The sequence below is a fragment of the Xenorhabdus sp. TH1 genome, from assembly GCF_037260955.1.
In the GTDB taxonomy this organism is placed as follows: domain Bacteria; phylum Pseudomonadota; class Gammaproteobacteria; order Enterobacterales; family Enterobacteriaceae; genus Xenorhabdus; species Xenorhabdus griffiniae.
Map to the genome: position 1 here is coordinate 842,844 of NZ_CP147734.1, position 115,343 is coordinate 958,186.

The 115,343-nt window shown below is 43.6% G+C and carries 97 protein-coding genes, 1 tRNA gene, 1 other RNA gene and 3 pseudogenes (2 of these 102 cut by a window edge); 71 read left to right on the plus strand and 31 right to left on the minus strand.

Features of this window, described 5'->3' with window-relative positions; genetic code table 11:
- The 4 genes from galE to WDV74_RS03665 form a co-directional block, all read left to right on the plus strand.
- A protein-coding gene (gene galE, locus WDV74_RS03650) for a UDP-glucose 4-epimerase GalE (protein ID WP_338884674.1) crosses the window boundary here: on the plus strand, positions 1-194 show its 3' portion. Its footprint begins 826 nt before the window's first position; the window shows 194 of its 1,020 coding nt (coding positions 827-1,020); the start codon falls outside the window, past its left edge; it ends in the stop codon at positions 192-194.
- Positions 195-254: 60 nt separating this feature from the next.
- Complete coding sequence (locus WDV74_RS03655) at positions 255-1,334, plus strand: UDP-glucose--hexose-1-phosphate uridylyltransferase (protein ID WP_338884676.1); 1,080 nt, start codon at positions 255-257, stop codon at positions 1,332-1,334.
- A gap of 33 nt (positions 1,335-1,367) precedes the next feature.
- Complete coding sequence (gene galK, locus WDV74_RS03660) at positions 1,368-2,522, plus strand: galactokinase (RefSeq protein ID WP_338884678.1); 1,155 nt, start codon at positions 1,368-1,370, stop codon at positions 2,520-2,522.
- A gap of 83 nt (positions 2,523-2,605) precedes the next feature.
- A complete protein-coding gene (locus WDV74_RS03665; RefSeq protein WP_338884680.1) occupies positions 2,606-3,307 on the plus strand; it encodes an O-methyltransferase in 702 nt (233 codons plus the stop codon).
- A gap of 7 nt (positions 3,308-3,314) precedes the next feature.
- On the opposite strand, the gene WDV74_RS03670 is transcribed toward WDV74_RS03665, so the two are convergent.
- Both WDV74_RS03670 and WDV74_RS03675 read right to left on the minus strand, forming a co-directional pair.
- On the minus strand, positions 3,315-3,782 hold the full coding sequence (locus WDV74_RS03670) for a membrane-associated Zn-dependent protease 1 (RefSeq protein WP_338884682.1): 468 nt from the start codon (positions 3,780-3,782) through the stop codon (positions 3,315-3,317).
- A 32-nt stretch (positions 3,783-3,814) separates the two neighbouring features.
- On the minus strand, positions 3,815-4,687 hold the full coding sequence (locus WDV74_RS03675) for a lipase family protein (protein WP_338884684.1): 873 nt from the start codon (positions 4,685-4,687) through the stop codon (positions 3,815-3,817).
- A 486-nt stretch (positions 4,688-5,173) separates the two neighbouring features.
- Here WDV74_RS03675 and WDV74_RS03680 point away from each other — a divergent pair, with 486 nt between their 5' ends.
- The 3 genes from WDV74_RS03680 (at position 5,174) to def (ending at position 8,704) form a co-directional block, all read left to right on the plus strand.
- On the plus strand, positions 5,174-6,544 hold the full coding sequence (locus WDV74_RS03680; RefSeq protein ID WP_338884686.1) for a cystathionine beta-synthase: 1,371 nt from the start codon (positions 5,174-5,176) through the stop codon (positions 6,542-6,544).
- Positions 6,545-6,565: 21 nt separating this feature from the next.
- A complete protein-coding gene (locus WDV74_RS03685) occupies positions 6,566-7,735 on the plus strand; it encodes a PLP-dependent aspartate aminotransferase family protein (RefSeq protein ID WP_273570402.1) in 1,170 nt (389 codons plus the stop codon).
- A gap of 453 nt (positions 7,736-8,188) precedes the next feature.
- Positions 8,189-8,704, plus strand: coding sequence for a peptide deformylase (gene def / locus WDV74_RS03690; RefSeq protein ID WP_338884687.1), 516 nt, complete (start codon positions 8,189-8,191; stop codon positions 8,702-8,704).
- A 269-nt stretch (positions 8,705-8,973) separates the two neighbouring features.
- Here def and mutH read toward each other — a convergent pair whose 3' ends face one another.
- The 3 genes from mutH to leuA form a co-directional block, all read right to left on the minus strand.
- Positions 8,974-9,654: a DNA mismatch repair endonuclease MutH gene (gene mutH / locus WDV74_RS03695; RefSeq protein ID WP_273570404.1), complete on the minus strand. Its 681-nt coding sequence runs from the start codon at positions 9,652-9,654 to the stop codon at positions 8,974-8,976.
- A gap of 766 nt (positions 9,655-10,420) precedes the next feature.
- Positions 10,421-11,560, minus strand: a complete 1,140-nt coding sequence (leuB, locus tag WDV74_RS03700) for a 3-isopropylmalate dehydrogenase (RefSeq protein ID WP_338884689.1) — start codon at positions 11,558-11,560, stop codon at positions 10,421-10,423.
- Between the two features lie 2 nt (positions 11,561-11,562).
- Positions 11,563-13,167 (minus strand): 2-isopropylmalate synthase, encoded by a 1,605-nt coding sequence (gene leuA / locus WDV74_RS03705; protein WP_338884690.1) that lies wholly within the window; start codon positions 13,165-13,167, stop codon positions 11,563-11,565.
- 945 nt (positions 13,168-14,112) lie between these two features.
- Between leuA and leuO the strand changes: the two genes are divergently transcribed.
- The 21 genes from leuO (at position 14,113) to lpxC (ending at position 39,062) form a co-directional block, all read left to right on the plus strand.
- Complete coding sequence (gene leuO / locus WDV74_RS03710; RefSeq protein WP_338884692.1) at positions 14,113-15,060, plus strand: transcriptional regulator LeuO; 948 nt, start codon at positions 14,113-14,115, stop codon at positions 15,058-15,060.
- Positions 15,061-15,253: 193 nt separating this feature from the next.
- Entirely contained in the window at positions 15,254-17,056 is a 1,803-nt protein-coding gene (locus WDV74_RS03715; protein WP_338884694.1) for a long-chain fatty acid--CoA ligase, read from the plus strand.
- Positions 17,057-17,254: 198 nt separating this feature from the next.
- On the plus strand, positions 17,255-18,982 hold the full coding sequence (gene ilvI / locus WDV74_RS03720; RefSeq protein ID WP_338884695.1) for an acetolactate synthase 3 large subunit: 1,728 nt from the start codon (positions 17,255-17,257) through the stop codon (positions 18,980-18,982).
- Positions 18,983-18,984: 2 nt separating this feature from the next.
- On the plus strand, positions 18,985-19,476 hold the full coding sequence (gene ilvN / locus WDV74_RS03725; protein ID WP_189758534.1) for an acetolactate synthase small subunit: 492 nt from the start codon (positions 18,985-18,987) through the stop codon (positions 19,474-19,476).
- An 88-nt stretch (positions 19,477-19,564) separates the two neighbouring features.
- Positions 19,565-20,572 (plus strand): catabolite repressor/activator, encoded by a 1,008-nt coding sequence (gene cra, locus WDV74_RS03730; protein WP_338884697.1) that lies wholly within the window; start codon positions 19,565-19,567, stop codon positions 20,570-20,572.
- Positions 20,573-21,219: 647 nt separating this feature from the next.
- On the plus strand, positions 21,220-21,678 hold the full coding sequence (gene mraZ / locus WDV74_RS03735) for a division/cell wall cluster transcriptional repressor MraZ (RefSeq protein ID WP_189758532.1): 459 nt from the start codon (positions 21,220-21,222) through the stop codon (positions 21,676-21,678).
- A gap of 2 nt (positions 21,679-21,680) precedes the next feature.
- Positions 21,681-22,625: a 16S rRNA (cytosine(1402)-N(4))-methyltransferase RsmH gene (gene rsmH, locus WDV74_RS03740; protein ID WP_273570411.1), complete on the plus strand. Its 945-nt coding sequence runs from the start codon at positions 21,681-21,683 to the stop codon at positions 22,623-22,625.
- Positions 22,622-22,942 (plus strand): cell division protein FtsL, encoded by a 321-nt coding sequence (ftsL, locus tag WDV74_RS03745; protein ID WP_189758577.1) that lies wholly within the window; start codon positions 22,622-22,624, stop codon positions 22,940-22,942. Before rsmH ends, ftsL begins: the two co-directional genes overlap by 4 nt.
- A 27-nt stretch (positions 22,943-22,969) precedes the next feature.
- Positions 22,970-24,727: a peptidoglycan glycosyltransferase FtsI gene (locus WDV74_RS03750; RefSeq protein ID WP_338884699.1), complete on the plus strand. Its 1,758-nt coding sequence runs from the start codon at positions 22,970-22,972 to the stop codon at positions 24,725-24,727.
- A gap of 11 nt (positions 24,728-24,738) precedes the next feature.
- Complete coding sequence (gene murE, locus WDV74_RS03755; protein ID WP_338884701.1) at positions 24,739-26,226, plus strand: UDP-N-acetylmuramoyl-L-alanyl-D-glutamate--2,6-diaminopimelate ligase; 1,488 nt, start codon at positions 24,739-24,741, stop codon at positions 26,224-26,226.
- Positions 26,223-27,605 carry a UDP-N-acetylmuramoyl-tripeptide--D-alanyl-D-alanine ligase gene (murF, locus tag WDV74_RS03760; protein ID WP_338884703.1) on the plus strand — a complete coding sequence of 461 codons (1,383 nt, stop codon included), beginning with the start codon at positions 26,223-26,225 and terminating at the stop codon, positions 27,603-27,605. The genes murE and murF overlap by 4 nt, the downstream gene beginning before the upstream one ends.
- Positions 27,599-28,681: a phospho-N-acetylmuramoyl-pentapeptide-transferase gene (mraY, locus tag WDV74_RS03765; protein ID WP_189758527.1), complete on the plus strand. Its 1,083-nt coding sequence runs from the start codon at positions 27,599-27,601 to the stop codon at positions 28,679-28,681. The genes murF and mraY overlap by 7 nt, the downstream gene beginning before the upstream one ends.
- Before the next feature lie 17 nt (positions 28,682-28,698).
- A complete protein-coding gene (gene murD / locus WDV74_RS03770) occupies positions 28,699-30,009 on the plus strand; it encodes a UDP-N-acetylmuramoyl-L-alanine--D-glutamate ligase (protein WP_338885528.1) in 1,311 nt (436 codons plus the stop codon).
- Positions 30,009-31,202: a cell division protein FtsW gene (gene ftsW, locus WDV74_RS03775; RefSeq protein WP_338884704.1), complete on the plus strand. Its 1,194-nt coding sequence runs from the start codon at positions 30,009-30,011 to the stop codon at positions 31,200-31,202. Before murD ends, ftsW begins: the two co-directional genes overlap by 1 nt.
- Entirely contained in the window at positions 31,199-32,284 is a 1,086-nt protein-coding gene (gene murG / locus WDV74_RS03780; RefSeq protein ID WP_338884705.1) for an undecaprenyldiphospho-muramoylpentapeptide beta-N-acetylglucosaminyltransferase, read from the plus strand. The genes ftsW and murG overlap by 4 nt, the downstream gene beginning before the upstream one ends.
- 36 nt (positions 32,285-32,320) lie before the next feature.
- The gene (gene murC, locus WDV74_RS03785) at positions 32,321-33,796 is read left to right on the plus strand and encodes a UDP-N-acetylmuramate--L-alanine ligase (protein WP_338884707.1); all 1,476 of its coding nucleotides are present in this window, start codon (positions 32,321-32,323) and stop codon (positions 33,794-33,796) included.
- Entirely contained in the window at positions 33,789-34,709 is a 921-nt protein-coding gene (locus tag WDV74_RS03790; protein WP_338884708.1) for a D-alanine--D-alanine ligase, read from the plus strand. The genes murC and WDV74_RS03790 overlap by 8 nt, the downstream gene beginning before the upstream one ends.
- 1 nt (position 34,710) lies before the next feature.
- Positions 34,711-35,526 carry a cell division protein FtsQ gene (gene ftsQ / locus WDV74_RS03795; protein ID WP_338884710.1) on the plus strand — a complete coding sequence of 272 codons (816 nt, stop codon included), beginning with the start codon at positions 34,711-34,713 and terminating at the stop codon, positions 35,524-35,526.
- A 32-nt stretch (positions 35,527-35,558) separates the two neighbouring features.
- Positions 35,559-36,815, plus strand: a complete 1,257-nt coding sequence (gene ftsA / locus WDV74_RS03800; protein WP_193849274.1) for a cell division protein FtsA — start codon at positions 35,559-35,561, stop codon at positions 36,813-36,815.
- A gap of 66 nt (positions 36,816-36,881) precedes the next feature.
- Entirely contained in the window at positions 36,882-38,045 is a 1,164-nt protein-coding gene (gene ftsZ / locus WDV74_RS03805; protein ID WP_099131611.1) for a cell division protein FtsZ, read from the plus strand.
- A 99-nt stretch (positions 38,046-38,144) separates the two neighbouring features.
- Entirely contained in the window at positions 38,145-39,062 is a 918-nt protein-coding gene (lpxC, locus tag WDV74_RS03810; protein WP_338884713.1) for a UDP-3-O-acyl-N-acetylglucosamine deacetylase, read from the plus strand.
- A 104-nt stretch (positions 39,063-39,166) separates the two neighbouring features.
- Here lpxC and WDV74_RS03815 read toward each other — a convergent pair whose 3' ends face one another.
- The gene (locus WDV74_RS03815; protein WP_338884715.1) at positions 39,167-39,706 is read right to left on the minus strand and encodes a DciA family protein; all 540 of its coding nucleotides are present in this window, start codon (positions 39,704-39,706) and stop codon (positions 39,167-39,169) included.
- Positions 39,707-39,743: 37 nt separating this feature from the next.
- Here WDV74_RS03815 and secM point away from each other — a divergent pair, with 37 nt between their 5' ends.
- Together secM and secA are read left to right on the plus strand one after the other, a co-directional pair.
- Positions 39,744-40,286: a secA translation cis-regulator SecM gene (secM, locus tag WDV74_RS03820; protein ID WP_338884717.1), complete on the plus strand. Its 543-nt coding sequence runs from the start codon at positions 39,744-39,746 to the stop codon at positions 40,284-40,286.
- Positions 40,287-40,374: 88 nt separating this feature from the next.
- On the plus strand, positions 40,375-43,083 hold the full coding sequence (secA, locus tag WDV74_RS03825) for a preprotein translocase subunit SecA (protein ID WP_338884719.1): 2,709 nt from the start codon (positions 40,375-40,377) through the stop codon (positions 43,081-43,083).
- A gap of 121 nt (positions 43,084-43,204) precedes the next feature.
- Here secA and WDV74_RS03830 read toward each other — a convergent pair whose 3' ends face one another.
- Positions 43,205-44,788 carry an ATP-binding cassette domain-containing protein gene (locus WDV74_RS03830; RefSeq protein ID WP_338884720.1) on the minus strand — a complete coding sequence of 528 codons (1,584 nt, stop codon included), beginning with the start codon at positions 44,786-44,788 and terminating at the stop codon, positions 43,205-43,207.
- A 230-nt stretch (positions 44,789-45,018) separates the two neighbouring features.
- On the opposite strand from WDV74_RS03830, the gene mutT reads away from it, so the two are divergent.
- On the plus strand, positions 45,019-45,423 hold the full coding sequence (gene mutT, locus WDV74_RS03835; protein ID WP_338884721.1) for an 8-oxo-dGTP diphosphatase MutT: 405 nt from the start codon (positions 45,019-45,021) through the stop codon (positions 45,421-45,423).
- 89 nt (positions 45,424-45,512) lie between these two features.
- On the opposite strand, the gene yacG is transcribed toward mutT, so the two are convergent.
- From yacG to ppdD, 6 genes are all read right to left on the minus strand, one after another.
- Positions 45,513-45,716, minus strand: coding sequence for a DNA gyrase inhibitor YacG (gene yacG / locus WDV74_RS03840; RefSeq protein WP_338884724.1), 204 nt, complete (start codon positions 45,714-45,716; stop codon positions 45,513-45,515).
- Between the two features lie 185 nt (positions 45,717-45,901).
- Complete coding sequence (gene zapD / locus WDV74_RS03845) at positions 45,902-46,660, minus strand: cell division protein ZapD (protein WP_338884726.1); 759 nt, start codon at positions 46,658-46,660, stop codon at positions 45,902-45,904.
- Complete coding sequence (gene coaE, locus WDV74_RS03850) at positions 46,653-47,276, minus strand: dephospho-CoA kinase (RefSeq protein WP_338884728.1); 624 nt, start codon at positions 47,274-47,276, stop codon at positions 46,653-46,655. The genes zapD and coaE overlap by 8 nt, the downstream gene beginning before the upstream one ends.
- Before the next feature lie 132 nt (positions 47,277-47,408).
- Complete coding sequence (hofC, locus tag WDV74_RS03855) at positions 47,409-48,608, minus strand: protein transport protein HofC (protein ID WP_338884729.1); 1,200 nt, start codon at positions 48,606-48,608, stop codon at positions 47,409-47,411.
- The gene (gene gspE / locus WDV74_RS03860; RefSeq protein ID WP_338884731.1) at positions 48,605-50,104 is read right to left on the minus strand and encodes a type II secretion system protein GspE; all 1,500 of its coding nucleotides are present in this window, start codon (positions 50,102-50,104) and stop codon (positions 48,605-48,607) included. Before gspE ends, hofC begins: the two co-directional genes overlap by 4 nt.
- A 79-nt stretch (positions 50,105-50,183) precedes the next feature.
- Positions 50,184-50,606 (minus strand): prepilin peptidase-dependent pilin, encoded by a 423-nt coding sequence (ppdD, locus tag WDV74_RS03865; protein WP_338884732.1) that lies wholly within the window; start codon positions 50,604-50,606, stop codon positions 50,184-50,186.
- A 371-nt stretch (positions 50,607-50,977) separates the two neighbouring features.
- On the opposite strand from ppdD, the gene ampD reads away from it, so the two are divergent.
- The 11 genes from ampD to WDV74_RS03920 all read left to right on the plus strand — a co-directional run bounded on the left by ampD (position 50,978) and on the right by WDV74_RS03920 (position 66,197).
- Positions 50,978-51,529: a 1,6-anhydro-N-acetylmuramyl-L-alanine amidase AmpD gene (gene ampD, locus WDV74_RS03870; RefSeq protein WP_338884734.1), complete on the plus strand. Its 552-nt coding sequence runs from the start codon at positions 50,978-50,980 to the stop codon at positions 51,527-51,529.
- Positions 51,526-52,380 (plus strand): beta-lactamase regulator AmpE, encoded by an 855-nt coding sequence (gene ampE, locus WDV74_RS03875; protein ID WP_338884736.1) that lies wholly within the window; start codon positions 51,526-51,528, stop codon positions 52,378-52,380. The genes ampD and ampE overlap by 4 nt, the downstream gene beginning before the upstream one ends.
- Before the next feature lie 361 nt (positions 52,381-52,741).
- Positions 52,742-53,506: a pyruvate dehydrogenase complex transcriptional repressor PdhR gene (gene pdhR / locus WDV74_RS03880; protein WP_099131626.1), complete on the plus strand. Its 765-nt coding sequence runs from the start codon at positions 52,742-52,744 to the stop codon at positions 53,504-53,506.
- A gap of 238 nt (positions 53,507-53,744) precedes the next feature.
- Positions 53,745-56,408 carry a pyruvate dehydrogenase (acetyl-transferring), homodimeric type gene (aceE, locus tag WDV74_RS03885; protein WP_338884737.1) on the plus strand — a complete coding sequence of 888 codons (2,664 nt, stop codon included), beginning with the start codon at positions 53,745-53,747 and terminating at the stop codon, positions 56,406-56,408.
- A 13-nt stretch (positions 56,409-56,421) separates the two neighbouring features.
- Entirely contained in the window at positions 56,422-58,266 is a 1,845-nt protein-coding gene (aceF, locus tag WDV74_RS03890) for a pyruvate dehydrogenase complex dihydrolipoyllysine-residue acetyltransferase (RefSeq protein WP_338884739.1), read from the plus strand.
- Between the two features lie 203 nt (positions 58,267-58,469).
- Positions 58,470-59,897, plus strand: coding sequence for a dihydrolipoyl dehydrogenase (lpdA, locus tag WDV74_RS03895; RefSeq protein ID WP_338884741.1), 1,428 nt, complete (start codon positions 58,470-58,472; stop codon positions 59,895-59,897).
- A gap of 382 nt (positions 59,898-60,279) precedes the next feature.
- Positions 60,280-62,877, plus strand: coding sequence for a bifunctional aconitate hydratase 2/2-methylisocitrate dehydratase (acnB, locus tag WDV74_RS03900; protein ID WP_338884743.1), 2,598 nt, complete (start codon positions 60,280-60,282; stop codon positions 62,875-62,877).
- Between the two features lie 290 nt (positions 62,878-63,167).
- Complete coding sequence (locus WDV74_RS03905) at positions 63,168-63,539, plus strand: YacL family protein (protein ID WP_338884745.1); 372 nt, start codon at positions 63,168-63,170, stop codon at positions 63,537-63,539.
- Positions 63,540-63,730: 191 nt separating this feature from the next.
- Positions 63,731-64,603 (plus strand): small-conductance mechanosensitive channel MscS, encoded by an 873-nt coding sequence (gene mscS, locus WDV74_RS03910; protein ID WP_338884746.1) that lies wholly within the window; start codon positions 63,731-63,733, stop codon positions 64,601-64,603.
- A gap of 137 nt (positions 64,604-64,740) precedes the next feature.
- Positions 64,741-65,382 (plus strand): arginine exporter ArgO, encoded by a 642-nt coding sequence (gene argO, locus WDV74_RS03915; RefSeq protein WP_338884747.1) that lies wholly within the window; start codon positions 64,741-64,743, stop codon positions 65,380-65,382.
- 80 nt (positions 65,383-65,462) lie between these two features.
- Positions 65,463-66,197, plus strand: coding sequence for an oxidative stress defense protein (locus WDV74_RS03920; RefSeq protein ID WP_338884748.1), 735 nt, complete (start codon positions 65,463-65,465; stop codon positions 66,195-66,197).
- Here the strand turns inward: WDV74_RS03920 and WDV74_RS03925 are convergent.
- Entirely contained in the window at positions 66,194-67,099 is a 906-nt protein-coding gene (locus WDV74_RS03925) for a LysR family transcriptional regulator ArgP (protein WP_189760617.1), read from the minus strand. The genes WDV74_RS03920 and WDV74_RS03925 overlap by 4 nt on opposite strands.
- A gap of 163 nt (positions 67,100-67,262) precedes the next feature.
- Between WDV74_RS03925 and rpiA the strand changes: the two genes are divergently transcribed.
- Positions 67,263-67,922 (plus strand): ribose-5-phosphate isomerase RpiA, encoded by a 660-nt coding sequence (gene rpiA / locus WDV74_RS03930; RefSeq protein ID WP_338884751.1) that lies wholly within the window; start codon positions 67,263-67,265, stop codon positions 67,920-67,922.
- 270 nt (positions 67,923-68,192) lie between these two features.
- Entirely contained in the window at positions 68,193-69,434 is a 1,242-nt protein-coding gene (gene serA, locus WDV74_RS03935) for a phosphoglycerate dehydrogenase (protein ID WP_338884753.1), read from the plus strand.
- Between the two features lie 98 nt (positions 69,435-69,532).
- On the opposite strand, the gene WDV74_RS03940 is transcribed toward serA, so the two are convergent.
- The 3 genes from WDV74_RS03940 to zapA form a co-directional block, all read right to left on the minus strand.
- On the minus strand, positions 69,533-70,129 hold the full coding sequence (locus WDV74_RS03940) for a 5-formyltetrahydrofolate cyclo-ligase (protein WP_338884755.1): 597 nt from the start codon (positions 70,127-70,129) through the stop codon (positions 69,533-69,535).
- 53 nt (positions 70,130-70,182) lie between these two features.
- Positions 70,183-70,365, minus strand: a non-coding RNA gene (gene ssrS / locus WDV74_RS03945) — 6S RNA.
- A gap of 145 nt (positions 70,366-70,510) precedes the next feature.
- Positions 70,511-70,816, minus strand: coding sequence for a cell division protein ZapA (zapA, locus tag WDV74_RS03950; RefSeq protein WP_189760613.1), 306 nt, complete (start codon positions 70,814-70,816; stop codon positions 70,511-70,513).
- A gap of 423 nt (positions 70,817-71,239) precedes the next feature.
- On the opposite strand from zapA, the gene WDV74_RS03955 reads away from it, so the two are divergent.
- The 10 genes and pseudogenes from WDV74_RS03955 (at position 71,240) to WDV74_RS04000 (ending at position 86,511) form a co-directional block, all read left to right on the plus strand.
- Positions 71,240-71,827 (plus strand): YecA family protein, encoded by a 588-nt coding sequence (locus WDV74_RS03955; protein WP_273570845.1) that lies wholly within the window; start codon positions 71,240-71,242, stop codon positions 71,825-71,827.
- A gap of 84 nt (positions 71,828-71,911) precedes the next feature.
- On the plus strand, positions 71,912-73,216 hold the full coding sequence (gene pepP, locus WDV74_RS03960; RefSeq protein ID WP_338884758.1) for a Xaa-Pro aminopeptidase: 1,305 nt from the start codon (positions 71,912-71,914) through the stop codon (positions 73,214-73,216).
- A gap of 24 nt (positions 73,217-73,240) precedes the next feature.
- Positions 73,241-74,431 (plus strand): 2-octaprenyl-6-methoxyphenyl hydroxylase, encoded by a 1,191-nt coding sequence (gene ubiH / locus WDV74_RS03965; protein ID WP_338884760.1) that lies wholly within the window; start codon positions 73,241-73,243, stop codon positions 74,429-74,431.
- A gap of 13 nt (positions 74,432-74,444) precedes the next feature.
- Positions 74,445-75,677 carry an FAD-dependent 2-octaprenylphenol hydroxylase gene (gene ubiI, locus WDV74_RS03970; protein ID WP_338884762.1) on the plus strand — a complete coding sequence of 411 codons (1,233 nt, stop codon included), beginning with the start codon at positions 74,445-74,447 and terminating at the stop codon, positions 75,675-75,677.
- A 373-nt stretch (positions 75,678-76,050) separates the two neighbouring features.
- Positions 76,051-77,148: a glycine cleavage system aminomethyltransferase GcvT gene (gene gcvT / locus WDV74_RS03975; protein WP_189760608.1), complete on the plus strand. Its 1,098-nt coding sequence runs from the start codon at positions 76,051-76,053 to the stop codon at positions 77,146-77,148.
- Positions 77,149-77,170: 22 nt separating this feature from the next.
- On the plus strand, positions 77,171-77,563 hold the full coding sequence (gcvH, locus tag WDV74_RS03980; protein ID WP_338884764.1) for a glycine cleavage system protein GcvH: 393 nt from the start codon (positions 77,171-77,173) through the stop codon (positions 77,561-77,563).
- 144 nt (positions 77,564-77,707) lie between these two features.
- Positions 77,708-80,584 (plus strand): aminomethyl-transferring glycine dehydrogenase, encoded by a 2,877-nt coding sequence (gene gcvP, locus WDV74_RS03985; protein ID WP_338884766.1) that lies wholly within the window; start codon positions 77,708-77,710, stop codon positions 80,582-80,584.
- 301 nt (positions 80,585-80,885) lie between these two features.
- A complete protein-coding gene (gene leuS / locus WDV74_RS03990) occupies positions 80,886-83,633 on the plus strand; it encodes a leucine--tRNA ligase (RefSeq protein ID WP_338884768.1) in 2,748 nt (915 codons plus the stop codon).
- A 152-nt stretch (positions 83,634-83,785) separates the two neighbouring features.
- Positions 83,786-84,393, plus strand: a pseudogene (locus WDV74_RS03995) (IS1 family transposase).
- Positions 84,394-84,987: 594 nt separating this feature from the next.
- Positions 84,988-86,511 (plus strand): MFS transporter, encoded by a 1,524-nt coding sequence (locus WDV74_RS04000; RefSeq protein WP_338884770.1) that lies wholly within the window; start codon positions 84,988-84,990, stop codon positions 86,509-86,511.
- Positions 86,512-87,109: 598 nt separating this feature from the next.
- Here the strand turns inward: WDV74_RS04000 and WDV74_RS04005 are convergent.
- Together WDV74_RS04005 and ygfZ are read right to left on the minus strand one after the other, a co-directional pair.
- Entirely contained in the window at positions 87,110-87,715 is a 606-nt protein-coding gene (locus WDV74_RS04005) for an HD domain-containing protein (protein WP_338884772.1), read from the minus strand.
- Between the two features lie 16 nt (positions 87,716-87,731).
- Positions 87,732-88,733: a tRNA-modifying protein YgfZ gene (gene ygfZ / locus WDV74_RS04010; protein WP_338884773.1), complete on the minus strand. Its 1,002-nt coding sequence runs from the start codon at positions 88,731-88,733 to the stop codon at positions 87,732-87,734.
- A gap of 250 nt (positions 88,734-88,983) precedes the next feature.
- Here ygfZ and sdhE point away from each other — a divergent pair, with 250 nt between their 5' ends.
- Together sdhE and WDV74_RS04020 are read left to right on the plus strand one after the other, a co-directional pair.
- The gene (gene sdhE, locus WDV74_RS04015) at positions 88,984-89,250 is read left to right on the plus strand and encodes an FAD assembly factor SdhE (protein ID WP_338804699.1); all 267 of its coding nucleotides are present in this window, start codon (positions 88,984-88,986) and stop codon (positions 89,248-89,250) included.
- The gene (locus tag WDV74_RS04020; protein ID WP_338884774.1) at positions 89,231-89,659 is read left to right on the plus strand and encodes a protein YgfX; all 429 of its coding nucleotides are present in this window, start codon (positions 89,231-89,233) and stop codon (positions 89,657-89,659) included. The genes sdhE and WDV74_RS04020 overlap by 20 nt, the downstream gene beginning before the upstream one ends.
- A gap of 6 nt (positions 89,660-89,665) precedes the next feature.
- Here the strand turns inward: WDV74_RS04020 and fldB are convergent, their stop codons facing one another.
- A complete protein-coding gene (gene fldB, locus WDV74_RS04025; RefSeq protein ID WP_338885529.1) occupies positions 89,666-90,184 on the minus strand; it encodes a flavodoxin FldB in 519 nt (172 codons plus the stop codon).
- 126 nt (positions 90,185-90,310) lie between these two features.
- Here fldB and xerD point away from each other — a divergent pair, with 126 nt between their 5' ends.
- From xerD to WDV74_RS04060, 7 genes are all read left to right on the plus strand, one after another.
- Positions 90,311-91,237 carry a site-specific tyrosine recombinase XerD gene (xerD, locus tag WDV74_RS04030; protein ID WP_338884775.1) on the plus strand — a complete coding sequence of 309 codons (927 nt, stop codon included), beginning with the start codon at positions 90,311-90,313 and terminating at the stop codon, positions 91,235-91,237.
- Positions 91,238-91,270: 33 nt separating this feature from the next.
- Entirely contained in the window at positions 91,271-91,972 is a 702-nt protein-coding gene (gene dsbC, locus WDV74_RS04035) for a bifunctional protein-disulfide isomerase/oxidoreductase DsbC (protein WP_338884777.1), read from the plus strand.
- Positions 91,973-92,042: 70 nt separating this feature from the next.
- A complete protein-coding gene (gene recJ, locus WDV74_RS04040; protein WP_338884779.1) occupies positions 92,043-93,776 on the plus strand; it encodes a single-stranded-DNA-specific exonuclease RecJ in 1,734 nt (577 codons plus the stop codon).
- Between the two features lie 134 nt (positions 93,777-93,910).
- A protein-coding gene (gene prfB, locus WDV74_RS04045) for a peptide chain release factor 2 (RefSeq protein WP_189760350.1) occupies positions 93,911-95,009 on the plus strand; the annotation gives its coding sequence in 2 pieces (ribosomal slippage) (positions 93,911-93,985 and positions 93,987-95,009; 1,098 coding nt in all).
- Positions 95,010-95,018: 9 nt separating this feature from the next.
- Positions 95,019-96,539, plus strand: coding sequence for a lysine--tRNA ligase (lysS, locus tag WDV74_RS04050; protein WP_273570444.1), 1,521 nt, complete (start codon positions 95,019-95,021; stop codon positions 96,537-96,539).
- Between the two features lie 171 nt (positions 96,540-96,710).
- Positions 96,711-96,784: transfer RNA gene (locus WDV74_RS04055), tRNA-Gly, on the plus strand.
- 234 nt (positions 96,785-97,018) lie between these two features.
- Positions 97,019-97,192: an IS1 family transposase gene (locus tag WDV74_RS04060; protein ID WP_338884781.1), complete on the plus strand. Its 174-nt coding sequence runs from the start codon at positions 97,019-97,021 to the stop codon at positions 97,190-97,192.
- On the opposite strand, the pseudogene WDV74_RS04065 reads toward WDV74_RS04060, so the two are convergent.
- Both WDV74_RS04065 and WDV74_RS04070 read right to left on the minus strand, forming a co-directional pair.
- Positions 97,153-97,461, minus strand: a pseudogene (locus WDV74_RS04065) (DDE-type integrase/transposase/recombinase); the annotation flags it as partial. The gene WDV74_RS04060 and the pseudogene WDV74_RS04065 overlap by 40 nt on opposite strands.
- A 211-nt stretch (positions 97,462-97,672) precedes the next feature.
- Positions 97,673-98,569: a LysR substrate-binding domain-containing protein gene (locus tag WDV74_RS04070; protein ID WP_338884783.1), complete on the minus strand. Its 897-nt coding sequence runs from the start codon at positions 98,567-98,569 to the stop codon at positions 97,673-97,675.
- 94 nt (positions 98,570-98,663) lie between these two features.
- Between WDV74_RS04070 and WDV74_RS04075 the strand changes: the two genes are divergently transcribed.
- Entirely contained in the window at positions 98,664-100,181 is a 1,518-nt protein-coding gene (locus WDV74_RS04075) for an MFS transporter (RefSeq protein ID WP_338884785.1), read from the plus strand.
- Between the two features lie 235 nt (positions 100,182-100,416).
- Here WDV74_RS04075 and WDV74_RS04080 read toward each other — a convergent pair.
- Positions 100,417-100,599, minus strand: a pseudogene (locus WDV74_RS04080) (transposase); the annotation flags it as partial.
- 56 nt (positions 100,600-100,655) lie between these two features.
- Between WDV74_RS04080 and WDV74_RS04085 the strand changes: the two are divergent.
- Positions 100,656-101,828 carry an RNA-guided endonuclease TnpB family protein gene (locus tag WDV74_RS04085; protein ID WP_338884786.1) on the plus strand — a complete coding sequence of 391 codons (1,173 nt, stop codon included), beginning with the start codon at positions 100,656-100,658 and terminating at the stop codon, positions 101,826-101,828.
- Between the two features lie 291 nt (positions 101,829-102,119).
- Here WDV74_RS04085 and WDV74_RS04090 read toward each other — a convergent pair whose 3' ends face one another.
- The 8 genes from WDV74_RS04090 to cobA all read right to left on the minus strand — a co-directional run bounded on the left by WDV74_RS04090 (position 102,120) and on the right by cobA (position 109,390).
- Entirely contained in the window at positions 102,120-103,187 is a 1,068-nt protein-coding gene (locus WDV74_RS04090) for a PfkB family carbohydrate kinase (protein ID WP_338884788.1), read from the minus strand.
- A gap of 411 nt (positions 103,188-103,598) precedes the next feature.
- Positions 103,599-104,876, minus strand: a complete 1,278-nt coding sequence (locus WDV74_RS04095) for an insecticidal delta-endotoxin Cry8Ea1 family protein (protein WP_338884790.1) — start codon at positions 104,874-104,876, stop codon at positions 103,599-103,601.
- A 77-nt stretch (positions 104,877-104,953) separates the two neighbouring features.
- Positions 104,954-105,373, minus strand: a complete 420-nt coding sequence (locus WDV74_RS04100; RefSeq protein WP_338884792.1) for a JHE-like toxin PirA — start codon at positions 105,371-105,373, stop codon at positions 104,954-104,956.
- A gap of 484 nt (positions 105,374-105,857) precedes the next feature.
- Complete coding sequence (locus WDV74_RS04105) at positions 105,858-106,259, minus strand: VOC family protein (RefSeq protein WP_338884794.1); 402 nt, start codon at positions 106,257-106,259, stop codon at positions 105,858-105,860.
- Positions 106,260-106,289: 30 nt separating this feature from the next.
- Complete coding sequence (locus WDV74_RS04110; protein ID WP_338884797.1) at positions 106,290-106,643, minus strand: tRNA-binding protein; 354 nt, start codon at positions 106,641-106,643, stop codon at positions 106,290-106,292.
- A gap of 66 nt (positions 106,644-106,709) precedes the next feature.
- The gene (locus WDV74_RS04115; RefSeq protein ID WP_273570450.1) at positions 106,710-107,570 is read right to left on the minus strand and encodes a GHMP kinase; all 861 of its coding nucleotides are present in this window, start codon (positions 107,568-107,570) and stop codon (positions 106,710-106,712) included.
- Positions 107,563-108,636, minus strand: coding sequence for a threonine-phosphate decarboxylase CobD (gene cobD / locus WDV74_RS04120; RefSeq protein ID WP_338884799.1), 1,074 nt, complete (start codon positions 108,634-108,636; stop codon positions 107,563-107,565). Before cobD ends, WDV74_RS04115 begins: the two co-directional genes overlap by 8 nt.
- Positions 108,629-109,390 carry a uroporphyrinogen-III C-methyltransferase gene (gene cobA, locus WDV74_RS04125; protein ID WP_338884801.1) on the minus strand — a complete coding sequence of 254 codons (762 nt, stop codon included), beginning with the start codon at positions 109,388-109,390 and terminating at the stop codon, positions 108,629-108,631. The genes cobD and cobA overlap by 8 nt, the downstream gene beginning before the upstream one ends.
- Positions 109,391-110,138: 748 nt before the next feature.
- Here cobA and WDV74_RS04130 point away from each other — a divergent pair.
- The 6 genes in view from WDV74_RS04130 to WDV74_RS04155 are tightly spaced (at most 12 nt apart) and all read left to right on the plus strand, a layout consistent with a single transcriptional unit that may run on beyond the window.
- Positions 110,139-111,533, plus strand: coding sequence for a cobyrinate a,c-diamide synthase (locus WDV74_RS04130; protein ID WP_338884803.1), 1,395 nt, complete (start codon positions 110,139-110,141; stop codon positions 111,531-111,533).
- Entirely contained in the window at positions 111,530-112,489 is a 960-nt protein-coding gene (gene cbiB, locus WDV74_RS04135) for an adenosylcobinamide-phosphate synthase CbiB (RefSeq protein WP_338884804.1), read from the plus strand. The genes WDV74_RS04130 and cbiB overlap by 4 nt, the downstream gene beginning before the upstream one ends.
- A gap of 12 nt (positions 112,490-112,501) precedes the next feature.
- Positions 112,502-113,143: a cobalt-precorrin-8 methylmutase gene (locus tag WDV74_RS04140; protein ID WP_338884805.1), complete on the plus strand. Its 642-nt coding sequence runs from the start codon at positions 112,502-112,504 to the stop codon at positions 113,141-113,143.
- Positions 113,136-114,299: a cobalt-precorrin-5B (C(1))-methyltransferase CbiD gene (gene cbiD / locus WDV74_RS04145; protein ID WP_338884806.1), complete on the plus strand. Its 1,164-nt coding sequence runs from the start codon at positions 113,136-113,138 to the stop codon at positions 114,297-114,299. Before WDV74_RS04140 ends, cbiD begins: the two co-directional genes overlap by 8 nt.
- Entirely contained in the window at positions 114,296-114,916 is a 621-nt protein-coding gene (locus WDV74_RS04150) for a cobalt-precorrin-7 (C(5))-methyltransferase (RefSeq protein ID WP_338884807.1), read from the plus strand. The genes cbiD and WDV74_RS04150 overlap by 4 nt, the downstream gene beginning before the upstream one ends.
- Positions 114,913-115,343, plus strand: the 5' portion of a protein-coding gene (locus tag WDV74_RS04155; RefSeq protein ID WP_338884808.1) for a decarboxylating cobalt-precorrin-6B (C(15))-methyltransferase. Its footprint extends 154 nt past the window's final position; only the first 431 of its 585 coding nucleotides appear in the window; the start codon lies at positions 114,913-114,915; its stop codon lies off the right edge, out of view. The genes WDV74_RS04150 and WDV74_RS04155 overlap by 4 nt, the downstream gene beginning before the upstream one ends.

Sequence of the window (115,343 nt, forward strand, 5' to 3'; positions counted from 1 at the left end):
TCAGTAATGCTTGCGGCAAGCCAGTTCCTTATGAAATTTGTCCACGTCGTCCGGGAGATATTGCCGAATGTTGGTCAAGCCCGGAGAAAGCCGAGCGAGAGCTGGGCTGGAAAGCAAATCGCACTATCGTGGAAATGACTGCGGATGCCTGGCGTTGGCAATCTCAAAATCCCAATGGCTATAAAGCGAAGTAAGCAACAACAAACGTTTGGCTTTCTGTAAGGTTTGTGTGGTGAAAGTAAGGGGTATCCAATATGCAAAAGATACGATTCAATACTGTTGATTGTCCACATAGGCGATACAATCCTTTGACGGATAAATGGATTATTGTTTCACCACACCGAACAGAACGACCGTGGAGCGGAATTGATGAAAAACCTCTCCACGTCGCCTTGCCAAGTTACGATGAACACTGTTTTTTATGTCCGAACAATACCCGCGCTTCAGGTAATATCAATCCAGATTATCAGGACATCTATCTATTCCAGAATGATTATTCTGCCTTGTTACCGGAACGCTTTGATATTCATCCTACCGATAACCCATTATTTAAAATTGAGCCAGTAAGAGGTGTTTGTCGGGTACTCTGTTTTTCTCCTGATCACAGCAAGACATTGTCAGAGCTACCATTGGAGCAAATCCGCCGTGTCATTGATGCATGGAATGCGCAGATTGAAGAATTGAGCCAGCGTTATATTTGGATTCAGGTTTTTGAGAATAAAGGCGAAATGATGGGGTGTTCCCAGCCTCATCCTCATGGGCAGATTTGGGCCAGTGATTTCCTGCCTGATGAGCTTGCTCGTAAAGATGAACGGTTGCGGCAATATTATTGCCAGCATGGAACTAACTTATTGATGGATTATATCGATGCTGAGTGCAAAGATGGTGCACGTACGGTCGTGGAAACCGAATATTGGCTTGCGGTTGTACCTTATTGGGCGGTATGGCCATTTGAAACTATGCTGTTGCCGAAAAGTCATATCCGTCGCATGAATGAACTGACAGAAGCACAACGTGATGACCTGGCGGTGGCGATTAAAAAATTGACCAGTCGCTATGATAATCTGTTTCAATGCGCTTTTCCCTATTCAATGGGCTGGCATTTTGCGCCCTTCTTCGAGCATCAACGTGATACCAATCTTAAATCACAAAAACACAATATTGATCACTGGCAATTACATGCACTGTTTTATCCGCCGTTATTACGGTCATCCAGCGTCCGTAAGTTTATGGTGGGTTATGAAATGTTGGCGGAAGCTCAGCGTGATTTGACGCCAGAACAGGCCGCCCAGCGGTTACGGAATGTCAGCGACATTCATTTTAAGGTACGCTGATTTCCGTTAAGAAACGTTTCTGGGGGAAAAGAGATGAAAACGTTAATCCAAAACGTCACTGAATCTTTTAATGCGTACTTTAACTCTTCGCCAACGCACTTTTTTCAGGCACCGGGGCGTGTGAATCTTATCGGGGAGCATACGGATTACAACGGTGGTTTAGTTTTGCCTTGCGCAATTAATTTTCAGACAGTGGTTGCCGCCGCGAAGCGTGGAGATAGGCGTGTCAGGGTGATAGCGGTTGATTATCATAATCAGTGTGATGAATTTGATCTTGGCCAGCCAATTCTCTTTCTGCCAGAAAAAATGTGGGCAAATTACATCCGTGGTGTGATGAATGCTCTGGTGGCGAGTGGTTATGCATTTGGAGGAATGGATCTTGCTATCAGTGGCAATATTCCACAAGGTGCGGGTTTGAGTTCATCTGCGGCATTGGAAGTCGTGGTTGGACAAGCCATTAAATCGCTTTATCAGCTTGATATTAATCCCAAAAAGATTGCATTGAGTGGGCAGCAAGCAGAAAACCAATTTGTTGGTTGCAATTCTGGCATCATGGATCAGTTAATCTCTGCTTGTGGGAAAGAAAATCACGCCTTGTTGATCGACTGCTTCACGTTGGCTACGCAATCTGTACGTATGCCTGATAAAGCGGTTGTGATGATCATCAATTCCAATAAACCACGGGGGTTGGTGGATAGCGAATACAATATGCGCAGGCAGCAATGTGAAGAAGCCGCTCATTTGTTGGGCGTGAATATGTTGTGTGATATCACGCTTGAGCAGTTCAATGCTAAACAAGTGTTGCTCGATACATTGCTCGTCAAACGAGCCCGCCATGTGATCAGCGAAAATTTGCGGACTAAATTGGCGGCTGATGCTTTGAGTGCTGGTGATTTGTTTCGTCTTGGTCAGCTGATGGCTGCATCGCATATTTCCATGCGTGATGATTTTGAAATTACTGTCCGTGAAATAGATGTGCTGGTGGAAATAGTCAAAGACGTGATTGGCGATCATGGTGGTGTCCGTATGACGGGAGGCGGTTTTGGCGGTTGTGTGGTGGCGTTGGTTCCCCCTGATTTGGTGAAAAATGTGGAAAAGGCGATTGAGCAACAATACGAAACTAAAACAGGTTTAAAAGCGGATATTTATCTTTGTCAGGCCACAAAAGGTGCCAGCCAATTGGAATAAGTAAAAGAAGGCGCGTCGAAAACATTTTTTCTAAATGATATGCTCATCCAATACCTAACCTTAACAATGAAAGGAGTATGATCATGAGTTCCGATGTACAGCTAGCAGCACTCCAGCAACAGTGGACAGAAGTTGACGACTACCTTAAACAAACCCTGTTACCCCAATCCTCACACCTTGAACAAACACTTGAACATATGTCCGATCAAGGATTGCCAGCTATTAATGTTTCTGCGCTGCAAGGGCAATTTTTGATGATGATGGTACAAATCAGTGGTGCAAGACGTATTCTCGAAATTGGCACATTGGGAGGATATAGCGCCCAATACATGGCAAAAGGATTGCCTGATGATGGATTACTGTTCACGTTGGAAAAAGATCCCCATGTAGCCGAGGTGGCTCAGCACAATATCGAAAGCGCACAGCTTGCCGACAAAATCAAAATTATTGTGGGCGAGGCCAGTGAAACCTTACAGACGCTAAGTTCTGAAGCGCCCTTTGATTTGATTTTTATTGATGCCGATAAACAAAGTAGTCCGTTGTACTTGGATTGGGCTGTCAAATTGGGGCGTCCGGGAAGCATTATCATCATGGACAATGCCATCCGCGAAGGTGCAATTATACATGAGCATCGGAGTGACGCTGTCGAAGGTGTGCGTCAGGCACTGGATAGAATGTCCAACTATCCTGAACTGACGGTAACGGCTTTACAGACTGTGGGGGAAAAAGGTTGGGACGGGTTTGCATTATTACGGATCAATACGGATAGAGAAATTTCACGATAGTTTTTTATCACCCCCGTTGAGTTGCTGGTTGATTGGTAGAGATTGGTGTTCGGGCTGACTGACAAGCTTTGCGTTCACTGGATTCGCGCTCTTGAATAATTTTGGCTGTTTCATCTATGGCAGGGAGAGGAAAGCCCATATCGTCATAGGCACCAAAACCAATTAAACGATAACTGCTTAGCGGGGTATTTATTGGAACGCGAAATTCCTTCTTCTCCCCCGATGCCAATGGTTCAAATGGGTATACGGTTAGTGTACCTGGCTCACATTTTGCGTTAAGGGGTAAAATAGCCAGATAACCTCCCGCCACAGGTTGGTCGCCTTTATTTTGCAGTGTACCACCTACAAAAAATTGACCATTGGCTCCCAGCCCCATGTGGAATAACAAGTGAGCCTCCCCTTTTGACCATAATGCAGGGGAAAACAGGCTACTTACCATTAACACTGCACTGTATGTATAACCACGCCATTTCATCTTTATGCTCCTGTTTGTTGATAAGTTCCTAACTATAAATTAATACAAGAATCGATATCACCGTATTTTGTCACTCTTTTGAATACGTCCAAATCTAATCTGGCAATGTAGTTGATTAAATAGTGGCTACATAACGGACCAGCTGAAATAGCTAAATTGGTTTGAGGTGTAAACTCGTTGATAGAGTCCAATGAGGCATATCCCAGGATTTTAGGGGGCAGATGTGGTATGACGTCATCGATATAGTTGAACACCGCAAAATTGCTAAAGTTTTGGGTAACGAGTCTGGAGAATTCTTGGTTTCCAGGCCTTGGGCAGGCAAATAAACAGGCTGAGTGATTGGGGGCCAGAGGGCCAATTTCATACATCAGATAGGATGCAATTGCGGCTCCGAGGCTGTGACCGGTTATAGTGAATTGACTATTTACCCCTATAAGTTGGGTAATTGCTTCAGCGAAGTTGAGGTTGCTGTAATCACGGTGAAATTCAGGCTCAATGATAATTAGCTTCATTGAGTCATAGACACTAAAAAAACCCTGGCTGACTTCTATCTTGGGAAAACGGGTCCACGGTGATGTAAAATCAATCAGCCCATCATGGACATCTTCCAGCAAAATTGTGGGATCGGTTCCACGTATGGCAATAATATATCTCTCTGGAGAATTATTTTTTTCGGCCACTTTCTTTGCTACATAACCATAACAGACATGATCAGGCCATTCACCTTTTCTGGAGGTGACTGAGAAAGACAGATCATTTGCCAAGATATACGCTATAACTTTCCATCCATCTTCTTCAATTCGAGGATCGGCTGGGGGCGTTGGATTATTGTAGTATTGTTCATTCATCTTCGCAGCATATAACACGAATGCCGCAAAATTGGCCGCCTCTTTGTATGTAAACATAGGTGCCTCTTTTGTTTGTTCATTGTTGTTGAGGAGATTAGTTATGAGATGGTTGTCTTATTTCATTCGAGTGTCTGCCATTTTACCGAATTTTCTGAGTTAAGGAATATACGTATTAAACTTCAAGTGACAATTTACAACACGCTATGAAACCTGATTTCTCCTTCGTTTCTTGGGGGAGAAAACACACGCATCTTGAAGTTAGATTGGTATATACAGGTTGATTGATGTCTTGTTGAGATTGTAATGAAGTGATTATTGTGAGGTGCATTTTCATAAAGTTCCTATTATTAGGATTTATTTATTATTAAATGATAAAAAATAATGAATTGTAGAGGTTTTTTAATTTATCAATATCGAATTAATTAATTCACTTTTGTTATATGTAGTTTTCATTTGTTCTTTCAAATTGATTACCATGCAGCGTTATTCTTTCCCAATCTGAAAGTTTTATTTGCAAATTTTACCGATTAGCAAGAGGCAAATATGGCAGCACCACGTTCTGTTCTTGAACTTATAGGGAATACACCGCTATTGGAATTGACTCATCTGGATACAGGCCCATGCCAGCTATTCATTAAGTTAGAGAATCAGAATCCTGGCGGTTCGATTAAAGATCGTGTTGCACTTTCAATGATTGAGCAGGCGGAAAAACAGGGATTGTTGCAGCCAGGGGGCACAATCATTGAAGCCACGGCAGGTAATACGGGGATTGGGTTGGCATTGGTTGCCGCCATGAAGGGCTATAAACTGATTTTAGTTGTCCCTGATAAGATGAGCCGCGAAAAAATTTATCACCTGCGGGCGCTGGGAACGGATGTTCGCCTGACACGTTCTGATGTCGGAAAAGGACATCCAGAATATTATCAGGATTACGCCTTGCGTCTGTCGAAAGAAATCAGCGGAGCTTATTATATTGATCAATTCAATAATCCTGCGAACTCAGCCGCGCATCTTGCGACCACAGGGCCAGAGATTTGGCAGCAGATGGAGCAGAATGTTGATGCTGTGGTCGTTGGTGTCGGTTCTGGCGGGACTTTGGGGGGCTTAAGCCAGTATTTTAAGGAAACTTCCCCTCATACGGAATTTATCCTCGCAGATCCCAAAGGTTCCATTCTTGCCGATTATGTTGAGCATGGTCACTATGACGAAGCGGGAAGTTGGTTCGTGGAAGGTATTGGAGAAGATTTTGTCCCACCTCTTGGGGATTTTTCTCAGGTTCACCATGCTTATCGCATTACTGATGCAGAAGCGTTTGCCTGCGCACGCGATTTACTATTAACAGAGGGGATCCTCGCAGGCTCTTCTTCAGGCACATTGTTAGCGGCGGCGTTACGTTATTGCCGTGCACAGACAACGCCGAAACGCGTCGTGACGTTAGCTTGTGACAGCGGTAACAAATATCTGTCGAAGATGTTTAATGATTACTGGTTATTGGAACAAGGGCTGCGTTCACAACCACAAGAAAATAATTTGAGTGATTATATTACCTATCGTTATCAGGATGGCGCGACGATTTCAGTTTCCCCGCACGATACCTTGCAGATCGCTTATAACCGAATGCGTCTGTATGACATTTCACAGTTACCTGTGATCGAAAACGATCAAATTGTTGGGCTTATTGATGAGTGGGATCTCATGCATGCCATTCAGGCTAATTCACATCATTTCTCGCTGCCTGTTATTGAAGCGATGACCAATCAGATTCATACGCTCAATAAAAAAGCGTCATTGACGCAGTTAATTGCTACCTTTGATGCTGGTCATGTGGCCCTGATTGTTGATGATGACAATCATTTCCTGGGGCTTGTTACTCGTACCGATGTATTGAACGCATGGCGTCAACAACTCAATTGATCTCTTTTCAGGAATAAATTAATGGCTAAGTTTGCTAAGATTAAATTTGATACACAAAGCGTTCATGCAGGTTATATACCTGATCACACGGGGGCAGTCATGCCTGCAATCTATGCCACATCAACTTATGCTCAGCCAGCACCTGGTCAGCATACGGGATATGAATATTCCCGTAGTGGGAACCCGACACGTGATGCCTTAGAGCGTGCGATTGCTGAATTGGAGAATGGTACACGTGGCTATGCTTTCGGTTCTGGTCTGGCAGCCAGTTCGACCATTCTGGAGCTACTTGATAAAGACAGCCACATCATTGCGGTAGACGATCTCTATGGCGGGACTTACCGCTTGTTGGAAAAAGTGCGCCGCCGGACGGCAGGTCTGAGAGTGACTTATATTGAGGCAGGGGATACTGCGGCATTGGAAGCGGCAATTCAGTCCGACACTAAAATGATTTGGGTGGAGACGCCTACCAATCCACTCTTGAAATTGGCTGATTTAGCGGCGATTGCACAGATTGCCAAGCGGCATAATATTATCAGTGTGGCAGATAACACTTTTGCTTCCCCTTATATTCAGCGTCCGCTTGATTTGGGTTTTGATATTGTTGTGCATTCTGCAACTAAGTATCTGAATGGTCATTCTGATGTTGTCGCTGGTCTTGCGGTGGTGGGAAATAATACAGAGTTGGCCGAGCAAGTTGCCTTCTTGCAAAATTCCATCGGCGGCATTCTTGATCCGTTCAGCAGTTTCCTTGTCCTGCGTGGTATTCGGACACTGGCACTGCGCATGGAGCGCCATATTGACAGCGCAGGGAAGATTGCACATTGGCTTGAACAACAGCCACAAGTTGAGAAAGTCTATTATCCTGGCCTTGCTTCTCATCCTCAGCATGAATTGGCAAAACGTCAGATGAGAGGTTTTGGTGGCATGATCTCCATCGTGCTGAAAGGGGATGAAGATTATGCGCGTCGAGTCATTAAAGCGCTGCACCTGTTTACATTGGCGGAAAGTTTAGGTGGCGTGGAGAGCTTGATTGGTCAGCCATTTTCCATGACCCATGCTTCCATTCCGTTGGAGAAGCGTCTGGCTGCCGGAATTACCCCACAATTGATCCGGATTTCTGTCGGTATTGAAAATGCAGATGATTTGATAACGGATTTGTCTCAGGCATTTGAACATGCGAGTTTGTAATAAGAAAATAAAACAAGAACACTAGTTTAATAAAAAAATTAAGATAACTAAAGAATGATGCCAGGCGATATTTTCGTTTGGCATTTTTATTAATATTATTTTTTGGTTTATTTTCTCATTTTACAATGAGAATCTATACACGTTACCTTGCAAGTTGCTCATTATAAGACAACATAACTCATTATTTCTCCCCGCGAAGCGGGGAGAAATAATATGCATCTTGAAGTGAGATGGGTATATGCAGTAGATTTTAAGGTGCAATGCAATTAATACAGTAGCAATTTAAGAAATAAAAAGGTATATATACCAATCGTCTTTCAAGATACGTCTTATATCTTCCCGCGTAACGGGAGATATAAACAGTCACGTTGATTTGTAAGCTGCAACTTGAAGTTGGATTGGTATAGTTAAAAATAGTAATAATGGTAAAAGTCACAACAAAGGAAATACATTATGGCAATTCTAGATATCCTCACAATTCCAGATGAAAGATTGAGACAAAAATGTGTTGATGTCACTGATTTTGATAAAGTTCAAACGCTAATTGATGACATGCTGGAGACAATGTACAGCGCAGGCATTGGCTTGGCAGCTGCACAGGTTGGCCGGAGAGAAGCGATTGCGGTCATTGATATTTCTTCAAATCGTGATCAGCCGATGGTTTTGGTTAACCCGAAGATCGTTGAAAAAGAGCGTCGCGTGGTGAATCAGGAAGGTTGTCTGTCGATACCTGGGTATTACGCAGATGTTGAACGGTTTGAAAAAATAAAGGTAGAAGCATTTGATCGGTTTGGTAAGCCAATTACGATAGAAAGTGAAGAGTTTTTATCAATTGTTATGCAGCATGAAATTGACCATTTACATGGCATTGTTTTTACCGATTATCTGTCCCCATTGGAAAGGGAAATGGCATTGAAGAAAGTGAAAAATAAGTTAAGTAATAAGGAAAATGAGATATTGGGTAAATAAAGATATTATAAATTATTTTTTAATATTGTAGTTTTATATATTACTTGGATTCACTTAATAATTGAATATAAAAAAACTTAAAATTATGCTATATCAAAATGATAGCTGGCCGCTATTCATGCTATTTGAGAAACATAAGTTTTCTTTTTAAAGTTTGAAAGATAAAAAACATATTTAATGATACTAGAAGTGGGGGAGTGAGAGATGAAAAAATTCCTTTAGTGAAAATATTCCCTGAGCCTCAATGAGGTATGAATGTCGATAGAGGGTTACCAGAAAAAATGGCGAGCCAATAACGGTGCTGTAAAGTTTTTTTTCAAATAAAAACCTCTGGGTAACGTCATAATTGGCTGGCCATATTCTCCTATCGCTTCGGTCAATGCGCGGCTATTGGCAGCTTTGGGGCGCAACTGCAGTACTTCACCATGACGGGCAGTAATGCTTTCGACTTTTCCTAATACAATAAGATCCATCAGTTCTTCCCAATCGCGTCGCAACAACTCTTCTTCAATCACATTCGGGCTCCAAAGTAACGGAGAGCCTACACGGCGTTCAGATAATGGAATATTTCTTTCTCCCTCAACGGGTATCCACAGGACGCGGGATAACTTACGCCTGACGTGGCAGTTTTCCCAGGTAATGCCGCTATTACCTGTTAAAGGAGCAACACAGACAAAGGTTGTTTCTAATGGATAACCTTTGCTATCCACAGGGATAGTTTTCAACTCGACACCAATATGTTCAAAATCCTGCTCAGGTTTACTGCCCGCATTTGCGCCTAAATAGTATTCAAGCAACATACCGACCCAACCTTTATCACGTTTTAAATTGGGGGGAATGGAGAGCCTGGCTTGCGCAGCCAGTTCACCCATAGATAAGCCAGCCAGAGAATAGGCACGATTGAAGAGTTGTTGTTCGTTTTCAGGCGGTGTTGGGGGCGTAAAGTACATGTTATAGAATATATTTTTTTCTGGTTAAAAAATGTTCATGTGAATTTTGGGGAATCATTATGAATTTATCGTTAACAAGATCACTTTGATAATAGCATGATATACAAGATCTTTTCATCGCTGTTTGCTGCATTAAAAATAGACTCATTATGATTGTTCACCTATTCCCAGTGATAATAAACAGGATCTTACACCATGTTATCCACAGATTTATGGGATAAGTGATAAAAAGTGAGATCACTGGTTTGATTTACAGCGCTAATGAATGATGTTTTCTACAAAAATAGGCGATTTTTGTTTAACTAAAAGGCATATCCTGTGGATAAATTCATCGATGGCTAATATTTGCTCAGAGCAAGGAAGGGCAAAAATTTTCATCAGTGATATGTAACGTTAAAAGGGGTATAAAATGTATTAACATGATGAAAAACAATAGATATTTATTTGCGCTTATAGCGAGTGTAAAAATATGTAATAAAAGTATACCCGTTTTACCCCGTTCTTTTTCACATACATATCCACAGAAAAAGTGAATAAAATGGTTCTGGCCAGACAATAAATGTTTATAACTTTAGCTTTTCCTGTGAATTAACCCTCTGGAGGCGTAATCCACGCAGATTTAAAATCAAACCAGACAAAAGTGTTCATTTTTATTCCACTTATGCTCATTTACCTCTGATTTTTTCGAGTCATGGTATTTTTACCAGCCAGTAAGCTATCTTACTGGCCTTTTTTAATGCCTGTATTTCTCTTTGGTTAGGTTTTCCTAAACTTCTTCGGTGATATAGCGTGCAATGATATCGCCCATTGCATCGGTGCTGACCGCTTTGTCATTGCCCGCCAGATCTGCGGTACGATAACCTTGTTCCAAAGCATGGTTGATTGCCCGTTCAATAGCATCAGCGGCATCAAAGTGGCCAATGCTGTAACGCAGCAACAGTGCTGTGGATAATATTTGGGCAATTGGGTTGGCGATATTTTTACCCGCAATGTCAGGAGCTGAACCGCCAGCAGGTTCATATAAGCCAAAACCTTTTTCATTCAGGCTGGCAGAAGGCAGCATTCCCATTGAACCTGTGATCATAGCGCACTCATCGGATAAAATATCGCCAAAAATATTAGAGCATAATAGAACGTCAAATTGAGCGGGATTTTTAATCAACTGCATAGTGGCGTTATCAATATACATATGCTCAATTGTCACGTCAGGATAATCTTTGGCGATTTTGCTAACAACTTCACGCCATAACACGGAACTTTGCAAAACATTCGCTTTATCAATTGAAGTGACTTTATGGCGGCGTTTGCGCGCAGATTCAAATGCAATACGCGCTATCCGTTCTATTTCGAAACGATGATAAACCTCAGTATCAAAAGCACGCTCATATTTTCCTTCACCTTCGCGTCCCTTGGGTTGTCCAAAATAAATTCCACCTGTCAGCTCACGGACACATAAAATATCAAAGCCTTTGGCGGCGATATCATGGCGAAGGGGACAGAATGCTTCTAAGCCTGCATATAAGCGCGCCGGACGTAAGTTGCTAAATAATTTAAAATATTTTCGCAATGGCAATAATGCCCCTCGTTCGGGTTGTTCGGCGGGTGGCAGATGTTCCCATTTTGGGCCACCTACGGAGCCAAATAGGATCGCGTCAGCTTTTTCACAACCAGTCATCGTTTCTTGAGGCAAAGGCGTGCCATGACGATCAATGGCAATGCCCCCCACATCATATTCGCTGGTTGTGATACGGATATTAAAACGATGACGGATGGCATCCAATACTTTGTAGGCTTGCTTCATAACTTCAGTACCAATGCCATCACCAGGTAAAACAGCAATGTGGAAATGCTTAGTTTCTTGCTTGCCTGGAGTCGCGTCATTTGAAATAGATTGGCTGGAAGTCATGATTATGCAGTTTCCTTTTTGTTGCTCTGGTGATTGTTTTGGACATTGCTGCCTTGGTTACTGTTTTGGGAGATGCGTTGTTTCTCTTTTTCTACTTGTTCTGCCTGCCAGATATTGTTCAGAACATGGACCATCGCTTTGGCAGAGGATTCAATAATGTCAGTTTCCAAACCCATTCCGTGGAAACGGCGGCCAAAACATTCCACGATAATATCAACCTGACCGAGTGCATCTTTACCATGACCTTTGCCGGATAATTGATAGGAAATTAATTCCAGAGGGTAACCCGTAATGCGGTTAATGGCCTGGTAGATGGCATCAACCGTACCATTGCCCGTCGAGGCTTCAGATTTGATTTCATCTCCGCAGGTCAGGCTAACGGTTGCAGTAGGTATGACATTGGAGCCTGACTGGATACTGAAATAGTCCAGACGGAAATGTTCATGTTCTTGCTGTTGTTGATTGATAAACACCAAGGCTTCCAAATCGTAATCAAACACCTGCCCTTTTTTATCTGCCAGTTTCAAGAATGCTTGATACAGTGCATCTAGATTGTAGTCACTCTCTTGATAGCCCATTTCTGTCATGCGATGTTTCACTGCGGCACGTCCGGAACGTGAAGTCAGGTTCAACTGAGTATCTTTCAGGCCGATGGATTCTGGTGTCATGATTTCGTAAGTTTCACGATTTTTCAACACACCATCCTGATGAATGCCGGATGAATGGGAAAACGCATTACTGCCAACAACAGCTTTATGAGCGGGGATCGGTGTACTGCTAATTTGGCTCACTAACTGACTGGTACGGTAAATTTCTTGATGGTTGATATTGGTATGTACTCCCAACATTTGCTGGCGCGTTTTGATCGTCATAATCACTTCTTCCAGCGAGCAGTTACCTGCACGCTCTCCTAATCCATTAATCGTGCCTTCGATTTGACGGGCACCTTCCTGGATAGCTGTAATGGAGTTAGCGACGGACATGCCTAAATCGTCGTGACAGTGGACTGAAATAATCGCTTTATCAATATTGGGTACGCGGTTAAATAATGTGCGTATAATACCGCCAAATTGGTAAGGGGTTGTGTAACCCACCGTGTCTGGAATGTTGACGGTGGTTGCACCTGCTTTGATGGCTTGCTCGACAATTTTGCACAAATTATCAATATCTGTACGGCCTGCATCTTCGCAGGAAAATTCAACATCATCGGTGTAGTTGCGTGCCCGTTTGATGGAGCGAACCGCCATTTCCACAACATCATCAAAGGTTCTTTTTAATTTATGTTCGACGTGCAGATTTGAGGTAGCGAGTACCATATGCAGGCGGAAGGCTTCAGCGACTTTCAGGGCTTCAGCGGCGACATCGATATCTTTGTCAACACAGCGGGATAAGGCACAGATACGGCTATTCTTGATTTCACGGGCGATGGTTTGAACTGATTCAAAATCTCCTGGAGAAGAAACTGGAAAACCAGCTTCAATAACATCAACTCCCAATCTTTCCAGTGCATAAGCGATTTGCAGTTTCTCTTTCACACTCAGGCTAGCTTGTAATGCCTGTTCTCCATCACGTAACGTCGTATCGAAAATAATAACTTGCTGGCTCATGTTGTGCTCCTGTTAAATAGATTAACCATTTGGTTAGGTAACTTAGTTTGGTAATTGGGTCTTATTTTTGAGCGCTGGCAGGTAAAAAAAACCCGCGCTATGCGCGGGTTTTTTTGTCTGGTAGAGGTTAACTTATCCCTGTTTTTCACCCACCAACACACCACGCGCATTAAAGGCGAAAATGAGTAGGCTTAGTAGAAGAACAGGGTGAATCATATTAGCTAACCTTTTATAAAATTGTTAATTTAGTTTTAATTGTAAACGTGTTTTATAGATACTTTATCTAAAAAATAATGTCAAGCAGTATAAATATGAATTTAGTGTGAATTACACACATTTATGGTTGTTTATTGAACATCTGTTGAGCTTAGTGACTATTTTTTACATTTTTAGCGATGTTTTTATCTATTTTTTGTATCAATATATGGAGTAAGATCCTGTTCTGATGGATAATAAATGGGATGCCTGTTATTTTATACAGTTAATTATGTTTCTAAGGAACAAGGAATAGAGGGATGTTAACCACAGAGTTTTAGGTTAAGAAGTTATAACCATATAGAATATTAATAAATTTTACTTCTATAGATTGGAATTTCATTATTGGCTAATTGTTTGTGATACAAGTCATTAGTGCAAATTGAGTTAGTGCCATTCATATATAACATATTAATATTCATACCTATAAAAATATACGGTTACGTAGACAAAAATGTATTGGTTATACATATTTTATTTTTTTACAAGAATGAATCTCAATGTGTTTTCTAATAAATTGGGATAATTGATCTTATTAATTTTCATATTTAATGAGAACACAGCTATACGCGTTAAACTTCAAGTTGCAGTTTACAACACTCTATGAAACCTGATTTCTCCCCGCGAAGCGGGGAGAAATCACAAGCATCTTGAAGTTAGATTGGTATATAAGTTTACTGGGGTGAAATAATGACAGAATACAACTCAATAAAAACAGAAAAAAAAGAATCATGCGATATTCAATTGCGAGGTGTCGATCTCAATTTGCTGACGGTTTTTGATGCTGTAATGCAAATGCAGAATATTACACGCGCAGCTCAGGTATTGGGAATGTCACAACCAGCTGTCAGTAATGCAGTTGCACGCTTGAAAACGATGTTCGGTGATGAATTATTTGTTCGTTATGGCCGAGGTATTCAGCCAACAGTAAGGGCAAAACAGCTTTTTGGACCGCTTAGACAGGCACTGCAAATTGTTCATAATGAACTGCCTGGAGTGGGATTTGAGCCTAATAAGAGTACAAGAATATTTAACCTTTCTATTTGTAGTCCCCTTGATATTCGTTTAGCTGCTCAAATTGTTGGGCAGATAAAAAAACATGCTCCGAATATCGAAGTTGTCATTAAAACAAAAATTAATGATAATATTGAGAAGCAATTAAAATATCAGGAAATAGAATTTGTTATCAGTTATAATCAATTAGAATGTCCTAGTTTCCATAATTACTCACTGTATAATGATGAATTAGTACTGGCTGTTTCTAAACATCATCCTAGAATTAGTAATCGAATTACTCAACAACAATTGCAGGAAGAAAGACATGCTATCGTTGCGTTAGATAACATAGATTCATTTAGTAAACTTTACTATGAGAATAAAGAATTATTGAATTCTGTTTCTTATCAGGGAACGGATTTAAATAGCGTTCTTAATATTGTCTCCCAGACTTATTTAGTTGCCATCGTACCAAAATGGATGGTTGAACACTATTCCGAACAGTTAAATATCCATTCAGTCTCTTTGCCCAATGGTCCGGTTTTTCGCCCTTGCTATTTGATATGGCATAGTTCAACAGATCGGGATAAAGGCCATCAGTGGATGAAATCACTACTAAGCCATCTTGGTGAACAAAAATAGCTCAATAAAACAAACCATATGAAATAGAGCCTATCCCTATATTGCATACAGGAATAGCGCTCTATCAAAAACGGGCTTCCCCCTTTTACCAGTAATAGGTAGACTGCGCGCAAATAGCTAACATCTGTAAGCTGAAAAGTAGGTAATACACTTACTAAAGACGCTGAATGAAATATTTATACAGGAATATATTGTGATAACAGATCCTCTGCACGCCTATCACTTGGTTAACCAATTACAGCAACAATTCAATGAATATCCAGAAAAAATTGCCTTTCGGCAATGGTCACCATCAGAACAGTTGGAAATGAATTGGCGACAGGTTGAATGCACAACGCGATCCATGGCAAAGGCATTATTGTCATTAGGCATAGACGTGCAGGGGAAAGTGGGTATTTTTGCGCAGAATTGTATGGCATGGTCATTGGCTGACTTAGCTATTCTTCAGCTTCGGGCTGTGACAGTGCCATTGTACGCGACCAATACAGGTGATCAGGCAGCATTTATTCTTAATGATGCAGGAGTACAAGTATTATTTGTTGGCGGGCAGGAGCAATATGACATTGCCATAACATTGTTAGAACTGTGTCCTAGGCTTGCTCATCTTATTGTTATGGATGAATCTGTCAACTTGAAAGGATGCCCGCAAGCATTGTATTTATCCACTTTTATTGACAATGATTATTCGCAATATCAGGCAGAACTTCATCGCCGTATTGCGGATCAGGATTTGAATGACCTTTTCACGTTAATCTATACCTCTGGTACAACGGGAGAGCCAAAGGGAGTGATGCTGGATTACCGAAATATGGCGGCACAGCTCTATCTGCATGACCAGAGATTAACATTGACCAACCAGGATGTATCGCTCTGCTTTCTGCCGCTATCCCATATTTTTGAGCGGGCGTGGAGTTATTATGTCATGCACAAAGGTGCTTTGAACGTCTATTTAACAGATACGAATCTTGTGCGTGAAGCCATGTCTGATGTGCGTCCGACGGTAATGTGTTCCGTTCCCCGTTTTTATGAAAAAGTGCATAGCGCGATCTTAGAAAAAGTTTCCCGTGCGCCTTTTTGGCGTAGGATGATTTTTAATTGGGCCTTGAAACGGGGAGAAGAGCATTGGATGCGTCGGCAGAAGAATAAAAAAGGTTGTCCATTCACGCGCGGTAGTTATCAATTGGCAGACAAATTGGTGTTAAATAAGCTCCGTGGTCTTTTAGGGGGACGAGTACGTTTCTTGCCTGTGGCGGGAGCACGCCTCGACGATGCCATTACCCATTTTTTTCTCTCCATCGGTCTGGATATCAAATATGGGTACGGCATGACAGAAACTTGTGCCACGGTGTCTTGCTGGGAAGAAAAAAATTATCTGTTAGGCTCAATTGGTACGCCATTGCCTGATGTTGATGTTCGCATTAGTGCGGAAGGAGAGATCCAAGTGCGTGGCCCTATTGTCATGAAAGGGTACTTCAATCGCCCGGAGGAAACTGTCCATGCCTTTACCGAAGATGGCTGGTTGCGGACAGGTGATGCCGGAAAGCTGGATGATAGTGGTAACCTGTTTATTACCGAGCGCCTGAAAGATTTAATGAAAACGTCAACAGGCAAATATATTGCGCCGCAAATGATTGAAGGGGTGTTAGGGCAGGATCGTTTTATTGAACATATTGCCGTTATTGCTGATGCCCGCCAATTCGTTTCTGCGCTGATCGTTCCCAGTTATGAAGCCCTGGAAGAATACGCGAAATCCATCAATCTCCATTATCATGATCGCCTTGAGTTGCTGCGTAATCATCAGGTTATCGAGCTGTTTGAACGGCGCTTAAAGGAAATGCAAAAGAATATTGTTAAATTTCATCAAGTGAAACGATTTATTCTTCTGCCGGAAACTTTTTCAATGGAAAAAGGTGAATTAACACCGACATTGAAATTACGCCGTAAAGTTATTGCGCAGCGCTATCAGCGCGAAATTGAATCTATGTATCAGGATTAAAAATAGGCAAAAGTTCGGCTCTTCTTCAACGAATATTTTCAATATGTAAATTGTTGTTTGCTAACACGTGTATCTAACGTTATGTTAGTTAACTTAGCGTTATGGAATAAATAAGAAATGGAATAAATAAGGTAACTTTTTCGTTACCTTATGAAATTCCGACGATTAACTTGCAAACAGAGCCTGGAGGCAAACTCGATGGAGATGTTGTCAGGAGCCGAAATGGTTGTCAGATCGCTGATCGATCAGGGCGTTGAACACGTGTTCGGTTATCCGGGCGGGGCAGTTCTGGATATTTATGATGCCCTGCATACGATTGGGGGAATCGAACATATTTTAGTGCGTCATGAACAGGGTGCTGTTCATATGGCGGATGGTTATGCGCGTTGTACCGGAAACGTTGGGGTTGTTTTAGTCACCTCCGGACCAGGGGCAACCAATGCTGTGACGGGCATTGCAACGGCGTACATGGATTCAATTCCTATGGTCGTGTTATCTGGTCAGGTTGCCAGTTCCCTGATAGGTAATGATGCTTTTCAGGAGTGCGATATGGTGGGAATTTCCCGCCCCATCGTGAAACACAGTTTTCTGGTAAAAAAAGCAGAAGATATCCCGGATACCATTAAAAAAGCTTTTTACTTGGCCGCAAGCGGTCGGCCAGGGCCTGTTGTTATCGATTTTCCCAAAGATACCGTTAATCCTGCATTGAAATTCCCGTATGTGTATCCTGAAAAAATTAACATGCGTTCTTATAACCCTACTGTTCAGGGACACAAAGGGCAAATTAAACGTGCATTGAAGACGTTGGCGGCAGCAAAAAAACCGGTGATTTATGTCGGGGGTGGTGCCATAAATTCAGCCTGTACCACTGAACTGCTGAAGTTAGCTGAACATTTTCATATTCCGGTCGTCAGTACGTTGATGGGATTGGGCGCATTTCCTGCAACGCATCGCCAAAGTCTGGGAATGCTGGGAATGCACGGGACTTTTGAAGCGAATAAAGCGATGCACAACTCTGATGTCATTTTTGCCGTAGGTGTGCGTTTTGATGATAGAACAACCAATAATTTGGAAAAATATTGCCCGGAAGCAACCGTATTACACATTGATATCGATCCAACCTCAATTTCTAAAACGGTAACGGCGGATATCCCTATTGTTGGCGATGCTAAACAGGTACTTGGCCAGATGCTGGAATTATTGGATTCCATAGAAGATACCCAAGATCCTGATGCCCTGAAAGATTGGTGGCTTTCCATTGAACAGTGGCGCAGCCGCAAGTGCCTTGATTACGATCACACGACAGTAAAAATCAAGCCACAGGCTGTTATTGAAACCCTTTATCGTCTCACCAAAGGGGAAGCCTATATTGCGTCAGATGTTGGTCAGCATCAGATGTTTGCGGCTTTGCATTATCCATTTGATAAACCGAGACACTGGATCAATTCCGGTGGTTTAGGAACGATGGGATTTGGTTTGCCTGCTGCGCTTGGGGTGAAGTTGGCAAAACCTGAAGCTACAGTCGTGTGTGTGACAGGGGATGGCAGTATTCAGATGAATATTCAAGAATTGTCTACTGCCCTGCAATATGGTTTGCCTGTTCTGGTACTGAATCTGAATAACCGTTTTTTGGGTATGGTGAAACAATGGCAGGATATGATATACGCGGGGCGTCATTCTCAATCCTACATGGAATCCCTGCCTGATTTCGTCAAATTGGCCGAGTCTTATGGACATATTGGTATCCCCATCCAAACTTACGATGAGTTGGAGGCGAAACTTACCCAGGCACTGCATGAAGTGACTGAAAATCAACGCCTGGTTTTCGTGGATGTTACCGTTGATGAGACAGAGCATGTTTATCCAATGCAGATCCGAGGCGGAGCAATGGATGAAATGTGGTTAAGCAAAACAGAGAGGACCTGATCATGCGCCGGATTTTGTCTGTATTACTTGAAAACGAATCGGGAGCATTATCCCGCGTGGTTGGTTTGTTTTCCCAACGAGGTTATAACATCGAAAGTTTGACTGTTGCTCCGACTGATGATCCCACATTGTCACGCATGACGATTCAAACCAAAGGGGATGCCAAGGTATTGGAGCAAATTGAAAAGCAATTGCATAAGTTGGTGGATGTATTGCGAGTCAACGAATTAACAGCAGGGCCTCATGTTGAGCGTGAAATCATGCTGGTTAAATTACAAGCCAGCGGATATGGACGGGAAGAGATTAAGCGCAGCACAGATATTTTTCGCGGGCAGATCGTTGATGTGACTTCAACACTCTATACTGTTCAATTAGTGGGAACGAGTGAAAAACTGGACGCTTTTCTTGATTCAGTCAGAGACGTGGCAGAAATTGTTGAAGTCGCGCGCTCGGGTATAGTTGGTGTCTCGCGCGGAGATAAAATTATGCGATGAAAAATCGTAATCTGCGGGTTAAAATACAGATATTCATTGAGCCCTACTGTAAAGTAGGGCTTTTTCATAATCTTACTAAGGGGTTAATGTGAAACTGGATGAGATCGCCCGCTTAGCAGGTGTTTCACGTACTACGGCCAGTTATGTCATCAATGGTAAAGCCAAGCAGTATCGGGTCAGTGATAAGACAGTAGAAAAAGTGATGGCAGTGGTCAGGGAGCATAATTATCATCCCAATGCTGTCGCTGCTGGCCTTCGGGCGGGGCGAACCCGTTCAATCGGTTTAGTCATACCTGACTTGGAAAATACCAGCTACACACGTATTGCCAATTATCTTGAACGTCAGGCACGGCAGCGTGGCTACCAGTTATTGATCGCCTGTTCTGAAGATCAACCTGATAATGAAATACGCTGTGTTGAACATCTTTTGCAACGTCAAGTCGATGCGATCATTGTTTCCACTGCTTTACCGCCTGAGCATCCTTTCTACCAGCGCTGGGCAAACCGCACATTGCCAATTATCGCACTTGACCGTGCTCTGGACAGCGAACACTTTGTCAGTGTGGTTGGCGATGATCTCGAAGATGCGAAGATGTTGGCACAGGAGTTGCGTCAATTTCCGGCTGAATCTGTCCTTTATTTGGGGGCATTGCCTGAATTATCGGTTAGTTTTTTGCGTGAACAAGGATTCCGCGAAGCATGGGAGCATGATCCACGGGAAGTAAACTATCTTTATGCCAATAGCTATGAACGTGAAGCGGCGGCTGAAGTATTTGCGTCATGGTTGGAAGCAAACCCTGTTCCTCAGGCTTTGTATACCACTTCATTTGCGTTACTTCAGGGCGTCATGGATACACTCCTCAAACGTAGTGGTCGTTTACCAAGTCAATTAGTTATTGCCACATTTGGTGATCATGAGTTGCTTGATTTCCTTGAATGTCCGGTATTGTCGGTAGCACAACGTCATCGTGATGTCGCTGAACGTGCCCTTGAACTGGTATTAGCCAGTTTGAATGAAAAGCAACGTCCAACCCCCGGAATAACCCGAATGCGTCGCCATCTCTGCCGTCGTGGTAAGTTAAGCCGAAAAGCCTAATTGAGTACCCTCATTAAAGATGAGGGTGCTGTTTGTCTGCCGAAAATCATCAAAATATGCTTGTTGAGGTAATTTTGAGACTTTTCTTACTAAAATTCTTCTAAACAGCTTTTTATGACCGTGAAAATCGATAATATGTTATTTAAATTCACAAGATGGATAATTTTGTAATGAAGCGTTATTATTTTTGTTTGTTATTTGTTGTGTATGTGTTTTTTCTTTAATTGGTTGATTTATTACCATTTTATCTTTTCAGATAAATGCAAGATTTCAAAATGTTATTATTTTTTATACTATTGTAACTTAAATATATAGTTATTATTGATAAGATCATGGCGGTTAACAATTGCTCAACAATGAGATATGAGTTGCATAAATTAATTTAAGTGGTAATTAATTGGCTAAATTCCATTCTAAATCAGTCTCGCTACAGATTTATTAAATTATTCAAAATTATCATAGTGTTATCTATTATTAATATAGCCAAAACTAAAAAATCCTTCTTTTTCTCTTCTGGATCTTTCTGTAAATCTAGCTAAAGCGCACTGGCTCTGGCTTGACAAGGTTTTCATACCATCCGTAAACTCTTAATTGTGGTGATTTGTGGGATAATGTGGAGATTTGGGCCATCAAGGGGTAACCTGAGTATGTTTCGTGGAGCAACACTGGTTAATCTCGATAGCAAAGGGCGGCTCACTGTACCAGCCCGATATAGAGAAATGCTGAATGAAGTATCAACAGGCCAAATGGTTTGTACTATTGATCTCCATCAGCCGTGCTTGTTGCTTTATACATTACCCGAATGGGAAATCATCGAAAAAAAATTATCTCGCTTATCCAGCATGAATCCAGCCGAACGTCGTGTTCAACGTTTGTTATTGGGACACGCCAGTGAATGTCAAATGGACAGTGCAGGACGTCTTTTATTAGCCAGCACACTGCGTCAGCACGCAGGGCTAACAAAAGAGGTCATGCTGGTTGGGCAATTTAATAAATTTGAATTGTGGGATGAGCAAGTTTGGTATCAACAGGTACAGGATGATATTGCGGCTGAACAATCTACACAAGAACCTCTATCAGCAAGGCTACAGGATTTATCACTATAAACATGGCAAATAGTCATTTTCAACATACCAGTGTACTGCTGGATGAAGCTGTCAATGGACTGAATATTCAAGAAGATGGAATTTATATTGATGGCACATTTGGGCGAGGGGGACATTCTCGTCTGATTTTATCAAAATTGGGCCCTAATGGACGTTTGATGGCGATCGATCGTGACCCACAAGCTATTGAAGCGTCAAAGGCTATTACTGACAAGCGTTTTTCTATTACTCATGGGCCATTTTCTGAATTGGTAACTTATGTTGAAGACGCTGGTCTGGTTGGAAAAATTAATGGCGTATTACTGGATTTAGGGGTTTCTTCCCCACAGCTGGATGATCCTGAACGTGGTTTTTCATTCATGCGTGATGGGCCATTGGATATGCGTATGGATACCACACGTGGGCAGTCCGCCGCAGAGTGGTTGATGAAGGCTGAAGCAGATGACATCGCATGGGTGTTGAAAACATTTGGCGAAGAACGTTTTGCCAAACGCATCGCGAAGGCCATTGTAGCACGCAACCAGGAACAGCCTCTTACGCGTACCCGTGAGCTGGCAGAGTTAATTGCTCAGGCAAGCCCGGTGAAAGAAAAGCATAAGCATCCGGCAACACGCAGCTTTCAGGCTATCAGGATTTACATTAACAGTGAACTGGAAGAGATAGAACGTGCATTAGATGGCGCACTGCGCGTTCTGGCACCACAAGGGCGATTATCTGTCATCAGTTTCCATTCGTTGGAAGATCGCATAGTGAAACGCTTTATCCGACAACACAGTCAAGGGCCACAGGTTCCAGTCGGCTTGCCTCTCACGGAAGCGCAGTTAAAAACGCTGGGGGGAAGAAGTCTGAAATCCATTGGCAAAATGAAACCCTCAGAGGGTGAAGTCGCCACAAACCCAAGAGCGCGAAGCTCGGTGTTGCGGTTTGCTGAAAAGGCGGGTGAATAATGGCTGGTGAACGTCATGGGTTAGTTGGAGTGATTGGTAATGATCTAATTCGTAATGCCAAACTCCCACTGATTTTGCTGATAGCCGTTGTCGTTTCAGCTATCAGTGTTGTGACGGTCACCCATCAAACCCGCTTATTGACTGCGGAAAAAGAGCGTCAAGTGATCCAGCTTGATGCTCAGGATATTGAGTGGCGTAACCTGCTCCTTGAAGAGAACGCATTGGGTGATCACAGTCGGGTTGAACGGATTGCGACTGAAAAATTGCAGATGCAACACGTTGATCCAGGTAAAGAGAATATTGTGATCACTCAATGAGTCCAGTTGACAACCAAAAGGTGGGCGATGAAAGCTGCACGCTCTTTAAAGTTGAAAAAGCAAGAAGATAAAGCAAGTTTTGTAAGCTGGCGCTTTGCCTTGCTGTGTGGAGGCATTGGGATAGCTTTAATCGGGCTTTTGATTCGTGTTGCCTATTTGCAGATCATCAACCCTGATCGTTTGGTAAAAGAAGGTGATTCACGTTCCCTGCGCATCCAATCTGTTCCAACCGCCCGTGGCATGATCAATGATCGCAATGGGCGTCCGCTGGCGGTGAGTGTACCTGTTGATGCGGTTTGGGCAGATCCCAAAGAAGTGTTTGAAAAAGGCGGTATCACAAATGACACCCGTTGGCAGGCTTTGGCTGATGCCCTTTCTATCCCTTTTGAACAATTAACCAGTAAAATTAACGAATACCCCAAGGGGCGTTTTGTTTACCTGGCTCGTCAGGTGAACACTTCTATTGGCGATTATGTCGAAAAATTGAAGTTACCCGGTATCTATTTGCGTCAGGAATCCCGTCGTTATTATCCGGCAGGGCAGGTGACAGCACATATTATTGGGGTGACTAACATTGATGGCAAAGGTATTGAGGGTGTTGAAAAGAGCTTTGACAACTGGCTGACAGGTATGCCGGGAAGCCGAACTGTTCGTAAAGATCGTACAGGGCGTGTTATTGAGGATATTTCATCTACCGATAGCAGAGCAGCCCACGATTTGACACTCAGCATAGATGAACGTCTTCAGACGTTGGTGTATCGCGAATTGACGAAAGCGGTTGCACTGAACAAAGCCGAATCAGGTACAGCCGTATTGGTTGATGTTAATACCGGCGAAGTTTTGGCGATGGCAAACAGCCCATCTTATAACCCCAATAATTTGGCTGGAACGCCGAAAGATGCGATGCGTAACCGTGCCATCACCGATATTTTTGAGCCTGGCTCCACGGTGAAACCGCTGGTGGTGATGAGTGCACTGAATAGTGGCATTGTCAAAGAAAATACGGTGTTAGATACCAGACCATACCGATTAACGTATGGTTCGCGTGGTCATGAAATCAGAGACGTGGCACCACGTCCTGAGTTAACGATCACTGGGATCTTACAGAAGTCGAGTAACGTTGGTGTTTCCAAGCTGGCGTTAGCGATGCCCGCCTCAGAGGTGGTAAATGTTTACTCACGCTTTGGGATGGGAAAACCGACCAATTTGGGGTTGGTCGGAGAAAGTAGTGGCTTATTTCCAACTAATAAACAACGGTGGTCAGATCTTGATAGGGCCACCTTTTCTTTCGGCTACGGGCTAATGGTAACGCCGTTACAGTTAGCGCGTGTCTATGCAACGATAGGCAGCTTGGGCATTTATCGCCCCCTGTCAATTACCAAAGTTGATCCCCCTGTACCGGGTACGCGGGTATTTCCTGAGCACATTATGCGAACAGTAGTGCACATGATGGAGAGCGTTGCATTACCAGGTGGTGGCGGTGTACGGGCAGCAATAAAGGGTTATCGTATTGCGATTAAAACGGGTACGGCAAGAAAAGTCGGGTCGGATGGCAAGTACCTCAATGATAAGCATATTTCTTATACCGCTGGGGTTGCACCTGTGAGTAATCCACGGTTTTCATTGGTTGTGATCATCAATGATCCACAGGCAGGTAAATACTATGGTGGTGCGGTTGCAGCGCCTGTCTTCGGCGCCATCATGAGTGGTGTTTTGCGTACCATGAATGTTGAACCAGATGCATTGCCTGTAGGCGATAAAAACGAATTTGTGATTAATAAATAAAGAGGATAAAAGTGGCAGATCGTAATTTGCGCGATTTATTGGCTCCTTGGGGTGTTGATACACCGGAGCTTCCGCTGCGTGAAATGACATTAGATAGCCGTAAGGCGGCTGCCGGAGATCTGTTTGTTGCGGTTCAAGGGCATCAGACTGACGGTCGAAAATATATTCCTCAAGCCATCGCTCAAGGTGTCGCTGCGGTGATTGCAGAAGCGAAGGGAAAAACGGATAACGGCACGATGCAGAAAATGCACGGTGTGCCTGTTATCTATCTGGACGATTTAAATAATAAATTATCCAAGCTGGCGGGTGAGTTTTACCAACATCCCGGCAATCAACTGAAATTGGTTGGGGTGACTGGCACCAACGGAAAAACAACAACAACCCAATTATTGGCGCAATGGAGCCAGGGGCTTGGCGAAACCAGTGCCGTGATGGGAACAGTAGGAAATGGTTTGTTGGGTATGGTCGTACCCAGCGAAAATACGACTGGCTCTGCGGTTGATATTCAGCTTGAGTTACAGCAGCTTGCTCATCAAAATGCCACTTTTGTGGCGATGGAAGTCTCTTCGCATGGTTTGGTTCAGGGACGCGTGGCCGCATTGCCATTTCAAGCGGCTATTTTTACTAATTTAAGCCGTGATCACCTTGATTATCATGGTGATATGGAAAGTTACGAAGAAGCCAAATGGCGACTGTTTAGTAGCCATAATGTGAAGCAGAAAATCATCAATGCTGATGATGCAGTTGGGCAGAAGTGGTTGTCCCGTCTGCCAGACGCAGTTGCTGTTTCAATGGAAAATAACGTGCCAGAAAATTGGCAAGGGCGTTGGTTATCAGCCAATGAAGTGCATTATCACGATAAAGGTGCATCCATCACATTTACTTCCAGTTGGGGAAATGGAACGCTCAATAGCCCTTTGATGGGCGCATTCAATGTCAGCAACTTACTCCTGGCGTTGACCACTTTGTTGTCTCTGGATTATCCCTTGGCGGAATTGCTATCGACAGCGTCTTGTCTGAGACCTGTTTGTGGGCGTATGGAAGTTTTTTCCGCCGCTGGTCGTCCGACAATTGTGGTTGATTATGCTCACACGCCTGATGCTTTGGAAAAAGCCTTGTCTGCGGCTCGTCTGCACTGTAAGGGGCAACTTTGGTGCGTATTCGGTTGTGGGGGTGATCGCGACAAAGGTAAACGGCCATTAATGGGAGGGGTGGCAGAGCAGGATGCTGATCGTGTGATTGTCACTGATGATAACCCTCGCAGTGAAGAGCCTCAAGCAATTGTGGCTGATATTCTGCAAGGATTCATCGACCCAGGGCAGGCAATCGTGATTCATGGGCGTGTTGAGGCTGTCACCAGTGCCATTATGCAAGCAAGCGAAGAAGATGTTGTTTTGGTGGCAGGTAAAGGCCATGAAGATTACCAACTGGTTGGCAACCGTCGTCTGGACTACTCAGATCGCCTGACCGTTGCGCGTTTATTGGGGGTAATTGCATGATCCCTCTGACGCTACAGCAATTGGCACAGTTGACGAACGGCTTGTTATATCGCGTTACCGAGCAGCAAGCTGAAACTGTGCCAATTCATACTGTGGAAACTGATAGCCGTAAGATTGGGTGTGGCGGGTTGTTTATTGCCTTAAAAGGGGAAAAATTTGACGCCCACGATTTCGCCGCTGACGTCGTGAGGCAGGGTGCTGGTGCTTTATTGGTTAGCCGTCGTCTGGATATTGATTGTCCACAAGTTGTGGTTGAAGACACACGTTTGGCGATGGGGAAACTGGCGGGCTGGGTTCGTCAGCAAAGTAAAGCACGCATTGTGGCTTTAACTGGCTCGTCGGGTAAAACATCCGTAAAAGAGATGACCGCCGCGATCTTGCGTCAATGTGGAAATACCCTTTATACCGCAGGCAACTTTAACAATGACATTGGAGTGCCATTGACCTTGTTCAGACTGACTGATGAACACCAGTTTGCTGTGATTGAACTAGGGGCGAACCATATTGGTGAAATTGCTTACACCACGGAAATGACGCGTCCTGAAAGCGCATTGGTCAATAACCTTTTCTCTGCTCATTTGGCAGGATTTGGTTCTTTGGCTGGAGTGGCAAAGGCTAAAGGTGAAATCTTTGCCGGCCTTGCTCCGACCGGAACCGCCATTATCAATCTGGATAGCAATGATTGGGAAAATTGGCAGCACAGCATTAGCGAGCAGCAAACAGTATGGCGCTTTTCCGCATCATCAACAACGGGGGCGGATTTTTACGCAACAGACATTTTAGAACAACCGTTGGCAACGCATTTTTGTCTCCATAGCCCAATTGGAAGTGTTGAACTGACCTTACCATTGCCGGGCAAACACAATGTTGCTAATGCGTTAGCCGCCAGTGCGCTGGCAATTTCTGTGGGTGCATCGTTGGATAATATTCGCACCGGCTTATCGGGATTGAAAGCGGTTGCAGGACGTTTATTTCCTATCCCTCTGGCGGAGGGAAAAGTGCTATTGGACGACACTTATAACGCGAATCCAGGCTCCATGATTGCTGCGGCGAATGTGTTAGCGCAGATGTCCGGTTATCGGGTTATGGTTGTTGGTGATATGGGAGAATTGGGGACGCAGGTGATTGAATGCCATCGTGAGGTGGGCGAAGCCGTGGCATCCACAAATATAGATAAGGTACTCAGCGTTGGAGTTTTCAGTGCTCATATTAGCGACGCGAGTGGTCGGGGGCAGCATTTTGCGAACAAGGCTGAATTAGTTGCAGCGCTGCTTCCTTTATTGGAACAACACGAAATGATTTCCATTTTAATTAAAGGTTCACGCAGTGCCGCGATGGAAGAGGTAGTGAACGTACTGAAGGAGAACTTCCAATGTTAGTTTGGCTAGCCGAATATTTGGTTAAGTATCACACAGGCTTTAACGTCTTCTCTTATTTGACGTTCAGAGCCATCGTCGGCTTGCTGACTGCATTGGTTATCGCGCTATGGATGGGGCCAACTTTGATCGCTTATCTGCAAAAATTGCAAATAGGCCAAGTTGTACGTGACAACGGTCCTGAGTCCCATTTTAGCAAGCGTGGGACACCGACAATGGGAGGATTGTTGATTCTATTCTCCATTACAATCTCTGTGTTGCTGTGGGCTCGTCTGGATAATCCCTATGTCTGGTGTGTCTTGCTTGTTTTAGTCGGTTATGGCGTTGTGGGTTTTGTGGATGATTATCGCAAAGTGGTGCGTAAGGATACTAAGGGGTTAATTGCTCGTTGGAAATATTTCTGGCAATCCGTTATTGCCTTGGGTGTTGCGTTTGCTATGTACAGCATCGGCAAAGATACCTCTGCAACACAATTAGTCGTGCCATTCTTCAAAGAGGTTATGCCGCAACTGGGCTTGCTTTACATTCTGCTGACTTATTTTGTGATTGTAGGAACCAGTAACGCGGTGAACCTGACTGATGGTTTAGATGGCCTCGCCATTATGCCGACAGTACTTGTTGCAGCCGGTTTTGCTTTAGTGGCATGGGCAACAGGTAACGTGAATTTTGCGAACTACCTGCATATCCCTTATTTGAGCCATGCGGGTGAACTGGTGATTGTCTGTACTGCGATTGTCGGTGCAGGGCTGGGTTTCTTGTGGTTTAACACTTATCCGGCGCAAGTGTTTATGGGCGATGTTGGTTCATTGGCTCTGGGTGGGGCATTGGGCACCATTGCCGTATTACTGCGCCAGGAGTTTTTGCTGATCATCATGGGCGGCGTTTTTGTGGTGGAGACTTTGTCTGTCATCTTGCAGGTTGGCTCATTCAAACTGCGTGGACAGCGCATTTTCCGTATGGCACCGATTCACCATCACTATGAATTGAAAGGTTGGCCAGAGCCACGCGTTATCGTGCGCTTTTGGATTATTTCCTTGATGCTGGTGTTGATTGGTCTAGCAACGTTGAAGGTACGTTAATCATGGCTGAGCGTCTTATGACGGAATACAAGGGTAAAAAGGTTGTCATCGTTGGGTTAGGGATGACAGGTCTCTCCTGCGTTGACTTTTTTATGACGCGTGGTGTGCTCCCACGAGTGATGGATACCCGTATTGTGCCACCCGGCAGCGATAAGCTGCCTGATAACGTCGAATGCCACACCGGCAGCCTGAACCAACAATGGTTGTTGGATGCCGATTTAATCGTTGCCAGCCCGGGTATTGCACTGGCAACACCTGAGTTGCAAGCGGCGGCTGATGCGGGTGTTGACATTATCGGCGACATTGAGTTGTTTTGCCGCGAAGCGACTGCGCCAATCGCTGCCATTACGGGTTCAAATGGCAAAAGCACCGTAACTACTCTACTTGGCGAAATGGCGAAGGCAGCGGGGTGGCAAGTGGGAGTGGGGGGCAACATTGGTGTACCGGCACTGGAATTGCTGAAACAGCCCTGTCAGCTCTATGTACTGGAACTGTCCAGTTTCCAACTTGAAACCACTTATAGCTTGAAAGCAGCGGCCGCGACGGTACTGAATGTAACCGAAGATCACATGGTTCGTTATCCCAAAGGGTTGGCACAGTATCGGGCAGCGAAGTTGCACATTTACAATCGGGCAAAAACTTGTGTAGTCAATGAACAGGATGCGCTGACATTACCAGAAACAGGCAAAGATAGCCGTTGTATCAGCTTTGGTGTGGATAGTGGTGATTATCAGCTTGATAGTGAACACCAACAACTGGTAGTCAATCAACATCCGGTGCTGGCAACGCGCGAAATGCAGTTGGCCGGTCAGCATAACTATACCAATGGCTTGGCAGCATTAGCGCTGGCAGATGCTGTAGGCATTCCTCGTGCCGCCAGCCTTCAGGCTTTACGTACCTGCGCCGGACTAGAACACCGTTTTCAGGTCATTCATATGAGAAATGGTGTTCGTTGGGTGAATGATTCTAAGGCAACCAATGTTGGCAGTACCCAAGCGGCACTGAATGGATTGAAACTGGAAGGGACACTCTATCTTTTATTGGGGGGAGATGGAAAAGCGGCAGATTTTACCCCACTGAAACCCTATATATCGGGGGAACATATTCGTCTTTACTGTTTTGGTCGTGATGGCGGGCAATTCGCACAACTGCGTCCGGAAATTGCAACACTGACGGAAACAATGGAACAGGCGATGAGAGAAATTGCACCCAAGCTGGTTTCTGGCGACATGGTATTGCTGTCACCCGCTTGTGCGAGCTTCGATCAGTTCAACAGCTTTGAACATCGTGGTCATGAATTTGCTCGTTTGGCAGAGGAGTTAGGCTGATGACCATTCCAGGCCTTGGTAAATTTAAAACTTGGTTGGCGGGAAATGTGGAGGCAGATACCACAGATACCGTTATGTATGATCGTACCCTGGTCTGGATGATATTAGGGTTGGTTGTGATTGGCTTTGTCATGGTAACGTCGGCATCCATGCCCGTTGGACAGCGCCTTGCTCAAGATCCCTTTATTTTTGCACGACGCGATGCCATTTATTTGTCACTGTGCTTTTTCTTGTCCCTTATTACGCTGCGCATTCCAATGGACTTCTGGCTGCGTTACAGCAATGTCATGTTATTAGTGACGATCATGATGCTAGTTGTGGTGCTGTTTGTCGGGAGTTCAGTCAATGGGGCATCACGTTGGGTGGCGATTGGCCCATTACGTATTCAACCAGCGGAATTGTCGAAACTCTCACTCTTTTGTTATCTCTCCAGCTACTTGGTTAGAAAAGTGGAGGAAGTAAGAAACAACTTCTGGGGATTTTTCAAACCGATGGGTGTCATGGTTGCATTAGCAATATTGTTGCTGGCGCAGCCTGACTTGGGGACAGTGGTGGTGTTATTTGTCACAACATTGGCACTGCTGTTCTTGGCGGGCGCGAAATTGTGGCAGTTTCTGGCCATTATTGGCTGCGGAATATTTGCCGTGTGCGTACTGATCGTTGCTGAACCTTATCGTATACGCAGGGTGACCTCTTTCCTGAATCCATGGGAAGATCCTTTCGGCAGCGGTTATCAGTTAACCCAATCGTTAATGGCATTTGGTCGTGGCGACTTCTTTGGGCAAGGACTGGGAAATTCAGTGCAAAAACTTGAATATCTGCCGGAAGCCCATACTGACTTTATTTTTTCCATTCTGGCCGAAGAATTGGGTTATTTCGGTGTGGTTTTAGTGCTGGCAATGGTATTCTTCGTCGCTTTCCGCGCAATGATGATTGGCCGTCGGGCATTGCAGCTTAATCAACGGTTTTCTGGTTTTTTGGCTTGTGCCATCGGCATATGGTTTAGCTTTCAGGCGTTCATTAACGTTGGCGCGGCGGCAGGTATGCTGCCAACCAAAGGATTAACATTACCTTTAGTCAGTTACGGTGGCTCTAGTTTGATAGTGATGTCAACGGCCATCGTCTTGTTGTTGCGAATTGATTATGAAGTACGTCTGGCAAAAGCACAGGCGTTTGTAAGGAGCCCTAAATGAGTGGCAAAAACCGGCGTTTGATGGTGATGGCTGGTGGTACGGGAGGACACGTGTTCCCGGGGCTGGCTGTTGCCCACCATTTAAAAGAGCAGGGGTGGGATATTCGCTGGTTGGGAACCGCGGATCGCATGGAAGCTGATTTAGTGCCAAAACATGGTATTGATATCGAATTTATTCAGATTTCAGGCTTGCGGGGCAAGGGGCTCAAGGCATTGCTTACTGCCCCAATTAGAATTTTTAAGGCTATTCGACAGGCAAAAGCCATTATGCGTCGTTATCAGCCAGATGTTGTGCTGGGTATGGGAGGGTATGTCTCTGGGCCTGGTGGAATAGCCGCATGGTTGTGTGGCATTCCGGTTGTACTGCATGAGCAGAATGGTATTGCAGGGCTCACTAATCGTTGGTTAGCCAAAATTGCCAAAACAGTTTTACAAGCATTTCCGGGCGCATTCTCCGATGCGCCGGTTGTTGGTAACCCCGTAAGGGAGGATGTATTGGCACTGCCAGAACCAATGCAGCGTTTGACTGGGCGTGAAGGCGCTGTTCGGGTGCTGGTTGTTGGCGGTAGTCAGGGAGCAAGAGTGCTGAACCAAACTATGCCGGAAGTGGCGGCTCGCTTGGGCGATAAAATCACTTTATGGCATCAGGCGGGCAAGGGCGCCAGGGAAGAGACGCAGAAACACTATGAAAATTCGGTCACATCTGAATTCAAGATAACTGAATTTATTGATGATATGGCGCAGGCTTATGCGTGGGCTGATATTGTCGTATGCCGTTCTGGTGCACTGACGGTCAGTGAGGTTTCCGCCGCAGGTTTACCGGCGATTTTTGTTCCTTTCCAGCATAAAGATCGCCAGCAATATTGGAATGCCTTGCCTTTGGAAAAAGCGGGAGCCGCAAAGATACTCGAACAGCCCGAATTTACAGTTGATGCTGTCGTAGATCTATTAACTCAGTGGCAACGTCCACAATTGCTGGAAATGGCAGAAAAAGCACGTTCAGTAGCCATCATTAATGCCACTGAGCGTGTAGCAGCAGCGTTGAACGATGCTGTAGAGAATCATTCAGGCCGTTCCAGGTAGAACGGTGATGTAAACATAACGAGTGAAGATTAAAACGTGAATACACAACAGTTGGCGAAATTAAGAGCTTCAGTGCCTGAAATGAGAAAAGTCAGGCATATCCACTTTGTTGGCATTGGTGGTGCTGGCATGGGTGGTATCGCCGAGGTGTTGGCTAATGAAGGTTATCAGATAAGTGGTTCTGATCTGGCACCCAATCCTGTCACACAGCAATTGATCGCACTGGGTGCAACTATTTATTTTAATCACCGTCCAGAAAATGTGCGGGACGCTAGTGTCGTTGTGGCATCCACAGCGATTTCAGCGGAAAACCCAGAAATTGTGGCTGCGCGTGAAGCGAGAATCCCAGTGATCCGCCGTGCGGAAATGCTGGCAGAACTTATGCGTTATCGCCATGGTATCGCGATTGCAGGAACGCATGGAAAAACCACGACGACGGCAATGATTGCGGGTATTTATGCTCAAGCCGGTCTTGATCCTACCTTTGTGAATGGTGGATTGGTCAAAGCGGCAGGCACACATGCTCGATTAGGTAGCAGCCGCTATTTGATTGCAGAAGCAGATGAAAGTGATGCTTCATTCTTGCATTTGCAGCCCATGATGGCGGTTGTCACCAATATTGAAGCTGATCACATGGATACCTACCAGGGTGATTTCGAAAACTTAAAACAAACGTTCGTTAACTTCCTGCATAACCTGCCATTTTATGGGCGTGCGGTTATGTGCATTGACGACCCTGTCGTGAAAGAACTGATCCCCCGAATTGGCCGTTATATCACGACCTACGGTTTCAGTGAGGAAGCAGACGTTCGTATTACCCATTATGAGCAGAAAGGGGCTCAGGGATTTTTCACCATCAGCCGATCTGACTTGCCGGATTTGCATGTGGTGTTAAATGCTCCAGGACGCCACAATGCGCTGAATGCCACTGCCGCTGTTGCAGTGGCAACAGAAGAAGGCATTGATGATACCGCTATTCTGGCGTCTCTGGCTGAGTTTCAGGGAACTGGACGCCGTTTTGATTTTCTGGGGGATTTTCCTCTTAAACATATCAATGGCAAAGAAGGTAGCGTGATGCTGGTTGATGATTATGGTCATCACCCAACAGAAGTTGATGCCACGATTAAAGCGGCACGAGCGGGTTGGAGGGATAAGCGTATTGTCATGGTATTCCAGCCACACCGTTATACAAGAACACGTGATTTATATGATGATTTCGCCAATGTTCTAAGTCAGGTTGATGTTCTATTAATGTTGGATGTGTATGCCGCAGGTGAAACGCCGATCCCCGGTGCGGATAGCCGTTCTTTATGCCGTACTATCCGCAGTCGTGGCAAATTGGATCCGATTTTTGTATCAGAACCTGAGCAAGTTTCAACCGTCCTGTCACAGGTGGTAGAAAACAATGACTTAGTATTAGTACAGGGTGCCGGTAATATCGGTAAGATAGCGCGCAATTTGGCTGAAACAAAGTTGCAGCCATCTTTTTATGAGGGAGGACATCATGGTTGATAAAGTTGCTGTTCTGTTGGGCGGAACTTCCGCTGAACGCGAAGTTTCATTGCAATCAGGACACGCGGTTGTGGCAGGGCTGAAAGAGGCGGGCATTAATGCTTATTCAGTTGATACAAAAGACTTTGATGTGACTAAACTCAAAGAGGAAGGGTTCAATAAAGTTTTTATCGCACTGCATGGTCGCGGTGGTGAAGATGGGACATTGCAAGGTTTGTTGGAATTTTTGCAAATTCCTTATACCGGCAGCGGAGTGATGGCCTCTGCCTTGTCAATGGACAAATTGCGCACAAAACAACTCTGGCAGGGGGCAGAACTGCCTATTTCACCTTATGTCGTTATTGATTCCTTAAAATTTGAACAACTTAATGATTTTCAACTCAAAGAGTATGTTCAAGAATTAGGTCTACCATTAATGATTAAACCGAATCTGGAAGGCTCCAGCGTAGGGATGACCAAGGTGAATGAATATGCCGAATTGCGTGGCGCCCTGGCGCTGGCATTTAAATACGATACGGATGTGTTGGTTGAAAAATGGCTGTTTGGCCCTGAATATACCGTCGGATTTTTGGGCGATGAAGCTCTTCCTTCTATCCGTATTCAGGCTTCAAACACATTCTATGATTATGATGCGAAATATATTTCCAACCAAACACAATATTTTTGTCCAAGCGGCTTGAGTGCAGAAAAAGAGCAAGAGCTATTAGATATCGCCTCAAAGGCGTATAAAGCGCTGGGATGTCGTGGTTGGGGGCGAGTCGATATCATGGACGATGGGAAGGGTAATTTCTACCTGTTGGAAGCGAATACTTCCCCTGGCATGACCAGCCATAGCCTTGTGCCAACTGCTGCGCGTCAGGCGGGATTAAGTTTTTCTCAACTCGTAGTGAGAATTTTGGAGTTGGCTGATTAATATGTCGCAGGCAGCCCGGAATAGCCGGGAGTGGGAGGGTGAAGCGCAGAGATCTCGTCCAAGTAATGGTTACTATCTGGCAGGGATTGCCTTCTTCTTGATGGTAGTGGGCACTATTATATGGGGAGGATGGATGACACTGGACTGGATGAAAGATCCTAGCAGATTACCACTCTCGAAGCTGGTATTGACTGGTGAACGTCATTACACCACGAAAGATGATGTAAGGCAGGCCATTTTGTCCCTGGGATCTCCCGGAACATTTATGACTCAGGATGTCAACGTCATTCAAGAAAAGATTAAACAGCTGCCATGGATTCGGCAAGTCACTGTTCGGAAACAATGGCCTGATGAACTTAAAATACATCTGGTAGAATACGTACCTTATGCGCGTTGGAATGATACCCAACTATTGGATGCCGAAGGCCGGGTATTTAGCTTACCTGTAGAGCGCAGCGCAAATGGTCAGTATCCGATGCTGTATGGGCCAGAAGGTAAAGAAAAAGACGCGTTGAATGAATACCATACAATGGCGACTTTTCTGGAAAAACACCAGATGAAACTGAAAGCAGTGATCATGACAGCGCGTAACTCCTGGCAACTGATATTGGATAACGATATCCGTTTAGAGCTAGGAAATCGAGATAAAATGGAACGAATGAAACGTTTTGTTGAACTTTATCCTGTGTTGTTGAGAAACACTGAAAAACGTGTGGATTATGTTGACTTACGTTATGACAGTGGTGCTGCGGTAGGTTGGGCTCCTTTATTAACTGATATGCCGGTTCCAATGAACGGGCAAGAAAACAAACAGTGACTGGTAATAATACAGAGACAGGCAGAATAACGATGATCAAATCAACGGACAGAAAATTGGTAGTTGGCCTTGAAATCGGTACAGCAAAGGTATCTGCCCTGGTTGGTGAAATTCTGCCCGATGGTATGGTTAATATTATCGGAGTAGGAAATTGCCCATCCCGCGGCATGGACAAAGGCGGTGTCAACGATCTTGAATCGGTCGTCAAGTGCGTACAGCGTGCCATTGATCAGGCTGAACTCATGGCGGATTGCCAGATATCTTCAGTCTATCTGGCGCTTTCCGGTAAGCATATTAGTTGCCAGAACGAAATTGGCATGGTGCCGGTTTCAGAAGAAGAAGTTACACAAGATGATGTGGACAGTGTTGTCCATACAGCTAAGTCAGTTCGTGTTCGTGATGAGCACCGTATTTTGCATGTGATCCCACAGGAATACGCGATTGACTATCAGGAAGGGATCAAAAATCCAGTTGGGCTCTCTGGTGTGCGTATGCAGGCAAAAGTCCACTTGATTACCTGTCATAACGACATGGCGAAAAATATCGTAAAAGCTGTTGAACGTTGTGGTTTGAAAGTTGATCAACTTATTTTTGCAGGACTGGCAGCAAGTTATGCCGTGTTGACCGAAGATGAACGTGAACTGGGGGTCTGTGTCGTTGACATCGGCGGCGGGACGATGGATATCGCTGTATATACTGGCGGTGCATTACGTCATACCAAGGTTATTCCTTACGCAGGCAATGTAGTGACCAGTGATATCGCCTATGCGTTTGGTACTCCTCCCAGTGATGCTGAAACCATCAAAGTTCGTCATGGCTGCGCATTGGGTTCGATAGTTAGCAAGGATGAGAGTGTAGAAGTCCCAAGTGTGGGAGGACGCCCTCCTCGTAGCTTACAGCGTCAAACATTGGCTGAAGTGATCGAACCCCGTTATACCGAACTGCTGAACTTAGTGAACGATGAAATTTTGCGATTGCAGGAGCAATTGCGGCAGCAGGGAGTAAAACACCACCTGGCGGCAGGGATTGTCCTGACAGGAGGAGGCGCCCAGATTGATGGTCTGGCCGAGTGTGCCCAGCGGGTATTCCATACCCAGGTTCGCATTGGCCGTCCCCTGAACATCACTGGATTGACAGATTATGTGCAGGAGCCTTGCTACTCAACAGCGGTTGGACTTCTGCATTATGGCAAAGAATCCCACCTTGGCGGAGATTCCGATGCCGATAAAAGAACGTCAGTAAGTGGCTGGTTTAAGAAAGTCAGCAACTGGCTGAAAAAAGAATTTTGATTTTTTATACAGAGGCCATGACAATGTCGCCGGCCTCGATATAAAGGCACAAAACGGAGAGAAATTATGTTTGAACCACTGGAATTAACCAACGACGCGGTGATTAAAGTCATCGGCGTCGGCGGCGGCGGCGGAAATGCTGTGGAGCACATGGTGCGTGAGCGTATTGAAGGCGTTGACTTCTTTGCGGTTAACACGGACGCTCAGGCACTGCGTAAGACGGCTGTTGGTCAGACTATCCAGATTGGCAACGGCATTACGAAAGGATTAGGCGCTGGTGCGAACCCTGAAGTGGGTCGCACTGCTGCGGAAGAAGACCGCGAATCACTGCGTACTGCACTGGAAGGTGCAGATATGGTGTTTATTGCCGCTGGTATGGGGGGTGGTACGGGAACAGGTGCCGCACCTGTTGTGGCTGAAATTGCCAAAGAGCTTGGCATTTTGACCGTCGCTGTTGTCACTAAACCATTTAATTTTGAAGGCAAAAAACGGATGGCCTTCGCGGAACAAGGGATCACTGAATTGTCCAAGCATGTGGATTCATTGATCACTATTCCAAATGACAAATTATTGAAAGTCCTGGGACGAGGCATTTCCCTGTTGGATGCATTCGGTGCAGCGAATGATGTTCTGAAAGGTGCGGTTCAGGGTATTGCCGAACTGATTACTCGCCCAGGTCTGATGAACGTTGACTTCGCTGACGTTCGTACCGTGATGTCAGAAATGGGTTACGCCATGATGGGATCAGGTATTGCACAAGGTGAAGATCGTGCGGAAGAAGCTGCAGAGATGGCTATCTCCAGCCCATTGCTGGAAGATATTGATCTTTCTGGCGCACGTGGCGTTTTGGTTAACATCACAGCGGGCTTTGACCTGCGTTTGGATGAGTTTGAAACTGTTGGTAACACAATCCGTGCATTCGCTTCTGATAATGCAACGGTGGTTATCGGTACGTCACTGGATCCAGATATGAATGATGAGTTGCGTGTAACCGTTGTGGCAACAGGCATTGGCATGGACAAACGTCCAGAAATCACCCTGGTGACCAATAACAAGGCTCCTCAGACAAACCCGATGGAGCGTCGTTACCAGCAGATATCTGGCGGAATCTCTTCACTGTCTGATGAGAACAAAACGGTAGCAAAAGTCGTCAATGACCAAAATGCACATACAAGCAAAGAGCCTGATTATCTGGACATTCCTGCATTTTTGCGTAAGCAGGCTGATTAATTGCTAAAAAATTGGCTTCTCCGCTTTTTGTGTTAAACTATCCTGCCAGTCATACATTATAGTGATTGGCGGGATAAGTAACATTGCGAGATATAAACGATGATCAAACAAAGGACACTAAAACGTATTGTTCAAGCGACCGGCGTCGGTTTGCACACCGGTAAAAAAGTCACGCTGACAATGCGTCCAGCGCCGGCTAATACCGGGGTCATCTATCGTCGTACTGACTTGAATCCTCCGGTCGATTTTCCGGCAGATGCCAAATCTGTGCGTGATACTATGCTCTGTACTTGTCTGGTGAATGAGCATAATGTGCGTATTTCAACGGTTGAACATTTGAATGCAGCGCTGGCAGGTTTAGGGATCGACAATATTGTTATTGAAGTCGATGCACCTGAGATCCCGATTATGGATGGCAGCGCTAGCCCGTTTGTTTTCCTGTTATTGGATGCGGGTATTGAAGAGCTGAATGTAGCAAAGAAATTCGTGCGAATGAAAGAAAGCGTTCGTGTGGAAGACGGTGATAAATGGGCAGAATTAGCACCTTATCATGGTTTCAGTTTGGATTTTACCATCGACTTTAATCATCCGGCGATTGATGCGAGTACACAGCGCTATGGCCTGGAGTTCTCTGCGGATTCATTTGTTCGCCAGATTAGTCGTGCGCGTACTTTCGGATTTATGCGCGATATTGAGTATTTACAATCTAAAGGCTTATGCCTTGGTGGCAGCTTTGATTGTGCGATTGTCGTTGATGACTACCGCGTACTCAATGAAGATGGTTTGCGTTTTGAAGATGAATTCGTCCGTCATAAAATGTTGGACGCCATCGGCGATCTATTCATGTGTGGGTATAATATCATTGGTGCCTTTACTGCGTTTAAATCAGGCCATGCACTAAACAACAAGTTACTGCAAACTGTTTTAGCACAGGAAAGCGCTTGGGAATTTGTCACATTTGAAGATGAAGCAGAAATGCCATTGGCTTTCCGCGCCCCATCGCTAGTGTTGGCATAATGGCTGACATGTGTATAGATAAAGAATGTTGAGAACATTCCTATGATGCACCAATGGGTTATGTTATCTATTACGCTGCTTTCGCTGATGTTTTTTATTCGGCGCTAACGCATCTTTTTGGCTGTACTGGTACCCTCTCCGGCCAGCGCAGCCAACCGCTCTAGTTTCTTTTTCAATTTTTCAGGGCTATTTTCAGCTAACATCATTAATGTTTTTGCACTTTCATGACTGAGCTGGCGCTTTGGTAATTCCTGATTATCATTACTGTGTGTTGTTTTGGTTGATAATTTTGAGAATCTTTGTTCGTTATTCTCATGCTTAACCATTAATGATGGGTTAATCCTGATGTCGATTGAGGATAAAGATGGTAGAATTTCGCTTCTCAATGTAGACAGTAAGACAGGAATTTCATAACGCAGCCGGGTCATCCAACTGGCATTTCCTGCTTCCAGTACCAGAATTTGTTTGCGATAATTGGCAACCCTGCACCACGGGTGCAATTGTGCAGGAAGCAAACTGAGAACGGCACGGTTGAGTTTCAATAATGCGATGGCATGTTGTTGGATGATTTGAAGTGGGCTTTTTCCGACAGTTGCCGCATCTTCAAACAGCTTATCCAGTGATTGTGGGCGGCTATCTCGCATAATAAGGGCAGTTCCAGTATTTATTAATGAAGGATTAATGAGTATTTTAAATCTTTGGCGACAATTTGGTAGGCGTTATTTTTGGTCTCATCTTTTACTGGGCATGGTTGCTACAGGAATTGGTGTTCCTACTGTTTTCGCTGGAGTGGCAGAAAGCCTGCATCACGCAAGCCCTTCTTCTGCTCAAGGAAGCCGCTATCAGGCATTTTCCTCTTTTGAACACTTATTTAAATTACATTTACTCCAATTAAAAAGTGTCCAACGCCAACCCGCTAACTATTTAAATTATTGGCAGCAACACGCTGTTCGTAATGTGATCCGTCAACTTTCTTTTGCTTTTTCGGTTGCAGAACCTGTTAATTACGAAAGTGCAAAAGAAAGTACCCGGATTTCTTCTCCCTCCATGCAACGACTTATGCTGGATACATTGTATGCCATGCTGACACAAGCACCAGCGCCATTTGAAGAAATTGTCTCAGATGTTGCGATGGCTCCTGCTACTCATACTCCAGCTCTCTGGGTCGCTAAAGTTCAGGGAATTAGGGCAGGGCCAACGCTCAATCATCTATTTTTGCTTTAATCGTGCTGTCTTATTTAAGTTTAATAAGGCAATTTTTAAGGAATGATTGATTGGCTACAACAATAGCCCTATCTGAGATGTACTAATTATGCTGACTAAATTACTGACAAAAATTTTTGGTAGCCGCAATGACCGTACTTTGCGTCGTTTGCGCAAAGTGGTTGATGAAATCAACCGTATGGAACCGGACTTTGAAAAACTCTCTGATGAAGAATTGAAAGCGAAAACGGAGCAATTTCGCACCCGTTTAAAAGAGGGAGAATCACTGGATAAAATTCTGCCAGCAGCGTTTGCTACTGTGCGTGAAGCCAGTAAACGTGTATTCGGTATGCGTCACTTTGATGTGCAATTATTGGGCGGGATGGTCTTGAATGAACGCTGCATAGCAGAAATGCGCACGGGTGAAGGTAAAACACTGACCGCAACATTGCCAGCTTATCTTAATGCTCTCAGTGGCAAAGGTGTCCACATTGTTACCGTGAATGATTACCTGGCACAGCGCGATGCTGAAAATAACCGCCCACTATTTGAATTCCTTGGCTTAAGTGTCGGCATTAACTTACCGGGTATGCCAGCACCGGCAAAACGTGAATCTTATGCTGCGGATATCACTTACGGTACTAACAATGAGTTTGGCTTTGACTATTTGCGCGATAATATGGCATTTAGTCCAGAAGAGCGAGTTCAACGCAAATTACACTATGCGTTGGTGGATGAAGTTGACTCAATTTTGATCGACGAAGCTCGTACTCCACTAATTATTTCAGGGCCTGCGGAAGACAGCTCTGAGCTTTATATCAAAGTAGACAAGCTAATCCCGAAACTGGTTCGTCAGGAAAAAGAGGACTCAGATACTTTCCAAGGAGAAGGACATTTCTCTGTTGATGAAAAAACACGTCAAGTCAACCTGACAGAGCGTGGTCTGGTATTGATTGAAGAGTTATTGGTGGATGCTAAATTGATGGATGAAGGTGAATCTTTGTATTCACCAACCAATATCATGCTGATGCACCATGTGACAGCCGCTCTGCGCGCCCACGCCTTGTTTACCCGCGATGTTGATTACATCGTGAAAGAGGGTGAGGTTATCATCGTTGATGAACATACCGGGCGTACCATGCAAGGGCGTCGTTGGTCTGATGGTTTGCACCAGGCTGTGGAAGCGAAAGAAGGTGTTGAGATTCAAAATGAAAACCAGACGCTGGCTTCAATTACATTCCAGAACTATTTCCGTATATACGAAAAACTGGCAGGGATGACAGGAACAGCCGATACGGAAGCCTTCGAATTTAGCTCCATTTATAAATTAGATACCATTGTTATTCCAACCAATCGCCCAATGATCCGTCAGGATTTATCGGATCTGGTCTATATGACAGAAGCGGAAAAAATTGAGGCGATCATTGAAGACATCAAAGCGCGGACAAACAATGGTCAGCCTGTTTTGGTGGGGACAATCTCGATTGAGAAATCGGAACTTGTGTCTAACGCATTAACGAAAGCGGGTATTGCACATAATGTCCTGAACGCAAAATTCCACGCATTGGAAGCCGATATCATTGCGCAGGCTGGTCAGGCTGGCACAGTGACTATTGCAACCAACATGGCAGGACGTGGTACAGATATCATGTTAGGGGGCAGTTGGCAGGCGGAAATTGCTAAATTGGAAGAACCAACTGAAGCACAGATTGATAAAATCAAGGCAGAATGGCAAGAGCGTCATGATGCAGTATTGGCAGCAGGTGGCCTGCATATTATTGGTACGGAACGTCATGAATCACGCCGCATAGACAACCAGTTACGTGGTCGTGCGGGCCGTCAGGGGGATGCGGGTTCTTCACGTTTCTACCTCTCAATGGAAGATTCCTTGATGCGCATTTTTGCTTCCGATCGTGTGACCGGTATGATGCGTAAACTTGGTATGCAGCCAGGAGAAGCAATCGAACACCCATGGGTGACTAAAGCGATTGCAAATGCTCAGCGTAAAGTTGAGAGCCGTAACTTTGATATCCGTAAACAATTGCTGGAATATGATGATGTTGCGAACGATCAGCGTCGGGCAATTTATGCTCAACGTAACGACTTGCTCGATGTGAGTGATGTCAGCGAAACCATCACCAGCATCCGTGAGGATGTCTTCAAAGTCACTATTGATGCTCATATTCCACCGCAATCACTGGAAGAAATGTGGGATATTGAAGGATTACAAGAACGTTTAATTAATGATTTCGATTTGAACTTGCCACTCAAAGAGTGGTTGGATAAAGAACCTGAATTGCACGAAGAAACATTGCGTGAACGTATTCTTGAAAAAGCGATCGAAATTTATAAGCAAAAAGAAGAAATTGTCGGTGTAGAAATGATGCGTAATTTTGAAAAAGGCATCATGTTGCAAACTCTGGACACATTGTGGAAAGAGCATTTGGCAGCGATGGATTACCTACGTCAGGGTATTCACTTGCGTGGTTACGCTCAAAAAGATCCAAAACAGGAGTATAAACGCGAATCTTTTGCCATGTTTGCCAATATGCTGGAATCACTGAAATATGAAGTGATCAGTACCTTGAGCAAAGTTCAGGTTAGAATGCCGGAAGAAGTTGAAGCGCTTGAGCAGCAGCGTCGTGAAGAAGCTGAGCGTTTGGCAAAACAACAACATTTGAGCCATGAAGTTGAACAGGGTGCGTTGATGTCAAAAGCCGAAGCTCAAATGGCGACGGGAGAGCGTAAAGTTGGACGCAATGATCCTTGCCCATGTGGTTCTGGCAAAAAATATAAGCATTGCCACGGTCGTTTATAAGTAGAGTGAGTTTCAGCAAGAAATCCGTGCCAATGGCGAATTGGCACGGGTTAATTTATCGAAAACCCTTAGATCTTATTCTGCAATGAAATTTGCTTAAGCAATAGATTTGAGGGTTTTTTCATAAGACTAGTTCCTGCATATTACCTACATTTTCAATGAACTTATTGTCGTGAGAAATAAGTACCATTGCTCCTGTATAATCATGTAGCGCTTTTTGCAGTAGCTCACGTGATTCAATATCCAGATGATTATCTGGTTCATCCAATAACAGCAGGGCAGGTGCATATGGCCCGCAAAACAGGCAAGCTAGCGCGACTTTAAGTTGTTCTCCTCCACTGAGATAACTGACAGGTTTCAAAGCCTCCTCACCGCGAATACGCAATTGTGCCAACCGAGTACGGTAACGATCTTCTGTCCAGCCTGGTGATTGTAATTGGAAGTTATGTAACGCGGATTGGTTTTTATCCAGGAACGAAAAATGTTGATCCATCAGACTGTGTGAAAGAGTGATACGACAGATACCCTGTTTCGGCTCTAGTAAACCTGCCATTACTTTTAATAAGGTGGATTTTCCGCTGCCATTTTTACCTGTGATAGCGAGGCGATCACCATTATTAATGGTTAAACTGATGGGTGTATCGGAGCCAAAGGGCAGAATGACATCCTGAAGGTAAAGTAACGGAGAAGTTGCTGTTTGTGGAGTCGCAACAGCGATTGACAGCGGATCGATAATTTCGAGTTTTGTTCTGGCTTCTGTGGCTAATGAAGAGCTACGTTGTAATCGTTCTTCATTCTGTTTTGCTATCCGTGATAATGTTGCTTCTGAGCGTCCTAATGCATGATCAAGAAGGATTTTAGCCTGATTGGCATTTTCCCGCCGTTGCTTACCCTGACTTTGCCTTTTGCTGGTTTTCTCACGATCTTTTTGCTTATCACGTAAGGCTTGTTTTAGGCTTTTTCTGGTTTGATCCACTTCACGTTGAATACCCAGCCGTAGTTGTTCTTTACTTTCCAGCCAGGTTTCCCATCCTCCGATACTGCGGGATAATCCTAACCCGCTGAGTTCGTAAACAATCGATACATGCTGTAATAGTTGGGTATCATGGGTAATCAGCAGAACTCCGCCATCAAAAGCACTTAACCACTGAGCCAGCCAAAGGCGGCCTTGTCGGTCAAGGTGATTGCTTGGTTCATCCAGAATCATAAAACCTGCACCTTGACGTTTCAGTGCCAACAACCTGATCCGTGTTTGTTCTCCACCGCTCAAAGAACTAAGAGGTTGATTTAATACGCTGGGATTGAATTCACCTTCTGCCAGTAGAGACTCAGTTTGAAATTGCCAGTCCCAGTTTCCTTCCATAACATCAAAATCTGTTTCATCACCAACTCCTGCCAAGATCCGTTCATTGGCACTCATGATTTTGGTTAATCCCAGCAGATCCGCGGTATTGCCGGAAAAAGGTGTTAAACCTTGTGATAAATAACCCACCTCACAAAAGTGTTTTACACTACCTTCTGTGGGAAGGATCTGCTGTGCCAGTATTGATGCCAGCCAGGATTTACCAATACCATTGCGCCCAACTAATGCATGTTGTCCTGCATTTAAAAATATATCGATACCAGAAAATAGGGGAGTTGTTTCACCAGAAAATTGATAGGCGATTTGCCGTGCTTCAATCAATGATTGAACATCATTTAGCATAAACCGTGCTTCCTTAATGTTTAAAATAGTCATTTCAAGCTATTTGTAGGTTAATTTCAGACACTGTTTACAGCTTGTTTTCACATGATTTGTTTTTTCCAGGGAAGTAATTGGTAATAAAAAGCGATATCACTTTGCATGAAATACAAATTTGCGGCTTAAACTCATTCTAATGTAACCTGCAATGGAGAGTTACTTAAGTTGAAGAATAGACGGTAAGAAAAGCGATTATGGAAAAAAAACATCTGCATATTGCAGCAGGTATTATTAAAAATAGCAATGATGAAATTTTTATCACTCAGCGTAGGGCTGATTCACATATGGGCGGTTTTTGGGAGTTTCCCGGAGGAAAACTTGAACAGGGAGAAACACCTGAACAAGCATTGGTTAGAGAATTAAAGGAAGAAGTTGGGATCACAGTAACGCATTGTGAATTAATTGACACCATCAAACACGAGTTTCCTGATAGAAGTATCACCCTTGATTTTTTCCTGGTTGATGAATGGGAAGATGAGCCGTTTGGTAAAGAAGGGCAACCTTCCCGTTGGGTTTTACAATCAGAATTAATTGCTGATGAATTTCCTCCAGCAAACCGCAGTATTGTCAGTTTCTTAACCCGAAACGGCTCCTGCTAAAGGATTTTTAATTAATTAGGGGAGTTAACTCATTCAATATAAGCGGCGCCAAATAAAACGGGCACCGCTATAACATACGTTACGTGATATTACTTATATTGTTCAGGCTGTTCGCTCCAGTTATCATTTTCTGAACTGTCACTTTGGCTTGCTATTCGTTTTTCTTCGCTGGCCCATTCCCCTAAGTCGATTAATTGGCAACGTTTGCTGCAAAATGGGCGATATGGGCTAATTTCTCCCCATACTACCATGTTGCCACACGTTGGACATTCGACAGTCAATACTTCAGACATAATACTTTCTCCCACTTGATTTGAAGGTCATACCTTCCATTTTCACCTTGCAGCTTTTTTGTTTTAACTCATTGTTTCAGCTATGTATTTATAAATTCAGAGTGATATAAATACAGAATGAGCCATGCTATTGGGAATTTATCCCCTTAATGTCGTGCTGCAACTCGAAATTTATTGGATCCATGTTAACAGCAGGCCAATTCAAATGACAAATGGGCAGGTACAACACCATGCTCACTATCCATTGGTAAAAAACGGATGGCGAAACGTGTCTTGTAGCCGGAGACTTGTGGGTAAACTAATGTATCTGGTACCACGTCCAATTTTAATCTCAACAAATCGGCTTCATCAGCATTTCCCTGATAAAATCCGTTATGGCTGATTTTGGGGGTGAAAGCGGCGGAGTGGCGTATGAGTTCCAGAATACTTTCCAGGGCTTGTTGTAACGGACGAAGGCTGTCCAGCCAGGCTGTAACGGATTTATCCCTGACAGCTTGTGGTAAATGCAGCCACAGGTGTAATGTTGGCAAGTCAAAACTACAACATCCTCCAGGGATGCTGAGACGTTGACGTACCATGCTGATAATACGATCTTCTTTAATAAATTGGTTAAGCCGTGGCGCTTGGTTCAAGGCAATACTGCGTTCTTTAAGTTGCTCTGTCAAACTATGGATCATAGCTGTATCGGCATTCGGAGCGCCGAGCCATTGTTTTAATTTCGCCTGTTGGCGATCCAGCTCTTTCAATATCTCAGAGCGGACTTCACCGCGTTCCATGATCTCGATTAATTCGGCAATTGTACGGAAAAACGAAAGGCTACTCGCCTGAGAATTCAGATGACGTTGTTTTTCCAACTGTTGCATTGAAGACTCAATCCTCAACCATGAACGCATTTTTTCATTGAGTGGATGTTCAAAAATAATAGTGGATGGTGCATCACTCATTATGGTTTTCCTGTCTGACTGATTTTGCTTGTTTTAAATACTGTTGATGTAGTTCGGCCACACGAGAGGTAATATCCTGTTCACTGTTGTGGTTAACGATGACATCATCTGCTTTTTCCAGTCTGTCCTGACGGCTGGCCTGTGCAGCCAGAATATTTTCTACTTGCTCACGGTTTATTCCATCACGAGCCATGGTTCGGGTAATCTGTACTTCAACTGGGATATCAACAACTAAAACACGATCTGCCAAATGCATTAAATTGTTTTCAATGAGTAAAGGAACGACCCAGATGACATAGGGAGCAGTCACTTGGTTTAATTGCCGTTGTGTTTCTATTTGGATTAGTGGATGTAAAAGTGCATTGAGCCACTGTTTCTCTTCTGGGGCAGCAAAAATTTTCTGGCGCAACATTGCGCGATTAAGGCTGCCATCAGGCAATAATATATCGACCCCAAAGTGCGCTATGATGGCTTGTAGTGCGGGGGTGCCAGGAGCTACAACTTCTCTGGCGATAATATCTGCATCAACAAGCGGGACACCAAGGGATGAAAATACATTAGAGATAGTCGTTTTACCACTACCAATTCCACCCGTAAGTGCAACAATATAAGTCATTCTATCCCTTTAAATATCTCTGATAGCATAATCAAATTGTAACTCAAGGGAAGCTGATGAGCTATAAACAAACGCCTATAATTCCTGCTTTTGTAGCTTTGAAAAAAGATAATGGAACATGTAAATAGCTTGTTAAGTTAATATTGTACCTAATTGAAAAATAGGCAGGTACATAGCCAGTAATAATAAACCGACAATTAAGGCCATTATTAACATTAACAAAGGTTCTAATGATTGAACCAAACTATCAGCAAGGTTGATTGATTTTTCTTGATACCACTTTGCGAGATTGAAGAGAAATAATTCTAATTCTCCAGATTCTTCGCCTATCATGACAAATTGTTGGCATAACGCAGGGAAATAGGCTGTTTGTTTTAATGCGTTACTCATTGGAGTGCCTTGTTGAATATGTCTGTGCAAGTTTTTCACGCCAGCGATAAAAACAGGATGCTGGGTTGCACTGAGGGCACATTCAAGCCCTGCCATTAAAGTTAATCCCGCTTTCTGTGTCATAAAAAGAATATGAAATATTTGATTAGTTTGTTGGTAAATTATGAGTTGTCTGAAAATAGGGAGTCTCAGGAAGAGCATTTTTTCTTTTACTTTAAAAATGGGAAAACGGTGACGTAGCCATAGGTAACTGGTTAATAATATAAATGTTACTAACAATATTAATACGCCATGGTGGATCAATAAATCAGAACCTGATAGAACCCACTGAGTTAACAAAGGCAGGGTAGCATTTAGTGAGGAATAGACTTGTCGAAATTCTGGTAGAACAAAAATCAACATCATAATAATAACCAAAAAGCTCACAAGAGCGACTATCAAGGGATAGTGATAAGCTTTTTGAATTTTCTTACTTAACCTATTTTGTTGCTCTAACCGATCAATGATTAATTGGCAGCAGTTTTCAAGCTGGCCGGTTTGTTCTCCGACTGCGATAAGTTGGCAAAACAAGGGAGGAAATAACTTAGGATAGTGTTCGAGTGTTGCAGAGAATGCCTCTCCTTGACGAATTTTCTGAATTATATCTGCCAAGACACATCGCCAGAGATCATATTTGCATTCTTGCAGTAAAATAATCAGTCCCTTGAGTAGAGGGATGCCTGAAGTCAGCAATGTACTTAACTGGTGAATAAAATGCAGGCGATAAGCCATTTCTTTTTTGCTGTAATAAATAATTTTTTTACACTTAATGGAATAGGGCTGAAGATCAAGATGGCTGAGGTATTGAAATACACTTTTTTTACTGTGTCCAATACTCTCCCCTGTTATGGCTTTTCCGTGCTTGTTAATTGCCTGCCATTGGTAAATATATTCTATTTTCATACTGTCTCATGGCCTGTAATCTGATAAATTTCTTCAAGCGTGGTTATTCCTGCTTCTGCTAATGTCAGCCCTGCCGAAAAAAGCGTTACATTTTGTTGTGAGGCAAGTAAATGTGAGAGGCTGGTGTTAGAACACTCAGACAGGGCTTGCTGGAGTTCAGGTTTGATTTCGAGAAATTCATATATGGCAGTTCTGCCGTAATAGCCAGAAAAACAGTGATCACAACCGACCGCATTCCATTTTTTTATAGATGTTGAACCAGTAATATTAGGGATCACTGTAGGTATACTGTCTTGTTGTCGACATTGGGGACAAAGTTTACGAACCAGCCGCTGTGCAATAATCAATTTCACACATGAGGCGGTGATATAGCCAGAAATTCCCAGATTATGCAGGCGAGATAACGTATCAATAGTAGAATTGGTATGCAGAGTTGATAAAACCAAATGGCCTGTTTGGGCTGCTTTCATTGATATTTCAGCAGTTTCATTGTCACGGATCTCACCAACCATAATGATATCGGGATCTTGTCGTAATAACGCTCTGAGGACTTTGGCAAAATCGAGACCAATCTTGTTATTAACAGGCGTTTGGTTGATGCCATTTAAAGGAATTTCGACAGGATCTTCGACACTACAGATATTCTTTTGAGCTTGGTTTAAATATTGCAGGCAGCTATACAGTGTGACAGTCTTCCCGCTGCCAGTTGGGCCAGTGACTAAAATCATCCCTTGTGGTAAATGCAGTTTCTGTTTTAAAAGTTGTAATTGTGGTTCAGGCAATCCTAATTGTTCCAGAGATAGTTGATGGATGGTATTTAAAATACGCAGGACTATTTTTTCCCCATATAATGTGGGTAATGTTGATATACGAATCGCATAACTGTTTTTATTGTCACTCCAGTCAAATTGCCCATCTTGTGGCTGGCGTTTTTCAGCGATGTTGAGTTTTGCCATGATTTTTAAACGAGCAGGAATACTCGCATTCATTTGAGAGGGTGGTGCTTGCATGGTATGCAATGTACCATCAACTCGAATACGTATTTGATAGCCCCGTTGAGATGGCTCAAAGTGAATATCTGAAGCTCTTTTTTGTATTGCAGTTAATATCGTTTGATTAATTAATTGGATAACCGGTGTGTCTATTTCCTCATCATGAAGATTATTGGTTTGTAATGCAGCATGGTAATGAGCATAACTGCTATCAAGGCGATCTATACGGTACGGTTCCTCTTCATCATTTTCTGAGCAGTAATTTTTTGCTGATATTAATAAATTTTCTTCTGTCAACATCGATTCTATTTTTGCTTGTGGCCAAATATCGACATTAACGATTAAACCTGAAATAAATCTTAGCGCCGCAATGAAATCCTCATTAGGTGATTCACTACAAGCAATTGTGATCGTATGGAAGTCTTTCTTTATAATAATGGCTTGATGTCGTTGACACAGTTCTTTTATTTCTTTTTCCATTAAGAGGTTATCCTTATTTATCATTATCTTTATTCCTTTAATATTGGCGGGATTTAATTGTTTTCTCTTCAATTTAGCTCTTGTCAGGAATGAAAATGAGAAACTAAAATTTCAAGGTTTCCTGACATTTTAGTTTTAACGATTCATTTTCAGATTCACAAATCGTGTTCCATTGAGTGAAACCAGTCTTTGTATCTTGAATAGGTTTTAACGAAGCAGTGAGTCCATTCAGGTTTTGTTCGCCCACTATCGTTATCTCCCCCTCTTTTACTGAGATGGTGCTGATATAGCGGCTATTGTGGCCTGATGGAATGGAGGGATGACCGGAGTGGCAATCTTTGTAATTTTTAGCCTCGAAGCGACACAGCTCTACGCCAGATTTATAAGGTACAATAGCTTGTAGCATATCGGTTAATGCGGCTTTTTGGATATGACCTTGATAACTGGGAATGGCAATTGCACCGAGAATAGATACGATAGCCATAACAACCATCACTTCAATTAATGTAAATCCTTGTTGCTTCATTTTTTCTCCTTGTATATATCCGGCTTGATTGCCATGTTTAATAGCTGATATTCCCTTCATTTTTTAAGTTTCAATCTATTGGGTATCGGTGCCAATAATCATGGAGAAAAAAGAGAAAAATAAAATATCGTAAATAAATTTTATGAAGTCGGCTCGAAAAAATAATTTTATGTTACATTTTTTTGCACAAATTTTTCGAGGCTATTCGTAATTAAGAGAACAGCAGATATATTGGCCGATTGAAGGTGCTAACATGCTAACCTATTACACTTTAAGCCAGAGTATTACTTAATGAAGCTGATCGATATTGGCCATATTGGAATGGTGATTTTGGCAAAGTGATATGAAATATTAAGAGGGGAGGTAAAAGAATGAAGCTGCATGAAGGGTGGATTGATGGTGCGAGAAAGGCTATTTCCCCACATTGTGATCTGCGCCCAGAAGGGGAAACACCAGCATTATTGGTTATTCATAACATCAGTTTACCTCCTGGCAAATTTGGTGGCCCTTATATTGATCAATTATTTATGGGAACATTAGATCCTAAAGCCGATCCTTTTTTTGAGGAAATTAAGCATTTACGTGTTTCTGCCCACTGCTTAATCCGGCGTGATGGTGAGATTGTACAATATGTTCCTTTCAATAAAAGAGCTTGGCATGCTGGCGTTTCCTGCTACTGTGACCGTGAGAAATGTAATGATTTTTCGATAGGTATTGAACTGGAAGGTACAGATTATGAGGAGTTTACTGAAATTCAGTATACTCAATTAGCGGAAGTTACTGAGCTGCTTATTAGCCAATATCCTGATATTCGTGACAATATTACAGGACACAGCGATATCGCGCCAGGAAGGAAAACTGATCCTGGGCCTTATTTTTATTGGGAACATTACCGTCAATTATTGAAGGAGCGAGTTGGATGACTCTCTTTATTCTATTGTTAATACTGGCATGGGAACGTGTTTTTAAGATGAGGGATCACTGGCAACTGGAACGCTACTTAGCCCCAGCTTTTGCCAGACTCAAATCACATTCACTATGGGGTAGTTTGGGCATGACCTTTCTGGTCGCTTTATTGACATGGAAGCTGATTGATATTTCTAGCTCTGTTGCTTTTGGTATTCTCGCGATTGTGTTGGGTATCATAATCAGTCTGTTATGTATTGGTGCAGGCAGATTGCGGCATGATTACCGTGGATATCTCCAGGCAGTGCGTCAGGATGATGTTGGACAGCAGAAAAAGTATCTTGCTCGTCTGACGATGATTCAGGGCACATTACCTGATACCACAAAAGAAGAGCGATTACGTGAGATACAGAATTCATTGATTTGGATAAATTTCCGTTATTATCTTGCCCCTATTTTTTGGCTGGCTGTATTGGGTAAATTCGGTCCGGCGGTTTTAATGGGATATGGTTGCCTCAGAGCTTATCAAAGTTGGTTGGCCCAGCACGCGACGGCGGTGCAGAGAGCACAATCTGGTGTTGACGGCATACTGCATTGGCTGGATTGGCTTCCTGCACGTTTAGCTGGTATTGCCTATGCTTTGTTAGGACATGGAGAGAAAGCTTTACCAGCCTGGGTTGCATCACTCACTGATTTTCGCTCATCACAATACAAGGTCGTTAGTCAATTAGCACAATTCGCATTAAGTAAAGAACCCCATCTTGACCCGATAGAAACGCCTGTTGTTGCTGTAACGTTAGCGAAAAAAGCGACCTTTACTATCGTGATTATTGTCGCACTGTTAACGATTTATGGGACCTTAGTTTGATAAACAAGAAAGATAGAGGGCTGTTTGAGTGACTGTATGCCCTTTATCTTTTTGGTATATACGTTTAAAAAACGTTAAATCTCCCTAATAATTCTCATCTCACAATCCTCTTTGGTTATAATTTTCTAATAAAATTTAAAATTTTTTGTTAAAATTTGCAGATTTTTATGATTTAGCCCAAGGTCTTTATAGACAGCTAGTGAATACTTTGTTACTTTAAGACCCTGTATTCTAAATTGGTATTACCAATTGACTTTGACCTGCTAACTAGGGTTTAATGGCTAAGATTTAGCCAGCAAGGCTTAGTTGAATAAGGCATAGTCCAAAGCAACATTTACTTATTGAATGGCTTACCGCAGATATGGCCTATAGCAAGATTCGCCAACCAAAGTTATCAGATGTGATTGAGCAACGTCTTGAACAGCTCATTCTCGAAGGCTCGCTACGCCCGGGAGAAAAACTGCTGCCTGAGCGTGAGCTAGCAAAGCAGTTTGAAGTATCACGTCCTTCATTGCGCGAAGCCATTCAAAAATTGGAAGCCAAAGGCTTTCTTTTCCGTCGTCAAGGGGGCGGAACTTTCGTACAGAACAATCTGTGGCAAAGTTTCAGCGATCCACTTGCCCAACTTATTGCAGAGAATCAAGAATCCCAGTTCGATCTCCTTGAGGCACGCCATGCGTTAGAGGGGATTGCTGCTTATTATGCAGCGCTTAGAGGAACTGATGAGGATTTCCAACGCATTGAGCAAAGCCATCTTGCCATTCAAGAAGCGCAACAAAGTGGTGATGTGAATGCGGAATCTGATGCTGTCTTGCAATACCAACTTGTTGTCACGGAAGCTGCCCATAATGTGGTATTGCTGCATTTATTGCGCTGTATGATCCCAATGTTAGAACAAAATATCAGGCGCAATTTTGAAGTCATTTATACCCGTAAAGAGATGTTGGCAGCGGTTAGTGACCATAGGGCTGAAATTTTTCGCTCTATCATGGCGAGAGAACCGGAAAAAGCCCGTGAGGCATCTCATCGCCATTTAGCTTTTATTGAAGAAGTTTTATTGGATCTGACTCGTGAACGCACTCGTCGTGAGCGTTCATTGAGGCGGCTCCAGCAACATCAGGAATAAGAGCCTGTCCCTTAGGGCATCGTAGACAAATCACATTCCCGAATGGGGTAGGTTCTAACTTAACTGTACAGATCTTGACTGCTGCGTTTGTACAGTTGTCAACTCTTTATCAAGAGTTTTAGCAGCAATATATAGCAGGGCCTATCTTCCGGTCATAACAGGCAGTTTCGTCAAAAGGTATGACCAGAAGATAGGCTCCAATAACCATTAGAAATAGATAACAGATAAGGAATACACCATGTCAGATATTTTGAAAAATGACGTGGATCCGATCGAAACTCGCGATTGGTTACAGGCGATCGAATCGGTCATCCGTGAAGAAGGTGTTGAGCGCGCTCAGTTCCTGATTGATCAGGTTTTGAATGAAGCTCGTAAAGGTGGCGTTAACGTTGCTGCAGGTACTGCAAGCCGTGATTACATCAACACTATTCCTGTTGAGGATGAGCCTGCTTACCCTGGCAACCTGGATTTAGAGCGCCGAATCCGCTCTGCTATTCGCTGGAATGCGGTGATGGCTGTTCTGCGTGCATCCAAAAAAGATCTGGAACTGGGTGGTCACATGGCTTCATTCCAGTCTTCCGCGACTGTTTATGAAGTTTGTTTTAACCACTTCTTCCGTGCTCGTAACGAAAATGATGGTGGTGACTTGGTATACTTCCAGGGCCACATTTCTCCAGGCGTTTACGCCCGTGCATTCCTTGAAGGCCGTTTGACTGAAGAGCAGATGAATAACTTCCGTCAAGAAATCGGCGGTAATGGCTTGTCTTCTTACCCACATCCAAAATTGATGCCTGACTTCTGGCAGTTCCCAACTGTTTCAATGGGTCTGGGGCCAATTTCCGCTATTTATCAGGCTAAGTTCCTTAAATACCTGGAAAATCGTGGTCTGAAAGATACCTCTAAACAAACCGTTTACGCTTTCCTGGGCGACGGTGAAATGGATGAGCCAGAATCTAAAGGTGCGATCACTATCGCAACTCGTGAAAAACTGGATAACCTGGTATTTATCATCAACTGTAACTTGCAGCGTCTGGATGGCCCAGTAACCGGTAACGGCAAAATTGTTAACGAACTGGAAGGTATCTTCGACGGCGCTGGCTGGCAGGTACTGAAAGTCCTGTGGGGTGAGCGTTGGGACGAACTGCTGCGTAAAGACACCAGCGGTAAACTGGTTCAACTGATGAACGAAACGCTGGACGGTGACTATCAGACATTTAAGTCTAAAGATGGCGCTTATGTTCGTGAACACTTCTTCGGTCGTTACCCAGAAACTGCTGCATTAGTCAAGGATATGACTGATGACGAAATTTGGGCTTTGAACCGTGGTGGTCACGATCCGAAGAAAGTTTACGCTGCACTGAAAAAAGCACAGGATACCACTGGCAAACCAACTGTAATCTTGGCTCAGACCATTAAAGGTTACGGTATGGGTGATACCGCTGAAGGTAAGAACATTGCTCACCAGGTTAAGAAAATGAACATGGAAGGCGTTCGTCAGTTCCGTGATCGTTTCAATGTGCCTGTCGCTGATGAGCAGATCGAAAACTTGCCATACGTCACTTTCGACAAAGATTCTGAAGAATCTAAATATCTGCATGAGCGTCGTAACGCACTGGGTGGTTATGTACCAAGCCGTCGCGTTAACTTTGACGAGAAATTGGAAATCCCAGCACTGGAAGAATTCAGCTCGCTGCTGGAAGAACAATCCAAAGAAATTTCTACCACTATCGCTTTCGTTCGTGCACTGAACGTTATGCTGAAGAACAAGTCAATCAAAGATCGTCTGGTTCCAATTATTGCTGACGAAGCGCGTACTTTCGGTATGGAAGGTCTGTTCCGTCAAATCGGTATCTACAGCCCTAATGGTCAGCAGTATACTCCGCAAGACCGTGAGCAAGTTGCATACTATAAAGAAGACGCAAAAGGTCAGATCCTGCAAGAAGGTATCAACGAACTGGGCGCTGCTTCATCTTGGCTGGCTGCTGCAACTTCTTACAGCACCAACAACCTGCCAATGATCCCATTCTACATCTACTATTCCATGTTCGGATTCCAGCGTATCGGTGATCTGTGCTGGGCGGCAGGTGACCAGCAAGCTCGTGGCTTCCTGGTTGGTGGTACTTCTGGCCGTACAACGCTGAACGGGGAAGGTTTGCAGCATGAAGATGGTCACAGCCATATTCAGTCCCTGACTATTCCTAACTGTATCTCTTACGATCCAGCATTCGCTTTTGAAGTTGCTGTTATCATGCAAGATGGTTTGGAGCGTATGTATGGTGAGAAACAAGAGAACATCTACTACTACATCACCACTCTGAACGAAAACTATCACATGCCAGCCATGCCGGAAGGTGCTGAAGAAGGCATCCGTAAAGGTATCTACAAGCTGGAAAGCCTGGATGGTGCGAAAGGTAAGGTTCAGTTGCTAGGCTCTGGTTCTATCCTGCGTCACGTTCGTGAAGCAGCGAAGATCCTGTCTGCTGAATACGGCATCGGTTCCGATGTATACAGCGTAACCTCCTTCACTGAACTGGCTCGTGATGGTCAGGATTGTGAGCGTTGGAACATGCTGCACCCATCAGAAGAACCTCGTGTTCCTTATATTGCTCAGATCATGAACGATGCTCCGGCTGTTGCTTCTACTGACTATATGAAACTGTTTGCAGAGCAAGTACGTAACTTCGTTCCTGCAAGCGACTATCGTGTATTAGGTACTGACGGTTTTGGTCGTTCTGACAGCCGTGAAAACCTGCGTCATCACTTTGAAGTTGATGCTTCTTATGTGGTTGTTGCAGCGCTGGGTGAACTGGCTAAACGTGGCGAAGTTGATGTGAAAGTTGTTGAAGAAGCTATCAAGAAATACAACATCAACCCAGAAAAAGTTAACCCACGTCTGGCATAAGAGGTAAAGATTAATGTCTATCGAAATTAACGTACCTGATATTGGTGCAGATGAAGTTGAAGTTACCGAGATTCTGGTGAAAGTTGGTGACACAGTAGAAGCAGAACAGTCACTGATCACGGTTGAAGGTGACAAAGCGTCTATGGAAGTCCCTTCTCCACAGGCGGGTGTAGTTAAAGAAATCAAAGTTGCGGTTGGCGATAAAGTTGAAACTGGCAAACTGATTATGGTTTTTGAATCCGCAAATGGTGCAGCAGAAGCTGCACCTGCACAGCCAGTCGCGGCCGCACCAGCAGCAGTAGAAAGCAAAGAAGTGAATGTGCCAGATATCGGTGGTGATGAAGTTGAAGTGACCGAAATCATGGTAAAAGTAGGTGATACGGTTACTGAAGAGCAATCACTGATCACGGTTGAAGGTGACAAGGCGTCAATGGAAGTTCCTGCACCATTCGCAGGTACGGTGAAAGAGATCAAAATCGCTACTGGCGATAAAGTTAAAACCGGTTCTCTGATCATGGTATTTGAAGTGGCAGGTTCTGGCGCAGCGCCAGCACCGGTAGCGGCTCCAGCAGCAGCGCCTGTGGCTTCTGCGGCAAAAGAAGTGAACGTACCTGATATCGGTGGTGACGAAGTTGAAGTAACCGAAATCATGGTAAAAGTGGGCGATACCATTGCTGAAGAGCAGTCACTGATCACAGTTGAAGGTGACAAGGCGTCAATGGAAGTTCCTGCACCATTCGCGGGTACAGTGAAAGAGATCAAAATCGCTACTGGCGATAAAGTTAAAACCGGTTCTCTGATCATGGTATTTGAAGTTGCGGGTGCAGCCCCTGCGCCAGCAGCGGCTCCGGCTCCTGCGGCTGAACCTGTGAAAGCAGCACCAGCGCCAGCAGCAAGCAAACCCGCAGAAGGCAAAAATGAGTTTGCCGAAAATGACGCTTACGTCCACGCGACTCCGGTGATTCGTCGTCTGGCTCGTGAATTTGGCGTAAATCTGGCTAAAGTAAAAGGAACTGGCCGTAAGGGTCGCATCCTGCGCGAAGACGTTCAGGCTTATGTGAAAGAGGCGATTAAACGTGCAGAAGCAGCGCCAGCTGCTGCGGGTGGCGGTCTGCCAGGTATGTTGCCTTGGCCAAAAGTTGATTTCAGCAAATTCGGTGAAATCGAAGAAGTTGAAATGAGCCGCATCCAGAAAATTTCTGGTGCTAACCTCAGCCGTAACTGGGTTATGATCCCTCACGTTAACCTGTTCGATGAAGCGGATATCACTGAAGTTGAAGAGTTCCGTAAGCAACAGAACAAAGAAGCTGAGAAGAAACAGCTGGGCGTGAAAATCACTCCGCTGGTGTTCGTCATGAAAGCTGCTGCGAAGGCGCTGGAAGCAATGCCTCGCTTTAACAGCTCCATTTCTGAAGATGGCCAGAAGCTGATCCTGAAAAAATATGTCAACATCGGTATCGCGGTTGACACACCTAACGGCCTGGTTGTTCCTGTATTCAAGGACGTCAACAAGAAAGGCATCATGGAACTGTCCAGAGAACTGGCAGAAGTTTCCAAGAAAGCACGTGCTGGTAAACTGACCGCTTCCGACATGCAGGGTGGTTGCTTCACCATCTCCAGCCTGGGTGGTATCGGTACTACCGGTTTTGCACCAATTGTGAATGCGCCAGAAGTGGCAATCATGGGGCTGTCTCGTTCTTCCATGAAACCAGTCTGGAATGGTAAAGAATTCGTTCCGCGCCTGATTCTGCCTATGTCTCTGTCTTTCGACCACCGTGTGATCGACGGGGCAGATGGTGCACGTTTCATCACTTATATTAATCAATTGATGAGCGACATCCGCCGTTTGGTGATGTAATGCAAAGGCCAGTAAATATACTGGCCTGATGATTACTACCGTGACAGAGTTTTTCGTCTTGCATCTGGCAGGTTGGGATTTCTGTCACGTTAACGCGCTTTTCAGGTTATTTACAATTCTGTAAACTGCTCGCGGTGTGTACGTCCCGGTGGAATATGGTTTTTTTTCGTCTGACCCGCCGGACAAACAATTAAGAGGTCATGATGAGTACTGAAATTAAAGCCCAGGTAGTGGTGCTTGGAGCAGGCCCAGCAGGGTATTCTGCTGCTTTCCGTTGTGCGGACTTAGGATTGGATACTGTTTTGGTTGAACGTTACTCTACTTTGGGTGGTGTTTGCCTGAATGTTGGTTGTATCCCATCCAAAGCTCTGCTGCATGTTGCCAAAGTGATTGAAGAAGCAAAAGCATTGGCACAGCATGGTATCGTGTTTGGTGAACCGCAAACTGATATCGATAAGATCCGTCTCTGGAAAGAAAAAGTTATTTCTCAGTTGACAGGTGGTCTGGGCGGCATGGCTAAGGGCCGTAAAGTTAACGTTGTTAACGGTGTTGGTAAATTCACCGGCGCTAACACTCTGGTGGTAGAAGGCGAGAACGGCGCAACAACAATTAATTTTGAGAATGCCATTATCGCAGCGGGTTCACGCCCAATTCAGCTACCATTCATTCCACATGATGATCCTCGTGTATGGGATTCTACCGATGCACTGGAGCTGAAAACCGTTCCAGGACGCCTGTTAGTGATGGGCGGTGGTATTATCGGTCTGGAAATGGGTACTGTTTACCATGCGCTGGGTTCTCAGATCGATGTGGTAGAAATGTTCGACCAGGTGATCCCTGCGGCGGATAAAGACGTTGTGAAAGTGTTCACTAAACGTATCAGCAAGAAGTTCAACTTGATGCTGGAAACGAAAGTGACCGCAGTAGAAGCGAAAGAAGATGGCATCTACGTAACAATGGAAGGTAAGAAAGCACCGGCAGAGCCACAACGTTATGATGCGGTTCTGGTTGCCATCGGCCGTGTACCAAACGGTAAACTGCTCGATGCTGGCAAAGCGGGCGTTGAAGTTGATGATCGTGGCTTTATCCGTGTGGATAAACAAATGCGTACTAACGTGCCTCATATCTTTGCTATCGGTGATATCGTTGGTCAGCCAATGCTGGCGCACAAAGGTGTCCATGAAGGCCACGTTGCTGCTGAAGTCATTTCTGGTAAGAAACATTACTTCGATCCAAAAGTTATCCCATCCATCGCTTACACTGAGCCAGAAGTGGCATGGGTTGGCCTGACTGAGAAAGAAGCAAAAGAAAAAGGCATCAGCTACGAAACCGCGACTTTCCCATGGGCAGCGTCTGGTCGTGCAATTGCATCTGACTGTTCAGATGGTATGACCAAGCTGATTTTCGATAAAGAAACTAACCGTATTATCGGTGGTGCTATTGTTGGTACTAACGGCGGTGAACTGCTGGGTGAAATCGGTTTGGCTATCGAAATGGGTTGTGATGCAGAAGATATCGCGCTAACTATCCACGCTCACCCAACGCTATACGAATCAATTGGTATGGCTGCGGAAATTTACGAAGGTAGCATCACTGACTTGCCAAACCCTAAAGCAAAGAAAAAGAAATAATTCTTTAGATTTTGCAGTAGGTGTTAAAAAGAAATTTTAAACGGCTTTCAAACAGGAAAGCCGTTTTTATTTGCAGAGAGAATTTAAGGGATTTGCAGGCCAAAATAACAACAGATAGTATTTAAAACTTTAATATCCTCTCCAGACTCATTTATCCAGAATTTTATTATGGTTCAATGTTGATTTTATGTGAATGAATTAACATGCTATTCAAATTTTGGTATGCTAAACGCCCGAAGCTGAGCATAATTCTGATGTTATGCGAGCAAAATCCTCTGACCTTGCACCCTTAGTAATTGTTTTTAGATGATCATTTCCAATGATCGTTAACGGGTGCTGACAGCCGGGTATATAAAATGACAATGAGAGCGAGGAGAAAGTCGTGCTAGAAGAATACCGCAAGCACGTAGCCGAGCGTGCAGCTCAAGGCATCGTCCCTAAGCCGTTAGACGCAGCTCAAGCAGCAGCGCTGGTTGAATTACTGAAGAATCCACCTAAAGGTGAAGAAGATTTCCTACTAGATCTACTGACCAATCGTGTCCCTCCTGGTGTAGATGAAGCTGCTTATGTTAAAGCCGGTTTCCTTGCTGCCGTAGCTAAGGGAGAAACGACTTCTCCTTTGGTGACACAGGAAAAAGCCATTGAATTATTGGGAACCATGCAGGGTGGGTATAATATCCACGCTTTAATTGATGCCCTGGATGATGAAAAGCTGGCTCCAATTGCGGCGAAAGCACTTTCTCATACTTTGCTGATGTTCGACAGTTTTTATGATGTGGAAGAGAAAGCCAAAGCAGGTAATGTCCATGCCAAACAAATCATGCAGTCGTGGGCTGATGCAGAATGGTTCCTTGGGCGTCCTGAATTAGCAGAAAAAATCACTGTTACCGTCTTTAAGGTTACCGGTGAAACCAACACCGATGATCTTTCTCCTGCACCAGATGCGTGGTCACGTCCTGATATCCCTCTACATGCATTGGCAATGCTCAAGAATGCCCGTGAAGGTATTGAGCCTGATCAACCTGGTGTCGTAGGCCCGATTAAGCAAATCGAAGCCCTGAGCAAGAAAGGTTATCCATTGGCCTACGTTGGCGATGTTGTTGGTACGGGATCTTCCCGTAAATCGGCAACGAACTCCGTATTGTGGTTTATGGGAGAGGATATTCCGTTTGTCCCCAATAAACGTGGTGCTGGTGTGGTCTTGGGTGGAAAAATTGCCCCCATTTTCTTTAACACCATGGAAGATGCGGGGGCATTGCCCATTGAAGTGGATGTTGCCAAGCTAAATATGGGGGATGTGATTGATATCTATCCTTATAAAGGTGAAATCCGCCATCACGAAACCAATGAGTTATTGGCTACTTTTACCCTGAAAACCGATGTATTGATTGATGAAGTACGTGCCGGTGGCCGTATTCCATTGATTATCGGTCGTGGTTTGACTGGCAAGGCGCGTGAATCATTGGGTTTACCACACAGTGATGTATTCCGTCAGGCAAAAGCGGTTGCGAAAAGTGATCGAGGCTTCTCATTGGCACAGAAAATGGTAGGCCGTGCCTGCGGTAAAAGTGGCATTCGCCCAGGGGAATATTGTGAACCTAAGATGACTTCTGTCGGTTCCCAGGATACGACAGGGCCAATGACGCGGGATGAATTGAAAGATTTGGCCTGCCTGGGTTTCTCTGCGGATCTGGTCATGCAATCATTCTGTCATACTGCCGCCTATCCAAAACCGGTTGATGTGACGACGCACCATACTTTGCCTGATTTCATTATGAACCGTGGTGGCGTATCGTTGCGTCCGGGAGATGGCATTATCCATTCATGGCTGAACCGTATGTTATTGCCAGATACGGTAGGTACAGGTGGAGATTCCCATACCCGTTTCCCCATTGGTATTTCTTTCCCGGCCGGTTCAGGTCTGGTGGCATTTGCTGCGGCTACGGGTGTCATGCCGTTGGATATGCCAGAATCCGTACTGGTTCGTTTTAAAGGGAAAATGCAACCAGGAATAACCTTGCGTGATCTGGTTCATGCCATTCCTTATTATGCAATTCAACAAGGTTTGCTGACTGTTGAGAAGAAAGGCAAGAAAAACATCTTCTCTGGCCGTATTCTTGAAATTGAAGGTTTGCCTGAACTCAAAGTCGAGCAGGCATTTGAGTTGGCTGATGCCTCTGCGGAACGTTCTGCGGCAGGATGTACCATCAAGCTGGATAAGGCGCCAATCATTGAATACTTGCAGTCTAACGTCGTCTTGCTGAAATGGATGATTGCGGAAGGTTATGGTGATCGCCGGACATTGGAACGCCGTATTATTGGCATGGAAAACTGGCTGAAAGATCCGCAATTGTTGGCAGCGGACGCAGATGCTGAATATGCAGCCGTGATTGAGATCGATCTGGCAGACATTAAAGAGCCTATTTTATGTGCACCTAATGATCCTGATGATGCACGTCTGTTATCTGAAGTGGCTAACAGCAAAATTGACGAAGTTTTCATTGGTTCTTGCATGACTAATATTGGTCATTTCCGTGCGGCGGGTAAATTGCTGGATCAGCATAAAGGTCAGTTACCGACTCGCTTATGGGTTGCTCCTCCGACTAAGATGGACGCCGCCCAATTGACGGAAGAAGGTTATTACAGCATTTTCGGCAAGAGCGGGGCGCGTATTGAGATCCCGGGTTGTTCATTGTGCATGGGGAATCAGGCGCGGGTGGCGGATGGGGCAACAGTGGTATCCACTTCTACCCGTAACTTCCCTAACCGCCTGGGTTCCGGTGCAAATGTTTACCTTGCTTCGGCGGAGTTGGCGGCTGTAGCTTCACTGTTGGGGCGTTTGCCAACGCCAGAAGAGTATTTGCAGTTCATGGATAACGTCGATGAAACCGCAGCTGATACTTATCGCTACCTCAATTTTGATCAATTGAACCAATACACAGAAAAAGCGGAAGATGTGATCTTCCAAACCGCAGTATAAAAAAGTATATTGCAATGCATGGGGAGGCAAATGCTTCCCCTTTTTTTGTTTTCCTGCCTACCGTTTTATAACAATTTCGTAGTAGTTTTTATTTCAGTTTGTGGACTGCTTCAGAGGTGGAGGCAGCAGAACTGTTTATGCGCATCAAACTTACAACACTCTATGAAACCTGATTTCTCCCCCGAAGTGGGGGAGAGAAATCACACACATTTTGAAGTTAGATTGGTATAAAATCCCAATGAAATTATTTGGCATCTGTAGAGATAGTAGAGTAGGTGAGGGGGTATGTGATGGAATATGAATTTATGCAGGATATTACCGGCCAGGTAACAACGTCCTTTTCAATGGATCATGAAGTCATCGGTCACTGGTTGAATGAAGAAGTGAAAGGCGATTTACGGGTATTGGATAAAATCATTGTGGCTTTGCAAGAGATTAAAGGGAGTGAACGTCAGTGGCAGTTAGCTGGTCATGAATATACGCTATTGATGAGTGAAGATGAGATCATGATCAGGGCTAATCAACTTCAATTTGATACAGAGGTTATAGAAGAAGGAATGAGTTACTACGATGACGAGAGTCTGGCTTTTTGTGGGACAGACGATTTTATCGGTATGCTGGCTGATTACAGAGAATTTATTTTGCAAAAAAATAAAACGTAAGTATTTGTGTTCAAGCAATGAAGGCTTTCTGCCATAATCTATATTCCATTACATTCTTGTGTTGTGATAGTAGCTTTCTATTTTTTGAACAGAAAATTATTTTTGAACAGGAGCCTACACCTGCTGGTGGCGTTTGTTGTAAATAACGACACTTAATGGCGATAGGTTCCAACAATAACGGTGGACTTTGTATGGAAAAGATCAATCTGTCACATGAGATTGATAAAGCGGCAAGCTGGTTTACCAACAATCAGGATCTACTGATCCAATATGCGGTAAACATTGTATCTGCCATTTTGATTCTTATCGTTGGTTTATTTGTTGCCAAGTTGGTTAATAAAGCAGTTAAGCGTGTTATGTCACTGCGTGGCATTGATACCACCATTTCTGATTTCCTCTCCGCGATTATTCGTTACGCCATCATAGCATTTACGATTATTGCTGTTCTTGGGAAATTGGGTATTCAGACTGCATCTGTGATTGCAGTCATCGGTGCCGCCGGTTTGGCGGTAGGTCTGGCCTTACAAGGTTCACTGTCTAATTTTGCTGCCGGTGTTTTGTTGGTGGTTTTTCGCCCGCTTCGTACTGGCGAATATGTCAGCATTGGTGCGGTGGAGGGAACTGTCATGCAAGTACAGATTTTTTCGACAACACTGCGCACGGCAGATGGCCGTATCGTTGTGATCCCCAACGGTAAAATTATTGCAGACAATATTATTAATACCACCCGTGAACCTGACCGCCGTACTCAGATTATGGTGGGGGTTGCATATGATGCAGATATTGATGAAGTCAAAAGAGTATTGGGTGATGTGATTCAAGAAGATCAACGCATTCAACATGAAAAAGGAGTCACTATCCGCCTGCATGAAATGGCGCCTTCGTCATTGAACTTTGTTGTACGTGTGTGGACCTCCAATGGTGATGCCTGGAATGTTTATTGGGATTTGATGGAAAACTTTAAGCGTGCCTTAGATAAACACAATATCGGCATTCCTTTCCCGCAAATGGATGTTTATCTGCATCAGCAAAATAGTGCCTTACAGAAGAAGGCAGACGAATAACCAAGATATCGTGATGTGGCATTTCCCACATCACTTTTCCTAATGATGTATTAGAATCATTCATTTTTACTAATGCATTATCTTGTTTAATATGCATTGATATCGTAACTAATTGAATAATTATTAGGGATCTTTGCATGTTCTCAACATTTATTCAGGGGTTTTTTCTTAGTGCTGCAATGATCCTTCCACTTGGGCCACAAAATGTATTTATCATGCAGCAAGGGAGTAGGAAGCAGTTCCATTTAATGAGTGCAACATTATGCTCCACCAGTGATTCTTTGCTCATCATCGCGGGGATATTTGGTGGCAGTGCCTTGCTGGGACAATCGGTATTTTTATTGCAAACTGTGACATGGGGAGGCGTCGCATTTTTACTCTGGTATGGATGGGGCGCTTTTCGAGCAGCATTATCGGCAGAAGTCGAACGCTCCCGTACTGACAAAATTGTCCAAAGCCGTTGGCGGGTTATAGTAACGTTATTTGCTGTGACATGGCTGAATCCTCATGTTTATTTGGATACCATTGTCGTCTTGGGAAGCATAGGAGGACAATTGTCAGCCGAGCTTCGGCCGTGGTTTACCACCGGAGCAATAATGGCTTCGATAAGCTGGTTTTTTACCTTGTCTTTCTTGTCGGCGTGGTTTGCACCTGTGTTTAATCGACCCAGAGCACAACGGATCATCAATATCTTCGTTGGCTGTGTGATGTGGTATATCGCCTGGAACTTAATTCAGCAAGGATATAGATTTTTTACTAATTACAATATTTCTCCATAGATACGCTATAGATTACTTCTCTATAGATAGTGTGCTAATGTTTCTGAAAGCACCTTACTCATGTAACTTTAGGAGGTCTTGTGAAACGTAAATCACTGGTATTGGCTGCAATGATGGCTTTAGGAAGCCTGTCTTGCATGACAGCTTCCGCCGCTGACTCACTCTCTATTCCACATATTTCCACCTCTGGTAACGCGATAGTTAAAGCGACGCCAGATATGGCTACTTTGGTAATCCATGTGAGTGAAACGCAAAAAAGTGCAGCAGAAGCAAAGAAAAAAGTCGATGAACGTGTTGCGAAATATTTTGATTTTCTGAAAAACAGTGGCATCGAAAAGAAAGACATTGATGCGGCTAACTTGCGTACCCAACCAGAATATCAATATGATCAAAAGAGTGGAAAATCGAGTATTACAGGTTATCGGGCGTCGCGTTCAGTTGAAGTGAAAGTTCACAAGCTGGAGCAACTGAATGTCTTATTGGATGGAGCCTTGAAAGCAGGACTGAATGAAATTAACTCGGTTCAGTTTGGTGTCAGCAATCCGCAACGTTATCGTGATGAAGCCAGACAAAAAGCCATCGAGAATGCTATTCAACAGGCAACTACATTGGCAAAAGGGTTCAACAGTAAGTTAGGCCCTGTATATAGCATTAGTTACCGTGCGCCTGAAGCAGTGCCTATTCCAATGAACCGTCTGAAATATCAGACAGATCTGTTGGCAGCACCCGCTTCTGACTCTGCCAGCGAAACTTACGAACCACAGAGTATTGAGTTTTTAGATCACGTCGATGCTGTTTTTGAATTACAGCGTTAATGAGTTTCATCTTCCTGACGTAACATCTGGCGTCCTCGTTTTAGCAGGGCGTCAGTAACTTTTCTCATCGTTCCACTTTCAGGCGCAAAACGATGCCAATAAAGCATACGGCGTTGGCATAGACCTGGTGTTAGATCGATTAATTCACCAGCTTTTAGTTCCTTGTTGATTTGCAAATGTGGGATCATGCAACAAGTCGAACCTTGTTTTGCCAGTTGAACAAATGCTTCGGAAGAATTCACGATATGACAGGGCACACTTCCCGGTGATAAATCGAAGTTCTGTTGTAAAAATGCTTGATGCATATCATCTAAATGGTCGAATGCAACCGCAGGGGCTTTCAGTAATGCCGAACGCGTGACGCCATTCGGGAAAAAACGGTTTGCAAACTCTGGAGAGGCGACAAACAGGTAATCCAGGGCACCTAATTTATCAACTAAACAACTTGGCAGAGGTTGGGATTGAATACTAATCGCCCCGACAACTTCACCACGCCGCAATCGCTCTTGAGTTCGGGTTTCATCTTCCACCTGAATATTTAGCCGAATAGGTAAATCGGATAAAACAGGATGGAGAGCCGGTAAAAGCCACGTCGCCAGGCTGTCCGCATTAACAGCAAGGGAAAGCAGTAACGGGATCTCATTGCTATTTTCATCACCAAGCCATTGCGCTTCCAGCAGTTCCACCTGATGTAATAGCGCAAGCAGCTTTTGCCCTTGCTCTGTAGGGTGGGGAGGAACAGTGCGTACCAATAGTGGCTGACCAAACAGATTTTCTAATTGCTTGATTCTCTGAGATACCGCTGATTGAGTAATACAAAGTTTTTGCGCTGCCCGCTCGAAACCACGTTCTTTGATCACTGCATCTAATGCTTGCAATGACCGGTAATCAGGACGTTTCATTGAAAATAAGATTCTCCGTGTTTGCACTTTTTGTGTTACAGCTTAATAAAAACCATTATGTGGCCTAATCAGCACTATGCCATATTTTTTTATGAGGTGAGCCAATATTGTTTATACTAGCCGTCAGATTTTTCCTTGTAACTGATTATAGGCTGTGATCAATATGACTCAGGACGAACTGAAAAAAGCAGTAGGTTGGGCAGCATTGGAATATGTTAAACCAGGCACAATTGTTGGTGTTGGTACAGGTTCTACCGCAGCGCATTTTATTGATGCGTTAGGCACCATCAAAGATAAAATTGAAGGTGCCGTATCGAGTTCAGACGCATCGACTGAGAGACTGAAAAGTCTCGGTATCCCTGTGTTTGACTGCAATGACGTCGACACGTTGGATATTTATGTTGATGGTGCTGATGAAATTAATGGTCAAATGCAGATGATCAAGGGTGGCGGCGCAGCGTTAACCAGGGAAAAAATCATCGCGGCGGTTGCGAAGAAATTTATCTGTATTATTGATTCGTCTAAGCAAGTCGATGTATTAGGCAAATTTCCTCTGCCAGTTGAAGTCATCCCAATGGCACGGGCTTATGTGGCTCGTGAGCTGGTGAAATTGGGCGGAACACCGGTTTATCGTGAAAACGTTGTGACAGACAATGGTAACCATATTCTGGATGTTCACAATCTCTCGATTGTCGATCCCACTGCGTTAGAAGATAAGATCAATGGGATAGCAGGCGTGGTAACGGTGGGGCTTTTTGCTAATCGAGGCGCTAATGTGGTACTGGTAGGTACTGCGGATGGCGTTAAGACGCTCACTGAATAATCATTTATTGAGGGCAGAATAACCTGCCCTAAAAATATTTTTATATTTATTCAAAATAGAAAATTTAGTGAGATATATCACTTTTTCGTCTAAAAAAACCTCAAAATCCCGATCATTCCCCGTAACGAATTATTTTACTTTGCATAACAACTTATTTACTGTTGCTTATTCTGTAATATAAGCAATCGATTGTATTGCCGTTACCGTTTTTTTTGTTATTTTGGTGGCGTCGATATGCATTATGAAAGTAAGTACAACTAGGGCGGGCAAATGGTTAAGGTATCTTTAGAAAAGGACAAAATTAAATTTCTGCTGCTGGAAGGTGTTCACCAAAGTGCAGTAGATAGCCTAAAAGCGGCAGGGTACAGCAATATTGAATATCACAAAGGGGCATTAGAACCTGAAGAATTGAAAGCAGCGATCCGTGATGCCCGATTTGTCGGCATTCGTTCCCGCACCCAATTGACCGAAGAGATTTTCGCCGCAGCGGAAAAGCTGGTTGCTGTTGGGTGTTTTTGTATTGGTACTAACCAGGTTGACCTGAAAGCCGCAGCAAAACGTGGTATTCCGGTATTTAATGCGCCTTTTTCCAATACGCGTTCGGTCGCTGAAATGGTATTGGGTGAATTGCTGCTGCTGTTACGTCGTATTCCTGAAGCGAATGCCAAAGCCCATAATGGAATATGGGATAAGCAGGCAAAAGGCTGCTACGAAGCGCGTGGGAAAAAATTAGGCATTATTGGTTACGGGCATATTGGTACACAGCTTGGCATTTTGGCTGAAAATATTGGCCTGAATGTCTATTTCTATGATATTGAAAATAAATTGCCCTTAGGTAATGCACAGCAAGTTCATCATTTGTCTGAATTGTTGAATATGAGTGATGTTGTGAGCCTGCATGTTCCTGAAACCGCCTCAACCAAAAATATGATTGGTGCAGCAGAACTGGAATTGATGAAACCAGGTTCGATTTTGATCAATGCATCACGCGGCACAGTGGTCGATATTGATGCACTCAGCAACGCGTTGGAAACAGGGCATCTTTCTGGTGCGGCGATTGATGTCTTTCCTCATGAACCCGCAACAAATAATGATCCTTTCATCTCCCCATTAAGCCCGTTTGATAACGTATTGTTGACACCACATATTGGGGGATCGACACAAGAAGCCCAGCAAAATATCGGTTATGAAGTTTCTGGGAAACTGGTCAAATATTCTGACAATGGTTCTACCTTATCAGCGGTTAATTTTCCTGAAGTCTCGCTCCCTGTTCATGCCAAGGATACTAACCGATTACTGCATATCCATGAAAACCGCCCCGGTATCTTGACCAGTATTAACCAAGTATTTACTGAGCAAGAAATCAATATTGATGCCCAATATCTGCGGACTGACAGTGGTATTGGTTATGTGGTGATTGATATCACGACGCAGAATTCAGCTCAGGCTGAATTGGTCTTGCAGAAACTGAAAGCCTTACCGGGCACGATCCGTTCTCGCTTGCTTTACTAAGGCTATAATGGCTGGTTAAAAGAAAAGCAAGACGCATTAAAAATAAGGGGTTATTGAAAGCACAATAGCCCCTGTTACTCACTGAGTAGCGTCTTCATTTATATCCATTGCCATACTTTGTCTGGTGTAATGATCTCTGGCAGAGGAATATCCCAACTCTCGCTAGGTAGATTCTCAACTAACTGAAAATTGTGGGCTAATCCAATCGGATAAAAATTCTGTTGTTGCCATTTCGCGAGGGTTCTGTCGTAGAAACCACCGCCCATCCCTAAGCGTTGCCCTGTGCAATCGAAAGCGACCAGAGGAATAAACATGACATCAAGTTCAGAGATGGGTAAAACCTGCCGGACATCCAACTGAGGCTCTTCGATATTAAAGCGGTTATGAATAAGAGGCGTATCAGCGCAATAACGGAGAAACAGCAGGTGATTCCGGTTGAAAGGATGCAATATTGGCAAATAGACCTGTTTGTTTTGCTGCCAAAGTTGTTGAATCAGCGGACGTGTATCTAATTCCCCGTCAAAGGAGAGATAGAGGGCAATTTTATCAGCTTGCTGGATCTTAGGGTGAATCGTAGCCTGTTTAATGGCTTGCTGGGCAAATTGCGATTGTTGTTCAGGGGATAGATTTTGACGTAGCTGCCGAATTTTTTTTCTAATGGATTGACGCAGAGTAAGAGAAGAATCTGATTGCATGATACCTGCCTGTTAATTAACGCAGAAAAGGATACAAAACAGATAAAAAGCGGGAGTTCTCCAAGATGCCGTTACAGGTGGTAACCCTTGAACCCTTGGTTCAAGGTGAACGCAGCGTCGTTGCTATTAGGCTTCTTGGCTAGCCAAGCATGCTCACAAGAAACGTAGCACCACATTCTATAGAGATGAAATATCGGCTCAGGGGACTTCCCTGCTCACGAACACCTCAGAGAAATTTTTGCTGCTTAAATCACTTAAATAGGCTTTAAGCAACGCTATGAAGCCTATTGTATGGAACTAAACGAAGAAAGCAACTGCTTATATTAATCTATAGTGACTACTGCCTGATTTATCAACAAGATTCAGCTGATGGATGGAGTATCAGGTAACTTTACCTTGCTCTAACAGTGCCTTTTCAATGGATTGCTGGAGCATTTTTATTTTTTGTTCCATATTGTAAGCATAATCACGGGTTTTCATCTTCTCCTGTGCCAACTCGTGACAGACATTCAGTGCCACAATAAAAACCAGTTGCTCAGTGTTAGTGACTCTGGTGCGTTCTTTAAGGTTATGCAAACGCTCTTCAAGTTCCTCAGCAGCAGCTTGCAACGCTTCAACCTGCTCTGTTGGACAATTGACACGTAATGACCGCCCAAAAATCTGAATATCTACTGGTTGTGCAGACATGACACCTTCCTGATTTATTATTGTGCCGATACCTTGATGTTGATATACGCATCTTGAAGTTAGATTGGTATATATATCCCTTATCTCTCAAATTGCGGCTTTGTTGCCAGAGCTGTAATTTGAAATCGATGGGGTATAAAGTAAATTATGGTATAAAACAAGGCCGACACCAATCATTACCGTACAATACCAAAAGCCCCTCTTTTCCCCTTCCTTTTCAAGTTGCTGCTTTTGGGCAATGTTCACTGATCCCAGTCAATTAGTTATAGATATAAAGTACCTATGTTTTGGGGATTTGTGCCCTTGCTATCACGCGGCATCTCGAAATCGGTTGGGGATATATCGGTGTGTGCTGTCTGGTATAGCGACTCCCCTTGATGGTAGCATAGCATGAACTTATATCGCCAACGATGATCAATATACATGTCTATACAAAACTCATTACCTAATTATCAATCATTTGATGAAATTTTGCATCAACAGTCCATTGCCCTGACAGCAGCAGAAATGCATGGCTTAATCAGTGGGTTACTATGTGGTGGAAATCATGGCGGTAATCACGATAGTAGCTGGCAGACACTGGTGCATGATCTTGCGAATGATGGCCTGGCATTTTCTCAGGTTTTGGCTCTGCCACTTAGGGAATTGTACGAAACGACGTTTGAATTGCTGGATGACAGTAGTTTCTCGTTCAATCTGTTGCTGCCTGATGAAGAGGCGGGGGTTTTTGAATGTGCAGAAGCATTGGCGGGATGGGTTAACCACTTTCTGCTCGGATTGGGTGTAGCCAATCCAAAATTGACAGAAAAGCCAGAAATTCAGGAGGTTATCACCGATTTACGTAACATTGGCATGTTGGGCTATGATGAAGACGAAGATCAGGAAGAACTCTCTCAAGCCCTTGAAGAAGTTCTAGAATATGTACGTGTTGCGGTTCAACTCTGTTATATCGCGTTTGCGACACCTAAAACCGCGGACAGTGCAAAAAATGAAAAACCAACATTGCACTGATTGGCGGTATTCACCCTATAAATTTCAAGCTTTGAAAGATGAGGGGTATCCCAACTAATAATATGGAATTTTGCAGGAGAGGGTATGACTAAACAAGAATATTTATCCCGTCGACAGGCATTATTGTCAAAAATGGCACCGGCCAGTGCGGCCATTATATTTTCGGCGTTGCCTGCGACACGTAATTCAGATAGTGAATATCCCTACCGTCAGCACAGTGATTTTCTGTATCTGACCGGTTTCAGTGAACCGGAAGCGGTTCTTATACTGATTAAAAGCGATGAAACCCACAATCACAGTGTGTTGTTTAATCGTGTTCGCGATTTGACTGCGGAAATTTGGTTTGGTCGTCGTCTTGGACAAGAAGCTGCATTGGAAAAATTGGGGGTGGATCGCGCCTTACCATTTGATGATCTCGATGAACAACTCTATTTATTATTGAATGGTTTGGAAGTGGTCTATCACGCCCAGGGCGAATTTGAGTACGCTGATAACATCGTCTTTAGTGCGTTGGATAAATTGCGTAAAAACAGCCGCCGTAACTTCAAGGCACCAATGATCATGGCAGATTGGCGCCCGTGGCTGCATGAAATGCGTCTGTTTAAGTCAGACGCTGAATTAGAAATCATGCGCAAAGCGGGGGAAATCAGTGCTCAGGCGCATATCAGGGCGATGCAGGCTTGCCGTCCTGGTATGTTTGAATACCAGCTGGAAGCCGAAATTCACCACGAATTCACCCGTCAGGGGGCGCGTTATCCTGCTTATAACACGATAGTTGGCGCGGGAGATAACGCTTGTATTCTGCATTACACTGAAAATGAACGTCGCATGAAAGATGGCGATTTAGTGTTAATCGATGCGGGGTGTGAATATGAGGGATATGCCGGCGACATTACACGGACATTTCCGGTAAATGGCAAATTTACGCGCCCTCAACGTGAAATCTACGACATTGTTTTGGAAGCCATTAACCTTTCCCTGGAACTGTACAGACCTGGTGTCACTATCAGCGAGGTCACGGGGCAGGTTGTACGTGTCATGGTGAAGGGATTGGTAAGATTAGGCATTATGCATGGTGAAGTCGAACAATTGATCGAAACCAATGCTTACCGTCAATTTTTCATGCATGGTTTGAGTCATTGGTTGGGGCTGGATGTGCACGATGTCGGCGATTACGGTGTTGATCGCGATCGTATTTTGCAACCTGGCATGGTGCTGACTGTAGAGCCGGGGCTTTACATTGCATCCGATGCGGATGTTCCGCCGGAATACCGTGGTATCGGTATTCGTATTGAAGATGACATTGTGATAACGGAAACAGGAAATGAAAACCTGACTGAATCTGTCGTGAAAGATCCCGATGAGATAGAAGCTCTGATGGCACAGTAAGGTTAAAGTAACCAGGAAGTGATAATGAACGTGATTATTGTGGGCGGAGGCATGACGGGAGCGACATTGGCTCTGACTATTGCCTCGCTGAGTCGGGGGCAATTACAAGTCTCCTTGATTGAAGCAGCAGAACCAACCAGGGAGCATCCTGGTTTTGATGCAAGGGCTATAGCCTTGGCTTATGGTACATGTCAGCGCTTGCAACAGGTCGGTATTTGGCCTGCACTGCAACATTGTGTTACCCCAATAACTCACGTTCATGTTAGCGACCGTGGTAATAGCGGTTTCACCAACATTCGCGCCAGCGACTATGATATCTCGGCATTAGGCAATGTGATTGAATTGCATGATGCTGGAATTCATCTTTTTGAGTTATTAAAACAATCTCCAAATATTAAACTTTACTGTCCGGCTAAAGTGAATTCCCTTGAGCGTTTAGAAAATTCTGTAGTGGTTTCGCTGAATAATGGCGAAAAGCTGACAGGAGAATTACTGGTCGCTGCGGATGGTAGTCACTCGGCAATAGCCCAGGCGTGTAATATACCGTTCAAACGGCGATCTTATGAGCAGACAGCCATTATTGCTAATGTCCTGACTTCTGAACATCCTCGAGGAAGGGCATTCGAGCGTTTTACCCAATATGGCCCATTGGCGTTGTTACCTATGTCGGAAGGGCGTAGTTCACTGGTATGGTGTCACCCACTGGAAAAACAGTCAGACGTCAATAACTGGAGCCAGCATGAATTTCTCCAACAGCTGCAAAAAGCATTTGGCTGGCGTTTGGGGAAAATGCTGGAAACCGGTCAACGACATAGTTATCCCTTAGCATTATCGACAGCCAGCAGGCAAATTAGCCACCGTCTGGCGTTGGTAGGTAATGCATCCCAAACTTTGCATCCGATCGCTGGACAGGGCTTTAACTTAGGGATGCGTGATGTGATGGCTTTGGCACAAGTCATTTCAATAGCGGCCACTTCTGGACAGGATATTGGCTCCTATCAGGTACTGGCACAGTATCAGCAACAGCGTCAGGCAGATCGTGAAACGACCATTGGACTCACGGATGGGCTGGTCAGGTTATTCGCTAATGACTACTTACCGTTAAAAATAGGGCGTAATCTTGGCTTGAAGACCATGGAAAGATTATCCCCAATGCGGGATCTCTTTGCCCGCCAGACATTAGGTTGGGTTGCACAGTCACCATTGGCAGATTAAGAGGAAAGAAAAAATGCAATCATTTGATGTGGTGATCGCAGGGGGCGGAATGGTTGGCCTTGCGCTGGCTTGTGGTTTACAAGGTAGTGGCTTGCGCATCGCGATTGTAGAAGAGCACCCACCGACAAAGCCATTTGGTATCAATGATGAATATGCGTTACGTGTTTCAGCCATCAATGCAGCCAGTGAACGATTACTCACCCACCTTGGTGTCTGGCAAGATATTCTTGCAATGCGAGCCTGTCCATATCAAGGAATGGACGTTTGGGATCGGGACAGTTTCGGGCGTATTGAGTTTAATGCAGCGGAAAATGGCTTGACTCATCTGGGGCATATCATCGAAAACCATGTGATCCGGCAAGCGCTCTGGCAACGTGCGGAAAATTTGCCAGATATCATGATCTTCACCCCATCTTCCCTTAAGAACGTTGCCTGGGGAGAAAACGAAGCCTTTATCACATTATCCGATGGAAGAATGCTGACTTCACGCCTGGTCATTGGTGCAGACGGTGCCCACTCTTGGTTGCGTCAACATGCGGATATTCCGCTGACTTTCTGGGATTATGAACACCATGCCTTGGTCGCGACAATTCGGACTGAGCAGCCTCATGAAGGTGTTGCACGCCAGGTTTTCCACGGTGATGGAATACTGGCTTTCCTGCCACTGCCAGATCCTCACTTATGTTCGATTGTGTGGTCACAGCCGGCTGAATCTGCGCAACAGCGCAAATCTATGGAACCGACACTGTTTAATCGGCAATTAAGCGCGACATTTGATATGCGTCTTGGTCAATGTGAACTGGTCAGTGATCGACAAACTATCCCATTAACAGGGCGTTATGCCCGCAATTTTGCTGCTCATCGATTGGCGCTATTAGGCGATGCGGCACACACTATCCACCCACTGGCTGGTCAGGGTGTTAATCTTGGATTTATGGATGTAGCAGAACTGATAGGTGAATTGAGCCGCTTAAACCAGCAAGGGAAAGACATCGGTCAATATCTCTATTTGGGACGTTATGAACGTCGCCGCAAACACAGTGCTGCGGTCATGCTTGCAGGTATGCAGGGTTTTCGTCAGCTATTTGATGGCAATAACCCCGCTAAAAAATTATTGCGTGGAATTGGATTAACACTGGCTGATCACTTACCGGGAATGAAGCCGCAATTGCTTCGTCATGCCATGGGACTCAATGACCTTCCTGATTGGCTGATCACCCAAACCGCTTCGGTTGAAAAAATCTAATTCAGCCCATGAATTAGAATTAGTTTTTCTCATATCAGGCTAAAGTGTGTTAAGTCGATTTACTTCACACTTTAGCCTTTTTTCAACCTAAAAAGATTGTTTTTTTGCCATTTGTTAAAAATTTTGAGTATTTTTGTGCAATAAATCAGACAAAAATTCTGCATGGCAATCCGTGCCATTTCGGATTGCTGCGGCAATGCAGCTAATTTATTTTATGGTTCATTTCCTATTTCAGTGATAACTTCTGATCCCAAGGTATCGTTTGCGTGATTAACCGCTTCTTTGCTTCATGATCCAACACCTGCCGGTTAATGCGCCGTATGTTTTTTCAGGTCACGAATGTTTTCATGTCAAGAATGTAAAGAGGGAAATAATGTCAAAACACACCCCACTATATGATCAACATCTGGCATGCGGAGCACGCATGGTAGATTTTCATGGCTGGATGATGCCCCTGCACTATGGTTCACAAATTGACGAACATCATACAGTGCGTGCTGATGCTGGTATGTTCGACGTTTCCCATATGACAATTGTGGATCTACACGGTCCAGATTGCCGTGATTTTCTCCGCTATCTTCTGGCCAATGACATTGCCAAACTCACCGAACAGGGCAAGGCGTTATATACCGCAATGCTAAATGCATCTGGCGGCGTCATTGATGATCTCATTGTCTATTTTTTCACTGATAATGCTTATCGCATGGTTGTGAATTCGGCGACCCGCGAGAAAGACCTGGCGTGGATTTACCAACATGCTGAGAAATATGATGTTGAAGTTACCGTACGTGATGATTTGGCTCTGATTGCTGTCCAGGGGCCAAACGCGCAAGCCAAAGTGCAATCATTGCTAAGTGATGCGCAGAAGCAAGCGGTAACGGGTATGAAACCTTTCTTTGGCGTCCAGTCGGGAAATCTATTTATTGCAACGACGGGTTATACCGGTGAAGCAGGTTATGAAATTGCACTGCCTAAAGAACAAGCGGCAGATTTTTGGCAACAGTTGTTAGCAGTAGGCGTGAAACCGACTGGATTGGGAGCGCGTGACACATTGCGTCTTGAAGCGGGCATGAACCTTTATGGCCAAGAAATGGATGAAACTGTTTCACCTCTGGCCGCCAACATGGGATGGACAATTGCCTGGAAACCGGAAGATCGCCACTTCATTGGTCGTGAAGCATTGGAAAGACAACGCGAAACGGGTACTGATCAATTGGTTGGACTGGTCATGCGTGAAAAGGGAGTATTGCGTGGTGGCTTAACGGTCAACTTCACTGATGATTCCGGTGAAATGCGTTCAGGCGTGATTACCAGTGGAACATTCTCCCCAACTTTAGGATTTAGTATAGCCCTTGCACGTGTACCGCAAGGTATTGGTGAACAGGCGGTTGTCCAGATCCGTAATCGAGAAATGCCCGTACAGGTTGTTAAACCGGGTTTTGTGCGGATGGGAAAACCACTTGTAGAGTGATAAAAACAAGGAGAAGGCAACGATGAGTCATGTACCAGCAGAATTGAAATATACAGAATCACATGAGTGGGTTCGCTCGGAAGGCAATGGTGAATATACCGTAGGTATTACCGAACATGCCCAGAAGTTATTGGGAGATATGGTATTTGTTGATTTGCCGGAAATAGGCACAGAAGTAAATAGTGGTGATGATTGTGCTGTTGTAGAGTCAGTCAAAGCGGCTTCTGATATCTACGCACCAGTGAGTGGTAAGATTATTGCGGTTAACCCTGATCTGGAAAATTCTCCCGAATTAGTGAACAGTGAACCCTATAACGAAGGTTGGTTGTTCCGCGTTAAAATAGCTGATGAGAGTGAACTCGCTAATTTGCTTGATGCCGAAAGTTATCGGTCACTCTTGGAAGAAGACGAGTAATTATTTTGAATCGCCCCATATCACATTGTGAATGGGGCATTTTTTTTGTGCTGTTTTTTTATAGCCAATAGATTTCAAGTGATAGACAACAAGACGGTAACTTGAAAGATAAAAGGCATAGCTAGTTTCAGGAAATTATCATCAATGACTCAGACATTAATCCAACTTGAACACCAAGGTGAATTCATTCGTCGCCACATTGGTTCTTCAGCTGAACAGCAAACAGAGATGCTGGCGATAATAGGTGCAAATTCTCTTGATGATCTGACCGATAAAATCGTTCCCCGTGATATCGCATTATCAGAGCCTCCTGCGCTTGGTGAGGGAGTGACTGAACAACAGGCATTGGCTGAATTGAAAGCGATAGCAAATCAGAATCAGCGCTATCAATCGTATATTGGTATGGGTTACTCACCCGCCATTCTTCCTCCCGTGATTTTGCGTAATTTGCTGGAAAATCCGGGCTGGTATACCGCATATACCCCTTATCAACCGGAAGTCTCTCAAGGCCGCTTAGAAGCCTTGTTGAACTTTCAGCAAGTCACCATTGACCTGACAGGCTTAGATCTTGCTTCGGCTTCACTATTGGATGAAGCAACAGCTGCCGCAGAAGCGATGGCAATGGCAAAGCGGATCAGCAAGCTGAAAAGCGCTGAACGTTTCTTTGTGGCAGATGATATTCACCCACAAACGTTGGATGTAGTGCGTACCCGTGCTGAAACATTTGGATTTGAAGTCATTGTTGATAAAGCAGAAAAAGCACTGGAACTGGAAGGGATCTTTGGTGTCCTGCTGCAACAAACGGGAACGACGGGTGAAGTCCATGATTACAGTGACCTGATTGCAAAACTGAAAGAGCGTAAAATCATTGTCAGCGTTGCCGCGGATTTCATGGCATTGGTTATATTGACCGCGCCGGGTAAACAAGGTGCTGATATTGTATTTGGTTCTGCACAGCGTTTTGGTGTACCGATGGGATATGGCGGCCCTCATGCCGCTTTCTTTGCATGCAGAGATGAATTCAAACGCTCTATGCCGGGTCGTATTATCGGTGTTTCCCGTGATGCTGCGGGTAACAGAGCATTGCGTATGGCGATGCAAACCCGCGAACAGCATATTCGCCGTGAAAAAGCGAATTCCAATATTTGTACCTCGCAAGTTTTACTGGCCAATATTGCGGGAATGTACGCTGTTTATCACGGTTCTGAAGGTTTGAAGCGCATTGCCAACCGTATTCACCGATTGACAGATATTCTGGCTGTTGGTTTGCAAAAGGCGGGTATCACACTACGTCATAAGACATGGTTTGATACATTAGCGATTGAGGTATCAGATAAGGCTCAGGTACTGGCAAGAGCGGCTAAAGCACAGATTAACTTACGTACTGATATTCTTGGTGCTGTCGGTGTATCCTTGAGTGAAAAAAACAGCCGTGATGATCTATTAACCCTGTATCAAGTGATAACAGGTTCTGATTCAGTCCTGGATATTGATGCTCTTGATCGTGAAGTTGCGACAGGCAGCCAATCTATTCCAGCCGCCATGTTGCGTAATGACGAAATTTTAACACATAATAATTTCCGTCGTTACCACAGTGAAACCGACATGATGCGTTATATGCACAGTCTGGAGCGTAAAGATCTGGCGCTGAATCAAGCCATGATCCCGTTGGGTTCATGCACCATGAAGCTGAATGCGGCAGCGGAGATCATGCCGATTACCTGGCCTGAATTTACCGATATGCATCCTTTCTGCCCGCCAGAACAAGCCCAGGGTTATCACCAGATGATCAGCCAGCTTTCTCATTGGCTGGTATTGCTGACCGGATATGACGCATTCTGTATGCAGCCTAATTCTGGCGCACAAGGAGAATATGCGGGCCTGCTGGCAATTCGTCGCTATTACGCCAGCCGTGGAGAACAACATCGCCATATTTGCTTAATTCCAAGCTCTGCGCATGGTACAAACCCGGCATCTGCTCATATGGCGGGTATGACGGTGATTGTTGTGAACTGTGATAAAGAAGGCAACATCGATCTGGCTGATTTGCGTGAAAAAGCAGAAAAACACAGTGACAATCTTGCTTGTATCATGGTGACTTACCCATCAACTCACGGTGTTTATGAAGAAACCATTCGTGAGATTTGCGAAATTATTCACCAAAACGGTGGTCAGGTTTACCTTGATGGCGCGAACATGAACGCACAAGTGGGTATTACTACACCGGGCTTTATTGGCGCAGATGTTTCGCATCTGAACTTGCATAAAACCTTCTGTATCCCACACGGCGGCGGTGGTCCAGGCATGGGGCCAATTGGCGTGAAAAAACATCTTGCGCCATTTGTGCCGGGCCATTCCGTAGTGGAAATGGATGAAGTTACGACATTAGGTGCGGTATCCGCAGCACCGTTTGGTAGTGCCTCTATCCTGCCGATTAGCTGGATGTATATTCGCATGATGGGAGCACAAGGGCTGAAACAAGCCAGCCAGGTTGCGATCTTGAATGCCAACTACATTGCAAGCCGCCTGAAAGGGGCTTATGAGATCCTCTATACCGGACGTAATGGCTATGTTGCTCACGAATGTATTCTGGACATTCGTCCACTGAAAGAAGAATTCGGCATCAGCGAGATGGATATCGCCAAGCGTTTGATTGACTATGGTTTCCATGCACCAACCATGTCATTCCCGGTTGCGGGAACTCTGATGGTTGAACCAACGGAATCAGAGAGTAAAGTTGAAATTGATCGCTTTATTGACGCAATGCTGGCAATTCGGCAAGAGATCAGCAAAGTGGCAAGTGGAGAATGGCCTTTGGAAGACAACCCATTGGTTAATGCGCCACACGTTCAGGCTGAACTGGTTTCTGATTGGGATCATGCATATAGCCGTGAAGTTGCCGTTTTCCCAACGGCGGAAACGAAAGCCAATAAATATTGGCCGACAGTTAAACGTCTTGATGATGTTTACGGTGATCGTAATTTACATTGCTCTTGTGCGCCAATTGAAGATTATCGTTAGTTATAAATAAATTAACGAGACTCAACGAAAACAGTGTCAGAAATATTTCTGGCACTGTTTTTTTATCAATGAAATTTTTATGATGCAATCGTAAAAGATGCGTTTATTATAAAATGTATGCAGGGTGACCAACATATCCAAATTGATATCGTAAATCAAATAAAAATCAATGGAAACTTAAACGAAAAATAAACGAATTGTTCAGTTTTATAAACTATAACATCTATATTGACAATTATTGATGGTTATACTCTATTAATATAGAGTTTCACATAAACAACAATAAGTAGGTAATGAATAAATGGCTTTATCCGATCATAAAGAATTCGAAGAACGCTGGAATAATGACTGGGAACAGAATGACATTTATTCAACATCAGATATTTCAAAACAAAAGAAATTTTATTGTCTCGACATGTTCCCTTATCCTTCAGGCGCTGGTTTGCATGTTGGTCACCCGATTGGTTATATAGCAACTGATATTTTATGCAGATTTAAAAGATTGCAGGGATATAACGTTTTACATGCGATGGGATTTGATTCATTCGGATTGCCTGCTGAACAGTATGCAATAGAAACTGGACAACATCCTGCTATCACGACCGATATTAATATTAATAATTTCACGAATCAACTTCGCAGGATGGGGTTATCATTAGATAAACAAAGGGAATTCAGAACATCAGAAAAGGCATACTATCGGTGGACACAATGGGTTTTTATTGAGTTATTTAACTCTTGGTACGATCAGGAAGAAGGTAAAGCTAAAAGCATAGCGTCTTTGGTTGAGTATTTTGAGTATAATGGGTCCAGCGGGATCGATGCTGCAAAAGACAATGACGCGACTGAGTTTACCGCTGCTGAATGGAACGAACTTTCAGAAATCGAACAATCTGATATTTTAATGCAATATCGTCTGGCATATCTATCCTATGCAACGGTTAATTGGTGTCCGCAATTAGGAACCGTTTTGGCAAATGATGAAGTCATTGATGGCTTGTCAGAGCGTGGCGGTTATCCCGTCGAAAGAAGAAAAATGAAACAGTGGATGATGAGGATTACTGCATATGCGGATCGCCTGTTAAATAACCTTGAACATTTGCAATGGTCAGACTCTTTAAAGGAAATACAACGTAACTGGATTGGGCGTTCCGAAGGTGCGATAATCAACTTTAAGGTTAAAGATAATAAACAACATATTGAGATTTTTACTACAAGACCAGAAACATTGTTTGGTGTAACATTCATATGTATTTCCCCAGGACATAAGCATATACAAACTCTGATAAAAAATGAAAACAGAGAAGAGATAGAATCTTTTATCTCAAAAAATGAAATCTTAAGTGAATTGGAAAAAATCAGTGACATAAATAATGTCAATGGAATATTCACGGGTAGTTATGCTGTACACCCGATTACAGGTAAATCAATACCAATCTGGATTGCTGATTACGTGCTTGCGAATTATGCTTCAGGGGCCATCATGGCGGTGCCTGGTAGTGACGAAAGAGATAAACGATTTGCTGATAAATATGCATTAGATATTTTACATGTGATGAATAGTGAATCAGATGAAATCATAAACTCCTATTTCCTGAATGGTAATGATGCTGTTCGTGCACGTGAAAAAATGTTTGATTATATTAAAACTAATGGTATTGGTAAAAAGCAAACAATTTATAAAATCAGAGATGCCGTTTTTGGTCGCCAGCGTTACTGGGGAGAACCTATTCCCATTTACTATGATGAAAATAACATTCCCAAGGCATTGCCATTAACTGAGTTACCACTTGAGCTTCCTAATGTGGATACTTACCTGCCTACTGCAGATGGACGACCGCCTTTAGCAAGGGCAAAAGAATGGTTATATAAAGGCAAATATAATTACGAACTCACCACCATGCCAGGATGGGCTGGTTCCAGTTGGTATTTCCTGCGATATATGTCACCTGCCAGTGATAATGTTTTTGTCGAAAAAGATGCAGCAACCTATTGGAATAGCGTTGACTTCTATATGGGGGGAAGTGAGCATGCAACCGGACACCTACTTTACTCTCGTTTCTGGAATTTATTCTTATATGATCTGAACCACATCGATTTCGAGGAACCTTTTAAAAGAATCGTCAATCAGGGAATGATCTTGGGACGCTCATCCTTTGCTTACAGGATAAAAGGAACCAACACATTCGTATCCTCAAATTTAAAAGATAAATATGATACTCAGCGTTTGCATGTAGATGTCAGGTATATAAATAAAGATGATACGTTGAATATTAGTGCTTTTAAAAGTTGGCGTTCTGATTATTCTCAGAGTGAATTTATTATGGAAGGAGATAAATTCTACTGTGACTGGCAGATTGAAAAAATGTCGAAGTCAAAATATAATACAATCACACCAGATGAAATTATAGATAAATATAGTGCAGACACATTTCGGTTATACGAAATGTTTCTTGGGCCAATCCAACAACCAAAACCATGGAATCTCAATGGCATTGAAGGTATTAATAAATTCTTCAATAAATTGTGGAAACTTTTCATTGATAATAATGGCAACATACAGGTTAACGATGATGCCCCAACTGAAGAGGAACTTCAGATATTACATAGAATGATGAGTAAAGTATCAGATGATATTGAACGCCTGTCATTTAACACAGCCATTACTGCTTTTATGATATGCGTTAATGAACTTACTAAATTAGAATGTTACAAGAGAGAAATATTAGAGAAGCTAATTGTCGCGTTATCGCCTTTTGCGGTATATACAAGCCAGGAAATTTGGACTAATAGTCTTTTTAATAGCGGATATGTCATCAATCAAAAATATCCTGAAATAAATGAAGAGTATCTTCAGAATAGTAAAATTGAATATCCTGTAATGGTTAATGGAAAAGTCAGAGCTCGTTTATTATTCGACGTATCTACAGATGCTGATGAAATAAAAAAGAAAGTATTTTCTCATCCAGCCATACAAAAATGGACTAAAAGTACCTCTGTAAAAAGATATATATTCGTTCCCGGTAAGATAATTAATATAGTCGTATAACATATGAGGATCTTAAGAATTAAGCCTTTCAAAACACGCGGACAATGTCTTGTTTTTACATGACTTTCTTTGCTGTGTTTTGATGGTATTTGGGGTCATGTATTTAATCCATTGTTGATTATGTATAATCGCTATTCTTCGGGGGAAATAAAATGGCAACGGTTGAAGTAAAGTGTCGATTTTGTCAGCAAACAGAATTTGTAAAAAAACACGGTAAAGGCGATGCGGGTCATCAACGTTACCGCTGCTTATCCTGTAAACGTACTTTTCAACTTGAGTATGCTTATCGAGCATGTCAAGCGGGGATAAAATAACAAGTCGTTGATCTAGCCTCTAAATAATTCAGGTATTCGTGATACTGCACGGGCATTGCATATCAGCATTAATGCTGTTGTCCGCGTTTTAAAAAACTCAACCCACGGGACGTAACCACTTTCCCACTCGATAATCTGGACACTCAGCTTATCTGTGAAGTTGATGAAATGTGGTCATTTATTGGAAATAAAAAGCAGCAACGTTGGTTATGGTATGCATGGGAGCCTCGTATGAAGCGAGTGATCGCTTATGTTTTCGGTAGTCGAAGTCAGAAGACACTGAAAAAACTTCTGAAAAAATTATCCCGATTTAATGTCGTTTTCTGGTGTACTGATAATTTTAATGCTTACAACATGTCACCAGTAAAATACTGGGTTACTCAAAGTCAATTGAAATGCATGATAAAGTCATTGGTACATTCATTGAACGAAAATATTATATTTAATTCAAATCAACAGATTGAATACATGACCATGAAATGGGCTAAAACATGATGTAGGTCGAATAAATTTAATTGATTATTTTTATTTTTTCAATATTATTAATCGAGAAAGTATAATTGGCTCTTAAGAAAGTACGTTCAAAACTGATGAAAATAAATCAGTTGGTTATGGAATTATCTTGGACATTCTTACTATGACGATGCTTCAAATTTCACATAAATTTCTATCTCAAACAACTTCCACTAACGTACCGGTGTGGATGGAGTTTTATTATTTTTACAGTTAGCCAGAGTTAACCCATCTCCTTAATCATTAAAATAATTGTCTGTTTTTTATTAATAACATACTTTTATTGTTTAGTGATTTCATAATTTATACCAATCTAACTTCAAGATGAGTGTGATTTCTTCCCGCGAAGCGGGAAGAAATCAGGTTTCATAGAGTGTTGTAAATTGCAACTTGAAGTTTAATGCGTATACATTATTCCTCCAATAATCTTATAAATCTTAGAAAATATGAAAAAGGTTGCATTGGTTATAACCAATTTATGGCATTTCTTTTTCATAATTAAACTATGACCGTAGGAGTTATAGGTGATGTCATTGAATAAGAATATCAGTTTGAATAAACAAGCTGGATTACGTAGCTGGTTTGGATTGTTAGTGTTAATGTTACCCGTTTTATTAGTGACGGTGGACAATACCATCTTGGGATTTGCTTTGCCAAAAATAGCCAGAGCGTTGGAGCCGAGTGCTAATCAGCAATTATGGATAATAGATGCTTATTCTTTAGTCCTGGCAGGATTGCTGGTTTCTATGGGAAGTATTGGCGATCGTGTCGGTCACCGGATGTTATTGCTGTTGGGATCGTTGGGGTTCACTATTATTTCAGTTTTAACCGCATTATCCACATCGCCAGAACAGCTGATTGTTGGCCGCGCAGCTCTTGGTTTTTTTGGCGCAATGCTGATGCCATCAACATTGGCCTTAATTAGTTGTCTTTTTGTTGATCGTGAACAGCGTCGTGTTGCCGTTGCTATTTGGGCAACCACTCTTACCGTTGGTTCAGCGCTAGGGCCGATCATTGGCGGTGTCTTATTGCAATATTTCAACTGGAATTCCATTTTCTTGCTGGCTGTTCCCGTATTGATACCCCTATTAATTTTTGGTCCCATTTTATTGCCTGCATCTGACAAACAAACAGGGTTTATTGATGGTTATAGCGTTTTATTATCGATTATCGCGATGATAGGTATTGTGTATGCCATTAAGCATATCGCTAGTAATGGAGTTGGAATTGAAGCTATCGCTGCATCAGCGATCGGTTTGATGAGTGGAAGAAGTTTTATACGTAGACAACACAAGTTACCTGTACCACTGATGGATATTTCGCTGTTCCATAATGGTGTATTTGCCGGTTCAGTTATGGTGAACTTGCTAAGCTTAGGTCTATTAGTTGGTTTTGTCTTTTTTGCTACCCAGTTTCTACAAATAGTGTTAAGTATAGAACCTCTGTTAGCTAGTTTTGCGTTGGTTCCAGGGCAAATAATGGCAGTTGTGGTTGGGATGGCAATCGTGTCTGTTGCTAAGAGAGTTCCGGCATACTGGTTACTACCTCTGCTGCTCGCTTTGGCGGGCTTGGCATTTTTACTGATAGCTTGGGTGGGTAGTAGTCTGACTTCCATTATCATAACTTTTGTATTGTTGTGTTCAGGTATAGGTGCGATTGCTTCTGTTTCCAATGAATTAATACTTTCAGCTGTACCCTCTTCGAAAACTGGCTCCGCTTCGGCAATCAGTGAAACAGCATATGAAGTTGGCGTTGTTTTTGGGACAACTATTATCGGTGGATTATTAACAGCTTTTTATCGGTTGAACCTAAAACTGCCTGATGCCATTTCTCAAGATCAAACCAAATTAGCGCTGGAAACTTTGGCCGGCGCTTATACAGTTGCTGATTCGTTGGCAGATACAGCAAGGCAGCGATTGGTAAATTCAGCAGAGTTCTCTTTTACCCATGCTATTCATATGACAAGTTGGTCTACCGCAATATTGACAGGCATTGTCGTTTTGATTACTTGGTATTTGCTTAGAAAACCTGAAAAAATAAGCCATGTTTAACGTTAACGATTTCATCAAGATCCTTGTGAAATATAGGCATGTTTTTTCTATTCCTATTTTGGTCATGATATCAATTTACTGATTGATGTGATCTGGCAAGTTGAAATTCGATTATTGACTAACTGGTAAAATAGTTATGCTGTTATTATCAGGTACGCCTTATATCCCCGCCCTGAAGGTCGGGGTTTTACGGCGCACCTGATAAAGTTAACTCAGCTCCTTCGGGAGCTTTTCACATTCAATTAGACAATTAATATACAGTCCTAAACCTCAATCACTTATACCAAACTTGCACCTCGACAGCGATTGAAATAGGGGGAGGGGACACGTTGCCTTGAGGAAAAACTGAAAGCTAAGTGTGAGAAATTTGCACGTCTGAAACTTGCGGATTCATTCTCTATAGCGCTCATTAATCCAATGTTTCATGGGATTGTTGTTCAATTCAAGCCCATATGGCTCGTAGCGACATATTGCATTTGATTCTGTTGCAGACCATTTTTACTGCCATCACATCAGCTAATTGAATGCGCGTAAGAAAGTATTTTAAAGCTGCCAGTTTGTAGCTGACAGCTTGGTTTCGAAGAGAAAAAGCGAAAAATTATTTCAACCAACCTTTTTCTTTTGCTGCTTCCAATTGTAGCAGCAGGTATTTCCATAGTTCAGGATAACTTTCGGAAACAAAATGGAGCAGGTTGTAAGCTTGCTCAAAGCGAATATTATTTTCGACCCAACTCTGTCCTTGGTTATGCAGGTTCATAAATACCGGCATAATTCTATCGAGGGTTTTAGCAAAACGTGCTTCTGGCGTGATGGCATCTTCGTATTCGTGCCACAGTTCCAGAAAATATTTTCCCTGGGTTTCCGGCAGTAAGCCAAAAATACGGTTAGCCGCTTTCACTTCATGTTCGTGAATGGCTTCACGGGCAGCCAGATCGAACGCGATAACATCGCCCGTATCGATCTCAACAATGTCATGAATCAAAGCCATCTGCATGACGCGGCTAATATCCACATCTCCGGCATAAGGAGCAAAACCAAGCACAGCAATGGCAAAATGCCAGCTATGTTCAGCGGAGTTTTCATGGCGCGCATTATTCAATAACTTGGTCTTGCGATGTACATATTTTAATTGATCCAGTTCCATAAGAAACGCAATGACATCGGTAAAAGGGCCGAAATCAACAGGAGGTACAGCTAATGACATACAAAAACCTCAATAGTTATTTTTCTTCGTCTAGTGAATAAGGCAATGTTTGAATGGTAAGAGTACTACTTTCATCATCACGAATACGAAATACGCTCCCTGCTTCCATATCATTATTCATGACCACTTGTACCCAGATTGAGCCATCAACCAGTTTGACTGCTGCCAATACTGAACCGGTTCGACGCCATTTCTCGCCCAATTGCCATTCCAAATCATCGCCAACAGCCGGTAGGGAAGCAGCATTACCTGCCAGCCAGTACATGGCTCGCTTGTTTGCTCCACGATATTTGGCTCTGGCTACCATTTCTTGACCGGTATAACAGCCTTTCTTGAAGCAGATACTATTTTCGATTGCTTGAAGGTTGGTGGCCTGTGGAATAAATTGTGCGCTGCTGGCAGCATCAATCACTGGGAACCCGGCTTCAATTTCCAACGCCAGCCATTGCTGGCTGTCATTCAACTGCGGTTGACATGTTGCGATTAACGTTTCGGTTAATTTAGCGGCAGTTGTGTTGTCCGTGACGATAAGGAAACGTTCAGCGGGAAGGGCGAAGTGGAGGAGGGTGGTAGCTTCGTGTTGGATAACAGGAGATTCGGTATCAGGCAGGGTTGGAAAGAGGGGAGTCAGCGCTTCCCGGCTTCCTGTGCCAGCGATACCGAGCAAGATATTTGCTTCATCTTTGGCAAGTGTTACTTTGGAAAACACAGCATACTTTTTCAATTCGGTTAATTGGGTTTCCAACAATGAACGGCGTTCAATATAGGCAAAACCTTCACCACGCTGAAACAGGCGTAAGTTACTCCACATCTTGCCCTTGGCATCACAATGGGCAGTTAATACGTGCTGGTTATCATTCAGGGAAGTCAGATCGGCTGTAATCTGACCTTGCAGATACTTTTTCGCATCAGCACCAATGGCTGTCACTATCCCCCAATCATCAAGGGAAATTAAAGTCAGTGGTAGTGTTGCCGAAGGGGATGGATCTTGTGCAGAAAACGGTGTGTGGTAAGTCATAGCAGCTCCTGCCAGTAAACTAACTAAGAAATAACACTAATGGTAAAAGAGATGCAGTTTAATGCAAAGGGATTATGTTTGTTATTTACAGATAAGGCATGCATGGTCAATTTGTTGCGATAGGCTTCGCATCTTATCGATATATCTTGTGATCTCACCGAGGCAGATGATGAAAAACAGCCCAGAATCGTTGATAATCTGCTTACCGTCTTAATGGCACGAATGAAAATGATAAAGAGGCTTTTTAAACATGGATATTGAGAATAAAGCACGTATTCACTGGGCATGTCGTCGTGGAATGCGTGAACTGGATATTTCTATCATGCCATTTTTTGAATATGAATATGATTCATTGGGTGATGATGACAAACGGATTTTCGTTCGTTTGCTGGAGTGCCCCGATCCTGATCTTTTCAATTGGCTGATGAATCATGGACGGCCCGAAGATGATGAACTGTACCATATGGTGAAATTGATCCAGAGCAGAAACCAAGCCCGTGGTCCTGTGGAACAATAAATTAAGGGTGTCTCGCCAGACTCGCCTGTTTTCCACGGGTGTGCATGGCGCAGTCGTAATTGCTGCTTTGCTGGCACCTTGGCCGATTTACAGTGCTTTTTTGGGGCTTTTATTTTTCTGGTTTCCACTGTTTGCCATCGTTATAAGTAGCTTGGCGTGGAGCCAGAAAAATATCCGGCAGTGTCAGGGGCAGTTGGTATTGTTCGAAGGCAACAAAGTGCATTGGCAAAAAGCTGCCTGGCGTATCGCCCAGCCCCCGTGGCTCCATCGCTATGGGATGATGGTTATGCTCCATGCATTTAGTCAGGCAGAAAATAGGTACGTTCGGTTATGGATAGCATCAGATAGTATGTCGCCCGCGGCCTGGCGTCATTTGAATCAATTGATGCGCCAATACCCTGGACGGTGATGATGGCTAAAACAACGCTTCCATTTCAGACAATATCTGCATGCACCATTCACCTAAGCGTTCATCTGTTTGTTCGAATTGGTTCACATCATCCAGAGCCAGCCCGACAAAATGTTTGCCATCTTCGAACAACGGTTTCGGGCTGGTAAATTCATAACCGTCTGTTGGCCAAAACCCTATAAACTGTACACCCGTTGGTAGCAGATGGTGATACAGCATTCCCAATGCATCCAGAAACCACTCGCCATAATCGATCTGATCACCCATGCCATACATAGCAACGATTTTTCCTGCCAGATCTAACGAGGGAAGTCGATCCCAAATAGCCTGCCAATCCTCCTGTAATTCGCCGAAGTCCCAAGTCGGGATACCGAGGATCAGGACAGAATATTCTTCCATCAAGCAGGGATCACAATCCTTGACATCATGCAGGTCGATCAGATCTTCACCGAGTATATCGCGTATTTTTTCTGCTACCATTTCTGTATAGCAGGTACTGGAGCCGTAAAAGAGACCAATTTTCATCATTAAGTTATCAGGGAATTTCGAATATCAAGATCGGTATTGTAACAGAATAATTGCTTTTTCAGGCATAATAGCCCGATTGGAAGGCACAGATAGGCAGACAAAAAGAAGGAATAAAGAGACATAATGCCAAAAAAACATAACCTATTAGATAATCCCCCATCGGCTAATCCCCTGATAGAGCAATTTCTCGATACCATCTGGCTGGAAAAAGATCTGGCCGAAAACACCCTGGCTTCTTATCGGCTTGATTTACAAGCTTTGAACAATTGGTTGATGCATTATGATCACGATTTACTTTCAGTACAGCCGATAGAATTACAGTCGTTTTTAGCTGAGCGAGTGGATGGCGGTTATAAAGCCAGTAGTTCAGCCCGCTTGTTGAGTGCAATGCGGCGGTTGTTTCAGTATCTATATCGTGAAAGAATGCGGGAAGATGATCCAACCGCATTATTATCTGCGCCTAAATTGCCTAAACGTCTGCCCAAGGATTTAAGTGAAAAACAAGTTGAGGATTTGCTAAACGCGCCTTTGGTTGACCAACCACTCGAATTGCGAGATAAAGCCATGCTGGAAGTGCTTTATGCTTGCGGATTGCGAGTTTCAGAACTGGTTGGCCTGACCTTATCTGATGTGAGCTTACGCCAGGGAGTGATCAGAATTGTGGGGAAGGGCAATAAGGAAAGGTTGGTTCCTTTGGGAGAAGAGGCGGTTTATTGGCTGGAAAAATATCTGGAATATGGACGCCCGTGGTTATTGAATGGTTCTGTATCTGATGTATTTTTCCCCAGTAAGCGGGGAACGCAGATGACACGCCAGACGTTCTGGCATCGGATCAAACACTATGCCGTATTGGCAAGCATTGATGCTGAACGCTTGTCACCCCATGTCTTACGCCATGCTTTTGCAACACATTTACTTAATCATGGTGCAGACTTACGTGTTGTGCAGATGTTATTAGGTCATAGTGACCTCTCCACAACCCAGATTTACACCCATGTAGCCACCGAACGTCTCAAAGTGCTGCATCAACAACATCACCCCCGTGGGTAACTGCGGGATTAAGTGAAAATAAAGGAACAAATAATGAAGAAGATCGCGTTTTGCCTTTCATTACTGTTGACTGCTGTTGCCAGCAACGCCTTTGCTGATGAGAGTGCTATCAATAACACATTGTCTAAAATGGGAATTAAGGCAGAAAGTATCACGCCATCACCACTACCCGGTGTGAGTTCAATTTTAACTGAGCATGGCATTATTTACCTATCGGATGATGGTAAGTACCTATTACAAGGGCCACTTTATGATGTTAGTGGCAAAGTACCCAAAAATATCAGCAACCAGGTTCTGGTTAAAAAATTGGAAGCTTTGAAAAATCAAATGATTATTTACAAAGCGCCAAAAGAAAAACATGTTGTTACTGTTTTTACTGATATTACCTGTGGCTATTGCCGTAAATTGCATGAGAGTATGCAAGAATACAACGAATTGGGGATTACTGTCCGTTACCTGGCGTTTCCTCGTCATGGTTTGCAACACCAGTCAGCTAAAGATATGCAGTCTATTTGGTGCAGTGCAACACCGAATAAATCACTGAATGCTGCTTTCAAAGGTGAAAATATCTCCCCAATTAAAGAGTGTAAGGCAGATATTGCTAAACAATATCAGTTAGGCTTGCAGTTTGGTGTTCAGGGCACACCGGCTATCGTCCTAAAAGATGGCAGCGTGCTCGGTGGTTATTTGTCACCGAAAGATTTATTGGCTGCGTTGGAACACCATGACGATTAATTGAAATTGTTTATGTTCCCATTCAGTAAATACAAAAATTCGTGAATAAAAAATCAATGAATAAGAAACTGTGAGTAGAAAAATACAACTCCGCCGCCGACCGGTGGCGGATCCTGGCCATCTTCCCAACGATATCCATCCGTTATTGCGCCGTTTATATGCTATGCGTGGTATACAGCAAGTTGATGAACTGGAGCGTAGTGCAAAGGGACTCCTCAATTACCAATCCTTCAATGGTATTGAGCAGGCTGTTACCCTATTGGTCACTGCATTACATGAACATTGGCGCATCGTGGTAGTTGGCGATTTTGATGCAGATGGAGCAACCAGTACCGCTTTGAGCATCCGCGCTTTGCGGGCAATGGGATATCGCAACCTTGATTATCTTGTGCCAAACCGTTTTGAAGATGGTTATGGATTAAGCGCTCAGGTGGTTGATGAAGTTGTCAAAAGAAGCGCAGATCTGATTATCACCGTGGATAATGGGATCTCATCCCATGATGGTGTAGCCGTGGCACATCAACATGGCATCAAGGTGATCGTCACCGATCACCATTTACCGGGCGAAACATTGCCAGCCGCAGATGCCATTATGAATCCTAATTTAGTTGACTGCGCTTTTCCTTCTAAGGCGTTGGCAGGGGTTGGTGTTGCATTTTATCTGATGTCTGCACTCAGGGCTGAATTGCGCAAACTGGCATGGTTTGAGCAACAAGGTATTCCATTACCCAATTTGGCGGAACTGCTGGATTTAGTGGCATTAGGTACAGTGGCTGACGTGGTTCCCCTCGATACCAATAATCGCATTCTGGTATATCAAGGACTCAATCGCATTCGGGCAGGGCGTTGCTGTGTGGGAATACGGGCGCTGCTCGAAGTTTCCAAACGGGATGCGACAAAATTGGCCGCCAGTGATTTGGGATTTGCGTTGGGGCCACGATTAAATGCCGCTGGACGTCTGGATGATATGTCCGTTGGGGTGGCATTATTACTGGCTGATGACATGGCGCAAGCCCGCCAGATTGCTTGCGAGTTGGATGGCCTGAACCAAACCCGTCGGGAAATCGAACAGGGTATGCAGCAAGAAGCCTTGCAGATCTGCGATAAAATCGAGCGAACCCATACCCAGCTACCTTACGGATTAGCCATTTACCATCCCGAATGGCATCAGGGGGTAGTGGGTATTTTGGCATCACGTATTAAAGAGCGTTTTCATCGTCCAGTCATTGCTTTTGCTCCGGCAGGCGATGGCACTTTGAAAGGCTCTGGGCGTTCCGTAAATGGCTTACATATGCGAGATGCACTTGAACGTCTTGATACTCTGCATCCAGGACTGATGTTGAAATTTGGAGGTCATGCGATGGCAGCGGGATTGTCGATTGAACAAGACAAATTTGATCTTTTTCAGCGCTATTTTTCCGAACTGGTCGCTGACTGGATGGATATAGCCCAACTTGAAGGTGTGATCTGGAGCGACGGCGAATTAGCATTGGAAGAGTTATCGTTGGAAGTGGCTGAAATCCTACGTGATGGTGGTCCGTGGGGGCAGGCATTTGCGGAACCGGTTTTTGATGGCAAATTTAAACTACTGCAACAGCGTATTGTGGGTGAAAAGCACCTAAAAGTCATGCTGGAACCCTTAAATGGTGGACCAATGTTAGATGGCATTGCATTTAATATTGATGTCAGTTGCTGGCCGGATAATAGTATCAAAACAGTAGAATTGGCCTATAAACTGGATATTAACGAATTTCGTGGTAATCGTGATGTTCAGCTTTTGATCCAGCATATTTGGCCCTATTGAATGAACTTAGGTTTCTAGTTGCATTTAAAAAGGGAAGGGTATGAACCCCTTGATAGATCCGTTACAATGCACGGTTCGAAAATATCCATGCGACCATCGTTTATTCATAATACACAACGTATAAGACACGAAATATGTTTGAAATTAATCCGGTAAAAAATCACATTCAGGACCTGTCTGAGCGGACAGCAGTTCTGAGGGGGTATCTTTGACTATGATGCCAAGAAAGAACGTTTAGAAGAAGTCAATGCTGAACTCGAACAGCCTGATGTCTGGAATGAACCGGAACGGGCACAGGCGTTGGGTAAAGAGCGTTCATCACTTGAAAGCATCGTAGAAACCATTGATCAGCTGACTCAGGGATTGGAAGATGTGAACGGCCTGCTGGAATTGGCCGTTGAAGCTGATGACGAAGAAACCTTCAATGAAGCCGTCGCTGAGTTGGAACAGCTGGAAGAGAAGCTGGGTCAACTGGAATTCCGTCGCATGTTTTCTGGCCAATATGACAGTGCAAACTGCTATCTGGATCTTCAGGCGGGATCTGGCGGTACAGAAGCGCAGGATTGGGCCAGCATGTTGATGCGTATGTACCTGCGTTGGGCAGAATCCAAAGGCTTTAAGACAGAAATTATTGAAGAATCTGATGGTGATGTTGCGGGTTTGAAATCTGCCACCATCAAAATTATGGGTGAATATGCTTACGGTTGGTTGCGTACAGAGACGGGCGTTCATCGCTTAGTACGTAAAAGTCCTTTCGATTCAGGTGGTCGCCGCCATACATCATTCAGTTCTGCCTTTATCTATCCAGAAGTGGATGATGATATTGATATCGAAATCAATCCAGCTGATTTACGCATTGATGTATACCGTGCCTCTGGTGCTGGTGGTCAGCACGTTAACAAAACCGAATCTGCAGTACGTATCACCCACGTACCGACAGGTATTGTAACCCAATGTCAGACAGACCGTTCTCAGCATAAAAACAAAGACCAGGCGATGAAGCAGTTGAAAGCGAAACTGTACGAACTGGAAATGCAGAAGAAGAATGCAGATAAACAAGCAATGGAAGATAACAAATCGGACATTGGTTGGGGGAGCCAGATTCGCTCTTACGTTTTGGATGATTCTCGCATTAAGGATTTGCGTACTGGTGTAGAAACCCGCAATACTCAATCTGTGCTAGATGGGGATCTGGACAAATTCATTGAAGCAAGTTTAAAAGCTGGCCTATGAGGAACTAAAATGTCACAACAACAACAAGGTGCTGAACAGGCTCCTGATTTAAATAACGAACTGAAAACGCGCCGTGAAAAACTGGCTGCCCTGCGCAGTAACGGCATTGCTTTCCCAAATGATTTTCGTCGCGAAAACATTTCCGTAGATCTGCATGCTAAATACGATGACAAGACCAAGGAAGAATTGGAAGCGCTTGACATCGAAGTGACTGTTGCTGGTCGCATGATGACACGTCGTATCATGGGTAAAGCCTCTTTTGCCACCCTGCAAGACATGGGGGGGCGCATTCAGATCTATGTTTCCCGTGATGACCTGCCGGAAGGCATTTACAACACTCAGTTCAAGAAATGGGATTTAGGTGACATTTTAGGTGCGCGCGGTAAGCTGTTCAAAACCCAAACGGGTGAACTTTCTATCCATTGTACTGAGTTGCGTTTGCTGACTAAGGCATTGCGTCCACTGCCGGATAAATTCCACGGCTTGGCGGATCAGGAAACTCGCTATCGTCAGCGTTATTTGGATTTGATCTCGAACGATGAATCACGCAAGGCATTCCAGATCCGTTCCCGCGTGATGTCGGCATTACGCAGCTTCATGATCCAAAAAGGTTTTATGGAAGTTGAAACGCCAATGATGCAGGCGATCCCTGGTGGTGCAAGTGCGCGTCCATTCATTACGCACCATAACGCGTTGGATATCGACATGTACCTGCGTATTGCGCCAGAACTGTACCTGAAACGTTTAGTCGTCGGTGGTTTTGAGCGTGTTTTCGAAATTAACCGCAACTTCCGTAATGAAGGTGTTTCTCCGCGCCACAACCCAGAGTTCACGATGATGGAACTCTACATGGCATACGCGGATTATCAGGATCTGATCGTACTGACCGAAGAACTGTTCCGTACCCTGACTCAAGAAGTACTGGGTACAACATCGGTGAAATACGGCGAACAGGAATTCGATTTTGGTCAGCCTTTTGCCAAGATGACCATGAAAGAAGCGATCTGCAAATATCGTCCAGAAACCAACATGGCAGATTTGGATGATATGGACAAAGCGGTTGCTATCGCGAAATCCTTGGGTATTGACGTTGAAAAGGGCTGGGGCTTAGGCCGTATTCAGTGTGAAATCTTTGAAGAAACCGCGGAAAGCCATCTGATTCAGCCGACGTTCATTACAGAATATCCGGCAGAAGTTTCTCCGTTGGCACGCCGTAACGATGATAATCCATTCATTACTGATCGTTTTGAATTCTTCATTGGTGGCCGTGAAATTGGTAATGGCTTCTCGGAGCTGAACGACGCGGAAGATCAAGCAGAACGTTTTGCAGAGCAGGTTCGCCAGAAAGATCAGGGTGATGACGAAGCGATGTTCTACGATGAAGACTACATTACTGCGTTGGAGCACGGCTTGCCGCCAACAGCAGGCTTAGGGATTGGTATCGACCGTATGGTGATGTTGTTTACTGACAGCCACACCATCCGTGATGTTATCCTGTTCCCGGCAATGCGTCCACATACGCATAAATAATCGTTTCTCGATTAAAACCAGCTAAAAGCGCTGTCCGGTTAACCAGACAGCGCTTTTTTACATACATCAAAAAATCTTAAACAACCGATTGAAATATAGACAAATATTAACGATATACTACTTGCTGAGATTCAGTAAGAGGTATATATTTAACGCCATCACTTCGTTGATGCGAGTGTAGTTCAATGGTAGAACGAGAGCTTCCCAAGCTCTATACGAGGGTTCGATTCCCTTCACTCGCTCCAAATACACTTCTCTTATAGTCAATTACAAAATATAATTAAATCAATAGATTAATGTCTTTGTTACTCTCTTAGCTGAATCAACCCGTCATTCCGGTTTTTGGAATGGTCAACCCAGACGGAAGTATCAACCAAAATAGTCATCATGCGGATGGCTTTTCTCGGCGACGGGGAACTATCTGTATTTCGGTCATGCTCCCAATAATCAGATGTTGTGGTAATTTATGGTAGGTGAATATGACTAAAGTTGATGTGATTTGTCGTTATTGTCACAAAACAGAAGATGCGAAAGGGCATGGAAAAGGGAGTAGTGGGCACCAGCGTTATCACTGTTATGCCGGCCGTAAAACCTTTCAATTAAATTACACCTATCAGGCTTGCAAACCCGGAGTAAAAGCGCATAACGAATAAAACTGTTTCCAGGCTGGGATATCTCTGGCATTTTCCATCTGTCCCTTTTTAAGCATTCGATGCAATTCTATTCCCGCAATCGTGGCCACTGCCGTTTCAAATGATTTAAATCCGAGCATCGGCTTTGTGATGCGCTTAATGCCCCGGTGATCCTGTTCCACCCGGTTGTTCAGGTATTTTATCCGGCTCATCTCAATCAGCCAAGGCCAGAGCCCGAGAAATAAAAGGTTATTGATGCGCTCCAGTGCCGCGGTATTGGCTCCGGATTTATAGGCTGGCAGTATACCTGACTTTCCTATTTTCGACAGAACCAATAATAAATCATCTTCACTATTTAAAACTTATGATACATTTGATTTATCAAGGATCATGATAATAACCCATTATTTATTATTTTATTTATATCTAAATGTGATAACAAAATTAGTGATTTATTTAGCAGGGACGTGTTTATTATTGATAGAGATATATGCTTAATTATTATATTCCTTCGGTTGGCCAACATTTTTCAATCCAATCACTTAATGCAATTATTCGGTTGAGGACATAACTATTTTGTGATCTTAAAAGATGAACAGGAAGTATGGGTAAAGTCCAATCGGGTAATAGTCTGATTAGCTTTCCATCTTGAATAGCTTTATTGAATAACCACATTGGGCCTGCATGAATACCAGCTCCGTCACATACTGCTTGGTAGATTGCTCCCACATTATTAAGGTAAAAGCTACTGGACAGCTCTACTCGTTCTATGTGCCCATTACAGGATAACTGTAGGCGAGCTGGGTAGGCATTTTGATGTAGTGAATAAATAATAGATCTATGTTTTGTCAGATCTTGTGGGTGAAGTGGAGTTCCATATTTGTTCAGATATACTGGGCTTGCGCACAATACTCCAGAAATATTACCCAATTTTTTAGCGACTAATGTTGAGACTGATAATTCTCCAATTCGGATTGCAAGATCAATTCCTTCCTGCCGGAGATCTAGACAATTATCTGAAAGAACTAAGTCAAATATAATGTCTGGGTTTTTTTGCTGAAATATAGTTAGCCATTGTGTGACATAGTGTTCTCCAAAATTTACTGGGGCAGTAATTTTAATTTTACCCGCTAGTGAATTACCGCTGATATCACTCAAGATACTATCTACTTCATTTAGTAATGGGCGCATTTTCTCATAAGCCAGTATTCCTGTATCTGTCAGGCTTAATTTCCTAGTTGAACGATTAATTAATTGAACTTTTAACTGATGTTCAAGAGTAGCTAAACGCCGACTCGCGACAGAGGGATCTAATCGCAAATCTTTTGCTGCTTTTATCAAACTTCCTTTTTCAACAATCCGAAAAAAAAGATGCCAGAGGGCCAGATCATGATTCATGTTATTTCCACAATTTTTATTTGAGAAAATAGCAATATTATTATGATATTATATAAGTAAAATCAAATTATTAAAATTTTGATGAGGATATGGTATGCAGGTAGAAAATAAGAAACCATCGCGTGGCTATTGGGTATTAGCTGCTGTTTGTATCGCTGGGATGATTTTACCTCTTGAATATACAGGGCCGGCTGTAGCTTTACCTGCTATCCAATCTGAATTAGGAGGTAGTGCAATTGCATTATCTTGGGTTATCAATGCGTTTGCGTTAAGTTTTGGTAGTGCTGTCATGGCAGCGGGAGCGTTAGCTGACCAATATGGACGCAAGAAGATGTTCGTGAGTGGTATAACTGGATTCACACTATTTTCTCTTATTGTTAGTGTTGCGAGCAGTGTTGTTTTTCTTGATTTATTGCGAGGAATACAAGGTTTTTTTGCCGCTTTGACGATGGCTGGAGGGAATGCCGCATTAGCTCAGGAATTTGATGGAAGGGCAAGAACAAAAGCTTTTGGTTTATTAGGAACAGCTTTTGGTGTGGGTTTAGCATTTGGACCCGTGATATCAGGTACTCTAATAGAAGTATTTGGCTGGAGGTCTGTATTTTTACTGGGAGCTTTGTTTGGTGGTGTGGCACTGGTCATTGGTGTTATTCAGATGCGTGAATCGCGCGATCCCAACGCCGTAAAACTCGATATTAAAGGCGTATTTAGTTTTACTGCATTTTTAGTATTACTAACATTCGGTATTATGCAAATTCCGCAGAGTGGTATTGGAAGTACTTCTGTTATTGCATTGTTCAGTGCTTCCATCATGATGTTGTTTATTTTTATTAAATGTGAATTATCACATGCCCGTCCAATGCTAGATCTATCGCTTTTTCGGTTTAAAAAATTTGTCGGAGTACAATTTTTACCATTGGCAACCGCGGTTTGTTTTATTGTGTTACTTATTCTATTCCCAATTCGGTTAATTGGTATTGAAGGTTATAGTGCAATTAAAGCAGGAGAAGTCATGATCGCACTATCGGCTCCTATGCTTGTTGTTCCTTTTCTTGCGGCATTGTTAACTCGCTGGTTTTCATCGCCAACACTTTCGTGTATTGGTTTATTATGTGCAGCGGTAGGGTTAGCATGGTTAGCAAATATACCTATTGGAGCACAATCAACAGAATTAATTTTTCCACTGATGTTAATAGGGATTGGAACTGGATTTCCGTGGGGGTTAATGGATGATCTTTCAATTAGAGCAGTTCCTATAGAGCGAGCAGGAATGGCAACAGGCATTTTTACGACGATGCGAGCTTGTGGTGAGGCAATATGTGTTGCAGGCGCACTAGCAATGTTAAATTTTCTTCTACAGATGAATTTACAGCAAGTTTCTCAACAATCTCACAATGTGATTTCTACAGCAGCAAGTAATTTGACAACAGGTAATTTTGATAATGCTAGAGACTCATTTATTTATCTATCTGAGCAGGAACTACTAGCTATTTATAGCGATTCATTTAGTGTATTAGTATATACATTAATGGGAATAACAATACTGTCTGTTATTGTTTGCTTTATAACATTGAGAAATGAAAAGGCAGCTATTAACTCTAATCAATTTTGATATGAAAATTTAGCAAAATCCGCCGTAAACCCTCGCCCAATGCGGGTAGGGATATAAGGCGAAAAGCCCGTAGGGCTTTAAAGATCAATCAGGTGTTGTCTGGCTTTGAACATAGGCTCTGAGTATTTCAATCGTTGCTTGTATGCGTAAGTTACTGGTCATTTTCAATGCAATGATAAAAACAAATAAACCGTGGGATGAATCTTTCCACATGGTTTAAAGCGAAAGACAGTTGCTCAATAATTTCACATTCGAGTTTTGCGGCAGCAGAAGCAAAAGCATGCCGCAACTGTTCTATCATTCGTCCATCAAACAGTTTACGGCGGTATTTTGTCGTAAAAATCAGATGCACAACAAGTTTGCTGACACTGTGTCGTTTACGGAGGAACCCTGCCAGTAAATCATCGTGATTACTCAATTGATATACTCCATTAACCTGTTAAAATAAAAGTCTTATATCAATGAGCGCTGACCATGTTAAGAGCCACAAAAGTACGCATTTATCCGACACCGGAACAGGCTGGGTTTCTCAATGCCCAGTTCGGCGCAGTTCGTTTTGCGTACAACAAAGCTCTGCACATCAAAAAACAGGCTTACCAGCGCCACGGTGTCAGTTTAAGCCCCCGTAAAGATCTGAAACCGCTGTTGGCAGTCGCGAAAAAATCCCGTAAATATGCCTGGCTCAAAGCGTATGATTCCATCGCATTGCAGCAGGCGGTCATTAATCTTGATGTGGCTTTTTCCCATTTTTTTAATCCGAAACTGAGAGCGCGCTTTCCGGCATTTAAAAGTAAGCATGGAAAACAATCAAGCTATCATTGCGTTGGGGTTAAAGTGCTTGATAGCGCGATCAAGATCCCGAAAGTTTCACCGATTGAAGCGCGTTTACATCGTGAAATGACGGGCTCCTTGAAAAGTATCACGCTGAGCCGCAGCGCAACGGGGAAATATTATGCGTCAATACTTTGCGATGACGGGACAGAAGCGCCGGCGAAACCCACATTGATATCAACTGTTACGGGTATTGATATGGGACTCTCGCACTACGCCATTAAATCGAATGGTGACAAAACCCCGAATCCCCGCCATCTCATCAATGCCAGCCGCAACCTGCGACGTAAACAGAAGGCGTTGTCCCGTAAGAAAAAGGGGAGTGCGAACCGTCGCAAAGCCCGTATACAGCTTGCGGGTGTGCATGAACGGGTAGCCAATACCCGTGCTGATTTCCAGCATAAACTCTCCCGCACAATTGTTGACGAAAGCCAAGCGGTCATTGTGGAGACACTGAAAGCAGCAAATATGATGAAAAATCATCATCTGGCACGTGCTATCGGCGATGCTGGATGGTCTGGGTTCATCACAAAACTGGAATACAAGGCCGCAGAGAAAGGGGTGCATCTGGTGAAACTGGATCACTGGTTTGCCAGTTCAAAAACCTGTCACTGTTGTGGCCACAAAATGCCAGAAATGCCGTTAAATAAGCGAATCTGGCAATGTCCTGAATGCGGAGTTGAACATGACCGCGATATCAACGCGGCAATCAACATCGAACGCAAGGGCATACAGGAATTATGTGCGGCGGGACTCGTCGTGCAATCTGCCCATGGAGGCCAGCGTAAATCCGTCATACAGACGGTTGCGGCCTAGGAAGTGGGAAGCCTTGCCCGACAGGGCGGGGAGCAGTCACTTTTTGGCTCATACTTTCCGTTTAATTAACTTTGTTGGTATTATTTGTTGTTAATTCATTATGATAATGCTGATTTCACGCCGCAAATTCTAGCAAAAAATAGCATTGGTGTTGATATGTAATGCCATGACGGTACATGAATATCTGGATTATACTTTGATATCAATGAATTGCCCTTTAACTTCGGCCTGGCAGGTGCGATAGGAATGATGAATCCAGTGTTTGATATCAGGGGATTTTATTTTTGTCGTTTAAAAATAAATACGATTCTTAGGAAGTATCTCAATATTTTCTGAAGAGAGTGTTAGTGCTGAACATTGCTGTGCAAAGCGAACACTTTCTTTCAGTTCCATGCCTTCTAACCAGCAATGTACAAGGCCAGCCATCATGGCATCACCCGCACCATTGGCATTAACAATATGGGTATTGATTGCACTTGAACATCCTGATGTATTATCCATTTCACTGTAATAAACACCTTCTGCATCCATACTCAAAATTAAGCGCTGGACGCCTTGTTGATGAAACCAGTGTGCCGCAACAGCGGCATCTTTTGGAGTTTCAATTTTTATGCCGCTAAGGATCTCTGCTTCAGTTCGGTTGGGTTTTAAGGTATGGATCTGTGATAGAAAATGGCGAATTTTGGCTGCTTTAGATCTTGAAACCGTATCAACAAAAATTGGCACATTACCGGAATGATTAAATAGCCATTTTAGGGCTTCTTCAGTTAAATTACAGTCAATTACTAACACATTAGCATGCTGAATTAAAGATTTAGCTTGAGATAATAACGTAGGGGTTAATTTTTCCAGAATGCTCATATCATTAACAGTAACAACACATTTCCCATTTTCATCTATAACAGAGTTGCACATTGACGTTTTTTCACCCTCTAATTGATAGAAATAGTTAACATTAACACCAGCCGATTTTGTATGATCAAACAGTGCGTTGCCATTGGCATCGTTACCGATAACGGAAATTAAATAACTTTCTTTTTTCAATAGCGAAATATTTTGAGCGATATTTCTCCCTACGCCGCCTGGCGTAGAAATAATTTTCCCTGGGTTGGAATCTTCATAAATTAATTTGGCTGAGGCATAGCTTGTTAAATCTATATTCGCTGCACCAATAGTCACAGTATAAACATCGTTAGATAAAATATACCCTTTGCCTTTAATATAACCTTTTTTACTTAGGTTCATAATATGTCCTGCAACACATGAGCGACTGATTCCGAGAATATCAGCAATTTCTTGTTGCTGAATGAAAGGATCACGCTTTAGAAGTTGCAATATCTGGTTTTCCCTTTTTGACATATCATACCTTTGGTTGTTTTTTTGTTCTGATGTTTTATTTCATGTCTGACAGACAGTAAAGACTATTTTTATATTTCTTTTTCATTATGAGAATATGATCGTAAGATTGGTAAAGCCAGCAAATGACATAAAAATGTGATGTTTATCTCGAATATTATGCTGAAAAATTCATAAGAATCAGGTAACTAAATACATCAAGTGAGTAAACTATATTTTATCCTATTATAATTTATTTTAAATCAGTATGTTGGATTGATTTATGGAAACTACAAACATATGTTTGGTTTTTATGATTTGTTGATTTTCATGGCGAGGTTAGACTGGGGTACATAATGAGAAAAAATTATCCCTGGTTACACAATTAGCGATGTAACCAGGGGGGATCTAAAACTCAAGTTCCATTAGTCGATATTATTTTTTATCAGCTAACAGATGGTACGAAACGGCAATACCTGCAGCTTGACCAGCAAGTGAAGGTTCATCGCTGGCTAAATACAGCCCTGCAATATAGTGACCATCAACAGCATATTTTCTGTATTTTGTCGCGTAGCGCTCACCGATTCTGAGTTGACGCCCATCACTTAATGTAAATAAAGCTTCATCAACAGCGCCATTGCCCCATACTTCCAACCTGTCGATAACACTGTCATTGAGTTCAATTGAACTGGTTTCTGATGTTACTGTGCCGAGTGTATAGGATGAACCGTTGGCAAATGTGATTTTAATACCACCCACTCTAGGGGCATTGCCAATTCTTTGTACGTACCCAATCAACGATTTGATTTTATTGTATTTTCCATCGATTAAAGATGGCTTGAAGGGTTCCTGCATTTGATCGTCTTCTGTCAAGGCCTGAATTCTCGTCTTATTAGTAGGACGATCAAATACGGTTGAATAACTGATAGTTTTAGGATTGAAACCACTTTCCAGGCTATTATTTTGTAGATGTTCAATTAATTCAATACACTCTAAACCGTGTAATAAACAATATCCTCTTACAGACAATAAATTATTAGTGACACTTACTGCTGTTGATGTGTTTATGGCATCGTTATATTCATTGGTATACATCGTATGGATGTAATTCTTGGCTTTGTCAACCAATTTGTCGATAAGTTGTTTTAACTCATTGACTTCAATATCTGTCAGCCCAATATCATTTTTCTTCTCTATCCCCATTTTCCAATAAGGGATCTGTAACATAACCGTGTTAGTGTACATCGGCAGGATCTGGTAGTTTGTTTTATTATCAAAAGACTTGAATTTTTCATCTATACTCACTAAATATCTGGCCAGGAACATATATGCATCATGGCTTTCTTGGCTGCCAGGTGAGGTTTCCAGCATGTATTGCACATGCTCCATTTTTCCTTTGATCTCTTGTATATCTCCATTAAGTATTCCTTTAATAGTTTGTAGAACGGCATTCTCTATCATTTGCTCTACTTTTTGGAGAATTTGCTCCCAGGTGTTATCTTTCTGTTGAGGCCAAAATAGCCCTAACAGGAAGGACATTGCGGGACCTGATCCTGGAATAAAACCTACACCACCAATGATGGCATCCTTTATAATTGATGACATATCCCATTCATAATCGGGAGTAGACATTGTATAAGGTGCTATAAGCATAATGTCAGTGAGTACAGGCAATGTTTCATTTTCAGATATATTATTCGGTGTGGTATTCATGATTTTATTTCACCTTAATTACTTAGTTAAATAATTATGAAATTAAAACTTATTAGTTATAAATTTTTTTCGTATTGTTATTTATTATACCCAGTAACAAAGGCTCGTTTATCTGTATTATTATAAATGACGACTTTGCTGTAATACACAGAGTTGCTTGGTGATTTTAATATGCCGTCTTCTCCAGCTTTCACTGTGATAGCGGAATATTCGAACCATTCAGATGTGAAAGAATGAGACCAATAAAAAACAGCCCTGACTGATGAAGCGGGGCCAGAATTGGCTACGTAGTAATTAGGGCGTGTTTCGGGAATAATGGGGGTGTCAATTCTTATTGCCTCTATAGATGAGTGTGGCTCTATTGTCATATCCCTATAAGGATTGACAGCAAGAGGTTCTGATGCTGGTGTGTTGGTATTATAAGTTAGTGGCTCAGGATTAGAGTCATTATTATTTATGATGGTAATGTTACTGCTGCTTATATTGATTGTGTTCATAAGATGTTATCCTATTTTAAACATTGGTTAAAATATGGTTTTGTGTTGATTTTAATATTTAGTTTATCGTTTTACGGTATGTTTTCTCGGGTTATTCTAAACATATTGTTATGGCAGAATAAAATATAAAAAATGTAAGTTTGATTTAAAAAACATACTGTATTATTGAAATGCTATTATTAGTATTTGAATGTGGTTAATATTTATTAATGGGAGTGGGTAAGTAATAGTATTTCTATTTTAAATAAGATCAATTTATTTATTGATGAAAGATATAAGCAGTGTTCTTGTTAATAATGTTAATTTATTTTTACCAATCAGTGTTAGTATAATTAAATATATACGCATTAGACTTCAAGTTGCAATTGACAACACGATATGAGACCTAACTTATCCCCGCTTAGTGGGGAGAAATCACACACATATTGAAGTTAGATTGGTATAGCCCAATATAATTGGGCTAACAGTCATATTTATAAGTGCTCTAAGCAACCGAATTCTGATATAAATCCCAACGGTTTCCATAAATGTCTTCAAAAACGACGACCATGCCATATTCTTCCTGACGGGGTTCCTCACAAAAATGGACGCCATTTTCTTTCATTTTGTGATAATCACGCCAAAAGTCGTCAGATTGCAGGAACAAGAATACCCGTCCACCACATTGGTTACCAATAAATGCTTCTTGTTTTTCGTTAGAGGCTCTTGCCAGCAGTAAGTTACAGTCACTTTCCGGGTTTGGCGTGACAACAACCCATCTTTTTCCTGGCTGTGGCGTATCTTCTACTAATGTAAATCCCAATTTATTGGTGTAATAATCGATAGCCCTATCATAATCATCTACAACAATAGCGACGTAACCCATACATCTTTTCTGTGTTCTCATGGTATTCCTATTATTTTACGACTCAAAAAATTACAACATTCGGGTGCCTAATTTTACGTTTTTTTCTGGCTGGATAAGGACGGTTCCTTGTTCGTCACAAACTGCGGCTAAAACCAAAACTTCAGATTTAAACCCCGCCACGCGCCTTGGGGGAAAATTCACTACTGCCAGTATCTGCTTACCGATTAATTGTTCTGTTGTGTAGTTTTGGCATATCTGGGCAGAGCTTTGTTTCTCGCCGATGTCACTGCCAAAATCGATATAAAGTTTATAAGCGGGTTTGATAGCTTTTTCGTTTTTTTCTGCTTTGATAATTTTGCCAATGCGAATGTCGAGTGACATGAAAGCGTCAATTGTAGCGGGTGTCAGAGTTGTATTTTCCATAGGGTTTAATTCATTGTTTAAATTATGTTATTCATAATAAGGAAAATGTGAAGATATGTATAGATTTCAGCGAACACCCCCCGCAATGAGTTTAACCTGGTGAGTTTTTGGGTAGTGCTCAGAAATCTTCTTTTGATGCAGCCACCAGCGTAGGTAATTGACGTCATGGCGATGTGAGTCGAACAACAGGCCGACGACACTGCCACTATGGGCAACGTTTAGGCCATAGATACCCGTTTGCTCGACCAAATCCCGTAGTTGATCAAAACAGGGTTTCGGTAGTATCGATTGGCTGGCGATGGCGCTTAACGTGCAAGCCTCCCCAAGGCGGTCATAGTCATGCCGTTGGTTCGCGGTATGAAATTGCCACCAGGCATGTTGGAATAAAAGGGCGTTATCCCGCCATTGTGCGTGATGATCCTGTTGGTGATATTCTTCTGTCAAAATGGTTTGTGGGCTTTCCAACAGCAAAATATCGATATCAGGTTGCCAATCGAAGGGAATTTGGGTCTGGGCGGTGAGATGGTCAAACAAGGTCAATCGTTTGAATATTGTACTGTCAGTAGGCTCCAGTTTGACACAGAGTTGTGCTAGCTCCGTGCTTTCCAGTGACTTACCCAATAATCTGGCGGTGGCTTGGGCGGTAGCAGCAATATCCGCTGTGCTGCTGGCCATGCCTTTGGCGATTGGAATTGTCGATTGATATTCAATACGCAAGCCAGCAGTCAATTCTGGTGGTTCCTGCCAGTAATTCAGCAGTAAATTTACCATTTGGCGCATACGTGGCCGTTCATGTGGTATAGGAATGCCTTCACTCACGGAAACACAACTGAACCAGTTGATTGGACAGGAGATTAACTTTTCTCCCCCAAACAGCCATCCTTGTAGCAGTTCTCCGCAGGAAGCGGGACAAGAGGCTTCAGCCATAGGCAAAAACCTGTTGCATCGCTGCAATTAGGCGCTGATTTTCCCACTCACTGCGCACGGCTATGCGATAGTAACGTTCGTCTAACCCGACATAATTTTTACAATGGCGAATTAACAACCGATATTTAAGTAAAGCATGCCATAAATCAACATTGGGCTTATGACAACGGAAGAACAGAAAATTAGCCGATGGCGGCCAGACAGTCAGTTCTGGGAAAGTTAAAAGCTGGATCCATAGATAATGTTGCTGTGATGTTAGCCATTGATGTGTTGCAGCAATATAGTCATGTTCATCAAACAAAATTTCTCCCACCCGCGCAGCAAAGGCATTCATTGACCATGGTTCACGCCGGTTTTTCATCTCTGTAATCCCTGCGATATTTCCGCTGATTAAATAGCCCAAACGTAATCCGGGAATGGCAAAGAATTTGGTCATTGAACGTAATACATAAAGATGCTTAGTGACAGTCACTTGCGGAATCAACCCTCGATTCTCAGGGAGAAAATCAATAAAGGATTCATCGACAATCAATGCAATCCCTTGTCGTTCACAATGTTCCACTAGCGATTGCATAAACGGATTGTCCGGCATTAATCCGGTAGGATTATTGGGTGTGGCGATAAAAACGCAATCGGGTTGAATTGTGGAAAGCGTATTCAGCAGGCGTAAATCAGGTTGAAATCCGGCTTCCTCTTTTAATGGATAGTCGATAATTTCTGTGCCAATTTGCTGCAAAGCTCGTCGATATTCAGCAAATCCTGGGATAAGGAGCAAGGCGCGCTTAGGATTGAGATAACGGGTGACAGCATAGATCAGTTCTGTTGCACCATTGCCTGCGATTACTGAGTTGTAATCGCATTGATGGGCCTCTGCTATCGCCTGATGCAAGTGGCGATATTCCATATCTGGGTACTTTTCGATGTCGGCGAGACTGTTTTGGATCAACACCTTAACCCGTTCTGGCGCACCTAATGGATTGATATTGGCACTGAAATCAATCAGCTCATTGGCTGGAAGGCCATATTGTTGGGCAATGCCGATGATATTGCCGCCATGTTCACTCATAGATTGCTCCGTAAGTGGGGAGGAAGGAAAGCCTTGTTCCTAAATTGACGACATCACCAACCACAATCAATGCGGGTGCATGTAAGTTCTTCTCTTCCGCTTTTGCAACCAGGGTTTCCAGTGTGCCTATCACGCTCTCTTGTGTGGGATGGCTGGCATACATGATCACAGCAGCAGGTGTTGTGGGGGATTTACCATATAGCATCAATTGTTGGCAGATCTCCATCAGGCGGGTCATCCCCATTAGAATAACCAATGTGCCTTCCAATTGGGCGAGTATCTGCCAATTCTGTTGTTCATTGCCTTGAGAAGTGTGTCCAGTCACAACGTGGAAACTCGATGCATAATTGCGGTGGGTAATGGGAATACCGGCATAGGTTAATCCACCAATTGAGGAACTGATCCCCGGAATGACTTCAAATTTGATGCCATGTTGTGCCAGCACTTCCGCTTCTTCCCCTCCACGGCCGAAAACATAGGGATCGCCGCCTTTTAAGCGCACAACCCGTTTTCCCGCCTGCGCATGTCTGACCAGAATTTGATTAATCTCGTCTTGTGGGATGGGATGGTAATCATGTTCTTTCCCAACATTAATAATTTCACAGTGGTCGGATACCTGGGCAATAAGTTCAGGATTGACGAGACGGTCATGAACAATGACATCCGCAGATTGAATACAGCGTAATCCTTTGACTGTAATTAAACCTGCATCACCAGGGCCTGCTCCCACTAACCATACATTGCCTTTATTCATTGAATTACCTCTATGGAATTAAAATATAAATCATCAAAGAGAAAAATATATTTTCATCAGGATAGTGAGCCTCTGTTTTTTGTTTTTATAAAAGTTTGTTTATTCTATCTTATATTTTTTTATTTATTGCTTTATGGATGATTTCTTCTTGTTCTTATGAGCAGTGTTATGTCGGTTTCAGTTTTTTATAATTATTACTTTAATGCGGTGTAAGTGAATTTGATTTATGTCAATATTCGTATTATTAAGTGTAAATTAATTTAAATTTGAATTTTGTTGTCCGTTGTTAATATTTTTCTATATGAATGTTTCTTTATATCATCAATGAATTTATTTTTAATTAATTCAATGCATTGTAATTATATTTTAATTGCTGGGATTGTGGTTGTGTATTAGTTTTTATTGTATTAAAAATAAAAATTGTTTTTAAGGATTTATAATCATGAACAAGATCACAAAAATAATAGAGGGTGTTTTTATAAAAATGAAAAATGTGTATTTTTAAAATAAATTTATTTCTTTGTTTATTTTTATGTGCAATTGATATTGTGATAACTCTTTTTGTTAAGTTGCTTATTTGTTACGAGATAAAAGGTGGCATTATTCATGGAATATTAATTGTTTTGTCGAAATCGAACTAAACGACGTTTATTTGATAAATATCAATGAATGAGAAGCTGTGTTGCAGATTTAAAACTAATACCGATTTTAACACCAATACAGAATTTAAATGTTTTGGGGTAAGCATATGCAACAGAAACATGCTTTTGTCATTGCAGGTACAGGTAGCGGGTGTGGTAAAACCACCGTTGCTCTCGGCATCATGCGAGCCTTGATGAACCGTTCACTGCGGGTACAGCCGTTTAAAATCGGGCCTGATTATCTGGATGGTGGCTGGCATTATGCTGTGACGGGCGTTGCTTCACGTAATCTTGATGCTTTCATGCTACCCGAACTCATCCTGAATGGTTTGTTTAACCAAGTTATGGCTGAACAAAATATTGCCGTAATTGAAGGGGTGATGGGGTTATATGATGGCTATGGTACTGATCCCAATTATTGCAGTAGTGCGGCAATGGCAAAGCAACTTGGCTGTCCAGTGGTTTTATTGGTGGACGGGAAGGCGGTTTCCACCTCAATAGCCGCTACAGTGATGGGATTTCAGCAATTTGATCCAGCGGTCAATATTGTGGGCGTGCTGATCAATCGCGTCAATCGCGATAGCCATTTTCAGTTATTAAAGCAGGCAATTGAGGGCTATTGCGGTATTCCTGTTTTGGGGCGGTTGCCGGTGATGCCAGAGGTTACCCTTCCTTCCCGCCATCTCGGTTTGATCTCTGCGCAAGAGCAAGTCAGCCAACGCGAAGAATGCTGGATTCGCTTGGCTCAGCAGATCGAAGCCTCAGTGGATTTGGATAAGTTGCTGACATTAACCCAGCTATCTTCCTTGCCAAAAGGCAATATTGATTCCCTTGTTGATCCTGTGATGGGGCAAGGCTTAACGCTGGCTCTGGCAGAAGATGAGGCATTCTACTTCTATTATCCTGATAACCTGTTGTTGTTGGAAAAAGCGGGTGTGACTATCAAACGGTTTAGTCCCCTGCATGATCATTGGTTACCTGAATGCCAGATGATCTATTTGGGGGGCGGATACCCTGAGATTTATGCTCAGGCCCTGTCTTGCAATCATGCCATGCATACGGCATTACGTCAGGCGCAGCAAAAAGGCATTCCCATTTATGCGGAATGCGGCGGTTTGATGTATCTCGGCGATACCCTGATTGATGCAGATGGTGTACGGCATGGCATGGTAGGGTTGATTGCCGGTGAAAGCCAGATGGGAGATCACCTGAAACGCTTTGGTTACTGTGAAGCCATGGCGCTGTGTGATACGCCTTTAGTGGCGAAAGGGGAAACGTTACGCGGGCATGAATTCCATTATTCGGATTTTATCACGGCCCAATCACCCGTTTTTCAGTGTATTAAATGGAGTGATCCAAAAGAAACCTTAAAAACAGTGCAGAAAAGCTGGCTGGGTGGTTACCAGAATGGCAATACCCTGGCGAGCTATCTGCATATTCATTTTGCTCAACGCCCCCATGTGCTCCAGCGTTGGTTGATGATGGCACGGAGGCTGTTATGACCGTCTTATTGTGGTTTGCGGCTTTTATTCTGGATATGAAATTGGGTGATCCTCCCCATTGGCCGCATCCAGTGCGCTGGATGGGACAACTTACCAACCAAATTGAGCAACTTATTCGCCGGATTTGCCAAACTGAAACCGACTTGAAATGGGGTGGTGTACTGTTATGGCTGGTGGTTGTAGGGAGTGGCTGGCTGGCGAGCTATTGGGTTTTGCAATTGGCCTATGGCGTGACGTTCTGGCTGGGATGTTTGGTTGAAGTTTGGCTGATTTATACCGTATTGGCCGGACGTGGCTTAGGCGATGCGGCAAACGCTGTTTATCAGGCATTGCGTCAGGGAGATTTAGCGGCCAGCCGTCAACAGCTTGGCAAAATTGTCGGTCGAGACACTGGCCAATTGCAAACACCACAAATCAGCCGTGCCGCGATTGAAACCGTGGCAGAAAACAGCGTGGATGGCGTGATTGCTCCATTGTTCTTCTTAATGCTTGGTGGTGTTCCACTTGCCATGGCTTATAAGGCAATCAATACCCTTGATTCAATGGTGGGCTATAAAACACCCCACTATCGGGCATTGGGGATGTTTTCGGCACGTATGGATGATGTGGCGAATTGGCTGCCTGCCCGTTTGGGCTGGCTTCTGCTGGCAATGGCCGCGAAATGGCAGGGATTGAATTTTAGGCAGGCGTTACGCATTGGCTGGCGTGATCGTTACCAACACAGTAGCCCCAATAGTGGCTGGCCGGAAGCAACTGTAGCAGGGGCATTGGGTATCCGTCTTGGCGGGTCGAATGTCTACTTTAATCAGCTTGTCGAAAAGCCGTGGATTGGTGATGCAAGGCGTGAAGTCACGCCTAATGATATCCCACAGTCTGTTCAGATGATGGTGGTGGCATCCGTGATAGCACTCCTGCTGTTTGCGCTGCTGCATAGTCTGGTCAGTGTAATGGTGTAAGGAGGGAACAGCATGAATGATTACATCCGTCAACCCCAACAGATCGAAAGTAATAGCTTTGCCATTATCAGCCAGATTATTTTCGGATCGTGGCCTGATTATCGTTTTGTGGATGCGGATCAAGAAGCGGTGATCAAACGGGTGATCCATACCACGGCTGATTTTGACTGGCTTGATATTCTCTATTTTTCCCCTGATGTTTTGCGCCATATTCGCGACGGTATCTTGCGTGGTTGTACGTTATATACCGATACGACAATGGCGCTATCAGGCATCAATAAAACGCGTCTGGCTCAATATGGCAGCGAATGCCGTTGTTATGTCAGCGATCCCCGCGCCATACAAATGGCAAAAGCCCAGCAAATCACACGTTCAATGGCAGCAGTCGATCTGGCCTTGCAAGAAGCGGGGGAGAAGATTTTTGTCTTCGGCAACGCCCCGACTGCGCTGTTTCGTTTGATGGAACATCAAGTTGCCCCGATTGCTGTCGTTGGGGTGCCAGTTGGGTTTGTCGGCGCAGAAGAGTCAAAAAATGTCCTGATCAATAGCGGGTTAAATTGCATTGCAGCAAAAGGGCGTAAGGGGGGCAGTAATATTGCTGCCGCCATTATCAACGCCATTCTGTATCGGATGCCGGAGGTCAGGCATGAATGAAATCAGTGATACGCAGGCCAATGACCTCGGAATGGTTTGGCATCGGGGCAAGCAGTATCGCAAGGGCTACACCACGGGATCTTGTGCCACAGCCGCTGCCAGGGTTGCTGCATTGATGATCTTGCGCCAGCAGATTATTCACCAGGTTTCGATTGTCACGCCTTCTGGTGTCACCTTGGCTTTGAATGTCGAACAACCCTTGATTGAGGGACAGCAGGCGGTTGCCGCTATCCGTAAAGACGGTGGCGATGATGTGGATGCAACCCACGGTATGTTGATTTTTGCCCGTGTTTTCCTGAATGACAGCGGTGTGATCACACTGGATGGCGGTGAAGGCATTGGCAGGGTAACGCGAGTGGGGATTGGTTTGCCGATAGGTTGGGCAGCCATTAATAAAACCCCTCGCCATACCATCGAGGAAGCGGTACGGGAGGTCATCGGTTCGCACCGTGGGGCAGATATCGTCATCTTTGCTCCAGAAGGCGAGGAACGGGCGAAGAAAACCTATAACGACAGATTGGGAATTAAGGGGGGCATTTCGGTTATTGGCACGACAGGCATTGTGACACCGATGTCGGAAGAGAGCTGGAAACGTTCTCTGGCACTGGAATTAGAGGCCAAACGTGCCGCTGGGTTGGATCGCATTATTTTTGTACCAGGAAATCACGGTGAGCGTTTTGTCAGTCAGCAGTTGGGTATTGATGCGAATTATGTCGTCACAATGAGTAATTTTGTCGGTTATATGTTGCAGGAAGCTGTGCGTCTGGAGTTCCGCCATATCGTTCTGGTAGGACATGTCGGCAAGTTGGTGAAAATCGCTGCCGGTATTTTTCATACCCACAGCCATATTGCTGATGGTCGCATGGAAACTCTGATTGCCAATCTGGCCTTGATAGGAGCACCTTTCGAACTGATTCAGGCCGTGGATCAATGTGATACCACCGAAGCGGCCATTGAGTTGATTGCAGAACGGGGCTGGCAGGCTGTATACCAACAGATTGCCCGGAAAATCTGCGGGCGTATTGACCAAATGCTACGTTTCGCCAGTGGTAAGCCGCAGTGTGATGCCATTCTCTTCTCTTTTGATAACCAGATCTTGGGCTGCAATCGGCCTGTGGATTCGATAGTGAAGGATTTTATGGAGGATTGCCGATGATCACCGTTGTTGGTATTGGCCCTGGCGCCGCTGCAAACCAAACACTGGCGGCGTTGGACGCTATCAGACAGGCGGAAGTATTGGTCGGAGGAAAACGCCATCTTGCCGAATTTCCTCATTTCAACGGGGAAACCCGCCGTTTGGATGCTGATGTGGATGGATTGATGCAATGGCTTGAACAGAATCAGCATCGGCAAATTATTGTGCTGGCATCGGGTGATCCTCTCTTTTATGGCATTGGCAAACGGATCACTGAGCATTTTTTTGGACAAAATATCCGCATTATCTCTGGCATCAGTTCAATCCAATATTTATGCGCCCAAATTTTGCTGGATATGAACGACATTTATCTCACCAGCAGCCACGGGCGCAAACCGGATTTTGATTGGCTCCTGCAACACGAAAAAATCGCCATGGTAACGGATGACGCCATTGGCCCTTACCAGATTGCGCAAGAAATTCTGGCACGCGGGCAGCAGCGGCGCATGGTGATTGGTAAAAATTTATCCCATGAACATGAACAAATTATTTGTTTGCAGGCGGAACAGGTTGTGCAACGCGGCGACATTGATTATGGCCTGAATGCAGTGGTGATTTTAAATGGTGAACCTGAATGAAAGATGAACTGTTTTTGCGCGGTCATCGCATCCCCATGACCAAAGAAGCCGTTAGGGCGCTGGCATTGGAACGATTGGAACTGGAAAAAGCCCACCGTTTTATCGATGTTGGTGCAGGTACAGGTAGCGTCAGTATTGAAGCGGCCTTGCGCTATCCCGCATTGGATATTCTTGCCATCGAACGCAAGGAAGAGGCCCTGTTATTGCTTGCTGAAAATATTCGGCATTTTGGCTGCCATCGGGTTTGTATCCAGTCTGGTATTGCCCCTATTCCATTGGACAACACCGTGGATGCTATTTTCATTGGCGGAACGGGAGGGTATCTGACAGAAATCATTGATTGGGCATTATTGCACCTGAACCCAGGTGGACGTTTAGTCATGACTTTTATCCTGCTGGAAAACTTCACGCAAGCATTATCGCACCT

What these genes read in the sequence shown, in the direction of transcription:
- galK (WP_338884678.1), top strand. Translation starts at nt 1,368, where the DNA reads ATGAAAACGTTAATCCAAAACGTCACTGAATCTTTTAATGCGTACTTT.
- WDV74_RS04110 (WP_338884797.1), bottom strand. Translation starts at nt 106,643, where the DNA reads ATGGAAAATACAACTCTGACACCCGCTACAATTGACGCTTTCATGTCA.
- cobA (WP_338884801.1), bottom strand. Translation starts at nt 109,390, where the DNA reads ATGAATAAAGGCAATGTATGGTTAGTGGGAGCAGGCCCTGGTGATGCA.
- WDV74_RS04085 (WP_338884786.1), top strand. Translation starts at nt 100,656, where the DNA reads ATGTTAAGAGCCACAAAAGTACGCATTTATCCGACACCGGAACAGGCT.
- zapD (WP_338884726.1), bottom strand. Translation starts at nt 46,660, where the DNA reads ATGAGTGATGCACCATCCACTATTATTTTTGAACATCCACTCAATGAA.
- sdhE (WP_338804699.1), top strand. Translation starts at nt 88,984, where the DNA reads ATGGATATTGAGAATAAAGCACGTATTCACTGGGCATGTCGTCGTGGA.
- rpiA (WP_338884751.1), top strand. Translation starts at nt 67,263, where the DNA reads ATGACTCAGGACGAACTGAAAAAAGCAGTAGGTTGGGCAGCATTGGAA.
- cbiB (WP_338884804.1), top strand. Translation starts at nt 111,530, where the DNA reads ATGACCGTCTTATTGTGGTTTGCGGCTTTTATTCTGGATATGAAATTG.
- WDV74_RS04000 (WP_338884770.1), top strand. Translation starts at nt 84,988, where the DNA reads ATGTCATTGAATAAGAATATCAGTTTGAATAAACAAGCTGGATTACGT.
- gcvH (WP_338884764.1), top strand. Translation starts at nt 77,171, where the DNA reads ATGAGTCATGTACCAGCAGAATTGAAATATACAGAATCACATGAGTGG.
- murF (WP_338884703.1), top strand. Translation starts at nt 26,223, where the DNA reads ATGATCCCTCTGACGCTACAGCAATTGGCACAGTTGACGAACGGCTTG.
- aceF (WP_338884739.1), top strand. Translation starts at nt 56,422, where the DNA reads ATGTCTATCGAAATTAACGTACCTGATATTGGTGCAGATGAAGTTGAA.
- pepP (WP_338884758.1), top strand. Translation starts at nt 71,912, where the DNA reads ATGACTAAACAAGAATATTTATCCCGTCGACAGGCATTATTGTCAAAA.
- WDV74_RS04060 (WP_338884781.1), top strand. Translation starts at nt 97,019, where the DNA reads ATGACTAAAGTTGATGTGATTTGTCGTTATTGTCACAAAACAGAAGAT.
- WDV74_RS03830 (WP_338884720.1), bottom strand. Translation starts at nt 44,788, where the DNA reads ATGCTAAATGATGTTCAATCATTGATTGAAGCACGGCAAATCGCCTAT.
- WDV74_RS03685 (WP_273570402.1), top strand. Translation starts at nt 6,566, where the DNA reads ATGGCTAAGTTTGCTAAGATTAAATTTGATACACAAAGCGTTCATGCA.
- ftsW (WP_338884704.1), top strand. Translation starts at nt 30,009, where the DNA reads ATGACCATTCCAGGCCTTGGTAAATTTAAAACTTGGTTGGCGGGAAAT.
- murD (WP_338885528.1), top strand. Translation starts at nt 28,699, where the DNA reads ATGACGGAATACAAGGGTAAAAAGGTTGTCATCGTTGGGTTAGGGATG.
- WDV74_RS04070 (WP_338884783.1), bottom strand. Translation starts at nt 98,569, where the DNA reads ATGAATCATGATCTGGCCCTCTGGCATCTTTTTTTTCGGATTGTTGAA.
- WDV74_RS03665 (WP_338884680.1), top strand. Translation starts at nt 2,606, where the DNA reads ATGAGTTCCGATGTACAGCTAGCAGCACTCCAGCAACAGTGGACAGAA.
- WDV74_RS04095 (WP_338884790.1), bottom strand. Translation starts at nt 104,876, where the DNA reads ATGAATACCACACCGAATAATATATCTGAAAATGAAACATTGCCTGTA.
- coaE (WP_338884728.1), bottom strand. Translation starts at nt 47,276, where the DNA reads ATGACTTATATTGTTGCACTTACGGGTGGAATTGGTAGTGGTAAAACG.
- WDV74_RS03680 (WP_338884686.1), top strand. Translation starts at nt 5,174, where the DNA reads ATGGCAGCACCACGTTCTGTTCTTGAACTTATAGGGAATACACCGCTA.
- gcvP (WP_338884766.1), top strand. Translation starts at nt 77,708, where the DNA reads ATGACTCAGACATTAATCCAACTTGAACACCAAGGTGAATTCATTCGT.
- pdhR (WP_099131626.1), top strand. Translation starts at nt 52,742, where the DNA reads ATGGCCTATAGCAAGATTCGCCAACCAAAGTTATCAGATGTGATTGAG.
- WDV74_RS03815 (WP_338884715.1), bottom strand. Translation starts at nt 39,706, where the DNA reads ATGCGAGATAGCCGCCCACAATCACTGGATAAGCTGTTTGAAGATGCG.
- WDV74_RS04105 (WP_338884794.1), bottom strand. Translation starts at nt 106,259, where the DNA reads ATGAGAACACAGAAAAGATGTATGGGTTACGTCGCTATTGTTGTAGAT.
- leuO (WP_338884692.1), top strand. Translation starts at nt 14,113, where the DNA reads ATGACAGAATACAACTCAATAAAAACAGAAAAAAAAGAATCATGCGAT.
- WDV74_RS04005 (WP_338884772.1), bottom strand. Translation starts at nt 87,715, where the DNA reads ATGTCATTAGCTGTACCTCCTGTTGATTTCGGCCCTTTTACCGATGTC.
- yacG (WP_338884724.1), bottom strand. Translation starts at nt 45,716, where the DNA reads ATGTCTGAAGTATTGACTGTCGAATGTCCAACGTGTGGCAACATGGTA.
- serA (WP_338884753.1), top strand. Translation starts at nt 68,193, where the DNA reads ATGGTTAAGGTATCTTTAGAAAAGGACAAAATTAAATTTCTGCTGCTG.
- WDV74_RS03940 (WP_338884755.1), bottom strand. Translation starts at nt 70,129, where the DNA reads ATGCAATCAGATTCTTCTCTTACTCTGCGTCAATCCATTAGAAAAAAA.
- murG (WP_338884705.1), top strand. Translation starts at nt 31,199, where the DNA reads ATGAGTGGCAAAAACCGGCGTTTGATGGTGATGGCTGGTGGTACGGGA.
- leuA (WP_338884690.1), bottom strand. Translation starts at nt 13,167, where the DNA reads ATGAGCCAGCAAGTTATTATTTTCGATACGACGTTACGTGATGGAGAA.
- WDV74_RS04150 (WP_338884807.1), top strand. Translation starts at nt 114,296, where the DNA reads ATGATCACCGTTGTTGGTATTGGCCCTGGCGCCGCTGCAAACCAAACA.
- dsbC (WP_338884777.1), top strand. Translation starts at nt 91,271, where the DNA reads ATGAAGAAGATCGCGTTTTGCCTTTCATTACTGTTGACTGCTGTTGCC.
- hofC (WP_338884729.1), bottom strand. Translation starts at nt 48,608, where the DNA reads ATGAAAATAGAATATATTTACCAATGGCAGGCAATTAACAAGCACGGA.
- fldB (WP_338885529.1), bottom strand. Translation starts at nt 90,184, where the DNA reads ATGAAAATTGGTCTCTTTTACGGCTCCAGTACCTGCTATACAGAAATG.
- xerD (WP_338884775.1), top strand. Translation starts at nt 90,311, where the DNA reads ATGCCAAAAAAACATAACCTATTAGATAATCCCCCATCGGCTAATCCC.
- rsmH (WP_273570411.1), top strand. Translation starts at nt 21,681, where the DNA reads ATGGCAAATAGTCATTTTCAACATACCAGTGTACTGCTGGATGAAGCT.
- leuS (WP_338884768.1), top strand. Translation starts at nt 80,886, where the DNA reads ATGGCTTTATCCGATCATAAAGAATTCGAAGAACGCTGGAATAATGAC.
- WDV74_RS03925 (WP_189760617.1), bottom strand. Translation starts at nt 67,099, where the DNA reads ATGAAACGTCCTGATTACCGGTCATTGCAAGCATTAGATGCAGTGATC.
- ubiH (WP_338884760.1), top strand. Translation starts at nt 73,241, where the DNA reads ATGAACGTGATTATTGTGGGCGGAGGCATGACGGGAGCGACATTGGCT.
- gcvT (WP_189760608.1), top strand. Translation starts at nt 76,051, where the DNA reads ATGTCAAAACACACCCCACTATATGATCAACATCTGGCATGCGGAGCA.
- def (WP_338884687.1), top strand. Translation starts at nt 8,189, where the DNA reads ATGGCAATTCTAGATATCCTCACAATTCCAGATGAAAGATTGAGACAA.
- ampD (WP_338884734.1), top strand. Translation starts at nt 50,978, where the DNA reads ATGAAGCTGCATGAAGGGTGGATTGATGGTGCGAGAAAGGCTATTTCC.
- WDV74_RS03655 (WP_338884676.1), top strand. Translation starts at nt 255, where the DNA reads ATGCAAAAGATACGATTCAATACTGTTGATTGTCCACATAGGCGATAC.
- cbiD (WP_338884806.1), top strand. Translation starts at nt 113,136, where the DNA reads ATGAATGAAATCAGTGATACGCAGGCCAATGACCTCGGAATGGTTTGG.
- WDV74_RS04115 (WP_273570450.1), bottom strand. Translation starts at nt 107,570, where the DNA reads ATGGCTGAAGCCTCTTGTCCCGCTTCCTGCGGAGAACTGCTACAAGGA.
- aceE (WP_338884737.1), top strand. Translation starts at nt 53,745, where the DNA reads ATGTCAGATATTTTGAAAAATGACGTGGATCCGATCGAAACTCGCGAT.
- WDV74_RS03790 (WP_338884708.1), top strand. Translation starts at nt 33,789, where the DNA reads ATGGTTGATAAAGTTGCTGTTCTGTTGGGCGGAACTTCCGCTGAACGC.
- ftsQ (WP_338884710.1), top strand. Translation starts at nt 34,711, where the DNA reads ATGTCGCAGGCAGCCCGGAATAGCCGGGAGTGGGAGGGTGAAGCGCAG.
- argO (WP_338884747.1), top strand. Translation starts at nt 64,741, where the DNA reads ATGTTCTCAACATTTATTCAGGGGTTTTTTCTTAGTGCTGCAATGATC.
- WDV74_RS03675 (WP_338884684.1), bottom strand. Translation starts at nt 4,687, where the DNA reads ATGTTTACATACAAAGAGGCGGCCAATTTTGCGGCATTCGTGTTATAT.
- secM (WP_338884717.1), top strand. Translation starts at nt 39,744, where the DNA reads ATGAGTATTTTAAATCTTTGGCGACAATTTGGTAGGCGTTATTTTTGG.
- secA (WP_338884719.1), top strand. Translation starts at nt 40,375, where the DNA reads ATGCTGACTAAATTACTGACAAAAATTTTTGGTAGCCGCAATGACCGT.
- mraZ (WP_189758532.1), top strand. Translation starts at nt 21,220, where the DNA reads ATGTTTCGTGGAGCAACACTGGTTAATCTCGATAGCAAAGGGCGGCTC.
- WDV74_RS03750 (WP_338884699.1), top strand. Translation starts at nt 22,970, where the DNA reads ATGAAAGCTGCACGCTCTTTAAAGTTGAAAAAGCAAGAAGATAAAGCA.
- WDV74_RS03905 (WP_338884745.1), top strand. Translation starts at nt 63,168, where the DNA reads ATGGAATATGAATTTATGCAGGATATTACCGGCCAGGTAACAACGTCC.
- gspE (WP_338884731.1), bottom strand. Translation starts at nt 50,104, where the DNA reads ATGATAAATAAGGATAACCTCTTAATGGAAAAAGAAATAAAAGAACTG.
- mscS (WP_338884746.1), top strand. Translation starts at nt 63,731, where the DNA reads ATGGAAAAGATCAATCTGTCACATGAGATTGATAAAGCGGCAAGCTGG.
- WDV74_RS04090 (WP_338884788.1), bottom strand. Translation starts at nt 103,187, where the DNA reads ATGTCAAAAAGGGAAAACCAGATATTGCAACTTCTAAAGCGTGATCCT.
- WDV74_RS04140 (WP_338884805.1), top strand. Translation starts at nt 112,502, where the DNA reads ATGAATGATTACATCCGTCAACCCCAACAGATCGAAAGTAATAGCTTT.
- lysS (WP_273570444.1), top strand. Translation starts at nt 95,019, where the DNA reads ATGTCACAACAACAACAAGGTGCTGAACAGGCTCCTGATTTAAATAAC.
- ftsZ (WP_099131611.1), top strand. Translation starts at nt 36,882, where the DNA reads ATGTTTGAACCACTGGAATTAACCAACGACGCGGTGATTAAAGTCATC.
- WDV74_RS04100 (WP_338884792.1), bottom strand. Translation starts at nt 105,373, where the DNA reads ATGAACACAATCAATATAAGCAGCAGTAACATTACCATCATAAATAAT.
- cobD (WP_338884799.1), bottom strand. Translation starts at nt 108,636, where the DNA reads ATGAGTGAACATGGCGGCAATATCATCGGCATTGCCCAACAATATGGC.
- lpdA (WP_338884741.1), top strand. Translation starts at nt 58,470, where the DNA reads ATGAGTACTGAAATTAAAGCCCAGGTAGTGGTGCTTGGAGCAGGCCCA.
- ygfZ (WP_338884773.1), bottom strand. Translation starts at nt 88,733, where the DNA reads ATGACTTACCACACACCGTTTTCTGCACAAGATCCATCCCCTTCGGCA.
- ppdD (WP_338884732.1), bottom strand. Translation starts at nt 50,606, where the DNA reads ATGAAGCAACAAGGATTTACATTAATTGAAGTGATGGTTGTTATGGCT.
- ampE (WP_338884736.1), top strand. Translation starts at nt 51,526, where the DNA reads ATGACTCTCTTTATTCTATTGTTAATACTGGCATGGGAACGTGTTTTT.
- ftsA (WP_193849274.1), top strand. Translation starts at nt 35,559, where the DNA reads ATGATCAAATCAACGGACAGAAAATTGGTAGTTGGCCTTGAAATCGGT.
- ilvN (WP_189758534.1), top strand. Translation starts at nt 18,985, where the DNA reads ATGCGCCGGATTTTGTCTGTATTACTTGAAAACGAATCGGGAGCATTA.
- leuB (WP_338884689.1), bottom strand. Translation starts at nt 11,560, where the DNA reads ATGACTTCCAGCCAATCTATTTCAAATGACGCGACTCCAGGCAAGCAA.
- WDV74_RS03955 (WP_273570845.1), top strand. Translation starts at nt 71,240, where the DNA reads ATGTCTATACAAAACTCATTACCTAATTATCAATCATTTGATGAAATT.
- lpxC (WP_338884713.1), top strand. Translation starts at nt 38,145, where the DNA reads ATGATCAAACAAAGGACACTAAAACGTATTGTTCAAGCGACCGGCGTC.
- WDV74_RS03670 (WP_338884682.1), bottom strand. Translation starts at nt 3,782, where the DNA reads ATGAAATGGCGTGGTTATACATACAGTGCAGTGTTAATGGTAAGTAGC.
- ilvI (WP_338884695.1), top strand. Translation starts at nt 17,255, where the DNA reads ATGGAGATGTTGTCAGGAGCCGAAATGGTTGTCAGATCGCTGATCGAT.
- WDV74_RS04130 (WP_338884803.1), top strand. Translation starts at nt 110,139, where the DNA reads ATGCAACAGAAACATGCTTTTGTCATTGCAGGTACAGGTAGCGGGTGT.
- mutT (WP_338884721.1), top strand. Translation starts at nt 45,019, where the DNA reads ATGGAAAAAAAACATCTGCATATTGCAGCAGGTATTATTAAAAATAGC.
- mutH (WP_273570404.1), bottom strand. Translation starts at nt 9,654, where the DNA reads ATGTACTTTACGCCCCCAACACCGCCTGAAAACGAACAACAACTCTTC.
- mraY (WP_189758527.1), top strand. Translation starts at nt 27,599, where the DNA reads ATGTTAGTTTGGCTAGCCGAATATTTGGTTAAGTATCACACAGGCTTT.
- zapA (WP_189760613.1), bottom strand. Translation starts at nt 70,816, where the DNA reads ATGTCTGCACAACCAGTAGATATTCAGATTTTTGGGCGGTCATTACGT.
- WDV74_RS04075 (WP_338884785.1), top strand. Translation starts at nt 98,664, where the DNA reads ATGCAGGTAGAAAATAAGAAACCATCGCGTGGCTATTGGGTATTAGCT.
- ubiI (WP_338884762.1), top strand. Translation starts at nt 74,445, where the DNA reads ATGCAATCATTTGATGTGGTGATCGCAGGGGGCGGAATGGTTGGCCTT.